Annotated in this window: 112 protein-coding genes (2 of these 112 running past the window's edge); 53 read left to right on the forward strand and 59 right to left on the reverse strand. The window is 39.1% G+C overall.

Annotation, left to right across the window (positions count from 1 at the left end; all coding sequences use genetic code 11):
• The 3 genes from LY11_RS02330 to LY11_RS02340 form a co-directional block, all read right to left on the reverse strand.
• Nucleotides 1-137 carry the beginning of a DoxX family protein gene (locus tag LY11_RS02330; RefSeq protein WP_111632102.1) on the reverse strand. 208 nt of this gene lie to the left of the window's left edge, so only the first 137 of its 345 coding nucleotides appear in the window; its start codon is at nucleotides 135-137; the stop codon falls past the left edge of the window.
• Nucleotides 128-484, reverse strand: coding sequence for a DoxX family protein (locus LY11_RS02335; RefSeq protein ID WP_111632103.1), 357 nt, complete (start codon nucleotides 482-484; stop codon nucleotides 128-130). The genes LY11_RS02330 and LY11_RS02335 overlap by 10 nt, the downstream gene beginning before the upstream one ends.
• Nucleotides 485-1,258: 774 nt before the next feature.
• A complete protein-coding gene (locus LY11_RS02340) occupies nucleotides 1,259-1,738 on the reverse strand; it encodes a hypothetical protein (protein ID WP_111632104.1) in 480 nt (159 codons plus the stop codon).
• 469 nt (nucleotides 1,739-2,207) lie between these two features.
• Between LY11_RS02340 and LY11_RS02350 the strand changes: the two genes are divergently transcribed.
• The 6 genes from LY11_RS02350 (at nucleotide 2,208) to LY11_RS02375 (ending at nucleotide 11,105) form a co-directional block, all read left to right on the forward strand.
• Nucleotides 2,208-2,750, forward strand: coding sequence for a sigma-70 family RNA polymerase sigma factor (locus LY11_RS02350; protein ID WP_245952564.1), 543 nt, complete (start codon nucleotides 2,208-2,210; stop codon nucleotides 2,748-2,750).
• Between the two features lie 50 nt (nucleotides 2,751-2,800).
• Complete coding sequence (locus LY11_RS02355; RefSeq protein ID WP_111632106.1) at nucleotides 2,801-3,472, forward strand: hypothetical protein; 672 nt, start codon at nucleotides 2,801-2,803, stop codon at nucleotides 3,470-3,472.
• 20 nt (nucleotides 3,473-3,492) lie between these two features.
• Nucleotides 3,493-4,713 (forward strand): hypothetical protein, encoded by a 1,221-nt coding sequence (locus tag LY11_RS02360; RefSeq protein WP_111632107.1) that lies wholly within the window; start codon nucleotides 3,493-3,495, stop codon nucleotides 4,711-4,713.
• A gap of 93 nt (nucleotides 4,714-4,806) precedes the next feature.
• On the forward strand, nucleotides 4,807-7,200 hold the full coding sequence (locus LY11_RS02365) for a TonB-dependent receptor (protein ID WP_111632108.1): 2,394 nt from the start codon (nucleotides 4,807-4,809) through the stop codon (nucleotides 7,198-7,200).
• A 44-nt stretch (nucleotides 7,201-7,244) separates the two neighbouring features.
• Nucleotides 7,245-8,456 carry a hypothetical protein gene (locus tag LY11_RS02370; protein WP_111632109.1) on the forward strand — a complete coding sequence of 404 codons (1,212 nt, stop codon included), beginning with the start codon at nucleotides 7,245-7,247 and terminating at the stop codon, nucleotides 8,454-8,456.
• A gap of 234 nt (nucleotides 8,457-8,690) precedes the next feature.
• On the forward strand, nucleotides 8,691-11,105 hold the full coding sequence (locus LY11_RS02375; protein WP_111632110.1) for a TonB-dependent receptor domain-containing protein: 2,415 nt from the start codon (nucleotides 8,691-8,693) through the stop codon (nucleotides 11,103-11,105).
• Here LY11_RS02375 and LY11_RS02380 read toward each other — a convergent pair.
• On the reverse strand, nucleotides 11,102-12,061 hold the full coding sequence (locus tag LY11_RS02380) for an MBL fold metallo-hydrolase (RefSeq protein ID WP_111632111.1): 960 nt from the start codon (nucleotides 12,059-12,061) through the stop codon (nucleotides 11,102-11,104). The genes LY11_RS02375 and LY11_RS02380 overlap by 4 nt on opposite strands.
• A gap of 220 nt (nucleotides 12,062-12,281) precedes the next feature.
• Between LY11_RS02380 and LY11_RS02385 the strand changes: the two genes are divergently transcribed.
• Nucleotides 12,282-12,500: a hypothetical protein gene (locus LY11_RS02385; RefSeq protein ID WP_111632112.1), complete on the forward strand. Its 219-nt coding sequence runs from the start codon at nucleotides 12,282-12,284 to the stop codon at nucleotides 12,498-12,500.
• Nucleotides 12,501-12,624: 124 nt separating this feature from the next.
• Nucleotides 12,625-12,795 (forward strand): hypothetical protein, encoded by a 171-nt coding sequence (locus LY11_RS26605; protein WP_157287946.1) that lies wholly within the window; start codon nucleotides 12,625-12,627, stop codon nucleotides 12,793-12,795.
• 14 nt (nucleotides 12,796-12,809) lie between these two features.
• Here the strand turns inward: LY11_RS26605 and LY11_RS02390 are convergent, their stop codons facing one another.
• Nucleotides 12,810-14,267, reverse strand: a complete 1,458-nt coding sequence (locus tag LY11_RS02390; protein WP_111632113.1) for an ATP-dependent DNA helicase — start codon at nucleotides 14,265-14,267, stop codon at nucleotides 12,810-12,812.
• Between the two features lie 52 nt (nucleotides 14,268-14,319).
• Between LY11_RS02390 and LY11_RS02395 the strand changes: the two genes are divergently transcribed.
• From LY11_RS02395 to coaD, 3 genes are read left to right on the forward strand one after another with little or no spacing between them, the layout of a single operon-like run.
• Entirely contained in the window at nucleotides 14,320-15,153 is an 834-nt protein-coding gene (locus tag LY11_RS02395; RefSeq protein ID WP_111632114.1) for a DUF3822 family protein, read from the forward strand.
• Nucleotides 15,144-15,683, forward strand: a complete 540-nt coding sequence (locus tag LY11_RS02400; protein ID WP_111632115.1) for an RsmD family RNA methyltransferase — start codon at nucleotides 15,144-15,146, stop codon at nucleotides 15,681-15,683. Before LY11_RS02395 ends, LY11_RS02400 begins: the two co-directional genes overlap by 10 nt.
• A gap of 3 nt (nucleotides 15,684-15,686) precedes the next feature.
• A complete protein-coding gene (gene coaD, locus LY11_RS02405; protein ID WP_111632116.1) occupies nucleotides 15,687-16,148 on the forward strand; it encodes a pantetheine-phosphate adenylyltransferase in 462 nt (153 codons plus the stop codon).
• Here coaD and LY11_RS02410 read toward each other — a convergent pair.
• On the reverse strand, nucleotides 16,123-16,767 hold the full coding sequence (locus LY11_RS02410) for an NUDIX hydrolase (protein ID WP_111632117.1): 645 nt from the start codon (nucleotides 16,765-16,767) through the stop codon (nucleotides 16,123-16,125). The two genes, coaD and LY11_RS02410, sit on opposite strands and share 26 nt — an antisense overlap.
• A 215-nt stretch (nucleotides 16,768-16,982) precedes the next feature.
• Here LY11_RS02410 and pyrE point away from each other — a divergent pair, with 215 nt between their 5' ends.
• The gene (gene pyrE / locus LY11_RS02415; RefSeq protein ID WP_111632118.1) at nucleotides 16,983-17,645 is read left to right on the forward strand and encodes an orotate phosphoribosyltransferase; all 663 of its coding nucleotides are present in this window, start codon (nucleotides 16,983-16,985) and stop codon (nucleotides 17,643-17,645) included.
• Between the two features lies 1 nt (nucleotide 17,646).
• Entirely contained in the window at nucleotides 17,647-18,045 is a 399-nt protein-coding gene (locus tag LY11_RS02420; protein ID WP_111632119.1) for an SRPBCC family protein, read from the forward strand.
• A gap of 82 nt (nucleotides 18,046-18,127) precedes the next feature.
• Here LY11_RS02420 and LY11_RS02425 read toward each other — a convergent pair whose 3' ends face one another.
• The 5 genes from LY11_RS02425 to LY11_RS02445 form a co-directional block, all read right to left on the reverse strand.
• Nucleotides 18,128-19,579, reverse strand: coding sequence for a nicotinate phosphoribosyltransferase (locus tag LY11_RS02425; protein WP_111632120.1), 1,452 nt, complete (start codon nucleotides 19,577-19,579; stop codon nucleotides 18,128-18,130).
• A 16-nt stretch (nucleotides 19,580-19,595) separates the two neighbouring features.
• A complete protein-coding gene (gene prs / locus LY11_RS02430) occupies nucleotides 19,596-20,435 on the reverse strand; it encodes a ribose-phosphate diphosphokinase (RefSeq protein WP_111632121.1) in 840 nt (279 codons plus the stop codon).
• A 109-nt stretch (nucleotides 20,436-20,544) separates the two neighbouring features.
• On the reverse strand, nucleotides 20,545-21,252 hold the full coding sequence (locus tag LY11_RS02435) for an NUDIX hydrolase (protein WP_111632122.1): 708 nt from the start codon (nucleotides 21,250-21,252) through the stop codon (nucleotides 20,545-20,547).
• A 166-nt stretch (nucleotides 21,253-21,418) separates the two neighbouring features.
• Nucleotides 21,419-22,225 carry an endonuclease/exonuclease/phosphatase family protein gene (locus LY11_RS02440; RefSeq protein WP_111632123.1) on the reverse strand — a complete coding sequence of 269 codons (807 nt, stop codon included), beginning with the start codon at nucleotides 22,223-22,225 and terminating at the stop codon, nucleotides 21,419-21,421.
• 48 nt (nucleotides 22,226-22,273) lie between these two features.
• Nucleotides 22,274-23,185 (reverse strand): EamA family transporter, encoded by a 912-nt coding sequence (locus tag LY11_RS02445; RefSeq protein ID WP_111632124.1) that lies wholly within the window; start codon nucleotides 23,183-23,185, stop codon nucleotides 22,274-22,276.
• A gap of 281 nt (nucleotides 23,186-23,466) precedes the next feature.
• Between LY11_RS02445 and clpB the strand changes: the two genes are divergently transcribed.
• The 4 genes from clpB to LY11_RS02465 all read left to right on the forward strand — a co-directional run bounded on the left by clpB (nucleotide 23,467) and on the right by LY11_RS02465 (nucleotide 30,159).
• A complete protein-coding gene (clpB, locus tag LY11_RS02450) occupies nucleotides 23,467-26,079 on the forward strand; it encodes an ATP-dependent chaperone ClpB (RefSeq protein ID WP_111632125.1) in 2,613 nt (870 codons plus the stop codon).
• 115 nt (nucleotides 26,080-26,194) lie between these two features.
• A complete protein-coding gene (locus tag LY11_RS02455; protein WP_111632126.1) occupies nucleotides 26,195-26,686 on the forward strand; it encodes an FUSC family protein in 492 nt (163 codons plus the stop codon).
• Nucleotides 26,687-26,878: 192 nt separating this feature from the next.
• Nucleotides 26,879-29,158, forward strand: a complete 2,280-nt coding sequence (locus LY11_RS02460; protein ID WP_111632127.1) for a glycosyltransferase family 4 protein — start codon at nucleotides 26,879-26,881, stop codon at nucleotides 29,156-29,158.
• On the forward strand, nucleotides 29,158-30,159 hold the full coding sequence (locus LY11_RS02465; RefSeq protein WP_111632128.1) for a glycosyltransferase family 4 protein: 1,002 nt from the start codon (nucleotides 29,158-29,160) through the stop codon (nucleotides 30,157-30,159). Before LY11_RS02460 ends, LY11_RS02465 begins: the two co-directional genes overlap by 1 nt.
• Here LY11_RS02465 and LY11_RS02470 read toward each other — a convergent pair.
• Nucleotides 30,154-31,746, reverse strand: a complete 1,593-nt coding sequence (locus LY11_RS02470) for a glycoside hydrolase family 130 protein (protein WP_111632129.1) — start codon at nucleotides 31,744-31,746, stop codon at nucleotides 30,154-30,156. The two genes, LY11_RS02465 and LY11_RS02470, sit on opposite strands and share 6 nt — an antisense overlap.
• Before the next feature lie 420 nt (nucleotides 31,747-32,166).
• Between LY11_RS02470 and LY11_RS02475 the strand changes: the two genes are divergently transcribed.
• A complete protein-coding gene (locus tag LY11_RS02475; RefSeq protein ID WP_111632130.1) occupies nucleotides 32,167-32,793 on the forward strand; it encodes an outer membrane beta-barrel protein in 627 nt (208 codons plus the stop codon).
• Nucleotides 32,794-32,920: 127 nt separating this feature from the next.
• Nucleotides 32,921-33,799, forward strand: a complete 879-nt coding sequence (locus LY11_RS02480) for a polysaccharide deacetylase family protein (RefSeq protein ID WP_111632131.1) — start codon at nucleotides 32,921-32,923, stop codon at nucleotides 33,797-33,799.
• A gap of 54 nt (nucleotides 33,800-33,853) precedes the next feature.
• Here LY11_RS02480 and LY11_RS02485 read toward each other — a convergent pair whose 3' ends face one another.
• Complete coding sequence (locus LY11_RS02485; RefSeq protein ID WP_245952566.1) at nucleotides 33,854-34,306, reverse strand: GreA/GreB family elongation factor; 453 nt, start codon at nucleotides 34,304-34,306, stop codon at nucleotides 33,854-33,856.
• A gap of 1 nt (nucleotide 34,307) precedes the next feature.
• Complete coding sequence (locus tag LY11_RS02490; protein WP_111632133.1) at nucleotides 34,308-34,886, reverse strand: nitroreductase family protein; 579 nt, start codon at nucleotides 34,884-34,886, stop codon at nucleotides 34,308-34,310.
• A 148-nt stretch (nucleotides 34,887-35,034) separates the two neighbouring features.
• Between LY11_RS02490 and LY11_RS02495 the strand changes: the two genes are divergently transcribed.
• Nucleotides 35,035-36,660, forward strand: coding sequence for an ABC-F family ATP-binding cassette domain-containing protein (locus tag LY11_RS02495; protein ID WP_111632134.1), 1,626 nt, complete (start codon nucleotides 35,035-35,037; stop codon nucleotides 36,658-36,660).
• A 78-nt stretch (nucleotides 36,661-36,738) separates the two neighbouring features.
• Here LY11_RS02495 and LY11_RS02500 read toward each other — a convergent pair whose 3' ends face one another.
• Nucleotides 36,739-37,617, reverse strand: coding sequence for a polysaccharide deacetylase family protein (locus tag LY11_RS02500; RefSeq protein ID WP_245952569.1), 879 nt, complete (start codon nucleotides 37,615-37,617; stop codon nucleotides 36,739-36,741).
• A 79-nt stretch (nucleotides 37,618-37,696) separates the two neighbouring features.
• On the opposite strand from LY11_RS02500, the gene LY11_RS02505 reads away from it, so the two are divergent.
• On the forward strand, nucleotides 37,697-37,885 hold the full coding sequence (locus LY11_RS02505; RefSeq protein WP_111632136.1) for a hypothetical protein: 189 nt from the start codon (nucleotides 37,697-37,699) through the stop codon (nucleotides 37,883-37,885).
• Between the two features lie 55 nt (nucleotides 37,886-37,940).
• Here LY11_RS02505 and LY11_RS02510 read toward each other — a convergent pair whose 3' ends face one another.
• Together LY11_RS02510 and LY11_RS02515 are read right to left on the reverse strand one after the other, a co-directional pair.
• Nucleotides 37,941-39,380 carry an alpha/beta hydrolase-fold protein gene (locus tag LY11_RS02510; RefSeq protein WP_211321468.1) on the reverse strand — a complete coding sequence of 480 codons (1,440 nt, stop codon included), beginning with the start codon at nucleotides 39,378-39,380 and terminating at the stop codon, nucleotides 37,941-37,943.
• Between the two features lie 219 nt (nucleotides 39,381-39,599).
• Nucleotides 39,600-40,796 (reverse strand): GTP-binding protein, encoded by a 1,197-nt coding sequence (locus tag LY11_RS02515; RefSeq protein ID WP_111632138.1) that lies wholly within the window; start codon nucleotides 40,794-40,796, stop codon nucleotides 39,600-39,602.
• Nucleotides 40,797-41,004: 208 nt separating this feature from the next.
• On the opposite strand from LY11_RS02515, the gene LY11_RS02520 reads away from it, so the two are divergent.
• The 4 genes from LY11_RS02520 to LY11_RS02535 are packed head-to-tail and all read left to right on the forward strand — an operon-like array spanning nucleotide 41,005 to nucleotide 43,749.
• The gene (locus LY11_RS02520; protein ID WP_111632139.1) at nucleotides 41,005-41,634 is read left to right on the forward strand and encodes an ABC transporter ATP-binding protein; all 630 of its coding nucleotides are present in this window, start codon (nucleotides 41,005-41,007) and stop codon (nucleotides 41,632-41,634) included.
• Nucleotides 41,631-42,860 (forward strand): ABC transporter permease, encoded by a 1,230-nt coding sequence (locus LY11_RS02525; RefSeq protein WP_111632140.1) that lies wholly within the window; start codon nucleotides 41,631-41,633, stop codon nucleotides 42,858-42,860. Before LY11_RS02520 ends, LY11_RS02525 begins: the two co-directional genes overlap by 4 nt.
• 2 nt (nucleotides 42,861-42,862) lie before the next feature.
• A complete protein-coding gene (locus LY11_RS02530) occupies nucleotides 42,863-43,312 on the forward strand; it encodes a hypothetical protein (protein WP_245952571.1) in 450 nt (149 codons plus the stop codon).
• 5 nt (nucleotides 43,313-43,317) lie between these two features.
• Nucleotides 43,318-43,749: a Fur family transcriptional regulator gene (locus LY11_RS02535; protein ID WP_111632142.1), complete on the forward strand. Its 432-nt coding sequence runs from the start codon at nucleotides 43,318-43,320 to the stop codon at nucleotides 43,747-43,749.
• A gap of 64 nt (nucleotides 43,750-43,813) precedes the next feature.
• Here LY11_RS02535 and LY11_RS02540 read toward each other — a convergent pair whose 3' ends face one another.
• Complete coding sequence (locus tag LY11_RS02540) at nucleotides 43,814-44,314, reverse strand: FKBP-type peptidyl-prolyl cis-trans isomerase (protein WP_111632143.1); 501 nt, start codon at nucleotides 44,312-44,314, stop codon at nucleotides 43,814-43,816.
• A gap of 11 nt (nucleotides 44,315-44,325) precedes the next feature.
• Nucleotides 44,326-46,338: a thioredoxin domain-containing protein gene (locus tag LY11_RS02545; RefSeq protein ID WP_111632144.1), complete on the reverse strand. Its 2,013-nt coding sequence runs from the start codon at nucleotides 46,336-46,338 to the stop codon at nucleotides 44,326-44,328.
• A 164-nt stretch (nucleotides 46,339-46,502) separates the two neighbouring features.
• Here LY11_RS02545 and LY11_RS02550 point away from each other — a divergent pair, with 164 nt between their 5' ends.
• The gene (locus LY11_RS02550) at nucleotides 46,503-47,372 is read left to right on the forward strand and encodes a pirin family protein (RefSeq protein WP_111632145.1); all 870 of its coding nucleotides are present in this window, start codon (nucleotides 46,503-46,505) and stop codon (nucleotides 47,370-47,372) included.
• 12 nt (nucleotides 47,373-47,384) lie between these two features.
• Nucleotides 47,385-47,693 (forward strand): GNAT family N-acetyltransferase, encoded by a 309-nt coding sequence (locus tag LY11_RS02555; protein ID WP_111632146.1) that lies wholly within the window; start codon nucleotides 47,385-47,387, stop codon nucleotides 47,691-47,693.
• Nucleotides 47,694-47,796: 103 nt separating this feature from the next.
• Here LY11_RS02555 and LY11_RS02560 read toward each other — a convergent pair whose 3' ends face one another.
• The 7 genes from LY11_RS02560 to LY11_RS02590 all read right to left on the reverse strand — a co-directional run bounded on the left by LY11_RS02560 (nucleotide 47,797) and on the right by LY11_RS02590 (nucleotide 53,863).
• Entirely contained in the window at nucleotides 47,797-48,549 is a 753-nt protein-coding gene (locus tag LY11_RS02560) for an SDR family oxidoreductase (RefSeq protein WP_111632147.1), read from the reverse strand.
• A gap of 38 nt (nucleotides 48,550-48,587) precedes the next feature.
• Entirely contained in the window at nucleotides 48,588-49,328 is a 741-nt protein-coding gene (locus LY11_RS02565; protein ID WP_111632148.1) for an SDR family oxidoreductase, read from the reverse strand.
• Nucleotides 49,329-49,414: 86 nt separating this feature from the next.
• Nucleotides 49,415-50,419, reverse strand: a complete 1,005-nt coding sequence (locus LY11_RS02570) for a helix-turn-helix domain-containing protein (RefSeq protein ID WP_245952572.1) — start codon at nucleotides 50,417-50,419, stop codon at nucleotides 49,415-49,417.
• Between the two features lie 19 nt (nucleotides 50,420-50,438).
• Nucleotides 50,439-51,074 (reverse strand): YiiX family permuted papain-like enzyme, encoded by a 636-nt coding sequence (locus tag LY11_RS02575; protein WP_111632149.1) that lies wholly within the window; start codon nucleotides 51,072-51,074, stop codon nucleotides 50,439-50,441.
• A gap of 49 nt (nucleotides 51,075-51,123) precedes the next feature.
• Nucleotides 51,124-52,053: a glycoside hydrolase family 25 protein gene (locus LY11_RS02580; RefSeq protein WP_245952574.1), complete on the reverse strand. Its 930-nt coding sequence runs from the start codon at nucleotides 52,051-52,053 to the stop codon at nucleotides 51,124-51,126.
• A gap of 60 nt (nucleotides 52,054-52,113) precedes the next feature.
• Nucleotides 52,114-53,484 carry a dipeptidase gene (locus tag LY11_RS02585; RefSeq protein ID WP_111632151.1) on the reverse strand — a complete coding sequence of 457 codons (1,371 nt, stop codon included), beginning with the start codon at nucleotides 53,482-53,484 and terminating at the stop codon, nucleotides 52,114-52,116.
• Between the two features lie 133 nt (nucleotides 53,485-53,617).
• On the reverse strand, nucleotides 53,618-53,863 hold the full coding sequence (locus tag LY11_RS02590; RefSeq protein ID WP_111632152.1) for a helix-turn-helix domain-containing protein: 246 nt from the start codon (nucleotides 53,861-53,863) through the stop codon (nucleotides 53,618-53,620).
• 100 nt (nucleotides 53,864-53,963) lie between these two features.
• Between LY11_RS02590 and LY11_RS02595 the strand changes: the two genes are divergently transcribed.
• The 5 genes from LY11_RS02595 (at nucleotide 53,964) to LY11_RS02615 (ending at nucleotide 59,963) form a co-directional block, all read left to right on the forward strand.
• A complete protein-coding gene (locus tag LY11_RS02595; RefSeq protein WP_111632153.1) occupies nucleotides 53,964-54,173 on the forward strand; it encodes a hypothetical protein in 210 nt (69 codons plus the stop codon).
• Between the two features lie 123 nt (nucleotides 54,174-54,296).
• Nucleotides 54,297-56,603: an ATP-dependent helicase gene (locus LY11_RS02600; RefSeq protein WP_111632154.1), complete on the forward strand. Its 2,307-nt coding sequence runs from the start codon at nucleotides 54,297-54,299 to the stop codon at nucleotides 56,601-56,603.
• An 85-nt stretch (nucleotides 56,604-56,688) separates the two neighbouring features.
• Nucleotides 56,689-57,387, forward strand: coding sequence for a DUF4290 domain-containing protein (locus LY11_RS02605; protein WP_111632155.1), 699 nt, complete (start codon nucleotides 56,689-56,691; stop codon nucleotides 57,385-57,387).
• 34 nt (nucleotides 57,388-57,421) lie between these two features.
• Nucleotides 57,422-58,747 carry a UDP-N-acetylglucosamine 1-carboxyvinyltransferase gene (gene murA, locus LY11_RS02610; RefSeq protein ID WP_111632156.1) on the forward strand — a complete coding sequence of 442 codons (1,326 nt, stop codon included), beginning with the start codon at nucleotides 57,422-57,424 and terminating at the stop codon, nucleotides 58,745-58,747.
• Nucleotides 58,748-59,090: 343 nt separating this feature from the next.
• The gene (locus LY11_RS02615; protein WP_111632251.1) at nucleotides 59,091-59,963 is read left to right on the forward strand and encodes a ThuA domain-containing protein; all 873 of its coding nucleotides are present in this window, start codon (nucleotides 59,091-59,093) and stop codon (nucleotides 59,961-59,963) included.
• A 71-nt stretch (nucleotides 59,964-60,034) separates the two neighbouring features.
• Here LY11_RS02615 and LY11_RS02620 read toward each other — a convergent pair whose 3' ends face one another.
• The 4 genes from LY11_RS02620 to LY11_RS02635 all read right to left on the reverse strand — a co-directional run bounded on the left by LY11_RS02620 (nucleotide 60,035) and on the right by LY11_RS02635 (nucleotide 64,534).
• Nucleotides 60,035-61,396 carry a pyridoxal-phosphate dependent enzyme gene (locus LY11_RS02620; protein WP_111632157.1) on the reverse strand — a complete coding sequence of 454 codons (1,362 nt, stop codon included), beginning with the start codon at nucleotides 61,394-61,396 and terminating at the stop codon, nucleotides 60,035-60,037.
• A 157-nt stretch (nucleotides 61,397-61,553) separates the two neighbouring features.
• Nucleotides 61,554-62,645, reverse strand: a complete 1,092-nt coding sequence (gene dprA / locus LY11_RS02625; protein WP_111632158.1) for a DNA-processing protein DprA — start codon at nucleotides 62,643-62,645, stop codon at nucleotides 61,554-61,556.
• Nucleotides 62,646-62,696: 51 nt separating this feature from the next.
• Complete coding sequence (gene rsmG, locus LY11_RS02630; protein WP_111632159.1) at nucleotides 62,697-63,329, reverse strand: 16S rRNA (guanine(527)-N(7))-methyltransferase RsmG; 633 nt, start codon at nucleotides 63,327-63,329, stop codon at nucleotides 62,697-62,699.
• Nucleotides 63,320-64,534 carry a glycosyltransferase gene (locus tag LY11_RS02635; RefSeq protein ID WP_111632252.1) on the reverse strand — a complete coding sequence of 405 codons (1,215 nt, stop codon included), beginning with the start codon at nucleotides 64,532-64,534 and terminating at the stop codon, nucleotides 63,320-63,322. Before LY11_RS02635 ends, rsmG begins: the two co-directional genes overlap by 10 nt.
• A gap of 36 nt (nucleotides 64,535-64,570) precedes the next feature.
• On the opposite strand from LY11_RS02635, the gene tgt reads away from it, so the two are divergent.
• The 5 genes from tgt (at nucleotide 64,571) to LY11_RS02660 (ending at nucleotide 70,939) form a co-directional block, all read left to right on the forward strand.
• Complete coding sequence (gene tgt, locus LY11_RS02640) at nucleotides 64,571-65,701, forward strand: tRNA guanosine(34) transglycosylase Tgt (RefSeq protein WP_111632160.1); 1,131 nt, start codon at nucleotides 64,571-64,573, stop codon at nucleotides 65,699-65,701.
• Nucleotides 65,702-66,805 carry an LptF/LptG family permease gene (locus LY11_RS02645; protein ID WP_111632161.1) on the forward strand — a complete coding sequence of 368 codons (1,104 nt, stop codon included), beginning with the start codon at nucleotides 65,702-65,704 and terminating at the stop codon, nucleotides 66,803-66,805.
• A complete protein-coding gene (locus LY11_RS02650) occupies nucleotides 66,805-67,698 on the forward strand; it encodes a DMT family transporter (RefSeq protein ID WP_111632162.1) in 894 nt (297 codons plus the stop codon). The genes LY11_RS02645 and LY11_RS02650 overlap by 1 nt, the downstream gene beginning before the upstream one ends.
• Before the next feature lie 136 nt (nucleotides 67,699-67,834).
• Nucleotides 67,835-70,645, forward strand: coding sequence for a TolB family protein (locus LY11_RS02655; protein ID WP_111632163.1), 2,811 nt, complete (start codon nucleotides 67,835-67,837; stop codon nucleotides 70,643-70,645).
• Nucleotides 70,646-70,651: 6 nt separating this feature from the next.
• Nucleotides 70,652-70,939, forward strand: a complete 288-nt coding sequence (locus LY11_RS02660; protein WP_111632164.1) for a LapA family protein — start codon at nucleotides 70,652-70,654, stop codon at nucleotides 70,937-70,939.
• Nucleotides 70,940-70,945: 6 nt separating this feature from the next.
• Here the strand turns inward: LY11_RS02660 and LY11_RS02665 are convergent, their stop codons facing one another.
• Nucleotides 70,946-71,905 carry an MBL fold metallo-hydrolase gene (locus LY11_RS02665; protein WP_111632165.1) on the reverse strand — a complete coding sequence of 320 codons (960 nt, stop codon included), beginning with the start codon at nucleotides 71,903-71,905 and terminating at the stop codon, nucleotides 70,946-70,948.
• 37 nt (nucleotides 71,906-71,942) lie between these two features.
• Here LY11_RS02665 and LY11_RS02670 point away from each other — a divergent pair, with 37 nt between their 5' ends.
• Entirely contained in the window at nucleotides 71,943-74,576 is a 2,634-nt protein-coding gene (locus LY11_RS02670) for an SEL1-like repeat protein (RefSeq protein WP_111632166.1), read from the forward strand.
• 51 nt (nucleotides 74,577-74,627) lie between these two features.
• On the opposite strand, the gene LY11_RS02675 is transcribed toward LY11_RS02670, so the two are convergent.
• The 3 genes from LY11_RS02675 to ispE are packed head-to-tail and all read right to left on the reverse strand — an operon-like array spanning nucleotide 74,628 to nucleotide 77,025.
• Nucleotides 74,628-75,794 (reverse strand): trans-sulfuration enzyme family protein, encoded by a 1,167-nt coding sequence (locus LY11_RS02675; protein WP_111632167.1) that lies wholly within the window; start codon nucleotides 75,792-75,794, stop codon nucleotides 74,628-74,630.
• Nucleotides 75,795-75,798: 4 nt separating this feature from the next.
• Nucleotides 75,799-76,215, reverse strand: coding sequence for an OsmC family protein (locus tag LY11_RS02680; protein WP_111632168.1), 417 nt, complete (start codon nucleotides 76,213-76,215; stop codon nucleotides 75,799-75,801).
• A gap of 6 nt (nucleotides 76,216-76,221) precedes the next feature.
• The gene (gene ispE, locus LY11_RS02685) at nucleotides 76,222-77,025 is read right to left on the reverse strand and encodes a 4-(cytidine 5'-diphospho)-2-C-methyl-D-erythritol kinase (RefSeq protein WP_111632169.1); all 804 of its coding nucleotides are present in this window, start codon (nucleotides 77,023-77,025) and stop codon (nucleotides 76,222-76,224) included.
• 125 nt (nucleotides 77,026-77,150) lie between these two features.
• Here ispE and LY11_RS02690 point away from each other — a divergent pair, with 125 nt between their 5' ends.
• The 5 genes from LY11_RS02690 to LY11_RS02710 all read left to right on the forward strand — a co-directional run bounded on the left by LY11_RS02690 (nucleotide 77,151) and on the right by LY11_RS02710 (nucleotide 84,035).
• Nucleotides 77,151-77,945 carry a thymidylate synthase gene (locus LY11_RS02690; protein ID WP_111632170.1) on the forward strand — a complete coding sequence of 265 codons (795 nt, stop codon included), beginning with the start codon at nucleotides 77,151-77,153 and terminating at the stop codon, nucleotides 77,943-77,945.
• Entirely contained in the window at nucleotides 77,942-78,427 is a 486-nt protein-coding gene (locus tag LY11_RS02695; protein WP_111632171.1) for a dihydrofolate reductase, read from the forward strand. Before LY11_RS02690 ends, LY11_RS02695 begins: the two co-directional genes overlap by 4 nt.
• A 112-nt stretch (nucleotides 78,428-78,539) precedes the next feature.
• Nucleotides 78,540-81,485, forward strand: coding sequence for a protein translocase subunit SecDF (secDF, locus tag LY11_RS02700; RefSeq protein ID WP_111632172.1), 2,946 nt, complete (start codon nucleotides 78,540-78,542; stop codon nucleotides 81,483-81,485).
• A 213-nt stretch (nucleotides 81,486-81,698) separates the two neighbouring features.
• A complete protein-coding gene (locus LY11_RS02705; protein ID WP_111632173.1) occupies nucleotides 81,699-83,054 on the forward strand; it encodes an alpha-L-fucosidase in 1,356 nt (451 codons plus the stop codon).
• A gap of 114 nt (nucleotides 83,055-83,168) precedes the next feature.
• Entirely contained in the window at nucleotides 83,169-84,035 is an 867-nt protein-coding gene (locus LY11_RS02710) for a hydroxymethylglutaryl-CoA lyase (protein WP_111632174.1), read from the forward strand.
• 20 nt (nucleotides 84,036-84,055) lie between these two features.
• On the opposite strand, the gene LY11_RS02715 is transcribed toward LY11_RS02710, so the two are convergent.
• The 3 genes from LY11_RS02715 to fbaA all read right to left on the reverse strand — a co-directional run bounded on the left by LY11_RS02715 (nucleotide 84,056) and on the right by fbaA (nucleotide 86,148).
• Nucleotides 84,056-84,478 (reverse strand): GNAT family N-acetyltransferase, encoded by a 423-nt coding sequence (locus tag LY11_RS02715; protein WP_111632175.1) that lies wholly within the window; start codon nucleotides 84,476-84,478, stop codon nucleotides 84,056-84,058.
• Nucleotides 84,456-84,944 (reverse strand): low affinity iron permease family protein, encoded by a 489-nt coding sequence (locus LY11_RS02720; RefSeq protein ID WP_111632176.1) that lies wholly within the window; start codon nucleotides 84,942-84,944, stop codon nucleotides 84,456-84,458. The genes LY11_RS02715 and LY11_RS02720 overlap by 23 nt, the downstream gene beginning before the upstream one ends.
• A 124-nt stretch (nucleotides 84,945-85,068) precedes the next feature.
• Entirely contained in the window at nucleotides 85,069-86,148 is a 1,080-nt protein-coding gene (gene fbaA / locus LY11_RS02725) for a class II fructose-bisphosphate aldolase (protein ID WP_068402559.1), read from the reverse strand.
• Nucleotides 86,149-86,391: 243 nt separating this feature from the next.
• Between fbaA and accD the strand changes: the two genes are divergently transcribed.
• Complete coding sequence (gene accD / locus LY11_RS02730) at nucleotides 86,392-87,237, forward strand: acetyl-CoA carboxylase, carboxyltransferase subunit beta (RefSeq protein ID WP_111632177.1); 846 nt, start codon at nucleotides 86,392-86,394, stop codon at nucleotides 87,235-87,237.
• A 158-nt stretch (nucleotides 87,238-87,395) separates the two neighbouring features.
• On the opposite strand, the gene LY11_RS02735 is transcribed toward accD, so the two are convergent.
• The 6 genes from LY11_RS02735 to glmM form a co-directional block, all read right to left on the reverse strand.
• Entirely contained in the window at nucleotides 87,396-89,687 is a 2,292-nt protein-coding gene (locus LY11_RS02735; RefSeq protein ID WP_170132609.1) for a GH92 family glycosyl hydrolase, read from the reverse strand.
• A 38-nt stretch (nucleotides 89,688-89,725) separates the two neighbouring features.
• Nucleotides 89,726-90,421 (reverse strand): basic secretory protein-like protein, encoded by a 696-nt coding sequence (locus tag LY11_RS02740; protein ID WP_111632179.1) that lies wholly within the window; start codon nucleotides 90,419-90,421, stop codon nucleotides 89,726-89,728.
• A gap of 220 nt (nucleotides 90,422-90,641) precedes the next feature.
• Nucleotides 90,642-90,848 carry a hypothetical protein gene (locus LY11_RS02745; protein WP_111632180.1) on the reverse strand — a complete coding sequence of 69 codons (207 nt, stop codon included), beginning with the start codon at nucleotides 90,846-90,848 and terminating at the stop codon, nucleotides 90,642-90,644.
• 102 nt (nucleotides 90,849-90,950) lie between these two features.
• Nucleotides 90,951-91,481: a GNAT family N-acetyltransferase gene (locus tag LY11_RS02750; RefSeq protein WP_111632181.1), complete on the reverse strand. Its 531-nt coding sequence runs from the start codon at nucleotides 91,479-91,481 to the stop codon at nucleotides 90,951-90,953.
• 60 nt (nucleotides 91,482-91,541) lie between these two features.
• Complete coding sequence (locus LY11_RS02755; RefSeq protein WP_111632182.1) at nucleotides 91,542-92,690, reverse strand: cysteine desulfurase family protein; 1,149 nt, start codon at nucleotides 92,688-92,690, stop codon at nucleotides 91,542-91,544.
• 6 nt (nucleotides 92,691-92,696) lie between these two features.
• The gene (glmM, locus tag LY11_RS02760; RefSeq protein ID WP_111632183.1) at nucleotides 92,697-94,085 is read right to left on the reverse strand and encodes a phosphoglucosamine mutase; all 1,389 of its coding nucleotides are present in this window, start codon (nucleotides 94,083-94,085) and stop codon (nucleotides 92,697-92,699) included.
• Nucleotides 94,086-94,248: 163 nt separating this feature from the next.
• Here glmM and LY11_RS02765 point away from each other — a divergent pair, with 163 nt between their 5' ends.
• From LY11_RS02765 to LY11_RS02775, 3 genes are read left to right on the forward strand one after another with little or no spacing between them, the layout of a single operon-like run.
• Complete coding sequence (locus tag LY11_RS02765) at nucleotides 94,249-94,980, forward strand: class I SAM-dependent methyltransferase (RefSeq protein ID WP_111632184.1); 732 nt, start codon at nucleotides 94,249-94,251, stop codon at nucleotides 94,978-94,980.
• Nucleotides 94,977-95,540 (forward strand): phosphatase PAP2 family protein, encoded by a 564-nt coding sequence (locus LY11_RS02770; RefSeq protein ID WP_111632185.1) that lies wholly within the window; start codon nucleotides 94,977-94,979, stop codon nucleotides 95,538-95,540. The genes LY11_RS02765 and LY11_RS02770 overlap by 4 nt, the downstream gene beginning before the upstream one ends.
• Nucleotides 95,540-96,265 carry a ZIP family metal transporter gene (locus LY11_RS02775; RefSeq protein ID WP_111632186.1) on the forward strand — a complete coding sequence of 242 codons (726 nt, stop codon included), beginning with the start codon at nucleotides 95,540-95,542 and terminating at the stop codon, nucleotides 96,263-96,265. Before LY11_RS02770 ends, LY11_RS02775 begins: the two co-directional genes overlap by 1 nt.
• Nucleotides 96,266-96,287: 22 nt before the next feature.
• Here LY11_RS02775 and LY11_RS02780 read toward each other — a convergent pair whose 3' ends face one another.
• The 9 genes from LY11_RS02780 to LY11_RS02815 all read right to left on the reverse strand — a co-directional run bounded on the left by LY11_RS02780 (nucleotide 96,288) and on the right by LY11_RS02815 (nucleotide 102,370).
• Entirely contained in the window at nucleotides 96,288-96,746 is a 459-nt protein-coding gene (locus tag LY11_RS02780) for a MarR family winged helix-turn-helix transcriptional regulator (protein WP_245952576.1), read from the reverse strand.
• Nucleotide 96,747: 1 nt separating this feature from the next.
• Entirely contained in the window at nucleotides 96,748-96,921 is a 174-nt protein-coding gene (locus LY11_RS26610) for a DUF5522 domain-containing protein (RefSeq protein WP_170132606.1), read from the reverse strand.
• Entirely contained in the window at nucleotides 96,921-97,862 is a 942-nt protein-coding gene (locus LY11_RS02785; RefSeq protein ID WP_111632187.1) for an MBL fold metallo-hydrolase, read from the reverse strand. The genes LY11_RS26610 and LY11_RS02785 overlap by 1 nt, the downstream gene beginning before the upstream one ends.
• Nucleotides 97,863-98,459, reverse strand: coding sequence for a dephospho-CoA kinase (gene coaE / locus LY11_RS02790; RefSeq protein ID WP_111632188.1), 597 nt, complete (start codon nucleotides 98,457-98,459; stop codon nucleotides 97,863-97,865).
• Entirely contained in the window at nucleotides 98,459-99,406 is a 948-nt protein-coding gene (locus LY11_RS02795) for a CdaR family protein (RefSeq protein WP_111632189.1), read from the reverse strand. The genes coaE and LY11_RS02795 overlap by 1 nt, the downstream gene beginning before the upstream one ends.
• Before the next feature lie 90 nt (nucleotides 99,407-99,496).
• Nucleotides 99,497-99,820, reverse strand: a complete 324-nt coding sequence (gene yajC, locus LY11_RS02800) for a preprotein translocase subunit YajC (RefSeq protein WP_111632190.1) — start codon at nucleotides 99,818-99,820, stop codon at nucleotides 99,497-99,499.
• A gap of 21 nt (nucleotides 99,821-99,841) precedes the next feature.
• Nucleotides 99,842-100,285: a DUF1573 domain-containing protein gene (locus LY11_RS02805; RefSeq protein WP_111632191.1), complete on the reverse strand. Its 444-nt coding sequence runs from the start codon at nucleotides 100,283-100,285 to the stop codon at nucleotides 99,842-99,844.
• Nucleotides 100,286-100,297: 12 nt separating this feature from the next.
• Entirely contained in the window at nucleotides 100,298-101,191 is an 894-nt protein-coding gene (nusB, locus tag LY11_RS02810; protein ID WP_245952578.1) for a transcription antitermination factor NusB, read from the reverse strand.
• A 90-nt stretch (nucleotides 101,192-101,281) separates the two neighbouring features.
• The gene (locus tag LY11_RS02815; RefSeq protein ID WP_111632193.1) at nucleotides 101,282-102,370 is read right to left on the reverse strand and encodes a Glu/Leu/Phe/Val family dehydrogenase; all 1,089 of its coding nucleotides are present in this window, start codon (nucleotides 102,368-102,370) and stop codon (nucleotides 101,282-101,284) included.
• Nucleotides 102,371-102,481: 111 nt separating this feature from the next.
• Between LY11_RS02815 and LY11_RS02820 the strand changes: the two genes are divergently transcribed.
• The 6 genes from LY11_RS02820 to LY11_RS02845 all read left to right on the forward strand — a co-directional run bounded on the left by LY11_RS02820 (nucleotide 102,482) and on the right by LY11_RS02845 (nucleotide 108,239).
• The gene (locus LY11_RS02820) at nucleotides 102,482-104,272 is read left to right on the forward strand and encodes an ABC transporter ATP-binding protein (RefSeq protein WP_111632194.1); all 1,791 of its coding nucleotides are present in this window, start codon (nucleotides 102,482-102,484) and stop codon (nucleotides 104,270-104,272) included.
• Between the two features lie 70 nt (nucleotides 104,273-104,342).
• Complete coding sequence (locus tag LY11_RS02825; RefSeq protein ID WP_111632195.1) at nucleotides 104,343-104,669, forward strand: DUF3276 family protein; 327 nt, start codon at nucleotides 104,343-104,345, stop codon at nucleotides 104,667-104,669.
• A 68-nt stretch (nucleotides 104,670-104,737) separates the two neighbouring features.
• Nucleotides 104,738-105,271, forward strand: coding sequence for a hypothetical protein (locus tag LY11_RS02830; RefSeq protein ID WP_146610788.1), 534 nt, complete (start codon nucleotides 104,738-104,740; stop codon nucleotides 105,269-105,271).
• Nucleotides 105,272-105,433: 162 nt separating this feature from the next.
• Nucleotides 105,434-106,741: a spondin domain-containing protein gene (locus LY11_RS02835; protein ID WP_111632197.1), complete on the forward strand. Its 1,308-nt coding sequence runs from the start codon at nucleotides 105,434-105,436 to the stop codon at nucleotides 106,739-106,741.
• 525 nt (nucleotides 106,742-107,266) lie between these two features.
• A complete protein-coding gene (locus tag LY11_RS02840; RefSeq protein ID WP_111632198.1) occupies nucleotides 107,267-107,740 on the forward strand; it encodes a hypothetical protein in 474 nt (157 codons plus the stop codon).
• A 16-nt stretch (nucleotides 107,741-107,756) separates the two neighbouring features.
• Nucleotides 107,757-108,239 carry a G protein-coupled receptor family protein gene (locus LY11_RS02845; RefSeq protein ID WP_111632199.1) on the forward strand — a complete coding sequence of 161 codons (483 nt, stop codon included), beginning with the start codon at nucleotides 107,757-107,759 and terminating at the stop codon, nucleotides 108,237-108,239.
• A 131-nt stretch (nucleotides 108,240-108,370) separates the two neighbouring features.
• Here LY11_RS02845 and LY11_RS02850 read toward each other — a convergent pair whose 3' ends face one another.
• The 7 genes from LY11_RS02850 to LY11_RS02880 form a co-directional block, all read right to left on the reverse strand.
• Entirely contained in the window at nucleotides 108,371-109,372 is a 1,002-nt protein-coding gene (locus LY11_RS02850) for a hypothetical protein (RefSeq protein ID WP_111632200.1), read from the reverse strand.
• A gap of 181 nt (nucleotides 109,373-109,553) precedes the next feature.
• On the reverse strand, nucleotides 109,554-110,663 hold the full coding sequence (locus LY11_RS02855) for a hypothetical protein (protein ID WP_111632201.1): 1,110 nt from the start codon (nucleotides 110,661-110,663) through the stop codon (nucleotides 109,554-109,556).
• A gap of 8 nt (nucleotides 110,664-110,671) precedes the next feature.
• Complete coding sequence (locus LY11_RS02860; RefSeq protein WP_111632202.1) at nucleotides 110,672-111,382, reverse strand: hypothetical protein; 711 nt, start codon at nucleotides 111,380-111,382, stop codon at nucleotides 110,672-110,674.
• 283 nt (nucleotides 111,383-111,665) lie between these two features.
• Nucleotides 111,666-112,082 (reverse strand): hypothetical protein, encoded by a 417-nt coding sequence (locus LY11_RS02865; RefSeq protein WP_111632203.1) that lies wholly within the window; start codon nucleotides 112,080-112,082, stop codon nucleotides 111,666-111,668.
• 501 nt (nucleotides 112,083-112,583) lie between these two features.
• The gene (locus LY11_RS02870) at nucleotides 112,584-112,994 is read right to left on the reverse strand and encodes an OsmC family protein (protein ID WP_111632204.1); all 411 of its coding nucleotides are present in this window, start codon (nucleotides 112,992-112,994) and stop codon (nucleotides 112,584-112,586) included.
• Between the two features lie 115 nt (nucleotides 112,995-113,109).
• Nucleotides 113,110-114,318, reverse strand: coding sequence for an MFS transporter (locus tag LY11_RS02875; RefSeq protein WP_111632205.1), 1,209 nt, complete (start codon nucleotides 114,316-114,318; stop codon nucleotides 113,110-113,112).
• Nucleotides 114,318-115,343, reverse strand: the 3' end of a protein-coding gene (locus LY11_RS02880) for a S9 family peptidase (RefSeq protein WP_111632206.1). Its footprint extends 1,119 nt past the window's final position; the window shows 1,026 of its 2,145 coding nt (coding positions 1,120-2,145); its start codon lies beyond the right edge, outside the window — the gene reads right to left on this strand; its stop codon occupies nucleotides 114,318-114,320. The genes LY11_RS02875 and LY11_RS02880 overlap by 1 nt, the downstream gene beginning before the upstream one ends.

Raw genomic sequence — 115,343 nt, forward strand, 5'->3', positions numbered from 1 at the left:
AAGCCACCTACCAGATTTCTAAATTCCCTCAATCCATATCGTTCAAATTCATTGGTCATTCCAGCATTCAAAAAGAATATAACTCCATAATAAAGGAAAGATAAACTCGAAATGAAGGTTAAAATGATCAACAACATTTAAAAAAATAACCAGAATGAACGCCTGCTACAAATATTGACAGCATCAATAAAATAAATGATGGAATGAATTTTCGTAAAGGATTTCTAACCTTTAGATGAGCAATTTGGGCACAAATCATTAACAAAGCCATTAGTAATGCAGCCGAAAATACCGGCGATTCATACCATATACCCACAACCAATAGCGTTGACAGGGCAATTTTCGTAGCGCCTACCATATTCCTGACAAGATCCGGAATACCATATTGTTTAAATTCTTTAACAATGTTATCAAAACGGCCAATCCAGACCAAACAGATTGATAAGGCAATTATGAGCTGAGCAAAATTAGAAAGGTTAATCATCAGAGTTGTTTTAGCATAGTATAAATGTGATTTCAACTATTTTTTGTCGGTGGTTTACTTGATTATTTATCATGATGTTGCTGCCTGTTTTGGGCAAAAAACAACGTAATCGCAAAACCAATATATAGAATTGAAACAATGGCCGTAAGGACAATCAGATCTAAATTTTCCATGTTAATTTGGTTTTTTCATGTTAAAATATATTAACAAGCCTATCATTGTTGGTGGCCATAACCCGATAAATATTGCCCGATCGTGATCTTTTAATACCATGAAATAGTATTCAGATAAGAAAATAACGATAATCGTCATTGTCAAAATGGCGAATTCGATTTTGGAGAACTTCTTCATATATTTTGGAATTGATTAAAATTATAAGAGATTGATTACTCAGTTTTGAGGCACTAAATAGCCAACCCGCAGGCTAATGAAAAGGTCATTGCGGGCAAGTAAAATGATGGGATGTCTAAAGAATAATTACCAGGCTCATAGGCCACTGGTAATGCAGAAGTCAGGACTTATTATGCCTGTTTTTTAATAGTCTATATCTTTGCAGAAAAGGATCGGATAATCAGTAATTGACTAATAAACAGCGTGGTTATAAAGCATAAAGAATATTAAAGCCAAATTGTTTTTAATAAATCCATTCCTTGCTGCTTTTTTATTCAGTTCATCTAAATAGTTAGAATAATATACAATAAAGCAACAAAACGGCCCTTTTAGTAAGCTTCTGCAAATTGAAGCTTATATTTACTTTGTCTGATACAGATGGGACTACAAATAGTCTTTGGTTTTTTTAAATTCTTCAAAAGATCTTTTGATATAATTATGAAGATCATAATCGCCCCATTTCCGGATGTCTTCATTCTTTGGCCAGTAAGCTGATTTAAACTCTTCCAGATCTTCATCTTTGATCGGAACGATCAGCTTAATCTTTTCCTTATTGAACCTGCTGGCCACTTCTGTATAATCAGATTCACGGGTGATAAATTGCCCTAATCTCTTTGCCCGCTTGCCATCCTGACTAAAAGTCTCATATAAATAAGTCAGCGGACTACCACCTAGTGGTGATAACATTCCAATGGATGGCTTACCATTTGTAAAAATCCCTTTAGCTTTGAAGTCTGCCTGAGCATCCCGTAAACCCTGCAACCTGGATTGTCCTGTTATTTTCACTTCCCTTAACTGAGTTGAGGAAGCTCTGAGATAAATAACCAGGTCTTTTAAATTACTGACACTGATCTTCTTATCCAAATACCCATCCAGTGAAATCTGAAGTGTATCGCCTTCTTGTGCTAAATATCAAATAAACCAAAGTTGTTAGTTGGATTTGTATAACCGGTTCTTTGATTATGAACCGATGCCCCTGCCACTCTTGTTTTTGACCCCTCTTCAAATATAACTCCGCTTAGCATTTTTTGAGATTGGCCTTTCACCGGCACGAAGGATAACATTAAGGTAAATACCAATAATATCTGTACGAAAATTAGCTTCATTCTCTAAAAATAGGCACAAGAAAAAAAAACTTTCAATAATTAACACTCTTTAACCTGAATGTTAATTATTGTTAACGGTTAATGCTAAACTCCGGGCAGCTTATTTTGTAATTCACTATAAATGAACAGGCTGTAAGCCCGCCTATCTGATTAAATAAGATAATTCAACTAATTTATTTATAATCATTATAAATAATATATATTTGGCGAATATTATCCAATCCAACTTGGCAGCAATAAAAGACATAAACTCATCCGGTACGCTTCATATCGACAAGGAAACTTTCGAATGGATTTACACGCTTTATTGGGAAAAAGTTTATGCGATCTGTTACAATAACATTCGTGAAATGGAGCCTGCTAAAGAAATGGTTCAGGATATTTTCAAATCACTTTGGGAAAGAAGGGAAAACCTTGAGCTTGAAAAAGCAGAGCATTATCTTGTTCGTTCTGCGAAGTTCAAGACTTTTGAGTACATCAGAAATAAAGTCAGCAGAGAAAAACATATAGGAATGAAAATGCAAAGCTGCACGATGTCTACCAATTGCACCGAAGAACATATCCTGTTTAACAGCCTGAAAGAAAAAGTAAATCTGCTGGTCGAACGGCTCCCATGCCAATGCAGGAGGGTTTATAAAATGAGCAGAGAAGATGGTTTGGGCAATAAGGAAATTGCTTCTAACCTGCTGATCTCGGAAAGGGCTGTGGAATATCATATCTCTAAAGCAACCAATATGCTGAAACTCAATCTTGCTAATTACGCTAATTAATTTAAACAGGCTCTTATATTTTGTCTAAGTTTGTATTAAGAATAGCCTGCATGAAAATAAGTAAAGAACTTATCGAAAAATATCACCTTGGCGAATGCGATCTGCAGGAAAGCAAATTCGTGGAGGAATGGCTATTTTCTGAAGAAACCGACCAGGAACTGGAACTTCCTTCACATGAAAACAAAGCTGATCTTAAAACCCAGCTATGGGAAGAAATCCAGCAGGTTTTACCATCCGGATTACCTGCCCCAAAAGCAGTACCAGTACGTATGCTTGCTAATAAATCTTCAAAAATTATATACTGGGCAAGCAGGACCGCAGCTATTTTAATCCTGGGACTCTCTTCACTCATCGGTTATCATTTATATTTTACACCTGATGATCCTTTAGGGCTGGTTTCCATAAATAACACTTCTTTACTGGAAGTAAGACATATCGATTCCAAAGCGTACTGCATTTCGCTGGCACCAGAATCGACTGCAAAAATCAACTATCAAACGGGCAATATTGACTTCTCCGGAAGTATCATTATCTCTCCAAAAAAAGATATTGAATTAAGTATCGGTGGAAGCGAAGGCAAAATGACCTTTAAAACCGGGCAAACCTATATCGCTATGAACGGCAAATCAGGATACGACAGGTTTATCCTGATCAATGAAAGAAACTTGATGGATCTGCCGCCAGTACTTCAAAAACAGCTTATCAACAAGTTTAGCATCTAATTCTCTCCTAAGAAACCATAATGTATCATCCGTTTAAAACTTTTCTGCTGCCCTGCTTACTGAGCTTATTCTTTTGCTCTTCCTGTCATCAAAATAATCACCAGGATTTAAGCCCGTCAAAGAAAAAATACAGCGTCTATATTCTCGGTAAAGACGGAAAAGAATATTTACTGGAAACGGATTCTTTAAACAGCGGATCTTTACGGCCGGAAGAAAAAGGTGCTTTACTGGACGGAGAGGTAATGGATCGTGATGTTATCGTACATAAGGGTTATTATTATCATTTGAGCAGGAAAAAAGCATCTTTCGAAAAGTACAAACTGAATGGCAGCACATTGACTCTTTTGGCTGCGATGCCGCTGAAAGATTTCTCTATCGAAAATTTCAACTGGGTTTCCAAGGACACTTTATTACTGACTGGCTTGAACAAAAGTGATTATACACAAGTCAAATATATATTGGTGAATACAGATAAGATGTTAAAAGTATCTGCTGGTGATATTAACATCCCCCGCCCCAGTGGAAAATTCACTTCTGTATCAATCGGTTTCGCTGAATTGAGAAAAGATAAGATGTTGTTGGGCTATACTTATAATGAGCAGTTGAGCTCTTCAAATTATAGTACCAGTGATACAACCTATGTATCAGTTATCAAATATCCGGAAATGCGGTTAATCAAAACTGATAAAGATACCCGCTCCACTTCCCCGGGAGGGACCAATACGATACAGTCTTATTCTTTCAATGATGAACAGGGGAACTATTATTTCATGTCTTGTCCCGGAATCGCTTTAGGCAACCGACCGGAATTACCGACTGGAATATTCCGGATCAATGCCGGACAGGAAACGATAGATAAATCATACTTTTTTGATATTTCCGGCTCCATAATTCAAAATCATGCTTATGGTATCTGGTATCTTGGTCATCATAAAGCTATCATCAGAAGTGAAAGAAAGGACTTATTTAAAGGTTTAAGTGATCATTACAGTACAGCTCATTTTGAATTTTATGTGATCGACCTGATCAAAAAAGATATAAAAAAACTCGCTCTTCCGCTGGACAAAGGAACAAGAAGAGAGTGTGTAATTGTTAAGGATAATATAGCCTTTATCGCAGTAAACTCCACCTTAAATGGCAATTATATCTGGCTGTATAACATTAGCGATGGTACGTTAAAAAAAGGTCTTCAATTGGCAGGAGACACGGATTTCATCATGAGAGCAGACAAATTGAATTAGCGCCTTAATTTATTTTAATATTTTTTTACTGTTACACCTTCGGAAAAGTAGTTCTTATGCTACTAACAGTATAAACACACCCATATTAAAATAATGTCATTTCGAAAAATTCTACTTTCATTAGCTATAACGGCACTATCCTTCGCTGCTTACGCACAAAACTCAGCTACAATTTCAGGATATGTCAAAGACAGTACATCGGTAATTACAGGTGCTACGCTGTTCTTAAAAAACACGAAAACAGGGGCCGTTACCGGCAACGACGGATACTATGAACTTAAGGGGGTATTACCCGGTAATTATACGATTATCGCTTCTTACATGGGTTATGTAACCAGCTCAAAGCAGGTGTTTTTAAAACCTGGTCAACAATTCAATTTATCATTTACTTTAAAAAAGAATTATCAGGAACTTGACAATGTTGCCATTACCGGGAAAACAAAAAGTCAGGAAATTAAAGAATCTGGTTTCGCTGTTAATGCGATTGACCTTAAAAAGTTCGCCAACACAACTGCCGATCTTAACCAGGTACTGAACAGAAGTGCTGGTATTAAAATCAGAGAGCAAGGCGGATTAGGTTCTGATTTCAAATTCACAATGAATGGCCTTTCTGGCAAACAAGTTAAATTCTTTCTGGATGGCATCCCAATGGAAACCTTTGGAAGTGCAATGTCACTCAACAATATCCCGGTCAACCTTGCTGAAAGAATTGAGATTTATAAAGGTGTTGTACCAGTAGAGCTGGGTTCTGACGCATTAGGTGGCGCTATCAATATAGTCACTGACCAGCATACTAAAAAGTTTCTGGATGCAAGTTATAGCTATGGCTCTTTCAATACGAGCCGTGCTGCGCTGGCAGGTAGGTTTACTACGGATAAAAGCGGGCTTATTTTCAATTTCAGCGGGTATCATAATTACTCGGACAATGATTATTTAATGCGCAACAATCCGGAATACGGTGCACCAATACAGGTCAACGAAGGTGGCGTTGTTGTCCAGAAAGATGCTTATCGTTTCCATGATGCCTATAAATCTACAATGGGACAGATGGATGTGGGTGTCGTTAATAAATCATGGGCAGACCAATTATCCCTTGGTTTTCTTTACTCTTCCTTGTACAAGGAAATACAAACTGGCGCAAGTCAGAATATTGTTTACGGTGGCGCGACTAATAATGAGCAATTTTTCATGCCCAGCCTTAAATACAAGAAAAATGATTTTCTGTTAAAGGGCTTGTCAGTAAATGCAACAGCTTCTTATTCTACCACAAAATCACATGTAACAGATACTTCTGGTTATAAATATGGATGGGGAGGGATTGTAAAACCAGAAGAGATTGCTGGCGAAATCGGAGGTGTAAAAACTATCTACCGCTATAAGAATAATACGGCTATCGGAAGAATAAACCTGGCCTATAAAATTGATGACCAGCAAAGTATTAATCTAAATTACAGTTATAGTCATTTCAGCCGCTCTGCAAAAGAGGAGTTGGGCAGACTAAAAGATAATCCATTCGCTATTCCGAATACGATCACAAAAAACATTCTGGGGCTGGCTTATCAGCGTACTTTATGGAAGGACAAACTGACTATTACACCTTTTGCAAAATACTACGGATACGATGCTTTTGTGCCGAATGCAGTTTCTTTAGGGGGTTCCAACGGATGGGAAAACGCAGATAGCCGGACGCATCAGGACAATTTCGGTTATGGAATAGCTTCCAGATTTAAAATCAATGAAAATGCAGGGATCAAAGCTTCGTTTGAGCATGCTTATCGTCTGCAAGAGCCTGATGAGTTATTTGGTGATGGTATAAATGTAGTTTCAAATACTGCTTTAAAGCCTGAGAAAAGTGACAATATCAATGTTGGCTTATATTATCACTATCAGCTGAATGACCATAGAATTGCTTTTGATGCTTCTTACTTCTATAGAAATGCAAAAGACTTTATTTATATGGCTGTACCTGCTGGCAGATATTCTAACTATCTGAACGTAGGCAAAGCAGAAATTAGTGGAGTAGAAGGTGAAGTCAGTTATAACTACCGCCAGCTATTGGAGTTTTCTGTAAATGCAACTTATCAGAATGCGAGAAATAATCAGGAATTTCAGGCTGGTAGCACGACAATTAAAGATGCTACCTTCAGGGATAAAATACCTAATCAGCCGTGGGTATATGGAAATGCCAGCATTGGCATTGGTAAAAATGATTTGCTGGGCAAAGATTCGCGCCTGCAGTTTAACTGGTCAACTCAGTATGTACATTGGTTTTATCTGACCTGGGAATCACTGGGCAGCAAGGAATCCAATAATAAAATCCCAAGTCAATTAACACATAATGCAAGCCTTGCCTATTCATTTAAGGGTGGCAGGTATAATATTTCTGCCGAGTCTTTTAACGTCACCAATGTGATCGCTTATGATAATTTCAGATTGCAAAAACCAGGCAGGTCATTTTATGTAAAACTGCGCTACTTCATTAAATAATCAATAAACAAATACCATTTTATTCTTAAAACCAACTCAACATCATGTTAAAAACAGTCAATAAATTTTTCCCTTTACTCGCGTCAGTCGTACTTATCTCAGGACTCTCCGCTTGTAAAAAAAACGACAGCAAAACAACGGATGAAAATCCTCCTGTAGTTCAAAGTACTTACAGTCTGAGAGTATCCTCAGGATCACCTGCTGCTGAATATATTTTGCAGGCAGGCTCTTTAACAAGTGGCACTGCAACACTGGTAGGAACAGGAGTAGCAACGACTTTGACTACAATTACCGCCAGAAACGGATTTTATTATGGATTGAACGATGCAGGCAACCTGGTTAAGTATACTTCTAACAATAAGATCAATACTATTGTTAAAGAAATTCCTTTTACTCAGATCAGCTGGGCATATTATGCTAGTTTCTACAAATGGAAGGATGATAAAACGCTTGTTCTTTTTAGTTCGAACGGATCAATACAATTTGAATACGCCATTCTTAATGTAGAAACGATGGCCATTACTGCCAGCGGTAAAATAAATGTTCCGGGACTACTTAAAGATCACTATTTCTGGGGGTATGCCGCTACAATTACTGACAACAAGGTAAATCTTACCTATACACAAAATGCAAATGCTGGTGACAACCTTTCAGTAGATACAACTTACCTGGCAACATTTGATTATCCTGCAATGAATAACGTGAAGGTAACAAAAGATACAAGATTCACTTTACCTGAACATTATTCTTTAAATATGCCAAACTCATTTGTAGAAAATGGGAACTCTTATTTTATTGCGTCTCCAAATATCTGGACAACTTCGAATAAAAATAAGCCATTCGGTATCTACCGTGTAAAAAATGGAGCTTCACAAATTGATCCTGATTATTTCTATGAAATAACAGACAGAAATAAAGAAGAAGCAATGGGATTATTTTATATCGGTAACGGAAAAGCAATCGTAAAATTCATTGATAAAACTCAGATTACCGACTATAAATCTTATAGCGTTGGATTTATCGCAGATTACTACGTAGTAGACGTGGTGAACCAAACTAAAACCAAGTTGAATATCCCTAAAAGTATCAGTGGTAGTTTTACAGAAAATGTCCTGGTTGAAAATGGATTAGTTTCTATTGCAGCACAAACGGCAGATGGATACTATATCTACCAATATAACCCATCAACTTCTGCGGTTACCAAAGGCTTAAAACTCGAAGGGATTACATCTTTATCACGTTTAGACAAACTTTAATTCTAATTGCGCTCTTCCCTTTTTATTGCTGCTTATGCAGCTTAAGAAAGATAAAGCGGCCAAATGGCCGCTTTATCTTTTTCTGATAGCTACTGAAAACCTCCCTTCTTTCTTTTTCTATATTTTCTTTCCGATTATCTACATTAAGGATAAAATCTACAGCTAAGCAAGACCATAAGTTTCCTGTTTTTTTATATATTTAATTTTCGCTCACCGATCCAAATATATATCCTTTTGAAAGCTATACTTACCGTTACGTTACTTCTGCTTTTAAGTGGCAGTCTTTTCGCCCAATATAAACTTACAGGCACTGTAAATGATCAGAAAAACCTATCTCTACCCTACTCAGGAGTCATTTTATCAGATTTAACCCGTTTAAAAAGTCAGACCGTAACTACGGATAGTTCAAGTCTGTTTGTCTTCAGAAATTTAAAAAAAGGTAAATATCAGCTGAGTTCAAGTTATATTGGTTTTCAGAAAAGCACTATTGACCTGATTATTTCTGCCGACACCTCTATAAAAATAGTGTTACAATCCTTAAATAATCAGCTGAGCGAAGTGACAGTTACCGCTGGCCAACCTGCTGCTTTAATTCAGAATACGGAAAAACTCACCTATAATGTTTCCGGCAGTGTGACCGCTACAGGAACCGATGGATTAACCGCAGTCAGCCAGATTCCGGGCGTGAAAGTGAGCAATAACGAAATCTCCAGTGCAGGTAAAGGGCAGCTCAAAGTAATGGTCAATGGACAAGTTATTCAGCTTGCAGGTTTAGACCTGATGCGGTATTTAAAATCGATGTCTGCCAACCAGATTTCAAAAATAGAGCTGATTAAAAATCCATCTGCAAACTTTGACGCAGACGGAAATGCTGGTCTGATTAATATTGTAACTAAACAAAGCAAAAAACAAGGTTATTCCGGAAACGTACAACTGAATGGTAAACATTGGATACATGACCAGAAAACCATTTATGGAACAAGTAATTTTTACGCCCTGAATGGTAGTGCTAACCTGAACTACAACTCGGAAAAGCTCTCTGTTTACAGCAGTGTAAACCTGGATAAAGACCACCACTTAGAAGGGTTCCAAACCGACTTATATTATCCTAAACAAACCTGGCTGCAAACTGATACCGGAGATTATACCTATCATAACATTAATGTGATTGCAGGGGCCGATTACAAACTAAGCCCTAAAACTACTATCGGGCTATCCTATCTTGGTGGCCGCGGTGTTTATGATGGCTCGGATCACGTGAACAATCCGGTTTACAACAATTCCGGGGAGCTGGATTCAACATTAAAAACCTATGCAACTTATCATCCGGTAGCTTTGAGCAATTCGGTTAATATGCACACCATTGTGAAATTTGATACTACCGGAAAAAAGCTTTCTTTAAATGCAGATTATTACAATTATTACCGCACAGATCGTTCTGACTTTGAAAGTAACAGTTATTTACCCGGACAATCCAATGCAGTAAACAATACCCGGTATTATGATACGAATAAACAAAATATCAATATTTATACTTTTAAGGCCGATGCCGAATTGCCAACCCGCTATGGTTTATTATCATTTGGTGGTAAACTGAGCTTTATTGATAACTACAGCAATGCTTTTTATTATAATAAGATAAATGCGAATGAGCTGGTTTACAATACAAACCTGAGTAATGAGTTCGACTATACAGAAAACACGCAATCCTTGTATGCCAGTCTGAATAAAGAAAAGGGCAAATGGAGGTATCAGGGCGGTCTGAGAACCGAATTCACACAAACTAAAGGCTACTCTTATACCATTAATCAAACGACAAATAACAGTTATGTTAAACTATTCCCTTCTTTATTAATTGCCTATCAGGCAGACAAAGATGATAGTTTCTCTTTTACGCTCGGCAAGCGGATCAACCGGCCTTCCTTCTGGAGTCTTAATCCATTTAAGTCGTTATTTACAGCTTATAGTTATGGCCAGGGTAATCCTTATTTACAGCCCGAATACAATAATAATTTCGAGCTCGCTCATACCTATAAAAGCAACCTGACCTCTTCCCTGTTTTTGAATGTAACCGATAATGGATTTACAAACGTCACGATTGCAAGACCAGATACCAACCTGGTTTATACCACCCCGTTAAACTTCATTAAAACTTATAGATATGGTATTACTGAGAGTTATGCTTTAAAACTTTTCAGCTGGCTGGATAATAATAACCAGGCCACCTTTTACCATACCAATGCGAATTCCAGCAATAGCAGTTTCAATAATATCAAAGGCTATGGCCTATACCTCGCCAGTAACAATACCTTTTATTTGAATGCAGAGAAAACCTTTGCCCTGGCTGCTAACTTCTGGTATCAATTCCCGGAAATTGATCATATCAGCAGGTCAGGGACTTCTTATAAATTAGACCTGGGCATAACTGCCTTAGCGCTTAAAAAGAACCTGAACATCACCTTTAATGTCAATGATATTTTCAGAAGCAGTGCAACTTCTGTAACCACTTATGTGAATGGCATCAAACAGCAGTTTACCAACTTCCAGATTAACCGTTATGCACAGTTAAGCATGAGTTACCGTTTTGGAAGTAAACCTGCCAAAACCAGAGAAACAGGAAATGAAGATGAGCGTGGCAGAAACCATTAAAACTCCAGGTATTTCCCCTGTTCCGGGAAAACGAGTTTCAAGCTCAGTTGATTTTTCTGTTTCAGTTCATTGACCAGGTACGCTTCTTCTTTATCCCATGCCTTGATGTGTGTAATCACAATGGAAACTTTTTGCAAAGCCTCAACCCCTGTGAGTTTACTCAGTCTGGCTAATTCTACCATCAGCAAACGTGGCGTTAAATGTCCGAATAATTGATTCTCTGGCTGTTTATCAGAGAAAGAAGTTTCAATGAATATGGCTTTAAGCTGGTTCTTTACAATCAAAGGGGCAACCTGTTTCCAGAGTTTCTCTAATTGTGTATTTTTCTCAATTTCGTCTGCTCCTGTATCTCCCAGGTATAATATGGAATGCTCCTGATGACCGATTAAAAAAGCTGTGCTTTCATAGCCAGGCCCATGACTCAAAGGAAAAGCTGTGACCTGCATTTCTGTCCCTGTCAAGTCTCTTTTTACCTGCGCTTCAAGCGGCACATAGGTATATTTATTTAAACGTGGCGCTTCTCCTTCATTCGCAAAATTAGCCCAGGCCTTCCACGTAAAATATTTGTCCCTCAATACCTCAATGACAGACGGGAAAGCATAAATATTTTTCTTCGAATCATCGGGAGAGTTCATGATTAATCCGGCTACATGGTCCAGATGTGCATGAGATACCAGGTAACCTTTAATGTTATTTTGTAAGACTTCATCGGCAGGTCCTTTAAATAATTGATTGCTGATCGCTACATCTATTCCATGTCTTATCGTTCCTGCATCTGCCGCTATAAAATGATCACTTCCAATTGGTGCGATCAGGTAAGCTGATAAATTACTTTCATCCAGCCCGCCCCTGGTACCCAACGGGATAACTTTAAAAAATTTTTGATCTTGTGCAAACCCTTCACTAAAAACAAGGTTTGATAATAGCAAAAGGAGAAAGTATAATTTCTTATTCATAGGTTGATAACATTTGATAAAATTCCAATTTATCTTTATAGTTTTATATATGATTTACGCGGTCTGAATATGTCGTATGGCTAAATCATTGTAGCTTAAAAATACTTGTAACAAAAATGCGTAAATTAATACTAATATTCTGTAGCAGTCATGTTAAGAAACCTGATCATGGCAAGGTTCCTGCGTATATCAATGGGAATCAATTTATTAACAGCCAATTATGAGAACTCTAAAAATTAACATCGAAGATGATGTATACAGTATATTACAGCCAATAGCTACCATTAATCTTTATAAAATCTTACATCCAAAGGGCTCATTTGAGATTACAAGAAGAAGATATACCGGAGAATGGAAGGTTTTGCTGCAAACAAATAACTCAGTGACCTTACCAATTGCGCCAATAGGAAAAGCAATAGAGGAAAACTGGGTATTGTAAACTAGATATTAATCAGCCACATACCGTTGATTTTATTACCCAACCTGTTCGCCGCAATACCCATATTGTATTATTTATGACGGGGTAATAATTTATATTTATTACCTTCACAAAAAAAAACAATATGACTATTTCCACAGTTTTAGAAAATCACGAGATTTCAGCACATACGGAACGTTTAGGAACGGCAGAAGTTACTTTCATAGTTCTTGCTTTATGCGTAATTATAGCAACTACAGCAATCTACTTTTCTTTTCTTAGAAAAGCTGCTCATACTGAAGACGCAAAACACTAAGCCGTTTTCTGATTTTAGTACTGCTCTTCGGATGGATCTCTAAATAAGTTCTGCGCAAAGTTAACCAGGAACAATTCCTGTTTAGCCCTGGTAATGGCAGTATATAACCAGCGCAGAAACTCTAGATCTACCATTTCGTCGGTCAGGTATCCCTGATCTACAAATACCGCATCCCATTGACCACCCTGTGCTTTGTGGCAGGTTACTGCATACGCAAATTTAATTTGCAAGGCGTTATAATACGGGTCTTCTTTAATGGCCAGCATCCGTTCCCGCTTATTGGTAATGTGCTCATAATCTTCTACTAAACCTTCGAATAACTTTTTGCTGTCTTCATAAGGCAAATTAGGTGTTTCTGCCTGTAAGGTATCTAACATGACTTTACAAGTGACCTGACCAGCTTCCGGATAATCCAGAAACTCAAGCTGTACTTCAGAAAATCTGAAACCATATCTTTCTTCTTCATTTCTTACCCTGACGATCCTCGCCATATCACCATTCGCAATAAAAGAAGTCGATTCATTATCTGGCAACCAGAAGTAATTATTCCGGACAACCATGATCTGATCTCCGCCTGTCAGTTCTTCTTCCCGGTATAATAATCGCGCCCTGATTTGCTGATTGTAAACATTCGCAGATTTATTAGAACGGCAAACCACCAGCGAATTTTCAATATCAAATTTCCTGTAAGCATATTCCAGGCCTTCGACAAGCTTCACTCCAGTCATTCTGAAAATATCTTTATAGCCTTTTGTAAAAAACTGCGGCAAGGCTACTTTCTCCTCGCCATTTCCTTCTGATATATTTTCAATATGGGCATTGATCAGGTCCCGCAGCATGGAAGCATTCGCTAATATTCCCGACTCCCTCCCCTGGCGGACAACTTCTCTCAATTCTGTTTCTGTAACTCTTAATCCAAAGTTCTGAGCTACATAATCTTTATTCAGTGCCGGAGAATCCATGCTCCCAACCGGGGGCAGCTGCGCGGTATCACCGACAAAAAGTACAGCACAGTTTTTACCATTATAGATAAACTCCATCACATCTTTCAGAAAAGAAGAGCCATTTTTAGTGTTCCACTCATCGGCGATCATCGAAGCCTCATCAATAATGAATAAAGTATTTTCTGCAAGGTTTGGTGCGAGCTGAAATGACATATCCAGCCCTACGGCAGACCTTTTCCGATATATTTTTTTGTGAATAGTTAAGGCAGTCCGTCCCGAATAACTGGTCATCACCTTTGCAGCGCGCCCTGTTGGAGCGAGTAAAATCGCTCTGAGCTTAAATTTCGGCAAAACCTTTACCAGTGCTGCAACCGAAGTAGTTTTACCCGTACCGGCATATCCTCTAAGGATGAAACACCTGTTATCCAGCTCTCCAGACAAAAAATCAGCCATTTGCTGGCAAAAAACAAACTGTTCAGCAGTGGGTTGAAATTGGTAAGACTGGGCAATTATTGAGGCTTTATCCATTTTACAAATATGCAATGGTGTTGTTATAGAAAAAAGAATTAATTTTGCTAAGATGAACAATAGTAAAAACAGCATTTTATTAGTGGATCCGGAATTTGATCCTAATACTGCCTCAGCCTGTAATTTGTTGTTAAAAATTACTGGTGATAGTTTTTCATATGCCATAATTGATAAAAACAGCAAGCAGTTAAAAGCTGTATTTGATCAGCAGGAATGTGAAGACATCAGTGCTGATCTGGCCACTATTTTAAAAAATGACAGCTATCTTAAATTACCATTCAGGGAAATAAAGGTTTCTGTTTATACGCCAAATACTATTGCCGTTCCCAATGAATTTTTCTGTAAGCAGGACCTGAATGCCTACGCTAACTTTTTCAGCGAAGACCAGTCAGCTACTTTATATACACGTGCTTTTGCGCGCTTTGGTTTCACTTCGGTGTTCAACCTGGAGAAATTCACGGAGCAAACTTTAAACACCTTCCTGGCCAGTGCTGCACGTTACGAGCAGAATGCACCTGTTTTAGCATTGGCAACAAGTGTGGAGGGCAATGCCTTACTGCTGGACTTCACGGTTGGTTCTTTTAATGCCCTGTTGCTGGATAAAGGCAGAATGCACTTCCAGAATACCTATCAGATGGAAAATGCGGAAGAATTTAACTATTACCTGGTCTTATTGATCCAGGAATTAAAGTTAGATCCGGCAACCACACCTGTATTAATCAGTGGAATTATTCATCAGAACGATGGTTACCATACCTGTCTGCATAAATATTTCAATCACATCCATTTTAACCTTCCTCCTGCCAATGATATTGATCATGCTATCTTAGATGATATGCCTGCTCACTATTACAGCAGCTTATTAGCTCTAGACTTATGCGTATAATTGGCGGTAAATTAAAAGGTATCCGCATGAATGCGCCTGCCAGTCTTCCTGTAAGACCTACTACAGACATGGCTAAAGAAGCCCTTTTCAACATCTTATACAATACTTATGATTTTGACAGCTGCAGTGTCCTGGATTTATTCAGTGGCACCGGAAATATCAGTATTGAATTCGCATCACGCGGGATAAAAGAAGTAACTGCTGTCGATAAACACTCCGGCTGTATCTTCTGGCTGAAATCAGTTATTGAAAAGTATGAGCTGAATGAAATTACTCTGCAGAAAGCAGATGTATTCAAATTTCTGGAACAGCATACTAAAAGTTATCAGATCATATTTGCAGATCCTCCTTATGATTTAACAACTATTCCGCAGATCCCTCAATTGGTAGCGAAAAATAAGTTACTGACTGAAAACGGATTACTGGTGGTAGAACATCCTTCTCTATTAAAATTAAAAGATCAGCCAGGTTATAAAGAAACCCGCCGTTATGGCAATTCTTCTTTCAGCTTTTTTAACTATACGCCGTAGACTATGAGAATAGCCCTGTTCCCGGGATCATTTGATCCATTAACCATCGCACATGCTGATATTTTGAAGCGTGCCTTGCCATTATTTGATAAAGTAATTGTGGGTATAGGGCTGAACAGCTCTAAACAGAGCTTTTTATCCGGACAAGTGCGGGAGGAAATCGTAAAAGCGGTATTTGCAGATTACGATACTATTGAAGTTCAGTCTTATGAGGGTTTAACGGTAGATTTTTGCAGAAAGATCAATGCGTCCTATATGATTCGCGGGATTCGTTCTGTGGGTGATTTTGAATATGAAAGGGCCATCGCGCAGATTAACCAGACAATGATGCCGGAAATGGAAACGATCTTTATTTTGAGCAAACCTGAATACTCGGCCATTAGCTCCACCATAGTCCGGGATATTCTCCGGAACCATGGTGATGTAACGCCTTTTCTTCCTAAGGAAGCTTTATTTTTTCTTTAGACACTTCCTCTTTGATCAGTTTGCCTGCTTTGAGCACGTCAATAATAGAAGGGTAAGTATTTTTCAGTACTGGCTTAAGGTCAGCTGCGGTAAGCCATTCTGCTTTAGTAATGCCTTCTTCTTTCTGCGGAACCAGTTTTGGGTTTCCTTTCACAGTCATGCTGTACCAGTTCGTTCTTTTCAGGACTAACCTGGTTCCCATTTCATATACATGGTAGGTTTTGCACAACCTTTCATCGTTCGTATTGATTTTTACGCCGCATTCTTCTTCAACTTCGCGTCTTCCTGCATCTTTAATACCCTCTCCTTTTTCGACTTTACCTTTTGGCAGGTCCCACTTTTTATTTCTGAAGATAAACAGGTATTCTTCTTTTGCATTCATGACCAGGCCGCCAGCTGCTTTAATCACAGTTAAGCCGGCTTTCATTTGTTTAAAAAGTGATTTTGGATCAGCAGTTATCAATACATACTGTTTGGCGGATAATTTACTTAAGCCTTCATAGAAAGCTTCAAAGTTAAATCCATTTTCCTCCACCAGTTCAACAGGTTCCGTGTGCGATGGCACTTTGTTCGCGATGAGCAGTGTATTGTCGTTTATGTAAATGGTGTAAGTTTTCATGGGTATGATCGTTAGTATGTCAGCTTCCAAAAGCTGGTTCAGTGTGCTTGTTTATGAAATAAAAGTATAAAAATTATGCACGATACAAAGAGGAATCGAATATTATTTAGTTTTAATCCCACTGGTTTCTAATTATCACATTGATAATCAATCGGTGGCAAAAAAAGGACAAATCCTTTGTGGAATAAAGGTATTATTTTGAGTAATTTTGGAGCATGTATAATAAAAGTGATATTGAATTAAAGGTAGCTGAATTTTTACTTCAAATTAAAGCAATAAAGTTACAGCCGAATAACCCTTTTACCTGGGCATCAGGCTGGAAATCCCCAATTTATTGTGATAATAGGATAACGCTCTCCCATCCGTCAGTTCGAACATACATCAGACAGAAACTTACGCAGCTGATACAGGAAGAATTTGGTTCTGTGGATGTGATTGCCGGAGTTGCCACTGCTGGTATTCCTCAGGGTGTATTAGTTGCTCAGGAATTAGGATTACCATTTGTTTATGTAAGAGCAAAAGCTAAAGAACATGGAACGGGTAGCCTGATTGAAGGAGAAATCATTGAAGGTCAGCGCGTAGTTGTAGTAGAAGATTTAGTTTCTACTGGTAAAAGTAGTTTACAGGCTGTACACGCATTAAAAAATGCTGGTTTGTCTGTTGCAGGTTTAGTTTCTATCTTCACTTATGGCTTCGACATTGCGGAAGAAAACTTTAAAGAGGCTAAATGTCGTTTTGCAACGTTATCTAACTACAATACCTTGATACAGTACGCTGCCGAGAATAGTTTTATCGCACAAAGTGATGTAGATATTCTTAACCAATGGCGCAGAAACCCATCAGAGTGGGGACAGAATTTTGACCAAAACCCAGTATAAAATGACCGTTATTGAAAGTGCCACCACAGTAAACCAGCCGGTAGAGAAAGTTTACGCTTTTTTAGCCGACATGAACAATCACCAGCAGTTAATGCCTGAAAACATTTACAACTGGACTTCTACAGCAGATGATGCTAGTTTTACCATTCAAAATATGGCTAAACTGGCGATTAAGATTTCCAGCAGAGTGGAAAACCAGGAATTAATTGCAATTCCTTCTGAGAAAGCTCCTTTCGACTTAGAATTGAAATGGACAGTAGCGGATAATGGTGATGGTACAACAACAGCTACACATATCATTTCAGCAGACCTGAATATGATGATGAAAATGCTGGCTGCGGGGCCTTTAAAGAAACTTGCAGATCATCAGACTGAACGTTTAAGCGAGATATTAAAATAAAAAAAATCCCATCTTTTGAACGGGATTGTATAAAAAGAGCAAATAGCTGAATAAGTTATTTGCTCTTTTTTTTAACAGGAGTTTATACCTGGCCGGTTAAAACCTCTTCCTGTGCTTTAACCAGCTCCCTGATCTCCGCTAAATTGGTTTCTTTCATCAGTTTTCCGTCTTTGTAAACCACTTGTAATAAAGAATCAGCTTCTTCAGCCGCGCTGCACTGATCTTTAGTCAGGTATTCATTTCCTTCTTTTTTCAGGCAAAGCATTCCTTTCAATGATTTCTTTTTATGGTCAGTTATCGGATCTTTCTCAATTTCTCTTGGTTCCCCGTTAACTTCTACATAAGTTGCTTTGATTGCGAAACCTAAAGTATCACGGCTATGGTTTCTTAAAATACCACCAACTCCGATAACAAGGTTACTGGCTGCATAACCCATTTCTTTCAAACGGTCAAGCGTTCTGATATATCTTTCCAGGTACATCCCATCCCCATAGATCAACCCTACTTTTGGATTCAATACTTTGTATCCTCTGCTATTTAAAGAAGAACCGAACTTCTCATCCAGTAAACGAATGGCACCTTTCCATTCATTGGTTCCTGGCTCTGCCTCCGGATTTCCACAAATAATATATTCAGGATTTCCGCTATCAGGTCTGAAAACAACTTTACCTTCTCTTTTCAGAATATCTTCTTTCAGGATTTCAGCAAACTCTGTTAATACTTTATAAACATCAAAAGTATCAGATACAATAGATACAATTCCTGTTGGATATAATTCCAGCATATGACGGAAAGCGCCGATTTCATCTTCTCTGCCAAAAGAACACATCACACTATGTTCACTTGCAGGTACAGAGAGCATAATCGGAGCCCCGTTAATATCAGCATTATAATACTCAACCGCACATGGCAGTGCAGGTACATTATCACTGCCCAGGAATGATAATAAATGCGCAACCCCGCTAATTGCTGCACCTTCTTCAGACGCGTCTCCACGGTATCCAAAATCATGTACCTGGAAATCTTTTGCGCCTTCCATTTCAACCTCATCAGTTTCATTGAAATAACGGGTTACAATTTTACGGTACTGATGACTGCAGGTAGCAACAGTAATCGTGTACCATAATTTCAACAGCAGGCTTTCCATAAATCCAACTACCCAGTAAAAATCAGGGTGTGTATTGGTAATGGTCATCAGCACATTCTGAACCGGCATAATCGTGCCTTCTTCAACAGCTTTGATTTCTATTGGCAAGTAACCTAATGCACACAGTGCCCTGATTTTACTTTCTACTTCAGGAGAATTACTTCCTAAAATCAGTTTACGGTAAGTCAGAAACTCCTCACCCATTTCTTTGGTGATAGGTTCAGAAAGATATTGTTTGATATAATATTGAAGTCCGAAGAACACAGTCTCCTTAAAATTCTTATCACTTCTTGCAGTCAAATAAGAATATACTTTATTACATCCTGGAGCATATTGCTCCATATGGCCCATTTTGTAAACATCGGTTTGTAAGAGGATATTATTCATCTTTAATTTCTTTAAGTTATAATTCGATCAGATCAGCTAATGGAATTCTGCTGATCAATGTTGATTCACTATCTTTAATAGAGTCTGTGGTATAGATATGATCTATCCACTCCGCAAGCTCCGTTTCTCCATGAGACATAATACCATGAGAAACAATCAGGCTGACTTTACCAGCATTGCGTTTCTTTAATTCTTTAGCTACTCCGATAAAGGTGGCCCCACCATCACAAATATCATCTATGATAAAACAAGCTTTACCACCAAGGTCATCCTGATCAACCGTAATCTGTTTGATTTTTCCGTTGCTCACATCCCTTACCTTATTACACAAAACGATGTCACTGGTATACTGTAAAGCTTCTGCCAGTTTATAGATTTTTTTAAGCGCACCCGCATCAGGGGAAACCAGCAGGTAATCTGTGTGGTCTTGCAGCACTTGTTTAGCCAGGCTTGAATTAGTGATCAGTTCACAATTGTCCAGTAAGGCAAGAGATACTTCTGAGTGTACATCAAAGATATACACCTTATCAAAACCGCAGCTGTTAATCAGGTTACACATCACTTTAATTGATAGCGGCTCACCTGCCACCATCACCCTGTCCTGACGGGCATAAGGTAAATAAGGTATCAGTACGCTGATTTTTTTACTGCCGCTGCCGCGTAGTGCATCAACAGTCAGCAATAACTTCATGATGTCATCAGAATTATTAAGCCTCGCAGCAATCATCACTTCTTCTGCTTTCCCCTGTAACTTGATGTGTACTTCCCCACCGCTAAATAAAAAGCTTTTAGCATCTATTTCCTCTAAAGAGGAATTGAAGGGTTTAAATCCGTTTGATAAATTTAATACTTTCATATCTATTTGCGTTATAATGACACAAATTAAAGTCTTTATTTTTTCTTATGCAAATTTAATTTGCGTTATTTTAACGCAAATTAAATCAACAACTCATAAACAACTGATACTAAAGGAGTTTATTGAGATCGAAACCATTAACTTTAAGCTGCTTATATTTCTCTTTGTCAAAAGAGTAAAGTTTTCCTGGTCGTCCGGCACTTAAAGCCGGGGCCTTTTCATCTAGTTCAATAACCAGGCCTAAAGACATGACTTTACGTTTAAAGTTACGGCGGTCAATTTCATGACCTAACAATTCCATGTATAATTGCTCCAGATGAGAGAAAAGAAATTTGCAATCCAGCAGTTCAAATCCGATGGGCTCGTAAGTGATTTTTGCTCTTAAACGGGCAATAGCTTTTTCAACCACTTCTTTATGGTCAAAAGCTAATGGCGGAAGATCATAACTATTAAACCAGGCAGCTTCTGAGGCATCTGTGGAAGCAAATAAGCTGAAGTCTGAAGATTTGACCAGCCCAAAATAAGCAACAGAAATAATGCGCATCCGCGGGTCACGTGATGGCTTACCGAAAGTAAAGAGTTGTTCCAGATAATTTATAGAAACCCCTGCTTCTTCGAGTAATTCCCTTTCCACAGCCTCTTCCAGTGTTTCATGATTCAGTACAAAACCACCCGGAAGTGCCCACTCATTGAGAAAAGGCTCAATTTTACGCTTAATCAGTAACACAGAGATACCATTTTCCTGATTGTATCCAAAAACAATAGCATCAACTGTGACTTTAATATCCTGATCGATCTTAGGCGTAACTTTATTCATTTAAACAGATTTTTGTTACAAAGTAATAACATTAATCGGTCAATTGAGACTTATAAGTTAAAGATGTAGAAGTGATCTATATTGGGAAGGGGTTGGTTAGGCTATTGGCCTTACCAACCCCTTCCCAACATAGATCTCTGACAGTTGTTAAACTATCCTTCCCTTTTTACAGCAAGGAAAACTTAAAAAACACAGGCACGTGATCAGAAACCCTTCTTGCTTCCTTCAAATCATCGAACGCTGTAAAAAAAGGAATAATCCCTGCATTGATACAATTAATCTTCGCCTGGTTATAGAAAAAGTTATCATAAGCGGAAGCAAGACAATTGCCATTGATACATTTCTGCTTTAAGGAAGTCTTTTGATTCGTAAAAGCAGGACGATACCCCATCCCTTTCAATGGATTAAATACCGAATGTGATTCTGGTAAATTAAAATCTCCGCAAAAAATCAATACATCTGAAGGGTAATTTTCTGGCAAATACTTTAAATATTTAATCTCAGTTTCTGGTTGTTTTGCTTTTGGAATCGCGTGCATGGTAACCAGCGTAAACTGTTTTTTGCCGAGTTTGAACCTTGCAAAATAAGGCTCCCTGGTAATTTCAAGGTTATATTTTTTCTCCAGCCAGGCCTCTCCTATTTTTTCAGTTCTGCTGGTTTTCCAGATAAAAGCATAACGCTCTTTGCTATACCTGTCACTCGAAGTACCATGGCTGATCGTATACGCCCATTTGGTTCCTGTACGGTTCAGCGCATCGCTTAAACGCGCAACCGCCATTGGCCCGCCCGGCCCGGCTACGACTTCCTGAATGGCAACCACGTCACAGTTTCTGAGTGTCTGTGCGATAAAATCTATTTGTATATCGGTCTTTGATTTTCCAAAATCTTTCAAATTCCACGAACAAACAGTTAGCGTCTGTCCAAATGCGGCAAATGAAAAAAGCAGGAAAACCACAATTGTAAATCGTTTCAAATTGTAGTCTTTCTTTTAAGAATGAATAATTGGTTTTGTAGAAGGAGCTTAAGAACTGGTCAAAGGTTTCTTTTTTAAATTCTGCACATTCATCAGTACAATGGCGCTGATAATCATCAGAATCCCAATCCACTGCAGCAGATTAACAGGCTCTCTTAACAAAATATAAGCGAACATCACAGAAACCGGAAGTTCTACAGAAGCTACAATTGTACCCAGGCTGATCCCGGTGTGCGGCATTCCGCTGGTAAAAAGTATCGGAGGAAGAATTGTTCCGAAAAAAGCAAGGAACAAACCCCACGGCCAGAAAATACCGAAGTTAAAATTCGAATAAGAGTTGGTACAGAAAATCAGAACAATAGCAATTAACCCACCAGCAAGCAACCATAAACTTCTTTTTAAAGGACGCATATGGGTCGCGATACTATTTGAAGCAAATAAAGATATAGTATAAGATATTCCTGCTGCCAGACCCCAGGCTACCCCTCTCCAGTCCAGACTATGGACACTCGAGAATATATTGGTGGCCAGTGCTGTTCCCATTAACACAATAACTGTTGCTACTATTTTTCTGCCTGAAGGTACTTTTTTCTCCAGTACAGCTTCCAGTAATAATCCCATCCAAACAGACTGCATTAATAAAACAATCCCTACAGATACAGGGATATATTTCACTGCAAAATAATAAAATACACTAGTCAGCCCTAAAGAAGTACCACCCAGCATTAATTTTAAAATTGATCCCTTCTCCTTCTGCGCTTCTTCTTTTGCTTTTGATTTATTTTTGATCAGTATATTTAATAAAAGCATTCCCGTAAATCCAATTGTAAACTGAGAAGTTGTCACCTCCGCAGTATTGAATCCATGCGCATAAGCCATCTTCACCACTGTTGCCAACGCACCGTAACTTGAGGCACCAAGTCCTACTAATAAGGCACCTTTGAGTAAGTTTTTTTCCATTATATTGTATTCGTATTATTTTTTAATTGGTAATCGTAATCATTCTGATGCAAAGAAACTCATTCAAAATTTAAATTCATCATCTTTCCTGAATACTGGTCTGTGCTTTCAAATTAAAGACAAAGCAGGAGACGCATCTTAATTATTTTTAAAATCAGACAAAAATTCAGTACAAAACGTTAAAAACCAGTCATTTATTCAGTAAAAAATATCTTTTAGCGACATTATTTCCGATGTTCACAGATCCTGTACTATGGCATTTCTTTTGTTCGCACATTTGCATGAACTTCAACAACTTTACTATAAAAGCCCAGGAAGCAGTTCAACAGGCTTCCGAAATAGCCCAGGGTAATCAGCAACAGGCTATTGAAACGGCCCATTTGCTAAAAGGGTTGCTTACTGTTGATGAAAATGTAGTTTCTTATGTTTTAAAGAAGCTAAATGTTAATTTAAATACGCTCAACATAAATCTGGATGAGCAGATCGCGAAATTCCCTAAAGTAAGTGGCAGCAATGGCTATTTATCATCCGGTGCAAATTCTGCCCTGCAAAAAGCACAAAATTATCTGAAAGAATTTAAGGATGAATTTGTCTCTGTAGAACATTTATTACTGGGTATCCTTTCTGTGAATGACAGTACCTCTAAACTATTAAAAGATCAGGGCGTAAATGAAAAGGACCTCAAAAAAGCTATTGCGGCTTTACGTGGTGATAACAGGGTAACTGACCAGAATGCTGAGGCAAGTTATAATGCTTTAAATAAATACGCAAGGAATTTAAATGAATATGCAGAATCCGGAAAACTGGACCCTGTGATTGGCCGTGATGAAGAAATTCGCCGCGTGATTCAGATTCTTTCCAGAAGAACTAAAAACAACCCGATTCTAATCGGTGAACCCGGGGTAGGTAAAACTGCCATTGCAGAAGGTATTGCCTTCCGGATTATTAAAGGTGACGTACCCGAAAACCTGAAAACAAAAACAGTGTATTCACTGGATATGGGCTCTTTGATTGCTGGTGCAAAATATAAAGGAGAATTTGAAGAGCGCCTGAAAGCTGTGGTGAAAGAAGTGACTCAAAGTGAAGGTGATATTATCCTGTTTATAGATGAGATACATACACTGGTAGGCGCTGGTGGTGGCGAAGGTGCGATGGATGCTGCAAATATCCTGAAGCCTGCTTTAGCGCGTGGTGAATTACGTGCCATCGGTGCAACTACATTAAACGAGTATCAGAAATATCTGGAAAAAGATAAAGCGCTGGAACGTCGTTTTCAAAAAGTAGTTGTAGATGAGCCTGATACCCAGGATGCAATTTCAATTTTAAGGGGATTAAAAGAAAGATATGAGACACACCATAAGGTGAGAATCCGTGATGAGGCAATTATTGCTGCAGTCGAATTATCTCAGCGTTATATCAGTGACCGTTTCCTTCCGGATAAAGCGATCGATTTAATGGATGAAGCCGCTTCTAAATTACGTTTAGAAATGGACAGTGTACCAGAAAATGTAGATGAGCTGGACCGTAAGATTATGCAGCTTGAAATTGAAAGAGAAGCGATCAGAAGAGAAAATGACGATAAAAAAGTAAAATCTCTTGGGGAAGAAATTGCTAACCTTTCTGCGGAACGCGATGAGCTGAAAGCAAAATGGCAAGGAGAGAAAGATGTCGTTGACGGCATTAATAACGAATTGGAGCAGATTGAGAACTATAAATTAGAGGCTGATCAGGCAGAACGTGCAGGTGATTATGGAAAAGTTGCAGAGATCCGTTATGGTAAAATCAAAGAAGCACAGGATAAAGTAGAAAAACTAAAAGTAGTGCTTGAAAGTCAGCAGGGCGAAGGCCGTATGCTGAAAGAAGAAGTTACTGCGGATGATATTGCAGGTGTTGTAGCCCGCTGGACAGGAATTCCGGTAACGAAATTAGTGTCCAGTGAGCGTGAAAAACTCTTAAATCTGGAAGATGAGCTGCATAAACGTGTAGCCGGACAGGATGAAGCTATTGAAGCCATATCTGATGCGATACGTCGTTCCCGTGCTGGTTTGCAGGATAAACGTAAACCAATAGGTTCTTTCATTTTCTTAGGTACAACTGGTGTCGGAAAAACAGAGTTAGCCAAAGCACTGGCAGAATTCCTGTTCAACGATGATAACGCATTGACCAGAATTGATATGAGTGAATACCAGGAAAGGCATTCTGTTTCCAGATTAATCGGAGCGCCTCCGGGATATGTAGGCTATGATGAAGGGGGTCAGCTTACTGAAGCCGTTCGCCGTAAACCATACTCTGTAGTCCTGCTGGATGAAATTGAAAAAGCACATCCTGATGTGTTTAACATTTTACTGCAAGTACTGGATGACGGCCGTTTAACCGATAATAAAGGGCGGCTGGTTAACTTTAAAAACACGATTATCATCATGACTTCCAACATTGGTTCTCATTTGATACAAGAGAACTTTAAGGACCTGGATGATTCGAACAGAGACGAGGTGATTGCGAAAACCAAAAATGAGCTGTTTGAATTATTAAAACAGACGATCAGACCGGAGTTTTTGAACAGAATTGATGAATTGATCATGTTCACGCCTTTGAATCGTTCTGAAGTAAGAAATATCGCAGAACTGCAATTCAGACACGTTCAGGATACACTTGCTGAAATGGGTGTTGAAATTGAAGCTACTCCCGAAGCGCTTGACTGGCTGGCAGAACTCGGTTATGATCCGCAGTTTGGAGCACGACCTTTAAAAAGAGTGATTCAAAAACGTGTATTAAATGAACTATCTAAAGAGATACTGGCTGGAAAAATTGATAAGGACAGTAGGATAAAACTAGATATGTTTGATAACAAGTTCGTATTTCTGAATAATAAAAAAGAAACACCAGCTTCCTAAGATAGTCTCCTGAAGAATGCTGATCAGTTCTCCCTTAATTTGCCATCCGGCGGTTTAAGGAATAGCAGATCAGCATTCTTTTTTTACTAAATTGCCATCGCAATTGATTTAAGCAATGAACAGCATAGAGATTAATAAGGAGGCATACGCTACCAATTTCATTTATTTATTAAAATGTCTGACCGGAGTTATCATTTGTTACGCACTCTATTATTATTTCCCCCAATATCCGTTTTACTGGTCGCTGGTCTCTGTTGCCGTATCCCTTTCTCCCGACAACAGCAATACCCTGGCTTATGACCGCATGAAAGCCAATATGATTGGTTGTGCGGCCGGAATTGCGCTTTATCCACTACATACTTCTGGCTTGATTATTTTATGTCTGGGCGTGTCTTTAACCATCTTTATTGGCATTGCGCTGCGGATGACCAATACCTTAAAAAGTGCTTTAGCTGCTGTGGTCATTATCACTTTGCAAGAAGAACAGGAGAAACACTGGTATGTGGCCTTAGAGCGGGTATCATGCGTAGTAACTGGCTGTATTGTAGCACTTGGTGTCACACTATTGTTTAATCTGCTCATCAGCAGGAAATATTCAAAACAATAACGCAAAATTTCGCTTTATAGAGAAGTAAGGGCTTGAACTTATCTTTTATGGGATAAATACGTTCCAATTAAAGCGAACATTCAACAAAAGCTATCAATCAATAGTTTTTGTTGAACAATTTGTATCAGAAAACCCTTTCTACCACCATTAATTCTAAAACCTAACGTTTACAATGGCTCAATAACTTCAAAAATGAAAATAGCTTATATATCGACTTACCCTCCGCGCGAATGTGGTATTGCTACATTCAATAATAATCTTTTAAAAGCAATCGGTCACCATACTGAAGTAGTTTCCAAAGACAGCTTTGTTGTGGCAATGACAGATACTGAAGACCTGACTACTTACGAATATCCTCCGGAAGTTCAGTTCATCATCAGACAAGAGAATCAAAAAGATTATATCAGAGCAGCCGATTATATCAATACCAGCTTAACAGATGTGTGCATTTTAGAGCATGAATTTGGCATTTATGGAGGTGATAATGGCGTATATATCTTACCACTGATTGCCCGTTTACAAAAACCCCTCATTACCATTCTCCATACCATACTCAAAGATCCGTCTTATATGCAGCTGACCATTATCAGGGAAATTGCAAAGTATTCTTCGAAAATTGTGGTCATGAGTAACCGGGCGGTACATTTTCTGACCAGTATTTATGGAATAGCAGAAGATAAAATTAAACTCATCGAACATGGAGTGCCTGATCTGGAACCAAAAAGCGAGAACGAGATCAAGAACTCCCCTGCCTTTAAAAACAGGAAGGTATTGTTCACATTTGGTCTGATCAGCCGGAATAAGGGGCTCGAAACCGTGATTGAAGCACTCCCTAAAATAGCAGCCCAAAATCCGGATGTGTTATATGCTATCTTGGGAACTACACACCCTGGTGTAATCAGGAACTCGGGCGAAGAATACAGAGACAGCCTGAAACGCCTGGCAAAAAAACTAAATGTTGAAAATCACCTGATCTTCATCAATAAATTTGTTTCTGAAGAGGAATTATATGATTATCTCACCGCAGCGGACATGTATATTACCCCGTATTTGAATGAGGCGCAAATTACCAGTGGGACATTATCCTATGCTGTTGGCGCAGGAGCTGCAGTGATTTCTACCCCCTACTGGCATGCACAGGAATTATTAGCAGATAACCGCGGAAAACTGTTTGATTTTAAAGATTCAGATGCCCTGGCAAATATTGTCAATGATCTGTTTGCTAATCAGCAGCAACTGAAAGAACTGAAAGAAAATGCTTATAACTACGGGCTGCATTTGCGCTGGCCGAGTACAGGTAACGTATTTATTGAAACCTTAAATGAGGCCATATTAGATGCGAACCAGGCGAAAGAGGAAATCAGACCTATTATAGACCCTGATATGATGCCTGCTTTTAGTATGGCACATATCAAGCTTTTAACGGATGATACTGGAATTGTTCAACATGCCAAATATGGTATTCCTAACCTCAAAGAAGGTTATTGTCTGGATGACAATGCCCGTGCGTTGATTATGGTGATCCTGGCCTGGCAGCAAAATAAGAGTAAAGCAGCTTTAGAATTACTGCCTGTTTACCTGAGTTATATTCAATATATGCAGTGCGATGATGGTAATTTCAGAAATTTCCTGAGCTTTAAAAGGGAGTATTTGGATGAAGTGGGGTCAGAAGATTCTTTCGGCAGGACTATCTGGGCACTAGGCTACCTGATTAACAATGCGCCTAATAATTCTTACAGAGAATTTGCCACTGAATTATTTATTAAATCTATTCCTCATTTCTCTCAGCTGAAACATTTAAGAGGACTGGCAAATACCATGATTGGTTTAAGCAGTTTCTTAAAAGCTCACCCGAGCGATGAACATATTATTAACGAACTGAATCAACTGGCTATCCCTTTAAAAGCCTCTTATAAAGCGCATAAAGCAGATCAGTGGAATTGGTTTGAAGAAAAAATGACCTATGACAATGCGATTTTACCATTGGCTTTACTGTGTCATTATGAGACTACCCATGACCAGGACTCTCTGGCTATCGGACTGGAAAGTATGGAATTCCTGACTTCTAAAACATTGGAGAAAGGCTATCTAAACCCGGTTGGTAATGATGGCTGGTTGTTCAAAGATAAAAAGGAAATGGCGCAGTACGATCAGCAGGCGATAGAAACTATGGCAATCGTTCTCTTGTATTTCAAGGCTTATGAGATTACACACGATCTGAAATATATCCGCCAAATGTATTTAAGCTATCAGTGGTTCTTAGGGGAGAACAGTCTCAGACTGCCTCTTTATGATTATGAAACCAAAGGTTGCGGAGACGGATTGCAGAATTATGGGGTGAATAGAAATCAGGGCGCGGAAAGTACACTGGCCTACTGGATTTCTCACCTGATGATCTTGAAATCACTTGAATTTGAGTATGAGTATAGTGTTAAACCTGATGCTGTAACAGCTAAAGAGGAGGTTATTTAATGAAAGTTGCTGTTTTATCGCCCGTAGCCTGGAGAACACCGCCCCGTCATTATGGCCCGTGGGAGCAAATGGCCTCTAATTTAACAGAAGGCTTGCATGCTGCCGGAATCGAAGTTGTATTATTTGCCACTGGCGATTCTATCACTTCAGCCGAGTTAAGAAGCGTTGTGAAGACAGGTTACGAGGAAGATCGCCATCAGGATGCAAAAGTCATAGAGTGCCTTCATATTAGTAACCTGATGGAGCAATCAGATGATTTTGATTTAATTCACAATCATTTTGACTTCCTGCCTTTAAGTTATTCCGGATTAATCAGAACTCCGGTGTTAACTACAATTCATGGGTTTTCATCAGAAAAAATTGTAAAGGTCTACCAGAAATATAACCGGCATAACCATTATGTATCGATCAGCGATGCGAACCGCCATCCGTCCCTCAATTATTTAGGCACAGTATACAATGGCCTGGTTACCCAGGATTTTCAATTTAATGACACCCCTGATGATTACCTCTTATTTTTCGGAAGGATTCATCCTGATAAAGGAACGGCTGAAGCTATACAAATCGCGATAAAGAGTAAAAAAAGACTTTTAATCGCCGGAATTATTCAGGATGAACGTTATTATCAAGAAGCCGTTGAACCTTATTTGAATGAAGAGATTGTATTTCTGGGATCTGCCGGCCCGGATCAGCGCAATGAACTTTTGAAAGGAGCATTAGCACTTTTACATCCGATTAATTTTGCTGAACCCTTTGGATTAAGTGTAGCAGAAGCGATGTTATGCGGAACTCCGGTAATCGCTTTCAATAAAGGCTCGATGCCGGAACTGATCGAACACGGAAAAACAGGTTTCCTGGTAGCAGATATAGAGGAAGCAGTGGATGCGGTGGCAAAGGTGTCTGAATTGCAAAGAATGGACTGCCACAAATGGGCGAAACGCAAGTTTTCTAAAGAGAAAATGGTAGAGGACTATTTAAGCCTCTACCAGAAAATCCTATAGTTTTTCTTCAGCTTTATTAGCTGCTTCATTTTCATTCAGTGTTTTATATTCATTCGGTGTTATGTTTTCGCCCGGTGTTTTATTTTCACCAGGTGTTTTATTTTCATTTGATGTTTTCCTGTCACTAGCTGAACTTAAAAGTTTGGCGAGTAACAATTCTATTTTTACTGAAGCGAACGAAGAACAGTAATCCGATAATCCGTAAGGAATAATCAATTCTCCATTGTGGATAATTGAACCGCAAGAATATAAGACATTCGGCACATATCCTTCTCTTTCATCGTTATTAGGGATCACAAGGGGCTCTGTAAGCCTGCCAATTTCTATAGAAGGGTCTTCCAGATCCAGTAAACTTGCCCCTAAACAGTAGCGGCGCATTGGACCTACGCCATGCGTAATCACTAACCAGCCAGCTTCTGTTTCAATTGGGGAGCCGCAATTTCCAATCTGAATAAATTCCCACGGAAACTGAGGTTGCTGCAATTTCACAGGATGATCCCATACGGTAAGTTTATCTGAATACATCAGGTAGTTGTTCCAGCCGTCAATTCTTGACATCATGGCGTATTTGCCATTAATTTTTCGCGGAAATAAGGCTAAGTTTTTATTTTGTGCGCCTGCTCCATGAAGCGGACTTACCTTAAAGTCATAAAAATCAGTAGTTTGCAAGAGTTTAGGTAAGATCATAGCGCCATCAAATGCAGTGTAAGTTGCATAATAGATCACTGACCCATCATCTTTGATAAACCTGACAAATCGCGCATCCTCTATCCCTTTACGTTCAAATTCTGAGATAGGAAAAATAACACGGTCCGAAATGTCAGTATCCCTTGAAAAACTAATCTCATGATAAGTATCAGAAAGCCAGAGTATTTTATCATATTCTAATTTCTTCAGATCATCAGTCTGCAGATTTTTAGAATCGACAATTACTCTTCTTAGAATGGCATAGTCGAACTTTTCTTCTAATTTCAAACCGACTTCATCCAGAATATTCAGATCAATCATGGCATCCGCAGCTCTTTTGAAAAAGAGTTTTTTATTATATACTGCATTGCGGACTACTTCTGCTTCGTCAACATAATTTCCGGAAGGATTTACTGTGATATTCCCATTACAGTCTATCAATGCCCTTCTGAACACGACAGAAGAAATATGTCCTTCCCCTACTGCTCTGAAACTAATGATTAATCTTTTCTCCCCTTCAACCAGTTCTGATTGATCAGGATCTTCTACTACCGATGGATTAAAAAAGGCCGCAGATTCTATAGAATACTCGTGTGTGAAGTAGGAGCCCAATAAAAGCCGCTGATATTTACTCAGGGACTCATAATCAATCTCCATTTCCTCTATACAGTGTTTGATCTGTTTACAATGCCGTGCAAGAATCTTGGTAATGTTCCGGTGTCTTTTGGAATACTCTTGTAAAATTGGGGAAATCAAACCAAATACTTCCTGATCTGATAAGGTTAAAACTCTTTTGATTACTTCTTTCGCTCTATCCTCACCATTAAAAAAAAACCTGGCTATTACACGTTTGGGATCAGGATATACTTTTATCGGTTTGCGCTCTATTAATAGTCTCATAATTAAATAACGTTTTAAACGGACATAAAGGTTTAATGAATTTAGTTTTTTTTTATCAAAAAGAGGTTTTCTTGGTTATTTATTTAAAAACGCGTGCCACATTAATGCCAGAGCAAATTAAAAATATGCAGAAAACTGACAGAAATGGCATTAAACAAACTGACATTCTAACAAATAAAGTCAAACTGTCTTGCTAATTTTAATGTTAATTTAATGTGAGGTTTTTGTTAATTGTCATCACAAAATAATAAAGAGAAACATAAAACATTTTATCTTACTATCCGATAAGCATTTACAAAAAACCTCGTTTCCAGTTTGTATGCTAAACATTTCTTTGGCACCGGTATTGACTATATGACAAACATAGTCAGATACTAAAAATAAAAATTCTGGCTTGATATAAATTAAAAAAGCAACAAAATGAAAAAATTATTATTATCATTAATCGCAGTTTCAGCATTAGCATTCACAACTCAAGCTCAAACTGAAAAAGGTAAATTCATGTTAGGTGGTAACGTTGAATTTGATTCTAACAAACCAAATGGTGCAAATAAATCAAACACATCTTTTAATATCGTTCCTAGTGTTGGTTATTTTGTAACTGATAACTTCGCAATCGGTACAGGTGTTGGTTTTGAGTCTTCTAAATTCCATGTAAACGTTAATGACGCTGCAGGTATAACTCAAAAAACTCAAGCTTTCGTAGTCGCTCCATTTGCACGTTACTACAAAGGTATCAATGAGTCATTCAAATTCTTCGGACAATTATCAGTTCCTATGGCATTTGGTAACAACAAAACTGGTGACAACGATGGTAACAACTATGTAAAAACTTCTAAATTTAACAACGTAGGTGTTGCTTTATCTCCAGGTTTTGCATTTTTCCCAAGCAAAAAATTCGGTATCGAATTCTCTGTTAGAGGTATTAGCTACAACGACAACACTAATAAAGACAACGATGGTAATAAAATCGGTGGCGGTAACAAAGAATTCAACATTGGTGCAAACTTCTTCGCTCCAAAAATCGGTGTTCAGTTCTACTTATAGTATGTAAATACTCTACACAACTTTTTATACAAAAAAGGCCAGGCAATATTGTCTTGCCTTTTTTGCTTTTAATAATAAAAATGTCAGTTGATTTCCTAATTTAGCAACCAACACATAAAATCTCTGAATGAAACACTATATCCTATCCTTAACTGCTGCTGCACTATTATTAAGTGCCGGCTGCCAGTCCAAATCTCAAAACAAAAAAGAAGATACCAAAGACAGCACTGCTAATGTAGCTACTACTACTTCCAATGAACCTGCTGCCCCGAATAAGGCTGTAGATATTTCGAAGATCAAGGTGGCTGATGCCAAAACAATTCTTGCGCGTAAACAAGTTCCGGTATTATGTTATCACCAGATCCGTGATTGGAGACCTAAAGATTCCAAAGCAGCTAAAGATTATATTATTCCAATAGATGTATTTAAAGGCCACATGAAAATGCTGGCAGATAGTGGTTATCACACGATTTTGCTGGATCAGTTATATGATTACCTGAATAACGGTACACCACTGCCTTCGAAGCCTATCTTATTAACTTTTGATGATACCGATCTGGATCAGTATACTATTGCTGAACCTACTATGAAAAAATATGGTTTCAAAGGTGCTTTCTTCGTGATGACCGTTTCTCTCGGCAGACCAAATTACATGAGCAGAGCGCAGGTTAAAGATCTTTCAGATAAAGGAAATGATATTGGTTCTCATACCTGGGATCACCACAACGTGAAAAAATACCAGGGTAAAGATTGGGAAATCCAAATTGACAAACCAACCAAGACATTACAAGAAATTACTGGTAAAAACATTCACCATTTCGCTTATCCATTTGGTTTATGGAACCCGGAGGCTATTCCTGAGTTGAAGAAAAGAGGATTCAAGAGTGCGTTTATTTTATCTACTAAACGGGATGAAAAAGATCCGCTGTTTACGATCAGAAGGATTATTGCCAGTGGTTACTGGACACCAAAAACTTTAAGTAATAGCATTAAAAACAGCTTTTAAACAAAATGGGCAGGTAATTAATCACCTGCCCATTTCATTAATATCTATCAATTCCTATACTATTTCCTTAATCGTATACTCATTCTTATTAAAACTGAAAGACTCTCCAACCTTCTTGCCCACCAGTAACTGCCCAATTGGAGAAACTGCTGAAATCGCAAACACCTGCTGCTGATCAACTTTCAACTGCCCTGCACTAATACTGATATAAAATATCCCGTTAGAAGTATAAACCAGAGCTCCATTTCTAACCACATCACTATGAACAGCCTCTTCCAGAGAAGATAACAAAGCCAGGTTCTGCTTTGCATCCATTAATAAGCTTTTATTTCTGCCAATATCCTGCTGCATCATTTCCCGTGTAGTCTCAAACTTATCACCCGCACTGCTTTTTGTATCATCATTACTCGCCTCTTGTGCCTGCTCTAAAGCAGTTTCGGCAGTATTGATCCTTTGCATGATAAAATCCATACAAGACTGATATAATTTCGCTTTTAACCCTTCCATATTACCCATTGATCCATCTTACTTTTTCTGTCATCGGTGTGCGTTTTGGTGCACGCGGTTCCTCATTATGAAAACCCATATAAAACAACCCAAAACATTTTTCATTCGGTGCCAGTTCCAAATACTCATCCATTTGAGTAATCATTCCCGGCGAACTCCAGTACGCACCAATCTTCAATGCTTCTGCCGTTAATGCCATATTCTGCACCGCACACGCAAAGGCCGCAATTTCTTCCCATTCCGGAATAATATCAGGATGCAATTGCGCATTTAACACAATCACACAACTTGACTGCACTGCTTTCTCGATGATCCCATCATATTTCTTTTGCAGGAACTGCGCCTCAGGTGTCCCCTGCTTATACAAACGTGCAAGCTCCGTTCCCAGTTTACGTTTTCCCTCATTCCGGTAAACGATAAACCTCCACGGCTGCGTTAATTTATGCGTAGGTGCATAATTTGCACTTTCCAGTACCTGGGTAATCAACTCCTCAGGAATTTCTTCCTGTGTATAACTTGGCGGGAAAATGCTCCGTCTGCGCTGTATAATAGAACTAAGTATATTTATTTCGCTTTCCATAATTGTGTACAAAAATAACAATTTTAACAGGCTCCTGCTTCATCAGGTGAATATTACAATAAATCTATGTAATTCAGCCACTGAATCCTTTGCCAGACAAAACATTTTATTAAATTATCGTTACCTTTGCGGCTTATTTTTGTGCAATATGATTTCAGTTTCTAATTTATCCCTGCGTTACGGAAAACGTACCCTATTTGAAGATGTTAACCTAAAATTCACTCCTGGCAACTGTTACGGTGTAATTGGAGCTAATGGCGCGGGTAAATCAACTTTCTTAAAAATCCTGTCTGGTGAAGTTAATCAGACCTCGGGCAGCGTAGCTTTTACGCCTGGAGAACGTATGGCGGTTTTAAAACAAAATCACCATGAATATGATGATTTCTCAGTTATTGAAACCGTTATGATCGGTCATAAAGAATTATATGACATCATGAAGGAGAAAGACGCTATCTATCTGAAAGAAGATTTCTCTGATAAAGACGGTGAACGTGCAGGTGAACTGGAAAACAGATTTGCTGAAATGGACGGCTGGAATATGGAAAGCAATGCAGCAACCATGTTAAGCAATCTTGGAATTAAAGAAGAATTCCACCACAAACAAATTACTGAATTAGACGGTAAACAAAAAGTACGTGTATTACTTGCACAAGCGCTTTTTGGTAACCCTGACATTTTGTTACTGGATGAGCCAACGAATGACCTGGATATAGAAACTATCGCCTGGTTAGAAAACTTCCTGGCTGACTATCAAAGTACAGTATTGGTGGTATCTCACGATAGACACTTTTTAGACGCGGTTTGTACGCATATTGTGGATATTGACTTTGCCAAAATGACTACTTACTCTGGTAACTATACGTTCTGGTATGAGTCAAGTCAGCTTGCCTTAAAACAACGTGGTGATCAAAATAAAAAATTAGAAGAGAAAGTAAAGGAACTGCAGGAATTTATCCAGCGTTTCAGTGCGAATGCTTCCAAATCAAAACAGGCTACTTCCCGTAAGAAAGCCCTTGATAAAATTGACCTGACTGAGATTAAGCCATCCAGCCGTAAATACCCTGCAATTATGTTTAACAACGTAGGTGGCAGAGAAGCTGGTGACCAGATCCTTCAGGTAGAAAATCTTGCCCTGAGCAGCCATGGCGAAGTCTTGTTTAAAGGCGTAAACTTCATGGTGAACAAAGGCGATAAAATTGCTGTTGTTTCTCAGAACAGTTTAGCGACTACTGCTTTTTATAATGTACTGACAGGTCGTGATAAAAACTATACCGGAGAATTCAAATATGGTGTAACTATCAATACAGCAGATATTCCAAATGATAACTCTTCTTATTTCGAAGGAAAAGATATGAACCTGGTTGACTGGTTAAGAGAATACTCTGACACAGATAAAGACGAGCAGTTTGTAAGAAGTTTCCTGGGTAGAATGCTGTTCTCCGGAGAAGAAGTATTAAAGAACTGTAAAGTATTGTCAGGTGGAGAGAAAATGCGTTGTATGTTCTCTCAGATGATGTTAAGACAAGCTAACTTGTTATTATTTGATGAGCCGACGAATCACCTGGATCTGGAATCAATCACTGCATTGAACAACGGACTTAAAGATTTCAAAGGAACTGTTTTATTTACCTCACGAGATCATGCCTTAACTGAATCTGTAGCGACAAGGGTTATCGAATTGACACCTAACGGATCAATTGATAAGATGATGAGCTATGATGATTATATCAACAGTGACGATGTAGCACAAATCAGAGCCGAATTATATAAATAAGCTCCTGATTTGATCATATAAAAAAGGGTTGTCTGAAAATTTCAGACAACCCTTTTTTACATTTATAAATTGACCTGTTTAAGAACCAGGCGCAACTACCTTTTTCTTATTAAAGCTCTTCTGTAAACTATTGTATAGATTTTTAGCGGTATAACGTCCCGGGTCAATAATCCTTCTGATTGTATAAACCGGATTCACCTCATCCATTGGCGTAGACAAAATAAATGCCGCCTTAAACCCATGTTCTTTTAATTTATGCAGGTTAGCTGCTTTGAAAACTCCATAAGGATAAGCGAAATACTCCACCTTTTTCCCGGTAATCTTTTCTAAAGTCTGTGTAGGCTTATCAATCTGGATTGTCCAGTCCTGGTCGGTAAACTGCGCAAAGTTCTTGTGGTTCCAGGTATGACTGGCTATTACATGCCCATCATCCGATAGCTCTTTAATTTGCGCTTTACTCATATATCTTGGTCTGCCGATAGATACAGTCATGATAAAAAATACCCCTTTAAAGCCATGCTTTTTTAACTCCGAAGCACCAACTGTATATTGATCCAGATCGGTATCATCAAAAGAAATCATGATCGGCTTTGAAGGCAGTTTCGTCCCATAATTTAAATAATCGTATAACTGATCAGGTAAAATAGTATGGTACCCACTATCTGCCAGCATTTTCATATGATCCCTGAAATTAGCAGGGGGAATAATATCATCATGTGCTCTTTGAGAATCTGAAGCTTTCCAGTCCCTGATCTGGTGGTAACATAACACGGGAACTTCTTTACGCGAAAGAATCGTTTTAGCATCTGCCGGAGAAGATTTTACAGGAGCTGTTGATTGCTGAGTACTGCTTAAGGTGTCCGCAGCAGTTTTAGCTTTCTGTTGTTCAGAATCGGAATGACAAGCGAAAAGAAACAATAAAAGGAAGATAAATAACGAATTAGGGTATGTTTTCATGGACACAAAAATAAATATATTTTATGAACCCTATTAAAATTACCAAACAACCTTACGATAAAAATTGTTAAATTTAAGTATGGAAAAAGAAGAAATCAAAAGAATACTGGAAACAGTTGAACAACAAGTAAGTTCTTCTATTCTTGGAGGAATGGAAGAAGCTTATGAAGAACTGGAGCGCCTGGGTTATATCCTTATTCATCCGGATAGCGCCCATCCCTCTGCAACAATTACCCAAAAGGGAGAAGATTTCCTGGAGAATTACTAGCCAGGAAATAAAAAAAGAAGGTCTGAATGAATAAAACCTGATCAGACCTTCTTTATTATTTTGTTCGCTTTCCGGATTGAAGTAACCATTGTTTATACTTTTCTTCCAGGAACCCGGACAAATCAGCCATATATCCTGCTGTTTTTACCGTAAAATGATCCCCCGGATAATATTTAAAAAGCATATCTGCCGAAACCGCTTTCATTTCTTCGTTCATTAATCTGACCGGATAATTCAGCATAAAATTATCCTCGTCCCCTATAGAAATCCGTATTTTCCCATCCAGATCTTTCTTTAAATCTTTCCAGTTATTTCTTAGATATAGAGAAATATCATACCTTTTCCAGTCTTCAGCAGTACGTTGATTGATCAATCCCGTTTTAGAATCACAAATTAATTCCGGCAACCCATCTTTGCCTTTTTTACTAAATACGGCTTCAAAGGAACGCTGCTGCTGCCCTCTTGAAATCACATTTTCTACCTGGTACATTTCTTTCAAATAAGAAAAAGGAAATCTGCCAGCCACCGTTCCACCCGGATTGATCTGCCCTTTAGCATCATAAAACAGGTTACTATCTTTGTATAAGTTCACGTTTAGAAACCTGCGGAAATCCACATAATCAGGACTGCTGGAAGCGGTAGCTAAAAATAGCTTGGGATAATGGGTTTGCAGCCATAAAACAGACCAGCCGCCGCTACTATGTCCAGTCAGCATTCTTGCCCCATTACAGCGATACTGCTTTTCCAGCAGAGGAATAAATTCCTGGGTCAGCGCATCCCCCCAGGGGCCATTATTATCGCTATTCGCATAAGCAGAATGTCCCAGAGAACAATTGCCATCCAGAAATACCCGGATAACCGGAGTAGACCCGATTACTGAAGGCAATTTACCCTGTACAGACATATAGTGATGATCGGCTCCAAAACCAGTCACCACAAACAATACTGGAAATTTAGCTGACGGATTTTTATAATATTCAGCAGGCAACTGAACAGCTGCATCTAAAGTAAATTTCTTCTGATAAAAATCACTCAATAACCTGGAAGGAGCCTTAAACTCTTTAATAAATTCCGTTTCCTGAAATACAAGTTCAGGAACCACCTGATCGGCCAATAACGTAAAAGACTGCTTTAAGTCTTTACCTATTACTATTTTTTGTGGTTGACTAAAGATATTCCCAGGACTCGCTGCAATAGCTCTTCCACCCAAATTTAAGTCCCATACTGCCTGAACATAGTAAGTTCCACGCTCCATTTCTGAAGGGAGCACAGGATAGGCCGTTGCCAGATCATCAATAACAATACTTTCCCCCGGTTTAATCCCCTTAACTTCCACAGCAAAGCAATTTAATGGCTCTATACCAATAGATGCGGTTAAAGGTTCAGGATTATTCTTTGATAAGTAGAGAAAAACCTTTCCTGTAAAAGGCTGATTCAGTGAAACAGGAGAATAAGATACTTTAAACTGCTGTGAAAAGCCGTTGAAAGTTAGCATAAGGAATAAAGATAGTAAACAGCATATCTTTTTGATCATAACGATTTAGAGGATTGGTTAAACCTCTAATATACGGGTAGGATCTGATATTAAAATTTAAAAGCACTGTAACAGGGTGATGAATCCCGTTACAAGTGCTTACCTGTTAACTAAATAATGAAGATCAAATATAATACTAAAGCAACAAAATTGCAACTATATTGCATTTAAATGTAAAGGTTACTGAATTACGTTTTCGAAAGGATTTACAAATACCTGCTGTTGATGCTCTTCTTCCACAGTCAGTAAACAAGCGTTCAATTCCTCATGTAACTGCTCCTTTTGAAGATCCTGCGCAATAAATACCAGCTCATTCATCCGGTCACCATAATTTGCATCCCAGCGGTTCTCAATTTCCTTCCTGTTTTCTGTAAAATCCTGGTAATTCAATCTTTCAGACGGCAGCATACTTGCCCACCAGGTTCCGGCGCTCTCAATCCGCAGCGAGCCTCCCGCCTGTGAAAAATTCAAAGCACGGTCTGGCATAGGCGCTAACCAGAATAATCCTTTTGTTCTGATCACATTCGGAGGAAACTGTTTATTCAGATAATCCCACAAACGCTCCGGATGAAAAGGTTTGGAAGAACGAAATACCGTACTGCTAATCCCATATTCCTCTGTTTCGGGCAGATGTTCTGCATTTAACTCTTTAATCCATCCAGCCCCTTGTGAAGCCTCATCAAAATCAAACAAACCCGTATTTAATATCTCTTTCAAATCGACCTGGCTAAAAGAAGTATCAATTAATTTGGCTGAAGGATTCAATTTCCTGACCACAGCTTTCAACAGCAATAAATCTTCCGCTGAAACCAAATCTGTTTTATTCAGGATAATTACATTCGCAAATTCAATCTGATCCGTTAACAAATTAACGATGGTCCGCCGGTCTGCATTGTCATCTATCCATCCCCTGTCTACCAGTAATTCATTCGTTCCAAAATCTTTCTTAAAATTAAAACAGTCTACTACCGTGACCATCGTATCCAGTTTACTGAACTTACTTAAGTCAATATTCATCGCCAGATCTACATAACTGAAGGTTTGTGCTACCGGAACAGGCTCAGAAATACCCGTACTTTCGATAATCAGGTAATCAAACCGGTCTTCCTTCGCCAATTTCTCTACTTCAGCAATCAAATCTTCCCGCAGCGTGCAGCAAATGCAACCATTGCTCATTTCTACCAGCTTCTCTTCTGTCCGGGATAACATATTCTCCCGCTGAACCGCATTGGCATCGATATTTATTTCGCCCATATCATTGACAATCAACGCCACCCGCAAGTTTTGTTTATTGTGGAGAATATGGTTCAACAATGTGGTTTTCCCACTTCCAAGGAACCCACTGAGCACTGTTACAGGTAATAATTTAGCTTTCATTTGACGTGTATATTAATGCAATTGAGTTGCAAATATAAGATACTCTAATATAAATGCAATATAATTGCATTTATATTTACCAAGAGACAACAATCCGAAAAACAGCACGTTTACCTATTCAATTGCAGTAGCAAACTCTTTACATACATTCTATATGCAATAAACTTGCATGTAGTACTTTTGTTAAAAAATAAACAGAACCCTACAAATGGTATCCATCAAATCAGTTGCACACAGTTACAGCAATGCCCATCGTATCGGCTTTAAAGACTGGGAAATCAACAATGGCGAGCAGTGGTTACTCTTAGGAGAATCGGGCAGCGGAAAGACAACCTTGCTGCACATCCTCACCGGGATATTAAAACCTGCTGCCGGAGCAGTAAATATGAATGGTACGTCGATCTACTCCTTATCCTCCCGCGAACTCGACCAGTTTAGAGGAAGAAATATAGGAATCATCTTTCAGCGTCCCCATTTAATTAAAAGTCTGACTATTGCAGAAAATCTGATCATGGCCCAGAGTTTTGCCCGTCTTCCACAAGACCTTAAAAGAGTAAATGAAGTCTTAACTTCCTTAGGCATTGCAGCTAAGAAAAATAGTTATCCCAGTGAATTAAGCCAGGGACAATTGCAAAGAGTCTCTATCGCAAGGGCAGTAATCAATAAACCGGCCTTATTAATTGCCGATGAGCCGACTTCCAGTCTGGATGATAAAAATGCGCAGGCTGCGCTTGAACTATTGCAACAGCAATCGGGTTTAAACCAGGCTACATTAATCGTAGCTACCCATGATAAAAGAGTTAAAGACGCATTTACAAATACTTACGAATTAAAATGAGCCCATTAAAAATCAGCTGGAAAAGTTTGTGGTCTAAACCACTATCCTCCGCACTAAATATTATGCTCATTGCCTTTGGTACGGGTATATTGACAATTCTGCTTTTAGCTTCCACCCAAATCGGGGAGAAATTAGATAACAATGCGAAAGACATCGACCTGGTGGTTGGTGCCAAAGGAAGCCCGTTACAGCTTATTCTAAGCAGTATTTATTATATCGACTTCCCTACCGGAAACATTCCTTTGAAAGAAGCACAGGAATTAGCGCGCAGTCCATTTGTTAAAAAAGCCGTTCCTTTAGCGCAGGGCGATAATTACCAGGGCATCAGAATTGTGGGTACAGATAGCAATTTCGTCAGCATCTATAAACTAAAAACCAGTACCGGGAAATTCTGGAAGGCTGATTTTGAAGTCACCATAGGCTCCACCGTAGCTATCAACCAGAAACTAAAAATCGGAGACACCTTTTTCGGTGCCCACGGACTTACAGGCAGCTCAGACATTCATAAAACACATGCTTATAAAGTAGTTGGAATTTTAACCCCTCAGGGAAATGTGACAGATAACCTGATCCTGACTAATATTTCCAGTGTATGGAAAATGCACGAAGACCATGAAAAAGAAGAAGCCGCAGAACATCATGACCATAAAGATCACCGGCCAGATCAAACCGGGCATAACGATGAAAAGGAAATTACAGCGCTGCTTATTCAATACAGGTCACCGATGTCTGTAGTGATGTTTCCAAGGATGGTGAATCAGTCTACTAACCTGCAAGCGGCCTCTCCTGCAATGGAAAGCACCCGTTTATTCTCCCTGATTGGTGTTGGCGTAGATACGCTGCAATGGTTTGCTGTCCTGATTATGCTGATCGCTGCCATCAGTGTATTTGTTAATCTATACAACTCTTTAAAAGAAAGAAGTTACGATCTGGCCATCATGCGGACATTGGGCGCTTCCAGAGGCCAGTTATTTTGTATCGTTATTTTTGAAGGGGTCCTGCTTACTTTAGCTGGTACAATTATTGGAATAGTTTTGGGACATTTAGTCCTGCAGCTCATTGGAAATTATCAGGAAAGCAGTCAGGCCAGGTTAAGTGGCTTTATCTTACTGAAGGATGAAATTTATTTATTTGTTGCCGGGCTGGCGATTGGTATATTTGCAGCTGTAATTCCTGCCTTGCAGGCTTACCGGTCAAATATCTCTAAGATATTGTCTAAAAACTAAATATGAACATACGAATGAAATCACTGGTTATTATACTTTTACTACTTTCAGGTTTTGCAGTGAAAGCTCAGCATAATCCGAATGATCAGATCAGCTCTTCGAATTGGGACGTGATTGGAGGAGTAGATTTTAAAATTGTGAAGGATACACAGATGTATGCTATTTACAATGCTGATATTAAAAAATATGCAAATAAACCATTTGAACTGGAAGGATATTTAGTTCCTATTAAAGATGGGATGAAACAAACTAAATTTATGCTTTCGACCCTTCCGATTAACCAATGTTATTTCTGCGGGAAAAATGGCGTACCGATTATGGTAATGGTTGAGCTTGCTGAACCGATTAAATTCACCTATCAAACTATAACCATTAAAGGAACGCTGAAACTAAACACCGGAAATGCAATGGACAACCCACCAATAGCACTAGTGAATGCAAAGTCAATTTAACGAACATGAAAATCGATCCAACTAACATACTCAAAGAACACGCACTAAAACATACTAAACAAAGAGTTCGTGTTTTAGAAGAGATAGCTTTAGATACTGTCGCGATTTCGCAACCTGAACTGGAAAAAAAGCTCGGTAAAGAAATTGACAGGGTAACACTTTACCGCATCTTAAACATCTATGAGGATAAAGGAATTCTGCACCGGATTATGGATATGAACGGAACGGCTAATTATGCGATCTGCTCTTCTTCCTGTTCAGCAGAGCATCACCACGATGAACATATTCACTTTAACTGTACCACCTGCAATAAAATATACTGCCTGGATGTTGCAGTGCCTCACAGCACGATGCCAAAAGGGTTTACGGCTAAAACAGTAAATACAACTGCTTACGGGATTTGTGAAAAATGTAACCTTGCCGTTAAAAAGAATTAAAAAGCCATAAAAAAAGGTGCAGAAGTTAAAACCTCCGCACCTTTTTCAGTATAATTTATCAGGACTAGTGCCCTGCGTGTCCGTCAGCACCATGTGCGTGACCATGACTTAATTCTTCTTCAGTTGCTTCACGTACCGAAAGGATTTTACCACCGAAAATCAGGTTTTTACCAGCCATAGGGTGGTTCAAATCTACTGAAATAGTAGTATCATGAATAGCAGTAACACCTGCTCTGAAGTGATTTCCTTCATTATCCTGTAAAGGAATAACATCACCTACATTTGGCAGATCAACTTCTTTGAACATATCTTTTGGTAAGTCAGCGAAAGCCCCCGGATCTAAATCTCCGTAACCATCAGCCGCACTCAGCTCAAATTTATATTCATCACCAACATTTAATCCAGTCAAATGCTCTTCAAATTTAGGCAACATCATGCCTGCACCGTATAAGAATACCAATGCGTTTTGCTCATCAGCTTTTTCTACGAAAACTTGTTGTCCCTCTTCATTAGTCGTATGCAGTTCGTACGTTAATGAAACTACTGTATTGGGTTTAATACTCATTGGAATCTTATTTAGTTAATTAATTTTAATGCTTCTTCAACTGTTGTTACAGGCAGCTGACATGATTTATTTCGGCAAATATAGATTTTTGTTTCAATGCTTTGCTTATCTTTTAACAAAGGAAGTACAGAATTTGTTCCTGCTAATAAAATTTTGTTTGGGATGTATCTCTGGTTCAGACTTTTCCTTACCTGGGTGATCGAATCTCCGGTTAATGCAATTTCATTAATTCCAAACACTTCATTCATCATTTGAATCGCCCAGTTGGAATAAGCAGAGCCATAAGTTTTAATTTGAGGATGTACCGCAGCCAGCATAGCATCTGCTCTTTCTGTATACCGGGCTTCGTCAAATAATAAACCCAGATGTTTTAAATTCTGCGCCATAACAGAGTTCGCGGCAGGAATTACATTGTCCATAATCTCGTGCTTACGCGCAATCAGAGACTCTCCGTTTGCGGGGGTATAGAATAACATCGGACTATCCAGGTCGCGGAAATTGCTCAATACCGATTCCGTCAGTTTCCTGGCCTCTAATAACCAGCGGTCTTCAAAATCCGCTTCATATAAAGCAATCAGTGCGGCTATAAAAAAAGCATAATCATCAAGAAAACCTGTAATCGAAGCTTTATTGTGTTTATAATTCCGGTACAATCCACCATTTTCGGTAGTCATATTAGCCAGAATAAAATCTGCCGCTTTTTTTGCAGCCAGGTAAAACTCTTCCCGGTCAAAAATCTGGCTGCTTTCTGCCAATGCTTTGATCATCATCGCATTCCAAGCAGTCAGGCACTTATCATCTAAACCCGGGTGCATTCTTTTACTCCGTACTGCCAGTAATTTCTCTTTTGCCAGGTTCAGCCTGGTTGTAAAATCAGCAATCGGAATACCTTTTAATTCCGCATATTCCTCTGGTGTATATTTTCTCAGCAGGATATTGATTTCTTCCTCTTCCCAATTCCCCTGCGCAGTCACATTGAAATAATCTGCCATTAAAGTAGCATCAGTGCCCAGTATTTTCTCGAACTCCAATAAATCCCAAACGTAGAATTTGCCTTCCACTCCTTCACTGTCGGCATCCAATGCGGAATAGAATAATCCTTCAGGAGAAGTCATTTCACGCTCTATCCAGGTGATGGATTCTATAGCAACCTCCTTAAATAACTGCATACCCGAAAATTGATAAGCTTCCGCATACAAACTGATCAGCTGTGCATTATCATATAACATCTTTTCAAAGTGAGGTACATGCCAGTTGCTATCTACCGAATACCTGGCGAAACCACCTCCTATCTGATCGTAAATGCCACCAAAAGCCATCTTTTCCAAAGTCAGCAGCGTAGACACATGCGTTGCATTTTCGTTCATTAAATGACTGTAACGCAATAAAAACTGCCAGTTATTTGGTAAAGGAAATTTAGGTGCCCGGTTATATCCCCCTTCGGTCATATCGAAATTACGCTTCCAGGGTGTAGTAATATCCTGCAGATCCTTTTCTGTATAGGGTGTCGTTCTGATATTAGGGATAACTTTCTCTGAGTTACGGATACCTTCAGTTAGCTGAACAGCATATTGTTCTGCTTTACCCGGTTCAGTTTGCCATAAATCGGCAACGTTTAACAAAATATTGATCCAGTCTTCTTTCTTAAAATAAGTGCCTCCATAGATTGGCCGCTGATCCGGTAAACAGATACAATTCAATGGCCACCCGCCACTGCCAGTCATCAGCTGGATGGCCAGCATATAGATCTGATCAATGTCAGGCCTTTCTTCCCGGTCTACTTTAATACAAACAAAATGTTTGTTCATGACCTCTGCGACTTCATGTAATTCAAAGCTCTCCCGTTCCATTACATGGCACCAGTGGCACGCAGAATAACCAATACTGACCAAAATCAGTTTGTTTTCCCGCTTCGCTTTTGCTAACGCTTCTTCCCCCCATTCATACCAGTTTACAGGATTATAAGCATGCTGCAAAAGATAAGGAGAAGAGGCGCGGATTAAACTATTAGGTTCCAGATTCATACTACAAAGATAAAAACAATTCTGTACGGGCACGTCACTTCTTATCCTACATCAACTGATGCGGACGCTGTTCAGGGTATATTTGTATAACGAAAATCAACGCACGTTGTTGTTAAAATGTTTTAACACAATCGTTTTGATTACCTCAAAAAAGGAGAAATAAAATGAAGAAGTTAATTGAAAAAATCGTGGCAAAACCTGGTCAGCCAGGCATGGTGGGTGACGGGTTCAGGGTATTTAATTATATACCTGGTGCTGATATTTCTAAAAGAAGAATCAGTCCGTTTTTATTAATGGATTTTAATGCAGCATATGATTTTGGCCCTTCGGATCATATCAGAGGAGTAGATGTGCACCCGCATAAAGGCTTTGAAACCGTAACTATTGCTTATCAAGGTAGTATTGCACATCATGATAGCGCCGGAAATAGCGGAATTATCAATGCTGGTGATGTACAATGGATGACTGCCGGAGAAGGGATTTTACATAAAGAATATCACGAAGAAACCTTCTCTAAAACAGGAGGCCCTTTTGAAATGGTTCAGTTATGGGTAAATCTTCCTAAAAAAGACAAATGTGTTCCCGCGCATTACCAGGAATTAAAAGCTGCGGGGATGGGTAAAGTTGAATTAGCAGATCAGGCTGGCCTGGTCAATGTGATTGCCGGAAACTTCAACGGAGTAACCGGACCAGCTGAAACCTATACCCCCGTAAATTTGTTCGACATTCAATTGAATGAAGGTGGGGAACTAACTACCACGATCGATGCCGCGCATAACACCGCGTTGTTAGTTGTGAATGGGAGTATCCTTGTGAATGATGAAATTGTAACCGCACACAGTTTTGTATTATTTGAGAATACAGGAGAAGAAATCCATATCAAGGCGAATCAGAAAAGTGTTATCTTGTTATTAAGCGGAGTACCAATTGATGAACCGATAGTAAGTTACGGCCCTTTTGTAATGAATACAGAAGAAGAAATTCATCAGGCAATTGAAGATTTCAATGCTGGAAAATTTGGTGTATTGAATTAATTATAGAAAGATATGAATGAAGAATATGTAAATCTGCCCCTGATTAAGAACCAGGATAAGAACCGTTTCGAACTTAAAGTGGGTGATTATACCGCATTTATAGACTATAAAGAAAGAAGTAAAAAAATCTGGCTCATTCATACCGAAGCACCGGAAGAATTGAAAGGCAAAGGTGCAGCAACCGCAGTGATCGAAAAGACCCTGGCCTATATGGAAGAAAACGCGTATAAATTGATTCCTTTATGTCCGCTGGTAGTGGCGTATCTTAAACGCCATACGGATTGGAACAGGATATTAGATGATAGTATTAATCCTTTCTAATTGATCAATAAACCTTTCCTTTGATAACTAAGGAGCCCATTTTTGCACTGCCCCCAAAAAGTTAGACACTATTTGGGGGCAGTGCAAAAATGGGTTTCTTAGTTTAATTGGTTGCTCCCCCGTTCACCAGTAAGTGTTGCCCGGAAACAAACGAAGAAAGTCCGCTTGCAAAGAACTCGGCAAGGTTTGCTACATCTTCAACTTCTGCAAGTCTGCCCATCGGACAGCTAGCTACGAGTTGTTTTCTCAATTCAGGATAACTATCGGCCTCTGCAAAAATACCTGACTTATCAACTGCGAATGGGATGATAGAATTTACAGTGACCCCTCTGTGCCCTATTTCTTTAGAAAGTACGTCTACTAAATAACGCGGTGTACTTTTACTTCCTCCATAAATAGCCATCCCCGCTACCGGAAACGCAGTCGTACTGGAAGCAATATAAATGATCCTGCCATTATCCGACACATGTTCAGCCGCCTGCTGCATCGTAAAATAACTGCCTTTGGTATTGATTGCAAACAGCCTGTCAAACTGCTCTTCCGTAAAATCAAGCACTGGCATTTCTACCATTTCTATTCCCGCATTGGCTACCACAATATCAATTTTACCAAAGGCTGCAATGGCTTCAGCGAATAACCTTTCCAGTTCTGCCACTTTGCTGACATCAGCTTTAACGGCTATTACCTTCGCTCCCATTGCTTTGATATTGCTCACGACTTCATCCGCTGATGCCTGATCTCTTGAATAGTTGAGCACAATATCAGCCCCTAATGCCGCATAACGTTCTGCTATAGCTTTACCTAAACCTCTTGCCGAGCCTGTAATTAAGGCTACTTTATTTTTTAAATCGTACATACTTATCAATGATATAATTGTTAAGAAAAACAACTGTACTAAGCCATTCCGCCATTAGCGCCAATATTCTGTGCATTAATCCATTTCGCTTCATCACTTGCCAGAAATACAACCAATTTTGCAATATCATCAGGTTCACCGATCCTGTTGAAAGCAGAAAGAGAGGCTAACCTGTCAATCACTTCCTGTGGTTTCCCTTTTGTAAACAGTTCTGTATTGGTCGGGCCTGGAGAAATTGAGTTGACATTAATCCCGCGGCTGCCCACCTCTTTAGAAAATACACGGGTTAATTGTTCTACAGCCGCTTTAGTTGCCACATAAGTCGCATAACCAGGCAACATAATACGATTCACAGAAGTTGAGAAATTAATAATACTTCCCTGATCAGCTAACTGCGTTGCAGCTTCACGCATTGTATTAAAAGTACCTTTAACATTAATATCAAACTGACGGGTAAAATCTTCATCAGTGGTATCTTTGATTAATTTAGTAATCATAATACCAGCATTGTTAACCAGTACATCCAGCCGGCCATAATGTGCAATTGCCACATCAAAGAGATTTTTTACCTCATCCGTTTTACTCACATCGGCCTGAACTGCGAACGCGTCACCTCCAAGAGCCTGGATACTGGCAACTGTTTCATCAGCAGCCTGTTTACTACCAGCATAATTAACGATTACTTTTGCACCAGCGGCTGCCAGTTGATGAGCTATAGCTGCACCTATTCCTCTTGATGCGCCTGTGACTAAGATTACTTTTCCGTTTAACGTTTTCATAATTGCCTTGTTTTTAATGACAAGACAAATATGACTATTCTGTCAGCTCCGAAAAATATGAAGATTATAGGATAAGATATGAATCTCTAAGATGCAGCACCGGATTGTTGTTTCCGATACAAAACAGGGGAAAGATCGGTATGCTTTTTAAAGTAGTTACTGAAGTTTGTAGCCTCACTAAACCCCAAACGGTAAGCAACTTCCTTGATAGAAATAGCAGAATTCTGAAGCATAGCTTTAGCTTCGGCAATAGTTTTTTCCGAGATCCAGGTGCCAGCTGCTTTACCTGTTTTACTTTTAATTACATTATTCAGGTAATTAGGATGCAGATGTTGTGCATCTGCATAGTCCTGAACTCTGAACAGCAGCTCCACTTCGCCTGCTGCGAGTTGTCTATAATGTTTTTCAAGCGTTCTTTTGAAATCCTTAACAATCTGAGAACTTCGGTTTCCCTCATATATTGGGTTATAATCCTTCCAGAAATATTCTTTAACCTTTAAGAGCAGCACAACAAACAGACTTCCTATCATCCTGTTCTTATAAACTGAATCAGAAAAGTAAGCCGTGTTAATTTGCTGATACAACTGTTCAAATTCTGCAAATACCAAAGGTTCCAAAACTCTGGGTGGCACTGTTTCCGCTAAAAGAAAGGGGAATTCATCAAAAATATCAGCATGTACATTCTCTTTCAGAAAAGACTCACTTAAAGTGACCAGGTAAACTTCTTCCAGGGTACGCCATCCATAAGATTTGAAATGTCCGGGATTGGTAAAGTATACAGTGCCCGGGCTGATTTCAAACAGCTGTTCATCCGTTGTATACTTCCCTGAGCCATTTTTCACAAAAACAAAAGAGAAGAAATTTGTCCGGTAGACCGGCGATTGATAAGGAATAATCAGATGAATATCTTTCAGGTTATGAATTGTAAAATCAGCATCCTCATCAATTGATTCTTTCGGTAATCCCAGATAATTATATTGATCGAGCAATTTATTGAAGACCAGTGCTTTTTCTATTTCTTTCATTTGACATTTCCCGTTTCTTTCACCTGATATTTTCCGTTCTTTCACCTGTATCTTCCATTCTTTCACCTGAGATAATTTTACCTGATTAAACCGGCTCTTTCAAACTGACCGTTTTAAGTAATTTACTGTTAAAAATTGAGACGGGTGAAATAACCGTTTCATTCATTGGAACCTTATTCCCATATCTGGTTTTCATTTTCTTTTTAACAATATCATTTGATAAATCGAAATCATGGAGTTTTTCCAGTTTTCCGATCCTGATACCAGTTGAACGTTCATAGATTTTCCAGATCAGTTCAGAACAATAGATTTGAGCATCCGACCATTCAAAAGTCAGATCATAAGCTTTACCAGTAAATTCCTGCCCCACCTGTTTCATTTTGACCAGCGTTGCTCCGTTAATTACCCGGTCCGCATTTTTGAGTCTCTTGACTACGAAATTCTTTCCTTTCCCTCTGGCTATCCACTGCGCTAATGGTGTACGTTTCACCTGGCTTACTGCTTCCAATACATAATATCCATTCTTATCCTTGAAAATGATTCCACAATGAGAATATTTAGACTTGGTAGCCAGCTGAATAGCTTTGCTTTGTGCAGATAAAGACGTTTGAAAAATAAGATCGCCTTCCTGAAGCAAACCAGGTTTAATTTGCGCGTCAACTCCTGCAGAAAGCAAAAAGCCAGCAATAATGAGCAGCATTCTTTTAATGTATATGATCATTTTATTATTCCTGAATAAAAAAAACCCATTTAACCTGCATGAAACACCACTATTTTATCAGCAGCTGCTGAAAAGATAAGCTGTCTCCCCTAAAAGCATTAAAATCTACCACATGATTAATTCCTGTAATCCTGGCTTTATCAGAATGCTGCCAAAAAGACCATTTGGTGTTTGCACCAGCTTTCAGCTCTGCTTTATAATAATGTGCTATCCATAAAGGATACCCATCAAAATGCCCTTTCAGGTAATCTTTATAAAAGACCAGCCCGGAATAAATGATAGGTTTTACGCCCGTTTTTCTTTCTACGTGGGTGATAAAATCCCTTAGTTCTACACGCATTTTCTCCGGAGATACACCGCTTAAAGTTTCAATATCAATTACCGGAGGTAAATCTCCAGACTCATACTTAACTGTCTGCAAGAAAAACCTGGCCTGCCATACACCCGATTTTTTAGGAATAAAATAATGATAAGCACCACAAATAATACCCGCTTTTGGAGCTTCCCGCCAATTGCGCTGAAAGTAAGGATCAACACTTGAAACTCCTTCCGTAGCCTTGATGAAAGCAAATTTGATACTGACATCATCGTCCTTCATCGCTTTTACCTTAGTCCAGTCAATTTTACCCTGATAAGAAGAAACATCAATGCCGTGAATCGTATATCTTTTAGGAATTTGAATATCAAAACTCTTATAAGTCCGGTAATTCGGATCTTCCCCAATATCGAGTATCCAACGGGTTGTCGAAGTAAAAAGCTTCAGCACATACCCATAATATAGCGGGGAGAATAGAATGAGCAGTAATCCTGCAATGACAAACTTCCATTGCAATGAAAGCCCTTTTTTCTTCTTTGCAGCAGGCTTTCTCCGCTTCGGAGGTGTTTTTGGAGCCATCTTTGGAGTCGCTTTGGGTACAAGCGGCTGATCAAAAATAAGCTTTCCCTGGTTGGAAGGTGTTTTCTTTATAGGTGGAGGCACGGGGTAAAAATACAAAAGGGCAGCCATTTGGCCGCCCTTTGTGGATAGAATTATCTAAAATTATTTGCTTAGTTCCGCAAAATACTTGTGGAATAAAGGCAAAGTTTCAATTCCTTTATAGTAATTGAAGATGTCATATTTCTCATTTGGTGAGTGTAAAGCATCACTATCAAGACCAAAGCCTAACAAGACAGATTTAATACCCAGTACATCTTCAAACAAAGCAACGATAGGAATACTACCACCACCTCTTGTTGGGATTGGTTTTTTACCAAAGCTCGTTAAGATTGCTTTTTCAGCGGCACGGTAAGCAATACTATCAGTAGGTGTCACTACCGGCTCGCCACCATGATGCGCAGTAACTTTTACCTTTACAAAATCAGGAGCGATACTTTCAAAATGCTTTTGGAAAATAGCAGATATTTCATCAGAACTCTGGTGAGGAACCAGGCGCATAGAAATTTTAGCATTTGCTTTAGAAGGCAATACTGTTTTAGCACCTTCACCAATATAACCACCCCAGATACCATTCACTTCCAAGGTTGGTCTTGTACCCGTACGCTCTAAAGTAGAATACCCTTTTTCACCCCATTCCGCATTAATATCAAGATCTTTTTTATAGTCATTCAAATCAAAAGGAGCCGAATTTAAAGCAGCTTTTTCATCCGCTGTCAAGTCCACCACTTTATCATAAAAAGCAGGAATAGTAATATGATTGTTCTCATCATGTAATGAAGCTATCATTTTACATAAAATAGTGATTGGATTGGCAACCGCACCACCATAAACACCCGAGTGAAGATCTCTGTTAGGACCTGTCACTTCCACTTCCATATAAGCTAAACCACGTAAACCGGTTTCAATAGAAGGATTTTCCATGCTGATCATTGAAGTATCAGAAATCAAAACGACATCAGCTTTCAAACGTTCCGTATTTGCTTTGACGAAAACGCCAAGGTTACTCGACCCTACCTCTTCTTCGCCTTCAATCATAAATTTCACATTACAAGCAAGCGTGTTGGTTTTCATCATCAATTCGAAAGCCTTCACGTGCATGTAGAACTGTCCTTTATCATCACAAGCACCACGTGCATAGATTTTACCATCACGAACTGTAGGCTCAAAAGGAGGCGTATGCCATAATTCCAATGGATCTGCTGGCTGCACATCATAATGGCCATAAATTAAAACAGTAGGTAATGCTGCATCAATAATTTTCTCTCCATAGATGATCGGGTATCCGGCAGTTTCACAAATCTCCACTTTATCTGCACCCGCTTCTTTCAGCTTTTCTGCAACAAAAGCAGCAGTTTTCAATACATCACCTTTATATTTCGGGTCTGCACTTACTGAAGGAAAACGTAATAATTCAAACAACTCGTCTAAAAAGCGTTGTTTGTTGTCTTCTACATATTTTTTGATCTCTTGCATAACAAATGATTGTTTATAATTTAAAACCCGGGGCCTTGTTTTTTCTATAAATTAAGCCACGTATTTAAGCGGTTAAAACTAGAAAAAAATTCCCAGAATAGCGGTAAAAAGATCCTTTCTTTAACGGATGGCATTACCGGTCCCTGTTAAAAAAAAGGCAAATATCAACTTCTAATTTTTCGGCAATCAGGGTCAGCATTGTGATATTCGCATCCGTTAATCCAAGCTCTATCCTGCTGATCTGGTGGGGATCTACGTCACATCTAAAGGCGAACTCAGAAATTGTCCAGCCTTTAATTTTTCGCAATTTCCTGACATTGTTCCCAACGATTAAGATTGCCTCTTGATTTCGCCTTTTCTTAAAAGTTGCTTTAGCCATTTAATACGAATGAAGCAAAAAAAACACAGGTAAAAAGTACAGAACTGTACTTTTTATTAAAGGATAAAAATTATAGGTTTAGTAATTAAATATATAGCATATGGAAATTAAACTAGATCAAAACAGTCTGCCTGCAGACCAACAACACATCCGGTTTCAAATTGTTGTTCAAGAGCTCTATGGGATCTGGCACGAAGGAGTATATATTGCTGACGAAGATATTTTCAAAGTGAACAATGAGGTCTGGTATGATCTATGGTCAGAAATTGTAAGATGGGAGCCTGTTAACCAGGAAATCGGACCTCACTAATTAAGCCAGACGATACTGTTGTAAGCTTCATCGAAAGATAAAAAATAAAACATGACCTGATTAAAATAAGAGGTATAGTTTTGTTATTTTTGTACCTTTTCATACGCAAAACAGTATTTCAATTTGGATTATTTAGCAGGATTAAACCCTCAGCAACGTGCAGCAGTAGAGAATACTAAAGGACCGGCAATGATTGTCGCTGGTGCGGGATCAGGTAAAACAAGGGTAATTACATACAGGGTCGCACATCTTATTGAAAAAGGTGTAGATGCCTTTAACATTTTAGTATTGACCTTTACGAACAAAGCTTCTAAGGATATGCGTGAGCGTATCTCAAAAGTTGTGGGCACAGAAGCAAAAAATTTGTGGATGGGAACATTTCACTCTGTTTTTGCCAAAATACTACGTGTTGAAGCAGAAAAGATAGGTTATCCTTCCAATTTTACGATCTATGATACCGATGATAGTAAAAGTCTGATCAGATCTATTCTGCGCGAAATGCAATTAGATGATAAGTTATACAATGCGAACTTCGTATATAACCGCATATCGTCTGCAAAAAACAACCTGGTCAGTCATATAGAATATATGAAAAGTGCCGAAATTCAAGCAGAGGACATTAGCAATAAACGTCCTTTGATAGGTGCTATCTATGAAACTTATACTAAACGTTGTTTCAAAGCAGGTGCAATGGATTTCGATGATTTGCTTTTCAAAACCAATGTTTTATTAAAAGATCATCCGGATGTATTAAATAAATACCAGCAGAAATTTAAATACCTGATGGTTGATGAGTACCAGGATACTAACTTTTCACAATATACAATCGTAAAAAAACTGGCAGCAGCTTATCAGAATATCTGTGTAGTAGGTGATGATGCGCAAAGTATTTATGGTTTCCGTGGGGCAAACATTCAGAACATCCTGAATTTTGAGAAGGATTATCCTGATTTAAAAGTCTATAAACTAGAGCAGAATTACCGCTCTACACAAAATATCGTTGATGTTGCAAATAGTATCATTGCAAACAACAAAAATCAGCTGGAGAAAAACGTATTTTCTGAGAATGAATCTGGCGACAGAATTAAAGTATCAAGAGCATTTACTGACAATGAGGAAGGTAAAATAGTTGCCGAATCCATTGTTCAGGATAGAAGTTCGAAAGGTTTAAATTACAGTGATTTCGCTATTCTTTACCGGACCAATGCTCAGTCAAGAGCAATGGAGGAAGGTTTGAGAAAACTCAATGTACCTTATAAAATCTTCGGAGGATTATCTTTCTATCAGCGTAAAGAGATCAAAGATTTAATTGCTTACTTCCGTCTGACTTTCAATCCGAGTGACGAAGAAGCTATCAAAAGAGTTATCAACTATCCTAAAAGAGGGTTAGGTGATACTACGGTTGATAAAATTATAGTGGCCGCAGATCAGCATAACATTACGATGTGGCAGGTAGTCTGTGAGCCGCAAACTTATATTGCAGGCCGTATTGCCAACCAGCTGAATGATTTCTCCGTACTGATCCAAAGTTTTCAGGCCGAAGCAAAAAAGCTGGATGCTTATGAAACTGCTTTATATATCGCACAACACTCTGGTATTCTGAAAGAACTGCATACCGATGATAGTGTAGAAGGCCGCAGCAGGTACGAAAACATCCAGGAATTACTGAATGGTATCAAAGAATTCGCTGAGCGTGAAGACATTGAAGACAGAAGCCTTGCTATTTTCATGCAGGATATTGCGCTGTTAACAAACGATGACCGTCAGGATGATAAAGAGAAAGATACCGTTTCCATGATGACGATCCACTCTGCAAAAGGACTGGAATTCAAGAATGTTTTCGTGGTAGGACTGGAAGAAAACCTGTTCCCTTCCCAAATGTCCCTGAATTCAAGAACTGACCTGGAAGAAGAACGCCGTTTATTCTATGTGGCAATTACCCGTGCAGAGAAGAAACTGACGCTGACCTATGCCACTTCACGTTACCGCTGGGGAACGCTGACCAACTGTGAACCGAGCCGTTTTATCAGTGAGATCAGTGCAAAATTCCTGGAACTGGAAGTAGTCAAAGCCCCTAAAACAAGTTTATCATCTGATAGTTTTGACGGAGAACGCAGGTCATGGACACAGCAGAGAGATTCTTTCAGCAAACCCAAGCCAGCAGCCTCAGGTTCAGCTACTCAGACCGCTCCCGTAAGACCTAAAACCAGTACGATGCTCCCTACTGCGCACATCCCCACACCAGGTTTTGCTCCTGATGCAGCAAGTGCATTCCAGAACGGAATGGAAGTGGAACATGAGAAGTTTGGATTCGGAAAAATCATCAATCTGGAAGGTACTTTGCCCGACGTTAAAGCGACGGTATTTTTTCAGGGACTAGGAAACAAGCAATTGTTATTAAAATTTGCTAAATTGCGGATTGTAAAATAAGCTTTATCTTTAAACCTTATTACAATAAACAGGGCCAGCGGCCCTTATAATCCTCCTTCAGCGAATACCACAAGAAATAAATAGAATGAATTTCGATTACAATACCACAAGAAACGAGTTAATTCTTGCAGAATACGGACGTAATGTACAGAACATGGTGAAGTACATTTGCGAGCTGCCGGATCTGGAAGAACGCAATAAATATGCTCAGGCAGTGATAGATCTGATGGGTTTTTTGAACCCTCATCTAAGGGATGTTGCCGATTTCAAGCATAAATTATGGGATCATTTACACATTATCTCCGGTTATAAAATCGACGTAGATAGTCCCTATCCAAAACCAACTCCTGAAATGGCATTGGTTAAACCTTCGCATATCGGTTATCCGCAGCAGAGGATCAAATACAAGCATTACGGTAAAACTGTTGAGGTGATGATCGAAAGAGCCATCGCAGTAGAAGAACCTGAACGCAGAGCAGCATTGGTACAGGGCATTGCTAACTTTATGAAAATGGCTTACGTAACCTGGAATAAAGACAGTGTGGCGGATGAGACTATTCTAAAGAACCTGAGTGAGTTATCAGGTGGTTTACTGCAACTGGAAGAAAACATTAACCTGAACAAGGTAGAATTCAGACCTCCGGTAAACAGAGCCTCTACGAATACCAACCGCGGACGCAATAATAACAACAACAATAATAATAAGGGAAGGCAAAACAACAATAACAACAACAATAATAACCGCCCGCGCAGCAGCAATCCCAATCCAAAACAAAGACATTAAACGAGCAGATTTAAATAATATAGGTTAATAGCACATGAACGCATTTGAAATTATAGGTGGGAAGAAGTTAAAAGGTGAAATCCATCCGCAGGGGGCCAAAAATGAGGCGCTGCAGATTATATCTGCCGTTTTACTAACAGAAGAGAAAATCACTGTAAGTAATATCCCTGACATCAAAGATGTAAATAAACTGATTGAACTTCTGGGTGATCTGGGCGTTGAAGTAAACCGTTTATCAAAAGATACTTACACGTTTGAAGCCAAAAACATCAATCTTGAATTCTTTAAATCAGCTACTTTTAAAGCTAAAGGCGGAAGTTTAAGAGGTTCAATCATGATCGTAGGTCCGCTTCTTGCGCGTTTCGGACAAGCAGCCATCCCTAAACCAGGTGGTGATAAAATTGGACGCAGAAGACTGGACACTCACTTTCTGGGCTTTGAAAAATTAGGGGCCAAGTTTGTATATGATGCTAAAGAATCTTTCTTTAACGTAGATGCGACTAACCTTAAAGGTGCTTATATCCTGTTAGATGAAGCTTCTGTAACTGGTACAGCAAACATTGTAATGGCTGCAGTACTGGCAAAAGGAATTACAACGATTTATAACGCTGCCTGTGAGCCTTATTTACAGCAGTTATGTAAGATGCTTAACCGCATGGGTGCCAAAATATCCGGAATTGGCTCTAACCTGCTGACTATCGAAGGGGTGACTAAATTAGGGGGTACTGAACATAGAATGTTACCTGATATGATTGAAATTGGTTCTTTCATCGGCCTTGCTGCCATGACTGAATCAGAGATCACGATCAAAAATGTATGTTATGATGAATTAGGTGTTATACCTGATGTATTCAGAAAGTTAGGGATCAATTTTGAGCGCAGAGGCGATGATATTTACATCCCTTCTCAAAAACACTATATCATTGATACTTTTATCGATGGTTCTATCCTGACTATCGCAGATTCACCATGGCCAGGTTTCACCCCTGACTTGTTGAGCATTGTACTGGTTATTGCAACTCAGGCTAAAGGTTCAATCCTTATTCACCAGAAAATGTTCGAAAGCCGTTTATTCTTCGTGGATAAACTGATCGAAATGGGTGCTCAGATCATTTTATGTGATCCGCACAGAGCTACTGTAAACGGAATCAACAAACAATATAAATTAAGAGGTATCAGTATGACTTCTCCTGACATCAGAGCTGGAGTCTCATTATTGATCGCAGCTTTATCTGCTGAAGGTACTTCAACAATCTATAATATTGAACAAATTGAGCGTGGTTACCAGGATATTGACACTCGTTTACGTGCATTAGGTGCACAGATTAAACGTGTTGATGCAAATTCTCCATCACACTAATTTAATTCTTTAAAAATATTTAACAGGCCGGGACTTAAACCCTGGCCTTTTTTTATGCCGTTTTTTAGCATAATTGGCTGAAAACTATTAACGTGGTATTCATCCCCTATTCAACAAGTTTCCACTTCGGTGAGTACTATAAACTAGGCAACAGACCAGATTTAGGCATCATAACACATTTTGTCACCCTGGCAAGTTTCTTCACCGCACCAGATTTCACCATAATATAAAATGATAATAGTATATTAAATATTAATATTATAATTATATATTAGTGATAGTATTTTATTATGCAATGAATAAAATACCTGCGGCAAGAAAAAACCAACCAAATATAAACCTTATGAAAACCAAAAACCCTCTATTAACCTTCGTGGTATTACTCCTCTGTGGCCTGTCGGGATGCAAAAAAAGTGATGCCAGTACTAACCTGTCTAATCAAAATGACTTAAACGCTTCCAAAAAGGAAACGGCAATTCCAGCTAAGGCAGCTAAAAGCTTTAATGTAATTGCCTTCTACAATGGAACATGGGATGCCGCCCATATTAATTTTGTGAAAGAAGCTAACATATGGTTTCCAAAAACAGCAGCTCAGAATAATTTCACTTATACTTCTACAAACGACTGGAGTAAACTGAATGCAGCAAATCTTGCTAAATATCAAGTTATTCTTTTCTTAGACGATCATCCGCCTAAAGCTCAGGAAGCTGCATTTAAACAATACATGGACAATGGTGGTGCATGGATGGGCTTTCATGTTTGCGCATTCAATACGAATTCTGCGGAATGGGATTGGTATTACAATAAATTCTTAGGTGTGGGCAGCTTTAAGAGTAATACCTGGGGGCCTACTACTGCGATCTTGAAATGTGAAGATCAAACTCACCCGTCTACCCAGCGTCTGCCTCAAAAATTTACTTCTGCAGTAAGCGAATGGTATAGCTGGACAAAAGATTTACGTCAGAATGCGGATATTAAAATCTTGTGTTCAATTGATAACAGCAGTTTCCCATTAGGTACTGACCCAAATCAAAGCTGGTATAGTGGCTATTATCCGGTGATCTGGACTAATAAAAACTATAAAATGATCTATGCTAACTTTGGCCACAATGCAATGGATTATGCGGCCAATGTAGGCAAGTCATCTACATTTGGAAGTGAAACACAGAACAAGTTTATCATTGACGGGCTGTTATGGCTTGGCGGTGCAAAATAAAACAACATCATAACACTAAAAAATCCCAGCCTGAAAATTCAGGCTGGGATTTTTATGTTTAATACTATAACTTATGCAGAAATTGCATTGATAATATCATACTGCGTAATAATTTCAAAATTACCGTTCTCATCTTCAACAAGTACCGCACTGTTCTCTTTATTAATTAATGAAGAGATCTTATCAATTGAAGTATTCATATCCACAAACGGGAAAGTAGCAGACATAATTTCTTTTACCGGAGCAGATTTCAACGAAGGATTTTCCAGTAATGCTTTCAGAATATCTCCTTCAGCTAATTTACCAACAACCATTCCCTGCTGTGTAACCGGGATCTGAGAAATATTCAGCATGTTCATTGTATTGATAGCTTCTAAAATCGTTTTCTCACAATCAATAGTTACAATCTCAGACTGCTCTTTCTTAGCCAGGATAGATTTGGCAGTTAACTTTTCATCCGTAAGGAAACCGCGTTCTCTTAACCAGTCTTCATTATACATTTTACCCATATAACGGCTACCGTGATCATGAAAAATCACAACGACAACATCTTCAGGTTTCAATTTATCTTTTAACTGTAATAGTCCGGCAATTGCAGAACCAGCAGAGTTACCTACAAATATTCCTTCTTTACGGGCAATATCACGCGTCATTAATGCCGCATCTTTATCTGTTACTTTTTCAAAAAGATCAATAATATCAAAGTTCACATTCTTCGGAAGAAAATCTTCTCCGATTCCTTCAGTGATATAAGGATAGATCTCATTTTTATCTAAAATACCTGTCTCTTTGTATTTTTTGAAAACTGATCCATAAGTATCAATTCCCCATACTTTAATATCAGGATTTTGTTCTTTTAAATATTTTCCTGTACCAGATATTGTTCCGCCAGTACCTACACCTACTACAAGGTGGGTAATTTTACCTTCAGTCTGTGCCCAGATCTCTGGTCCTGTCTGCTCATAATGAGCTTCAGTGTTAGCCAGGTTATCATATTGATTAGGTTTCCATGAATTCGGCACTTCACGCTCTAAACGTGAAGAAACTGAATAATAAGAACGAGGATCTTCAGGCTCTACATTAGTAGGACAAACGATTACTTCTGCACCGAAAGCGCGTAAAGCATCCACTTTTTCCTTAGATTGTTTATCTGTGGTCGTGAAAATACACTTGTATCCTTTAATAATGGCAGCCATAGCAAGGCCCATCCCGGTATTTCCGGAAGTTCCTTCAATGATTGTTCCACCAGGTTTAAGCTTGCCGCTTTTTTCTGCGTCTTCTATCATTTTTAAAGCCATACGGTCTTTAATAGAGTTACCAGGATTGGTGGTTTCCACCTTAGCCAGTACAGTCGCCTGAATTTCTTTCGTAACGTTATTCAATCGCACCAATGGTGTATTGCCAATAGTTTCTAATATATTATTATACCACATGTTACAAAAGTACGACTTGATTCCTAGAATTTTATTTCTATTAAATATTCGTAATCATATTTTGAATATATCAATTTAATAAAATTATATTCTGAATTGACCTTCTTAACACAGTCTTCACCTAGCTTTTATATGGCAAAACAAACCTAACCAAGTCCTAAATCAGCTGATAAATCTTTCCGGGAAGAGAAATCAGGACACCTTTTAACTCTAAATTCAGCAAATGCAACGCAAGCTTACCCTGTTGAATATCAGCTTTTAGCCCAAGTTCATCTATGCTGTGCGGAGCTGTTTTAAGCAGGTTAATCAGCACATGTTCTATACCCGAAAGTCCGGAGGGCAAAGTCCCTTGTTTTACAGGGCTTACGGTTTCAGCAGCTTCCCAGCCCATATAATAAACCAGATCTTTGGCTTCATTGATCATTCCTGCCCGGTTTGTTTTAATCAGAAAATTACAGCCCTGACTATATTCATCAGTTGTGCGGCCAGGAAAAGCGTAAACCTCTCTGTGATAAGAATTCGCAATTCCGGCAGTAATTAATGCGCCTCCTTTAATTGCAGCCTCAATGACTACGACCACATCGGCCAGTCCGGCAATAATCCGGTTGCGTTTTGGAAAGTTTCCCTTTTCAGGAGTAGCAAGCAGTGGAAAATCAGAAAGCAGACCGCCCTGTTCAAGCATGTGTTGTGCCGTTTGATGATGGTCAGCCGGATAAATACAAGCCAGTCCGTGCCCTAATACGCCCACCGTTGGAATGCCATAGGATAAACTTTGCTGGTGTGCCGCAACATCAATTCCATAAGCCAGCCCACTCACCACCAGTACATCATAATGTTGTAATAAAGCAACCAGCTGCTGACAGAGCATTTTCCCGTAAGGTGTGGCTTTTCTGGAACCTACAATACTAACTATCCTCGGATGATTCAGGTCTGCCACACCTTTATAATATAACAGCACCGGAGCATCCGCGCATTCCTTTAGCCGCCGGGGATAACTTTCATCCGTATAAAAAAGGATCTTAACCTGGTGGCGCTGTAACAACTCTAGTTGCTCCGCAGCAAGTTCAAGCGCATTGGTCTGAAGAATACCGGTAATTTTGGAAAGACTTAAACCCTCCACCTCCGTTAATTGTGTCCTGCTGGCAGCAAAAATAGCTTCAGGGCTTCCAAAATGGGACAGTAAATGTTTAGCAGTTACCGGCCCCACATTTTTGAGCAGGGTCAGCGCGATTTGATGGATTAAACTCATGGGCTAAATTAATACTTAGCCCATTGATACTGGTAATTTATTATCCCCTAATTAACAAGGGATATAAACCACGAATTTAGTTTCGAAAAACTCTTCCTCAAAATAAGCAGCTAAAGGATATAGTTCAGCTTTTAACCTTGATTCTTTAATTTCTTCTTCCAATTCTCCCCCTTTTAAATACAAAATACCGTTGGCAATTGCATTTTTAGAGTTTTTATTGAATTTATCTTTGATCCACGGGTAAAAATCTATCAGACGCGTAACCGCACGGGAAACCACGAAATCGTATTTATCATCCACCTGCTCTGCTCTTAAATGCGATGCTTTCACATTCTTCAAGCCCAGTGCAGCGGCAACTTCAGTTACAACTTTGATCTTTTTACCGATAGAATCTACCAGGTGAAATTCTGTTTCAGGAAATAGTATAGCTAAAGGAATACCTGGAAAACCGCCACCAGTACCTACATCAAGGACTTTCTCCCCCGGTTTGAATGTACAGAATTTAGCAATTCCTAAAGAATGCAGAATATGACGTTCATATAATTCTTCAATATCCTTCCTGGAGATCACATTGATCTGCGCATTCCAGAAACTATATAAATCAAATAACTGATCAAACTTTGAGATCTGATCTGCACTGAGATCTTTAAAATACTTTTGTACGAGGGTTGAAGTTATTTCCACTTTACTTTTTTAACAAATATAGACAGAATGCCATTAAACACCAGAAAAATGAACAGCAGAATATCCAAAATAGGAAACCACCACCTTAAATCAGGGTAATTCAAGCGTTTGAGCAAACGGGGATAAATAAAACTTCTAATGATCAGGCTCAGTGCAAAAACACCGCCGGCCAGGTAATTAGCAGGTTTAAAAAACATTAATACGATGAACAGCGCATAAAACAAAAACTGAAATATGATCTGTACGGATAAAATAAATTTATGTTTGGCCTTATAGAATTTACCGGCACCAAAATGTCTTTTCTTCTGTCTGAGGTAACCCGAGAAGCTCGTATTCGGCGCAGACCAGACATGGGTAAGCCGATTTAACCGGATCTCGGTATTATGGCGTGTAGCGTGTGCATTCACAAATAAATCATCATCCCCCGATGGGATGTGCATATGTGCGGCAAAACCTTTATTCTTAAAAAACAGAGACTTTTTATAAGCCATATTCCTGCCCACACCCATATAAGGCATACCTTGAATAGCAAAAGCAAGATAGTTGACAGCGGTAAAAAAGGTTTCAAAACGAATCAGGCTGTTCAATAAACCACGTTTACGAATATATGGGGAATAACCCAGTACAATCGCAGTCTCATCATTTTCAGGCTGCTGCATTCCTGATAACCAGTTCTCTGAAGCAGGCACGCAATCTGCATCGGTAAAGACCAGCCATTCATTCGAAGCTGCCTTGATCCCCATAGTCACAGCGAATTTTTTACCAGCAATGAACTTTTCTCCTTCAGCAACCGTTACTACTTTAAGGTTTTTATATTGTGCAACGAAACCTTTCAGTACTTCCCGGGTTTGGTCCCAGGAACGATCGTTCACGACAATAACCTCAAAATCAGGGTAGTTCTGTTGTAAAACTGCAGGTAAATACTGCGTCAGGTTTTCCGCCTCGTTACGTGCGCAAATAATTACACTCAATGGCTTAGAAGCCTGTGCTGGCAGCTCTTCTACTTTAATCAAGGCCAGTTTTAAATGTATAAATAAACTAAAATACAGCTGAACGGCAAAACAAAAAACGAGGGCACCCAGCAGGCAACTCTCTAGTAAGGTTAATTCCACAATGGTTTTTTTGACAAGCGTCAAATTTCTGATTTTTAATCTGTAATGCAGCCATATATTGATAAAAAAATCGAGAACCGGGTGTTTTTTCATACTTTTGCCGAGATTTTTTGAAGCGTACACACATTTATGAAATTTACCTTACAGGCAAACGACCCTCAGTCAAAAGCAAGGGCAGGAACAGTTACTACTGCTCACGGAGACATCCAAACACCGATTTTTATGCCCGTGGGCACTGCAGGAACGGTGAAAGCTGTTCATCAGCGCGAGCTTAAAAATGATATTGATGCACAGATCATTCTTGGAAATACTTATCATTTATACTTGCGACCAGGACTTGACGTGCTGGAAGGTGCGGGTGGATTGCATAAATTTATAGGTTGGGACCGCCCTATTTTAACAGATAGCGGAGGCTACCAGGTCTACTCTTTGAGTAAAGTAAACAAGATCAAGGAAGAAGGCGTAACTTTCCGTTCACATATTGACGGTTCAAAACATCTTTTCACTCCTGAATATGCAATGGATATTCAACGGACTATCGGTGCCGATATTATTATGGCATTTGATGAATGTACGCCTTATCCATGTGATTATAAATATGCAGCGAATTCGATCAACATGACTCACCGCTGGTTAAAGCGCTGCTGTACACGTTTTGATACGACTGAGCCTAAATATGGTTTCGATCAGACCCTGTTCCCTATCGTTCAAGGTTCTGTTTACAAAGACCTGAGAAAGAAATCAGCAGAATTTATTGCCTCAATGGGGCGTGAAGGAAATGCAATTGGCGGTCTTTCAGTAGGAGAACCAGCAGAAGAAATGTATGGCATGACCGAAGTAGTCTGCGATATTTTACCAGCTGATAAACCTCGTTATTTAATGGGTGTGGGTACACCGATCAATATTTTAGAGAATATAGCGTTAGGAGTAGATATGTTCGACTGCGTAATGCCGACCAGAAATGCGAGAAACGGGATGCTTTTCACCAGAAACGGGATTATTAACATTGGCAACAAAAAATGGGCTGATGATTTTTCTCCTATCGATGCAGAAAGTGATTTATACGCTGACCAGGTTTATTCAAAAGCATACCTGAGACACTTAATGCACTCGAAAGAAATGTTAGGTGCACAGATTGCGACTTTGCATAATCTTCACTTCTACCTGTGGTTAGTTAAAGAAGCCAGAGAGAAAATCATCAGTGGCGAGTTTTACGCCTGGAAGAACAAAATGGTGACTATATTAGGGAATAAATTATAAATGAATATCCTCAAAGGCAGATTTAAAATTATTGACCGTTATATTATTGGGAAATACCTGGGTACATTTATTTATACCCTGAGTATTTTCGTGGTCATTATTGTAATTTTTGATTTATCAGAAAAGATGGACGACTTCTTAAGAAGTAAGTTGTCTGCCTGGCAGGTTCTTTCCCAATATTACGCGGGTTCTATTCCGTTTTACGTGAATATGCTTTCACCGCTGATCAATTTCATTGCGGTAATTTTCTTTACCGCAAAGATGGCCGATCAGACTGAGATTGTCCCGATTTTAAGCGGGGGAGTAAGTTTCAACCGTTTTCTGCTACCCTATTTTATTTCTGCATTTATCATATTTGCAGCTAATCTGGGCTCAAATCTGTACGTTCTCCCCTACACCAACCAGCTCAAAAATACGTTCGAAAACACGTATGTGAAAAAGAACGACCCCACCAGCAAGCTCCAGATTCACATGAAATTAGATGATAATACTTACATCTATATGGAGAGTTTTGAGAATAAAACCAAAACCGGATACCGCTTTATGCTGGATAATTTTAAAGGTGATGTACTGACCAAAAAGGTGATTGCAGATCAGATTAAATGGGATTCGCTAAAACACAGCTGGAAACTAACCAACTATTCCATCAGAACGATCAACGGGCTGAAAGAAAATATGTTTAAAAGCATTGATAAGCCTAAAGATACTATTCTGGATATGCGCCCGGATGATTTCTCTGCTTATGATAACATTTATGAAATATTAACCAATAAGGAACTTTCTGATAAGATCAAGAAGGAAAAAACAAGAGGTACAGGGATAGAGAACGATTTGCTGTTCGAACAGTATAAACGCTGGCTGCAACCTTTATCTGCGTTTGTATTAACCCTGATCGGAGTCGCCCTTTCTTCCCGTAAGGTTAGAGGCGGGGTTGGACTGCCACTGGGAATCGGGATTATTCTGAGTTTCCTTTATATCGTGATGAACCAGTTTGCGAAGATGTTCTCGCTGAAAGGCGGAATTCCTCCCCTGCTGGCTGTATTGATCCCCACTATATTTTTCGGATTACTGGGTCTTTACCTGTTAAAAAAAGCACCTAAATAATGAAACCGCTCTCTCCTTCGGAAATCAACAGAAACCTGCTGATCCTTCATGCTACTGTCTTTATCTGGGGATTTACCGGAATTCTGGGTGCACTGATTTCGGTGGGCTCAGTAGAAATGGTCTGGTACCGGGTTTTAATTGCGAGTATCACTTTGCTGATTTATTTTAAAGCTACAAAATTCAGTATCAGGGTAACCAAAAAGGAATTTCTGCAATTCTTCTTTACAGGTAGTATTGTGGCCCTTCACTGGATTCTTTTCTTTCAGGCCATCAAAGTATCAACAGTATCAGTAACGCTGGTCTGCCTCTCCTCTTTCACGCTGTTTACTGCTATCCTTGAACCTATCATTAAAAAGACCGCTGTTCAGATCAGTGATATATTTATAGGAATAGTAATCATTTTTGGAATTTATCTGATCTTTCATTTTGAATCCAATTATACAGCTGGTATCATTTTCGGTCTTTCCGCTGCAGTAGCGTCGAGTTTATTCTCTATTATCAATTCTAATTTTGCACAAAAAAGCGATGCCAAAGTGATTAGCTTTTATGAGCTTTCAGGTGCTTTTTTCTGGATTACCATTTACCGCTTATTTGACCATAGCCTGCTCAATGAAAGCTTCAATCTGAGTGTATCAGACTGGATTTATTTAATGATATTAGGAACAGTCTGTACTGCGCTTGCTTACATTGCAGGTGTTTCTGTGATGCGCACACTTTCAGCTTTCCGCGTTGCCCTGATCAGTAATCTGGAGCCCGTTTACGGAATCATTTTGGCCTTCCTTTTCTTTGGCCACAAAGAAACGATGTCCGTTGGATTCTATATGGGTTCTGCATTAATTTTAGGCGCTGTATTTCTCTATCCTATCTATAAGAAACGCCAGAGCAAAAGCTAATTACCTTCCCGGATAACCAGAACCTCCATTTAAATTTAGCTGATAAATTTGTTTACAAATTGTGCGGAATAACTGTATATTGAGCACAAAGAACAAGGACCACTCAAAAAAATAATTCTTTTAGTACAATAAAATAATGCACTATAAAATAAAGAATAACAAACTTCTAATCACCGCCTTAATACTCATAATTTCATTTTCTGTCACAGATAAAGCGACTGCCCAGATTTTTGGAGGAGAACAGAACCCGTTTAGTGTAAACTGGAGACAAATTAACACCTCAGGCTTCCAGATCATTTATCCTGTAGAAATGGAAACCGAAGCACAGCGGATGGCCAATAATATCCGTTACATCTTTCCTAAAGTAGGCCGGAGTCTGAATGTCAGAAAAACTACGATTCCGATTGTATTTCAAAATCAGGGAGTAATTGCGAATGGCTTCGTTCAGCTTGGCCCTAAAAAATCGGAATTCAACACCACACCACCTCAACAATTTGATAGTCAGGACTGGCTGAATAACCTCGCCGTCCACGAATTACGCCACGCAGCCCAGTTTGATAAACTGACCAGTGGCAGGCCTTATCCATTCCCCGAAGAAGTATACTTTGCATGGATGGGTGTAAGTATCCCCCTGTGGTTCTTTGAAGGGGATGCAGTATCCAATGAAACTTCCCTCACAAATGTAGGCCGCGGCAGACAGCCCAACTGGATTATGCCTTACCGGACTTCGTTATTGCAAGGAAAAGATCTTTCTTACAGCAAGGCAAATTTCGGCTCTCAAAAAGATGTAACCCCGGGTTATTATCAGCTCGGTTACCTGATGGCTTCCGAAATCAGGCAAGCTGCCGGAAAATTTGTATTCGACAGTGTATTAACTGATATTAAAGATCGCCCGGTACGTATATACCCATTTGCCAAAAGTCTTAAAAAATACAGTGGTAAAAATGGGAAGCAATGGTACGAATATACTTCAGCAAAAGTCAAAGCAGACTGGGAAAAACAAGCGCAGCTTAGCCCCGCTAAAGATTACCCGGTATTGAATCAGGAGGCGAAATATGCGACAGACTATTCTCTTCCTGTAAGAATGCCTGACGGAAAAATCCTGGCATTGAAGCAAAGTAAAGCCATGGCAGCAGCTTTAGTACTGATAGATCAAGATAAAAAAGAGCACAGGGTACAAGGAATAGGCCAGCAAGAACAGCCCTGGTTCAGTTATGCGAATGATTTGATCATTTGGGATGAAGTCAGACTCGACCCGAGATTTCAACAAAGGAGTTACAGCGTAATCTGTACTTATAACCTGAACACAAAAAAACTAAATAAGTTAAGTTCTAAATCAAGGATCTTCTCCCCTGCACTTTCTGCCGATGGTTCCAGGATTGCAGCCGTACAAATTGACCTGAGCAATAAGGTTCAGTTAATCATTATGGATGCTGCAAACGGCAAAATTATCCGGACATTTCCAAATCCTGAAAACCTGTTAATACAAACCCCCGCTTTCAATAACGACGGCTCTGTAATTACTTATATCAGCGTAAAAGAGGCCGGTAAAGCACTGTGGACAGTAGACAGCAATGGTAAAACTACTAAACTGATCAGTGAAACCCCGCAGCAATTAAGCAGGCCGGTATTCATAGGATCAGACATTGCATTTAATGCGCATTATAACGGAATCAACAATATTTACAGCATCAATGTCCGTACTAAAAATATAAGTGCACTAAGCGCTTCTAAATATGGTGCTTTCAATCCTTCGGTCATTAAAGGAACAGACAGCATCTTATTTAATAACTATAACCTGTTTGGCTATGAAATTGCGCAAACAAAAATCGAGAAGCAAAAACCGGGTAAAGACAATTTTGTTTTCTTTGGCGCGGCTGCCGAAAAACAAGAAAATACAGGTAATGTGTTTGATAACATTCCTGATAGCAGCTTTACCTCTGCACCTTATCATAAACTCGGTCACCTGATCAATGTGCACAGCTTAATTCCGGTGGTCGAAGATGAATACAAAGGAGGCTTGCAGTTCAGGTCAAATAATCTGCTGAATACTTTTGATGCTTATGCCGGCGTAAATTACCAGCGTGATCTTGGCCGTTTTGAATACAATGCGGGTGCAAGTTTCAAAAGTTTATACCCTATTTTCAACCTGACTTACAGCAACCGTCCGCGCAGAACTTTTTATGGCTCAGCTACAGGTACCAGGCAGGGAGACTGGAGAGAGAATTATGTCCGGCTTCAAGCAGTTGTTCCCATCAACCTGAGCGCACAAAATCACAATTATAATTTTTCAGTGAATGCCGGGACCAGTTATACCCAAAGGTATGATACACAAAACCTACCTTCCAATTTTGTAACCGCAATCCGCTTTCCCTTAGAAACGGGTTTCACATTTACCCATACCACCAGAACTGCTGAAAGAGATATTGCACCAAAATGGGCACAAATTGTAAGGTTTTCTTATTATAGCCAGCCTTTCGATAAACAGTTAAGCGGAGACTTATTTGCAGTAGCAGGTTTTCTTTATTTCCCCGGACTGGCTAAAAACCATTCCTTCCTGGCTAACTTCAATTACCAGGAAGCTACCGGAATCCGGACTTATAACAACGACATCAATACCGTTTACGGTTACAACAATATCATGGCGAAAAGCAGGCTTAAAAACACTTTGCTTTTCAATTACCGCTTCCCCCTTTTCTATCCTGACGCAGAAATCGGGCCGCTGGCTTATATCAGAAATGTAAGAGGCGGGGTATTTTGCCATTATGAGAACCTGGGTACAGACAGCAATATGTCCCAGCCTAAAACTTATGGATTTGAACTACATGGCAATATGAATTTGCTGCGTTATCAGCCAAATGTTGATTTAGGTACAAGATTTGTGTTTGTAAATAAGGAATATCATCATAATCCTATCTTTGAATTAATTGTTAACTATACCTTCTAAAAGCTCATGCGTACTAAAACCATCCTTATCATCATTATAACCGTATTAATCACCATTTTTCTGATGATGAATACAGACGCAGTACAATTCGACTTTATATTCGTTAAAAAGGACATTTCTAAATTACTGGTGGTAGGGATATGCACTTTTGCAGGCTTTCTGCTGGGATATTGGGCAGGTCGTCCGAGAACTGTGATCAGTACTTATGATAGAAATGAAGATGAAATCCTTCCCGTTAATTCACCTCCTGTAAAAGGTACATTGAGCGATGAAGACAGAGATTATATCAGTTAATACTTTTTAAAGCTCAAATACGTCGTCATACCGCGCAATATGAAATCCCTTTTTAAGAACAGTTTTGGTTTGTCCGCTTTCCGGATTTAATAAAGGATTGGTATGGTTCAAATGAATAAAATAGATCTTATCTTTTTCCTTTAAAGGCAGGTTTTTGAAGAGTTCCATACTTTCCACTACCAAAGGATGCGGGATTTCAGTAATTGGCCTGTTGTTCATTTCAGTGGCATCGTAAAATGTAGCGTCAATAAACGCGTAATCTACTTTTCTGATTTCATCCACAATATTTTTATCCCATTTTGACCATTTGTCAATATCCGGAATAAATAATGCTTTTTTATCCGGCCCTTCAATCTGATAACCTACCGTTTCAGAAAATTCATCCCGGTGAGGAACCTTAAAAGCTGTTACTTTAATATTGGACGACAAGGTAATTGTCTGCGCGTTCTGAATAGGCATGATACTGATGTTATTCAAAGTAACCAGCTGACTCCATGGCCCGTTATGTTCTAAAAACGACTTCATTTTTGGCATCGCATAAACAGGTACTTGTTTGGAATTCAAAGCTTCTTTGCCCAGGTACATTAAACCTGTATAATGACCAATGTGGGCATGTGTGAGAAAAATGCCGTCAGGAACTTCTTTCGTACTAAATTCAGAAGCTTTTTTTAATGCTTTCAGCTGAAAGGTAAAATCCGGTGTAGCGTCAAATAACCAATTTAATTTATTCTCCGGATCAATAACCCCTAAAGAAGAAACCATACGGGTTGGGTCTGGATTTATAAATAGCTCTTTACAACACGCCTTCGTACAGCCAATATGTGGTGATCCTCCATCCTGCACATTGCCCAATACAATAATAGATGGGGTAACAACTTTTAATTTAGCCTGCGGATGGATGATAGACTGTCCTTTGGCCTGAATAAAAATCAATGAAAGTAGTACTATAGCAGATGATATTTTCATAGTTTCGCCAAAGTAGATAAAAATAATTATTTAACCTATGTCCCACAGAGTATACTTGTATAACACCAGTGAACCGGATGCTTATAATGACCAAAGCATAGAAATGATGGAATGGGGATATGAACTTTCTATTCTGCTTCACCCATTATTAGTCAGTGACGGTCGTATCATTGCGGACGGTAGTTTTGATGTCCATCTTAGTTTTAATCCAGAGGAACCAGAAGATAGTCCCGTTCTTTTTTACCACGCTGCAACAGGTATAGAAAATTTCAAAAGGTTCTACAATTTCATCGAAAAATATCAGGATGAATTAATTGACAATACCGAAGCTTTTCAACTCGCTAAAGAAAATATTTTTAAATACCTGGATGGCTTGGACCAGCCTTACTTCTTACTCAATGCCTCTGATGTATTTAACATGAGTGAGGAAACACATGGCGATCAGGCACAGGAATGGCTGGAAAATATCAGGTACAACAATGCAATTCTCACCAATGCGATGGATACTGATGATGTCTCGCAGTTAAAACTTTCTTTGTTCTCCAAGTTCACGGGTCAGGGTTTCACAGATTTCAAAGCATTGTTGAATTACGAAGGATTTGATTATGGATGGGCAATGATTGACCATCCAGAACCCGAAGATGCTGAGATTTTCGAAGAAAATGGGCTGAAAGGTCTAAAGGATGCAGCAGGAAAAATCTTAATTGCTCCGGTTTATGAGCAAATTTATGATTTTAGCTATGATGCTATTGCTGTAGTCTCCACAGGCGGTCAGTTTGGCTATGTGAATAAAAGTGGTCAGGAATTTATAAAGCCTCAGTTTGACGATGCCTTTGATTTTGAAGGCGAATATGCAACTGTAGTCAAAGCAAAGCAGTATGGCTTAATTGATAAAAAAGGAGCAGTGGTTCTTGATTTCCAATATCAGGATCTCACAGATATTCTTTCAGACGGCAGTTATTTCACGGCCAGGTTAAATGATAAATGGGGAGTGATTGATATAAAAAATACAATTCTCATTCCTTTTGAACATGAAGAGTCTATAACCTCGGATGATTACGGGTCAACTTTTATTGTTCCTGTTCCAGGTAAAGAGACTAAATTAATCTATACCAACCGTTTTTCCCGGCTAACTGAGGGTGACCCGCATTTTGTAAACAGCTTTAATATCCCTGAGGAATCTTATCTCTATGAACTCATCAAAAGCGAAAACACAACAGAGAATTTATTATACAATGATCAGGCACAACTGCTGATCAGCGGTTATGAAAAGATAAAAGAGAACCTGTATACCATTTTCATCCTTAAAAAGCAGAAAAAACAAGGTTTAATCAATTATAAAGGCGAGCTGCTTCTTGATTTCGTATATGATAAAATTGAAAAACTTGACCTGGTTTTAAACGAACCAATTCAGCTTTTATATCCTGCAATACCTGATGAAGTCAAAGATGAATATTGCACATTTCTCAAAATCAAGAAAGGTAAGAAATATGGAATTTATCTTTCAGTGGGTAACTTTAATCAGCAAATCACTGAAATGTGTTATGATAAAATCACTCCACTGAATCAGACTACCCTTGCTATTCAGCAAAATGGTTTATGGGGTGTAATTAATCCATTCGGGAAACCTCAATCACCTGTTATTTATGATTTTATCATCAGCAGCAATGATCACGAAGACTCTTGTTATGCTTATAAAGACAATAAAGTATATTTGATTCATCAAGATATGATCACTGATGCCGACCCGCAAATATTGCAGGATTATATTGATTCGAACAGCGCCTATGAGTATTACTATTTCAATGAAGATCAGGCTACTCAGCTTCAAGCCTTCATCAATAAAGATCTTCCGCCGGGAGATTCGCTTTATAACCAGGCAAAAGCATTGCTTGCAACAACAAAAAAAGCGGATATAGCAAAAGCTGTCAGACTTTTCCAGGAGGCCGTAACACTGAATCACGCGTATTCGATGAATGATCTGGCTCTTATTTATGAAGATGCAGATGACCTTTACCCGGAATATAAAAACGAAGAAGCATCCTTTCAATTATTTCTGAGCTCAGCAAAAGCAGGTTCTGTTGTTGGAATGTACAACACAGGTCTTTGTTATTCGGCTGGTATGGGAATTCCGCCGGATGAGCTGCAAATGTGCTATTGGTATACAAAGGCCTTTGAAGCAGGTTATCAGCCAGCAGCTTTTAAGCTCGGGACCTATTACTATGACGTGATGCCAAGAACCCATGAAAATTACGAATTGGCTTTAAAGTATTATTTAATAGCAGAAAGAGAAGGCGAAACCGTAAATGTTGAATTAGGATGGTTATATAACCATTTGAATGATACAACCAAAGCACTGTCTTATTTAGTAAAGGCAGCTGCCGATAATGAAAGTTATGCCCATTGGCAACTCGGTACTTATGCCCAAGATGGAATAGAAATGAAAGTTAACATTCCACTGGCCATTGACCGTTATAAAAAAGCAGCAGAATTAGGTTACGCAGAGGCTAACCTGAATTTATATGAAGTTTACACTTATGTACCTGGTTTTGAAAACAAGATTTTAGCAGAAGAATATAGCAGAAAATTAAAAGCTTCCGGATTTGAGATCCCGGTATCGAAACAAACCCTTCTGGATAAGTTCATCAATATATTCAAAGGTAAGAAGTAACAGATTAAAAGTGGTTATCCTCAAAACGAGGATAACCATTTCCATATTATTTTAGCTCAATGCCTGCTCAATATCAGCAATAATATCATTGATATGTTCCAGTCCGATCGAAAGGCGCACAGTTCCCTGCTCAATACCCACCTGCAATCTTTCCTCCTCAGTCAGTTTCGCATGCGTACTTGTTGCCGGATGTGTAGCAATAGAACGGGTATCACCAAGGTTTGCTGAAATAGAAAACATCTTCAGTTTATCCATAAAGCTGCCTGCCGCTGTTACACCACCATTGATAGTTAACGTTACAATACCGCCACCCAATTTCATTTGCTTTTTAGCAATCTCATATTGCGGGTGTGAAGGTAAAAACGGGTATCTAACCTGTTTAACTTTAGCATGTGCTTCTAAAAATTCAGCTACTTTTAAAGCGCTTTCACAATGTCTGTCCATACGAACAGCCAGTGTTTCTAAACTTTTAGAAAGTATCCATGCGTTAAATGGTGACATTGCCGGCCCGCTGTGTCTCGCGAAACCTTCAATTTGTCTGATTAATTTATCAGAACCCAAAATCACGCCACCTAAAGTACGTCCCTGACCATCGATAAATTTCGTAGCAGAGTGTATAGAAATATCAGCACCATATTTTAGTGGCTGCTGTAAATAAGGAGTTGCAAAACAGTTATCAACGATCAGTAAGATTCCATGTTTTTTAGCCAGCTGACCAATCCACTCTAAATCGATAATATCAATTCCAGGATTAGAAGGTGTTTCTACAAAGATTACTTTAGTATTTGGCTGTATCCCATTTTCCCATTGTTCTTTGTTATCCAGATCAGCATAAGTATAGGAAATATTCCATTTAGGAAAGATCCCGTTTAACAACTGGTGAGAAGAACCGAAAACAGAGCGGCTTGATAAAATATGATCTCCTGCACTCAGAAATGTCGCAAAGGTGGTAAAAATGGCGGCCATACCTGTAGCAGTTACCCAGCCTGTTTCTGCCCCTTCCAGCGCTGCCATCTTTTCAATCAGCTCTGAAGTATTCGGATTTGCATAACGGCTGTAAACATTCCCTTCTTTCTCATTTGCAAACAATGCCCGCATTTCTTCGGCATCATCAAACTTATAACTCGAAGTTAAGTAAAGGGGTACTGAATGTTCTTTATACTGACTGCGTTCAGTTTGCAAACGGATGGCCAGGGTTTCAAAATTATCTTCTTGCATGATATTAGTTATGGATAGTGTACGAAAAGTTGATGGTCGCAGAACGGCCTAATATATTTGAAACTGAACAGTATTTCTCAAAAGTAAGTGCTAAAGCCCTTTCTACCTTTTGTTCATTCAGATTTCCGTAAAGATTAAAATGAATATCAATGACATCAAAAATCGGGGGCATTTCCTCGTCTTTGCGGGTTGCATTGATCTTAATTTTAATATCATCCAGTGGTTCCTTCTGTTTGGTCAATACATTGACTACGTCAATCCCACTGCATCCGCCTAAGCCAACCAGCAACATTTCCATAGGTCTGAAACCTTTGCCTTCCCCGCCAATTTTCGGGTTTGCATCCAGTTCTACTGTTATTCCTCCCGAATTTTCGGCCTCAAAGTTGAATTTATCGTTCTTACGTATTAAGTTGATTTCCATTGTTAGCTAAATATTGTAAAACACTTTATTATCTTTTTCCAGTTGCGGTAAAGTTACTGCCTCCTCAAATATCGCAAATACACTTGAACCACTGCCACTCAGGAGTGCAAATGTAGCACCCGCATGATAAAGCTGCTCTTTTATTTGAGAAATTTCAGGGTATTTGGAGAAAACAGGCTGTTCAAAATCATTTTTCAAGGATTTTTTCCATTCACTAACAGGAAGTTGAATCAATTCCTTCAAATCTGTTTCCGGAAAGGCAGGCTGCAGCGTACCAAATGCTGTGGCCGTAGAAACATGTACCGGAGGTTTGACTAAAACCATGAAATATCCCGATAAATCTATAGTTAAAGGAGAAAACTGATCCCCCTTTTCTGTTGCAAAAACAGGCTCATTCCTGATAAAGAAAGCACAATCCGCGCCCAGAATTCTCGCGTAATCTTCCATCGCCCCTACTGTTAAACCTAATTTAAATTTAGTATTCAACAATTTAATCAAGAATGCAGCATCAGCAGAACCTCCGCCCAAACCTGCACCAACAGGTATATTCTTTAATAAAGTAATCTGCTGTGCAGGTATATCGAAATCCTGCTGTATCAATTTGAAAGCTTTCAAGCAGATATTATCAGTCAGTTCTCCGGGAACATCAATTCCTCTGATCTGACAGGAAGTTTCCGCTGCATCAGTAATCTCTAATACATCATATAATCTGACCGGGTAAAAAACTGTTTCCAGGTTATGGTATCCGTCAGCTCTTTTCTCAATAACATTTAAGCCGAGATTTATTTTGGCATTGGCAAATGCGAGCATTAGCGTGTTTTTAAAGGTATGGATCACAAACTTACAAAAGGAAGGAATATTCTGCCCTATTATATTCCCCTATTTTTTACATTATTTGTTTTAGTTTTGTATTTTAAGCGAAATTATCCTCCAACATGAAACAATATCTGGACTTAATGCAATACGTGCTGGACCATGGGGCACAGAAACACGACCGGACGGGAACAGGGACCATCAGTACATTTGGCTATCAGATGCGTTTTAACCTTCAGGAAGGTTTTCCTATGGTGACCACAAAAAAATTACACCTTAAATCAATCATCCACGAGCTGATCTGGTTTTTGAAAGGTGACACCAACATCAAATACCTCAAAGACAATAACGTCAAAATATGGGATGAGTGGGCAGATGAGAACGGGAATTTAGGCCCTGTTTATGGCTCGCAGTGGCGGTCATGGCCTACGCCAGACGGCAGGCTTATCGATCAGATCAGTAATATCATCCATACCATCAAAACGAATCCGGATTCAAGAAGGATTATTGTTTCCGCGTGGAATGTAGCTGATATTGACCAGATGGCACTTCCTCCATGTCATGCGCTCTTTCAATTTTATGTTGCCGATGGCAAATTAAGCTGTCAGCTGTATCAGCGCAGTGCTGATATATTTCTGGGTGTACCCTTTAATATAGCCTCCTATGCCCTGTTAACCATGATGGTCGCACAAGTATGCAATCTTGAATATGGTGAATTCATCCACACCCTGGGTGACGCACATTTATATAATAATCATATTGAACAGGCAAAACTGCAATTAAGCAGGGATACCAAAACTTTACCTGTCATGGAAATCAACCCGGAAGTCAAAGACATTTTCAGTTTCAAGTTTGAAGACTTCAACCTGAAAAACTACGAACCACATCCGCACATTAAAGGAGCTGTTGCCGTATGATCGTCTCTATCATTGTTGCCATTGCTGAAAATAATGGAATAGGAAAAGATAATCAACTGCTGTGGCATCTGCCTGGTGATCTGAAACACTTTAAAAATACAACCAGCGGTCATACTGTGATCATGGGCCGTAAAACATTCGATTCTGTAGGGAAACCGCTTCCCAATCGCCGTAACATTATAATTACCCGCGCTGCTGATCTGGAAATACCAGGGGTGGAAGTGGTGAATACACTAGAAGCGGCAATCGCGCTTTGCGACCCGGAAGAAGAAGTGTTTATTGTAGGTGGGGCACAGATCTATAAAATGGCGATGGATATTACCGATAAAATCTATCTGACGGTTGTTAAAGGCCATTTTGATGCAGATACATTTTTCCCGGCCATAGACCCGGATATATGGAAAGAGGAAAGCAGTACCAGCTATGAGCAGGACGAAAAAAACGCAAGTGGTTATACAATTTCAACCCTTGTTCGTAAATAGTTCCCAATCCTCAATAAATATTATATAAGGCTGACTATTAATTAAAAAATTAATTAGATTTGCCGACTTGTTGAAAAAAATATACAGCATAGACAAATAATTACAAACAAAAATGCAAGGTAAAGGTTTCATTAAATTTATGGCAATACTATTAGGTATTGTCTGCGTGTATTCCCTCTCGTTCAATTTCGTTACGTCGAAGGTAGAAAAAGACGCTAAAGCGTATGCTAAAGGCGATCTGACTAAGGAAAAAGCTTATTTGGACTCCATGTCAACCGTCCCGGTTTATCCGATATTCGGGTTTGACTATCAGTTCTGTAAAGGGAAAGAAATCAATTTAGGTCTTGACCTTAAAGGTGGTATGAACGTAACGATGGAAATATCGTTAGGTGAGTTAGTAAAATCATTAGCGAATCATACAGACGATGCTAATTTTAACAAAGCACTTGCTACTGCCCAAACTCAGCTGAATGCTGGTGGTAAAGATTTCATCAGTTTGTTTGTCAATGAATTTGAAAAAATCAGCCCGAACGTAAAACTTGCAGATTATTTCTCTAACCAGGATAACGCGCAACAGTTAAAAGCGAATGCAAGCAATGCTGACGTTAAGAATTACTTATCGAAAGAAGCAACCAGCGCAATTGACCGTTCATTTATCATTATCAGAAGTCGTATTGACGGATTTGGTGTGGTAAGTCCTAACATGCAGAAACAAGAAGGTACCAACCGTATCCTGATTGAAATGCCAGGTGTTCAGGATAAAGAAAGGGTTCATAAATTATTACAAGGCTCTGCAGAATTACAATTCTGGCAGGTGTATCAAAATGAAGAGGTTTACTCGATCATGGAGAACATCAACAAAACCCTTGCCTCTACTTTAAAAGATACTGCTGCAGTAACCACTGTAAAAGATACTGCTGCTAAAGGAAAAAGTGCATTGGCTAACTTAGCTAAGAAAAGCACTACCGGAAAAGATTCTGCTGACTTAAAAACAAAAGAACTTTCTAAAACCAATCCATTATTCGCTTTATTAAATATCCCTACTTACCAGAATGAAAAAGGACAGCCTGCTTTACGTCCTGGTCCAACTGTTGGATGGGTTGCACAAAAAGATACTGCTAAAGTAAACTCTTACTTCAGAAGACCAGAAGTTGTTTCTATCATTCCTCAGAGTTTCAAATTCATGTGGAGTGTAAGACCAATGGACGGCACTAAAGTTTTTGAACTTTATGCGATCAAATCTGTATCTCCAGATGGAAAACCAGATTTAGGCGGAGAAGCTATCAGTGATGCCCGTCATGATTACGATCAGAAAGGTAAACCTGAAGTGACCATGTATATGACTGGTGAAGGTGCGCAGAAATGGAAAAAAATTACTGCTGAAGCTTCAGCTGATGCACAGAATAAAAAATCTATTGCAATCGTTCTGGATAACGCAGTTTACTCTGCTCCTACTGTTCAGAATGAAATCCCTAACGGTATCTCTTCTATCACTGGTAACTTTACAGTGAATGAAACACAAGATTTAGCAAACATCTTAAAAGCAGGTAAATTACCAGCTCCGGCACGTATCGTGGGTGAGTTTGTGGTTGGTCCATCTTTAGGAGAAGCAGCGATCCACAATGGTTTATTATCATTTGTATTGGCATTCATCGTGATCCTTGTGTTCATGGCCTTGTATTACAACAAAGCAGGCTGGGTAGCTAACCTTGCCTTAGTGATCAACTTATTGTTCATCATGGGTATCCTGGTTTCGCTGGGTGCGGTACTGACTTTACCTGGTATTGCTGGTATTATCCTGGTAATTGGTTTATCGGTCGATGCGAACATCCTGATCTTCGAACGTGTAAGAGAGGAATTAGCACATGGTAAATCAACTGCTGTTGCCATCAAAGAAGGTTTCAAACATGCAATGCCATCTATCATTGACTCGAACGTTACCGTATTAATTTTAGGTGTTATCCTTTACGCATTCGGTAGCGGTCCGGTTCAGGGTTTTGCAACTACTTTATGTATCGGTATCCTTTCATCTTTATTCTGTGCAGTATTAATCTCACGTTTAGTGTTCGAAGGCTTACTGAACAAAAATGCAAACATCACTTTCGGTAACAAAGCAACCATTCACGCCTTTAAAAACATCGCGTTTAACTTTGTTGGCCGCAGAAAGATTTATTATACAATCTCTTCTATCATCATCATCTTAGGTATCATTTTCTACTTCAAAAACGGTGGATTAAGATTAGGTATTGATTTTAAAGGAGGAAGAACTTACATCGTTCATTTCGATAAAGGAATGGATACTGAAGATGTAAAAGCGAAATTAGCCCCAAGCTTCCAGAATGAAGAAATTCAGGTTAAAACTGCTGGTGCTGACAACGAATTAAAAATCACGACTACTTACCATATCGCTGACCAGAATGCTGGTGCTGATAAGATTGTAGAAGATGCTTTAAAAGCTGGTTTAGCGACAACAGGAGTTAAATACACCATTGAAAGTAACCAGAAAGTAGGGCCAATCATTGCGAGTGATCTTGTTTCAAGTGCTTATACTGCAATCTTGTTCTCGTGTCTGCTGATGTTTGTTTATATCATCGTCAGATTTAAGAAAGTAAACTATGGTTTAGGAGCGGTTATCGCGTTATTCCATGACGTGTTACTGGTATTATCATTCTATACTATCCTTGATGGTGTTTTACCATTCTCATTAGAGATTGGTCAGGATTTCATCGCGGCGATCTTAACGGTTATGTCTTATACCATGACTGAAACAGTAGTTGTATTTGACCGTATCCGTGAGAAACTTGCAGAGACTGGTAAAGATGACTTATATGGTGAAGAACGTAATACACTAATCAACTTCGCGTTGAACAGTACATTAAGTCGTACCATCTTAACTTCATTAACGGTATTCTTCGTATTACTTGTAGTCTTCATCTTTGGTGGAGAAAGTATCCGTGGATTTATCTTCGCGTTATTAATTGGTCGTGTAATCGGTACATACTCTTCATTATGTATCTCTACTCCAATTGTAATCGACTTAGGCAAAAAACACGCATAAGTAACACAATATTATTTAAAAGCCTTCTTCTGGAAATCAGAAGAAGGCTTTTTTTGTTTTCAACCTATTTATTACCAACTCATTCCATCCCAATAGCGTTGATCATTTAGCTAATTTCAGTTAATCTTTTCAGGCAGGATTTGTTTTCTTTTGTATAGAAGCTAAATCATTTTATAATACAAAACCTAACCAGATAACCTAAATCTTAGAAAAATGATAGTAAAGAAATTAAAGCTATTGCTACTGATCACCCTGCTCACCAGCACCAGTCTTTTCGCACAAAAGATGATCGGTAATGAAACTGCAGCACAAAAACAGAAACGTATGGAATGGTGGACACAAGACCGTTTCGGAATGTTTATCCATTGGGGCCTTTACGCACAACCAGCCAGGCACGAATGGGTAAAAAGTATAGAAGGTATATCAAATGAGCAATACCAGAAATACTTTGATCAGTTTAACCCCGATCAGTTTGAACCCAAAAAATGGGCTAAGCAAGCTAAAGCAGCAGGGATGAAATATGCCGTGCTTACCACCAAACACCATGAAGGATTCTGCCTGTTCGATACGAAATTCACCGACTACAAAGCGACTAATATACAAGCCAAACGTGACCTTGTTAAAGAATACGTAGATGCTTTCAGAGCAGAAGGAATTAAAGTTGGCTTTTACTATTCCCTGTTAGACTGGCACCACCCGGATTATACGATGGATGAAAACCACCCGCTGGTCAGGAAAGATAAAAGTGACGAAGCTTATGCCCGCTTAAACAAAGGCAGAGACATGGCGAAGTACAGAGCCTATATGCGCAACCAGATTACCGAGTTATTAACCAATTATGGGAAGATAGATATTCTATGGCTAGACTTCTCTTTCCCTAAGCCAAACGGAAGAGGCAAAGGTAAAGATGACTGGGCCTCAGTGGAACTGCTCAAATTGATCAGAAAATTACAACCCGGTATCATAGTAGACAACAGGCTGGATCTTGGCGACTATAAAGATGGCGCTGATTTTGAAACTCCAGAACAGGTGAGCACAGCAGAGCTTGCCAAATACAAAGGGAAAACCTGGGAAACCTGCCAGACCTTTTCTGGTTCCTGGGGATACCACCGCGACGAGAACAGCTGGAAAACGCATAAACAGTTATTGGATCTGCTGATTACTTCGGTCAGCAATGGCGGTAACCTGATCCTGAATGTCGGCCCTACTGCAAGGGGTGAATTTGACCACAGAGCTACCAGCGCACTGGATAGCCTGAGCCAATGGATGCACGCGAACAACAAATCCATTTACAACTGTACTTATGCGCCTGAAGGATATAAGGCCCCAGAAGACAGTAAGCTTACTTATAACCCGACCACAAAACGCTTATACGTACACCTGTTTGACTACCCTGCCAATGGCAAACTGGTACTACCAGGCTATCAGGGCAAAGTTAAGTATGTCCAGTTTTTAAATGATAGTTCCGAGCTGCTTTATAAAGATAAAGGATCGGATGACCTGGTCGTTACCATGCCCAGTAAAAAACCTGACTTTTCAATTCCTGTAATTGAATTGATCCTGCAATAAACCCACCTTAATAAAAGGCAGTTTTTCCACCGCGAAAAGCTGCCTTATTTCTGTTATTTCGTATTTTTACTTACATTGAGCCGTTGCACAAATAACCAGCGTGCGCTAAAATGTATGAGCCAGAAAGCTATTAAACTAATCGAATGTCCGAGAGATGCCATGCAAGGCATTCATGATTTTATTCCTACAGACTTAAAAGCAGCTTATATCAATTTGCTTTTGCAGGTTGGTTTTGATACCATAGATTTTGGCAGTTTCGTTTCGCCAAAGGCCATCCCTCAGCTTACCGATACCAAAGAAGTTTTAGCACAACTGGACCTTGGCAATACCCAAAGTAAATTACTGGCTATTGTAGCCAATCTGCGTGGCGCTGAAAACGCTATGCTCTATCCTGAGATCGATTACGTAGGCTTTCCATTTTCTATCTCTGAAACTTTTCAGCAAAGGAATACCAATTCCAGTATTCAGGAATCTTTAGCTACCGTAGAACAAATGCTGGAATTATGCGATAAAAATCAAAAGACCGCTGTAGTTTACCTGTCTATGGGTTTTGGCAACCCTTATGGCGACGCTTACAACACAGAAATTGTAGAACAGTGGGCATCAGCATTGGTCGAAAGAGGGACTAAGATACTCTCGCTATCAGATACCACCGGAGTTTCCACGCCAGAGAAAATTGAGGAATTACTGCCACTGCTGATCCGGAGTTTTCCGCAAACAGAAATAGGACTGCACTTGCACAGCACTCCCAGGACGCGTAAAGAAAAAATAGAAGCTGCTTACCGCAATGGGTGCAGACGTTTTGATAGTGCCTTAAAAGGCTTTGGAGGTTGCCCGATGGCGGCCGATGACCTGACAGGCAATCTGGCTACTGAAGAGCTCATCGCTTACCTTCAGCAGCAAGGGGAAACATTAAACCTGAATCTGGATAAATGGCAGCAGGCGATGTTATTGTCCTCGAAAGTATTTCAAGGAATGTAACCTCACCTGCTACCAATTATTTATTTCTTAACCATTCTGAAGTGCTGTATCCCAGCTTCTTCAAACTGTTCGCCTTCTACTGCAAAGCCAAACTTAGCATACAGGCTAACAGCTTCTACCTGCGCGTTTAAATAGATCGAGTCGGCACTATCCGGTATATCAGCTAAAGCAGCCGCTACAAGTGCCTGCCCTACCCTTTTACCCCTGTACTCTTTCAATACGGCGAACCGTTCTAATTTATAGCCATTCTCAGTTTTCCGCCATCGGCAAGCCCCACAAGGGTGATTATCCAGCAAAGCCAGGAAATGATGAGAGACATCTTCATTTTCCCATTCCAGCTCCGGCGGACAGCCCTGTTCCACCACAAAGACTTGTTTACGAATTGCAAATGCACTTTCCAATTCTTCCTGCGTCCTGATCTTATTTACCTGAAGTAGTTCCATGATGTTTGGGTTTAAATAAATGCTTCGCTTTAATTGCACTCACTGCCTGCGCCGCATCGATAGAGTGAGAACAATGAATATTGGTTTCTTGTTTTGCCAATGCCGATAATGTGACATAGAACTTATGCAGCTGATCTAACTCAGCTTCCGTTAAGTCCTCAATATCAACCATTCTGTTGCTCGCACGTTCATGCGCAGCCAAAAGTTCATTCAATTTAAGTTGTATTGCTTTTCCGTCTTTATTCTGGGCTTTCTGGATTAAAAAGACCATTAAAAAAGTAATGATTGTTGTTCCGGTATTGATCACCAGCTGCCAGGTTTCCGAATAATGAAAAACAGGGCCGCTGATTCCCCATACAATCACAATCAGCAGCGCAATAATAAAGGCCGAAGAACTGCCTGTGAACTTGGTCGCAGCGTTCGAGAACGTTTCAAATAAGTTGTTTTTCTTTCCTGAAGTTTTCATAGCTAAGTTTTGCAGCTAATTTGACGATTAAAACGCATTTACAAGGTATAACTGCAGAAAATAAATCATAAAAAAAAGCGCCTCAGATTGACTCTGAAGCGCCTTAAAGAATTCTTTTCTTTACTTATAATTTATCACTTGCGTTTCTGCAGTTCAAATCTTCAAAAGCCTGAGTTAAACGTTTAACAAATGCTTCTTCACCTTTGCGCAACCAAACACGCGGGTCATAATATTTTTTGTTTGGTTTATCGTCCCCATCAGGATTTCCGATTTGTCCCTGAAGATAAGCTTCATTCGCTTTGTAGTAATCCAGAACGCCTTCCCATAATGCCCATTGCATATCAGTATCAATGTTCATTTTGATTGCACCATAAGAAATAGCTTCTCTGATTTCTTCCTGAGAAGAACCTGATCCGCCATGGAATACAAAGTTGATTGGTTTTTCAGCTGTTAATCCTAATTTCTCTTTGATATAATCCTGAGAGTTTTTAAGGATTACCGGTTGCAATTTAACGTTACCTGGTTTATAAACACCGTGAACATTACCAAAAGCAGCAGCAACAGTAAATTTATCACTTACTTTACTCAATTCTTCATAAGCATAAGCTACTTCAGAAGGCTGAGTGTATAATTTAGAGCTATCCACATCGCTATTGTCCACACCATCTTCTTCACCACCAGTTACACCCAGTTCGATTTCGATAGTCATGCCCATTTTAGCCATACGTGCTAAATATTTAGCTGAGATCTCCATATTTTCTTCAATTGATTCTTCAGAAAGATCCAGCATATGTGAAGAGAATAATGGTTTACCAGTTTCAGCGAAGAATTTTTCACCGTGATCTAACAGACCGTCAATCCATGGCAATAATTTTTTAGCTGCATGGTCAGTATGTAATACTACCGCAACACCATAGTGTTCCGCTAATAAATGAACATGTTTTGCGGCAGATACTGCGCCTAATACACACGCATTTAAGTTATCATTGTTCAATGTCTTACCTGCATAAAATTGCGCGCCACCATTTGATAACTGGATCATTACTGGTGAATTCACCGCTTTAGCAGTTTCCATAACCGCATTGATGGTATTAGTTCCGGTAACATTAACAGCAGGCAATGCAAACTGATGTTTTTTAGCCTGCTCAAATAATTCCTGAACAGCATCTCCGTAAATTACGCCTTTATAGCCTTTTAAACTCATTGTTATTAGATTTTATGTAAGCCGAAGTTAGGAAAAATATTAGCCCGGACAAACCAATCATGTTATTATTTTCATTAATCGGCCCAATGACCGCAGGTATTAATTCCATTAGCTATATCAATATAGCAACAGGTAATACCTTAGTATTTTATAAATTATAACCTATTGAATTTATACGAAATCTAGGTTAAGCTGTTCTGATTTTTTTTCGTTTCTTTGTAATCGCATTTTTCAACGAATAACATGGCTTGGTTTAAGAGAGAAAAAAAAGGTATCAGTACGCTGACAGAAGAAAAAAAAGAAGCGCCGGATGGCTTATGGAACAAGTGTCCTAACTGTAAGAAAGCATTACACAGCGCAGACCTTATCGAAAATAAATACGTTTGTCACTATTGTGATTATCATTTGAGAGTTGGTTCTAAAGAATACTTTCAGGTATTATTTGATAACAATGAGTTTAAAGAACTTTTTGCTGACCTGACTTCAGGAGATCCGCTAAACTTTACAGACAGCAAACCTTATACAGAACGTTTGGTTGACACAATGGCTAAAACAGGCCTGAAAGACGCTATCCGTGCAGCAGTAGGTAAAATTGAAGGAGAAGAATTAGTAATTGCCTGTATGGATTTCAACTTCATCGGTGGTTCTATGGGTTCTGTAGTAGGAGAGAAAATCGCGAGATCTATCGATTACAGTATTAAACATAAAATTCCATTCCTGATGATCTCCAAATCAGGAGGAGCCAGAATGATGGAAGCCGCATTCTCACTGATGCAAATGGCTAAAACGTCTGCTAAATTAGCTTTGCTTAACCAGGCAAAAATACCATATATCTCTTTATTAACTGATCCGACTACAGGTGGTGTAACCGCTTCCTATGCGATGCTTGGTGATATTAATATTGCAGAACCAGGAGCACTGATCGGATTTGCAGGTCCAAGAGTAATTAAAGAAACTATCAAAAAAGACTTACCAAAAGGTTTCCAGACTGCCGAATTCGTGCAGGAACATGGTTTCCTTGACTTTATTGTAGACCGCAGGGCGATGAAAGCCAAGCTGGCCACTTTCCTGAAAATGGTAAAGAACTAAAAACCCGGCTGCCTGTTAAAAGGCTCCGCTATAAATTAAGAAATCCCCTGCAGAAGGTAAGTTTAAACTTCCATTCCGCAGGGGATTTTTATTTGCTCTTTGCAAACCGGTTTTATATTATAATTCGTTCTGCTGAGCTATCATGCCAGCAAACCGGCCTATTTTGTCTCTGTAGACATAGAATAAGGAAAATCACTTTCTGCAGTTCCCCTGGTTTTATTAGGTGAAGCAGTCATATCGAAATCCAATGTAGCCCCTTTAACTAAATCAGAGTGACTTAACCAGTTTTTACCATAAGCCTTACCATTGTACTTCAGCGCGTTGATATACTTGTTATCTGCACTGTTTGCAGCAGCATTGATCACGATCTGTTTTCCATTATCCAGGTTCACCGTTACCTTTTTGAATAAAGGCGCGCCCACCACATACTGATCTGTAGCAGGAGTCACCGGATAGAAACCCATCGAAGAGAAAACATACCAGGCAGAAGTTTGTCCGTTATCTTCGTCTCCGCAATAACCATCAGGCGTAGCCTTATACATTCTGTCCATTGTTTCTCTTAACCAGTACTGCGCTTTCCAAGGTTGTCCGGCATAATTATACAAGTAAATCATGTGTTGTATCGGCTGATTACCATGCGCATACTGACCCATATTTGCAATCTGCATTTCTCTGATTTCGTGGATCACAGAACCATAATAACTTGCATCAAATACAGGAGGCATCGTAAATACAGAATCCAGTTTCTCAACAAACTTGTTTTTACCACCCATCAGTCCAACCAGACCATTTACGTCCTGGAAAACTGACCATGAATAATGCCAGCTGTTTCCTTCTGTAAAAGCATCTCCCCATTTAAACGGGTTAAAAGGTGATTGGAATGAACCATCTTTATTTTTCCCGCGCATTAAGCCTGACGAAGGATCAAAGATGTTTTTATAATTCATCGCTCTTTTCTTATAAATATCAATTTCGGCAGCTGGTTTATTCAGCGCTCTTCCCAATTGATAAATCGTAAAATCATCATAAGCATACTCTAATGTTCTGGCTGCATTCTCATTCAGTTTAACATCATAAGGCACATAACCTAACTCATTGTAATACTTCACGCCTGCCCTTCCGACCGCTTCATTTGGCCCTTCATTATTCGCACCATGTTTCAGCGCTTCAAATAAACTCTCAATATCATATCCGCGTAATCCTTTGATATAAGCATCCGCTACTACAGAAGCTGAATTGTTACCAATCATACAATTTGCATAACCCGGACTTGACCATTCAGGCAACCAGCCGCCTTCTTTATAATCATTCACCAGGCCTTCCTGCATTTCTTTATTAATCGCAGGATATACCAGGTTTAAGAAAGGATAAAGCGCTCTGAAGGTATCCCAGAATCCAGTACCAGCAAACATATATCCTGGCATAGTTTTACCATTATACGGGCTCCAGTGAACAATTTTATTATTCGCGTCGATCTCATATAACTTATTCGGGAAAAATAAAGTCCGGTATAAACTTGAATAAAAAGTACGCGTCTGATCAACAGTTCCGCCTTCAATAGAAATCTTACCTAAAGTCTTGTTCCATATCGCTCTTGATTTTTGCTGTGTAGCTTCAAAAGTATCATTTGCCAATTCTCTCTTCAAACTGATCTCGGCCTGCTCCACGCTGATAAAAGACGAAGCGACTTTCATCCCCACCTTTTCACCCTTTTCAGTTTTAAATCCTATGATTGCACCGGAATGATCACTTTTTAGCTCCAGCGTGTCCTTTGCCAAAGTATTCCCATGCCATGTATTTGCAGAAGAAATAGCCTTATCGAAGTATATAACAAAGTAATTTTTAAAATTAGCAGGCAGCGGGCCACTTGCATAACGCGTGCTGTATCCGATAACTTTTCTTTCCTTAGGGATAACTTTGATATATGATCCTTTATCAAAAGCATCAATAACCACATAAGAACTATCAGACTTCGGGAAAGTAAAACGGAACTGCGCCGCACGCTCTGTCGGTGTGATTTCAGTAGTTACGTTCGCATCAGCCAGGTAAACACTGTAATAATATGGCTTTACAATTTCTGTCTTGTGAGAGAACCAGCTTGCCCGCTCATCCTGGTTGAATTTCATTTTACCAGTTACCGGCATTACTGAAAACTGTCCGTAATCATTCATCCATGGAGAAGGCTGATGCGTTTGCTTGAATCCTCTTATTTTATCAGCATCATAAGTATAAGCCCATCCGTCACCCATTTTACCGGTCTGCGGAGTCCAGAAATTCATTCCCCATGGAACTGCAATTGTAGGATAGGTATTACCATTAGACAGGCTTGGTTTACTTGCCGTCCCCATTAGCGGATTAACCCAGTCTACCGGGTCTGTTACTTTACCCGCTTGCTGTGCCAGTACAGGCATAGCCGCAGAAATAAGTAATGCTGATAAGAAATGTTTCATCATTAGTTTTGTGTGGTTTTATAGCGTATAATATTATTCTAAATTATTGGATTTTGCACATAAGCAGCCCATAATTCAGGTAAAGTTTTTGTCGTTTGTGTTTTCCAGAATTCTTCTTTGTAAGTATGGGCCCTCATTTGCTGGTCAAGGTTTTTTACGATTCCCTGGTGCTCATGTTTCTCCAGCCAGGCCAGAAATCTTGCGGTAATACGATAGCCGTTATCATAGTTCTGCCCGGATTTATAATCAGGAAGCGTCCATTTAGCACCCGCATTATCAACTCCATATTGATAACGTACATAATCTGCAATCCCTTCTGTGATCCACCACGGGCCGGCATTGCTGCCATAATTTTGTACAATGTGCATCACCTCATGCGTTACCACATCTATATCTCCGGGATGCTGTCTGAACCAGACCGGGCTAAAAGCAACAATTGTTCCCTGGGTCGCGGCCACTCCTTTATAAGTGGTATCGATTACAAAAGTGACTTCTTTTGCCGTCTTTTCATTGTATTCCGCCTTCAAAGCAGGATAGACTTTAAAAAAAGTCCCGATCATTCTTTGTTTGACTACCGGTGAGAAACTTTTGTCCTGATTGATAAAGGTTAATTTCAATCCTTTTTTATAGACGACCTCTTTGTCTTTAAAAACAGCCTTTTGCTGAGCAGAAACAATGCCTGTGATGGAGAAGAATAGTGAGCTGGTTACAGCGATAGTCCGGATAAGGTTCATATATGGTTATCAAATTAAAAACGATTTAGCAAATCAATAAACACCTATTATCCTTTTCAAGTCCAAGCTAAATCTATCCCCTAATGTAATGGAGAAAACCTTAACAGACAAATAAATCCGGTAATATTTACAGGATAGAATCTATTAAATTCCCGTTTATAAACAAAAAACCCTGAATCAGCTGTTGAATCAGGGTTTTTCTTTAGAAATAATATTTTTATCAGAAATCTCTTCCAGGCGTAGTACCAGGCTCATGCCCTGCACCTAAAGGCTTATTCTTTCTTTCAGGTCTGTTCGCAAATGCAGATCTTCCAGATTCTGACTCAGAAGATGTTTCGCCACTGCTCAAATCTTCATCACTGTCAGTTTCTTTATAAACCGTTTTCTTTTTTTCTTCTTCGTGATCGTGCTTTTCCGGAGTATTCATAACCAATGTTTTAATTAAAAATTATTGACAATTGAATACACAACAAGCCGGAAAAAATATAGTTTATATTATTTTATAATAAATCAGGAGAATCATCAATCACTACAAAGGATGATATAAATAAACCTGTTTTTTAACCTTGCGGATGATGTCATTAAAATACAGTTCTTCTCTTTCTGTCACATTGGTCATCAACACTAAAGAATGAGAAACATGAGAATCATGATAAGAAGGATGGAGATAATCAAAAGGTAAACAAACCAGCCCTAGTCTTTCATAAAAACCAATTCTGCGTATCGCATCCACAGAAGCAGGAGGCTCAACCTCCAGCAGCAACTTCCGGCTAACCATGAAATCTTTCATCACCCGCTCACCGAACTTCTTTCCCCTGTTTACCGGATCAATCGCCAGATGTTCAATAAAACACCAGTCCTCAAACTTCCAGCTGGTTACAAAACCAATAGCTTTTTCCTCTTCCAAAACTACCTGCATCGTCATTTCCGGAACTGTGCCGATCATTTTCAGCAATTGCTCCCAGTTCCTTCGCTCCTCCATTGGAAAAGCAGCATGATACAACTCCTCTACAAAGGCCAGATATGGACTCGTACTATTCTCTATAGCTATATATTGCATAATTGTGGTAAAAAAAAAGCTCTGACCGCCGGCCAGAGCTTTTTGTAATCAATAAAATTCTTAAACTGCGATATTCTGCTCTACAATATGTTTCACTTTTTCTATCACATAATCAATTTCCTCTTTCGTATTCAACTTGCTGAAAGAGAACCTGACCGATGGACGGTTCGGATCAGTACCTACAGCAGTTAACACATGAGATCCGATATTGGAACCTGAAGAACAAGCACTTCCGCCAGATGCAGAAATACCGTTAATATCAAGGTTAAACAATAACATATCTGACATATCCATTGCAGGGAATGATACATTCAGAACCGTATATAAACTTTTCTCAGGATCAGTTTCTCCATTAAAGCTAATCGCAGGAATTTCTGCAACCAGTTTATCTTTCATGTAAGTTTTCAAATCCTGAATATAAGTCTGGTGCGCTTCCATATGACTATAAGCTATTTCCAATGCTTTTGCCAATCCTACAATTCCATATACATTTTCAGTTCCGCCACGCATATTACGTTCCTGCGCACCACCAAAAATCATCGGACTGATTTTTACTGTATGGTTTACAAATAAAAAGCCTACCCCTTTCGGACCATGCAGCTTATGTGCTGCACAAACCATAAAGTGTGCTTTAATCTTTCTTACATCATGTACATAATGACCCATGGTCTGTACCGTATCACAATGATAAATAGCCTCATAACGTTCACAAATATCACCAACCTTTTCCATATCGGTTAAAGTTGCCAATTCATTGTTTGCGTGCATTAAAGAAACAAAAGAACGTGAATTCTCTTTTAACAGTTGCTCCAGATGATCATAATCAACATTACCCTTCGCATCAATATTTACAAAGCTCAGCTTATCAATAACACCATCTTTTAATAACTGGCCAAGCGTATGCTCAACCGCATGATGCTCAATTTTTGAAGTAATGGCATGTTTAATTCCAAAAGCTGCAATACCACAACGTATAGCTGTATTATCAGCCTCTGTGCCACCCGAAGTGAAAAATATCTCCGCAGGTGTCGCATTCAGTAAACCAGCTACAGTTTTACGGGCCTTTTCAATCAATGTACGTACCTCACGGCCCTGCGCATGAATTGAAGATGGATTACCATAATAATTCTCCATCACATTAATCATTTCAGCCATTACCTCTTTATCAAGAGGTGTAGTTGCAGCATTATCTAAATAGATCCTGTTCATTCTGTATTAATTCAATTTTAAAATTTCTTTGATGTCTGATATGATTTTGTTCGCCAGGTTTTCAGCTACAGTTTCATTTTCCGCTTCGCTGTAGATACGGATAATTGGTTCTGTATTTGACTTACGCAGGTGAACCCACTCGTTATCAAACTCTATTTTCAATCCGTCGATAGTACTGTTTGGTTGATTTTTGTACTTTTCCTGTACTTTAACCAGCAAAGCATCAATATCCATTTCAGGAGTTAAAGTGATCTTATTTTTAGAAATATGATAATTCGGATAGCTGCTTCTTAACAACGAAACAGATTTACCGAATTTCGCAAGATGTGTTAAAAACAAAGCGATCCCAACCAAAGCATCACGGCCGTAGTGTAATTCAGGATAGATGATCCCGCCATTACCCTCACCACCAATAATTGCATTGGTTGCTTTCATCTGGTTCACTACATTCACTTCACCCACAGCAGCAGCATGGTATTCTCCGCCCGCTCTGAGGGTTACATCTTTTAAAGCTCTTGTTGATGATAAATTAGAAACCGTGTTGCCCACCTGATTCTTCAAAATATAATCCGCCACAGCAACCAGAGTATACTCCTCACCGAACATCGTTCCGTCTTCACAAACAAAACATAAACGGTCTACATCAGGATCTACTACAATACCCAGATCTGCCTGTTTGCTTTGTACTACCTTAGCAATTTCAGTCAGATTTTCAGGTAACGGCTCCGGATTGTGCGGGAACTCACCATTTGGCTCACAATACAGTTCGAACACCGTCTCCACCCCTAATGCTTTTAATAAAGCAGGAATAAAAATACCGCCTGTAGAGTTCACACAGTCAATTGCAATTTTGAAATTTGCCTTTTTGATCAATTCAACATCAACCAGCGGCAAAGCCAGGATTACATCAATATGTTTTTGCAGATAAGAGTCATCATAAGTAACTTTTCCAAGGTCATTCACCTCAGCAAAAGAAAAATCAGCTCTTTCAGCAATTTCTAATACTTCTTTACCATTTTCATCATTGATAAACTCACCCTTCTCATTTAAGAGCTTCAATGCGTTCCACTGTTTAGGATTATGGCTGGCTGTCAGAATAATTCCACCACCCGCTTTTTCCATCGGGACAGCAATTTCGACAGTTGGCGTAGTCGATAAGCCAAGGTCTATCACTTCAATACCCAGTCCCTGTAAAGTACCAGTCACTAAGTTATTTACCATGTCTCCCGAGATCCGTGCATCCCGTCCGAGTACGATTTTCTTAATATTCGTATTTTTAATTACCCACGCGCCATAAGCTGCGGTAAACTTCACTATATCAATAGGTGTTAGCCCATTTCCAGCGATTCCGCCGATAGTTCCCCTGATTCCTGAAATAGATTTTATAAGTGTCAACTGCTATGAATTTTGTTTTCCAAAAATAGTAAAAATTTAAGTAGGCGGTGTCATATTATAGCCTGTTTAATGTCAATGTAATAAAAATGTTTATTGCCTGAATGTCCACCCAGTTGCATTCCTAATCACTATATTTGCTTTTTCTAAATTTAAGACGGTCCTTATGCAGCGAAAGTGGTTTCAATATTGGTTCAATTCTCCCTATTATCATATCTTATATAGTCAGCGTAACGACGCTGAAGCAGAGTTTTTAATTGATAACCTGACAGCTTACCTGAAGCCCGCACTACATTCCCGTATGCTGGATATTGCCTGCGGAAGAGGTCGTCATTCCGTTTATTTAAACAAAAAAGGATTTGACGTTACCGGCATTGACCTTTCTGAACAAAGTATCAAATACGCCAAACAATTCGAGCAGAAACACCTTCACTTTTTTGTGCACGATATGCGTAAACTCGGCTACATCAATTATTATGATATTGCCCTGAACCTTTTCACCAGTTTCGGATACTTTGATACAGAGAAAGATCACGTCAACGCGCTTAAATCTTTCAGAAAAAGTATCAAAGAAGATGGAACCGTAGTCATTGATTATTTCAACACGCAGAAAATTATCAGTAACCTGACACACAGAGAAACAAAAACTCTTGAAGGCATAGAATTTGATCTTCGTAAATTTGTTGCAGAAGGTAAAATCATTAAACATATCAACTTCGAACACAAAAGCAAACATTACGCTTTTGAAGAACGTGTACAAGCATTCAGTCTGGCTGATTTTGAACGGATGCTTGAAAAAAGCGGACTAAAAATCGTGGAAACATTCGGTAGTTATAGCCTGGAACCTTTTGATGTCGCTAAATCTGACAGATTAATCCTTGTTTGTAAAAAAGTATGATAGAAAGCCTGCATACCTTTGATGTAGAACTGTTTCTGAAAATTCACAGAGGATTATCGAACGGTTTCCTGGACTGGTTTTTACCATTGATGCGCAACAGGTACACCTGGGCTCCACTATACCTGTTTATTATCATTTTCAGTTTCAAAGAATATAAAAAAGGAGGCTGGTATATTATCGGAGGGGTACTCCTTACGTTTGCCCTGGGCGATATGATCTCTTCCAGGTTCATTAAGCCATTTGTGGCCAGGCTGAGGCCCTGCAATGAACCGACATTAATTCATGATATAATTCACCGTGTGCCCTGCGGCAGCGGCTATAGTTTCCCATCCGCACATGCAACAAACCATTTCGGTATTGCCGTGTTTTTAATTATGGTTTTCTATCCACGATGGAAGCCAATTCTGCCTGTTGGCCTGGCCTGGGCATTTATTATTTCTTTTGCACAAATATACGTTGGCGTACATTATCCGATTGATACCATAGCAGGTGCTGCTTTAGGCTCAACTATCGGATTTTTAGTGTCCCTGATTTATAAAAAACTACAACCAGCACTTTAATGGAAGTTTGGAAAATCTTAATCCTGTTCTTTTGCGCCTTTTTAGGAGGGCTATCAATTTTTTTAGTTAAAAGTGATAAGTCACAATTGCTGAAACTTATACTTTCTTTTAGTGGTGCTTATTTATTTGCGATCACTGTACTACACCTGATCCCCGATGCTTACAGCGGGCCTGATCACGCAGAAATAGGGATTTACATCTTAATCGGATTCCTTTTACAGATCCTGTTAGAACAATTCTCTGAAGGCGTAGAACATGGCCATATCCACAAACACAATGATACGCAGATCTTTCCTTATGGAATCATGATCAGTTTGTGTTTACACGCATTTTTAGAAGGGATGCCGCTTGCAGCAGATCAGCACAATGCCTTAATCTTTGGTATTTCCCTGCATCATATTCCCGCTGCATTTGCACTGGCGAGCATATTGATGCAAAACAAATTTAAGCCTGCCGGAATTGTCTTCTACCTGGCTGTTTTTGCGATCATGGCTCCTTTAGGGTTCTGGGTCAGTAACGGCATCAGTACAGGAAGTATTGGCGGGATAGAAGTATACTTTCATAAAATGATGGGAATTGTGATCGGGATATTTTTACATATCTCTACCACGATCTTATTCGAATCCAGCGTAGACCATAAAGTTTCCAAAAGAAAGATGGTTGCTGTTTTATTGGGTATTGGGATTGCCCTGATTGGATTTTACACCTCAGGGCATAGTCACTAGATATAAAAAACAGGCAGGGTATTTAAGCCTTGCCTCTTGCTTTTTCCAGTAAAGAAGTCAATTGTTCCGCTTCCTGACGTGTTAAATTCGCAGAGAGAATAGCAGACAGATCCATTTCCTTATCCATTTTCTTTAACAGCGCCAGTCCCTTCTCATTAATTGATATATCAACCGCGCGTTTATCATAAGTATTGGTCTTTTTACAAATCAAATCCTTCTGCACCAGCCGGTCAACAATCCGCGAAGCATCACACATCTTATCAAGCATTCTGGATTTAAGCAGATTGATAGTCGAAGGCTCCGGATGCTGGCCGCGTAAAATTCTGAGCACATTAAACTGCTGATTGGTAATATCATACAATGAAACAGCCTGTTTCACCTGATCATTACACCAATTCTGCGTAAACGCCACGTTGACCATAGCCTCGTGGAATATGCTTTCATAGCGGGGAGCTTTTATTTCTTTCTGCAACTGTATCACGTTATCTTTTTTCTGAAGTTAGTTCACTATCATTCCCATTGTTCTTTTTCCTGCCGTATTTCCATGGGCAGTGCTTGCAACCATTTTTGCAGCAATAACCACGTTTAAGGTGGTATGCTTCTGTAAAAACCATTAAACCCTGCTCATTGAAATAATAATCGGCACTCTGTTCCATTAGTTAAGCAATTTAACAGTAATAATGTTTGAATAATAACTTTTTAGTTGAATTCCACTCCCATGTGTAGTCCAGATTTCTTTTGGCTTAACTTTTCCAATGGTATAAATGATGTCATCCCAGTCCACATGGTCAGAAATGAACAATTGCAGCTCATTATTGTGCTGTAAATGTTTCCATCCCGTTGCAAAAACCCTGATCACATTTACCGCTTTGATATAACTTCTGTAAACCAGAGGAGGTACCAGGTAAATCATATCAGTTTTAGTATTCTTCATTACCTTCCGGTCATAAACCTCATATTTCCCCATATCAATTCCCATCTGCTCATAAATTTTCACAAAAGGGAGGATGCTATGGTGTACCAGGATTCTCCGCTGCGGACAAAGGTCGCTGATCAATTTAATCAACCGCTGGCTCTTACCCAAAGCATAAGCGCCCAGCATAACATTGCTTGTTGTCGCGTTTAGTTTTTTGATCTCCAGTTCCACATCCGGATGTTTAGTTTCAGGATTTGCAAAAGTTGTTTCCGTAATCAGTACATCCGCTTCCGCGAATTCTATAGGCTCGCAGGTCGTATCCGGCTGCAGCTTATAATCTCCGGTATACAAATATTTAATCCCCTTATATTCCATCATTACCAATGCCGAGCCTAAAATATGGCCAGCAGGGATAAAGCTGATCTTCACTCCATTCAATACAAATTCAGCGTGAAAAGCATACAGATGAAACTCACCCGCTGCAAATTTCTTATACCGCTGTATCATGAACAATGAGGTCGCTTTGGTACAATACACATTGAAATTACCACTAATTGCATGATCACCATGTGCATGTGAAATTACTGCATCCTTTACCATTTCTTTCGGGTCCAGGTAAAAATTGCCATAGGCACAATACAGTCCAATTTTAGTTGGCACTAAAAAATCCTCTAATATCATTTATTTTGTAAGGTTTATAAATTGATGGTGCAGCTCCAATACCTGGAGTATCACCGATTGGCTTTCATCATTTGTAATTAAAAAATCAGCCATTTTATTCTTTTCTTCGTCACTCAGCTGTTTATCCATCCGCGCTTCGACCTGCGCGCTGGTTACCCCGTCCCGCTCCATTACCCTTTGTATTTTGACTGCCTTGGGTGCAGTGACTAAAATACTATGGTCACACATTTTATAAGAACCACTCTCAAATAATAAGGCGGCCTCTTTCAAATTATAAGGTACATCTGCAGGTATCGTTAACTGCCAGCTTTCAAAAGCCCTGAATACTGCCGGATGAACCAGTGCATTCAGCTTTTCCAGTTCCGATTTATTATTGAATACAATTTGCGCGATATGTTTATTGTTCAGCTTTCCGGACAGCTCATAACTTTCGCTTCCAAAGGTTTTTATTACACCGTCCTTTAATACCGGGTCAGTCACCATAATTTCCTTAGCTACGGTATCTGCATAAAACACAGGGATTCCCAGCTGCTCAAATATTCTGCAAACTGTGGTTTTTCCACTTCCTATACCGCCGGTAATCCCAATCTTAATCATTATTTCTCTATAATAAAATCAACTTTCTCAGGGTCTATCCTCATCTTTCTGCAATAATCAGGAAAGCGGGTCAGCTTCACAGTCAGCTGAGCATGATGTTTTAATTTCCACTCATTCAGATCTACCACCGCTTCAATAAAATCCTCATTAACCTGCTGATAACTTGATAAGGCAACCATAAAAGTGATCTTTACCTTTTTCGGATAAAGCTTCACATTATAATATTCACCATTATTGATAACCTTCAGCGGCACTTCCAGTGTTTTTTCCGTAAACTCATCTACCGGTAATTTAACCTCGACACTCGCAGGGAATATATTTACATTCTTGAACAGGTTCTGTTTCATCCCTACCCGCGTTACCGCCTGGTTCTGAATATTATGCAACACTAAAGTATCAGTTTTCCATTCAGTAATCTTTTCCAGATCTTCCTGAGGACCAGATACCGTCACATAATCAGGCGTACACTGGATCACGTCAGAAATACCAAACTGCTTCACAAAAGATAAATTAGATACTAATCTGACCGGAACCCTTTTGACCGTTCTTTTAGAAAAATCAAAGTATAGCGTATCCGGACGTACAGATATAATTTTCTGTGAAGTTTCCAGCTGATTGTTCACACTATAGAGCTGTTCAGAAAAAAGAATATAATTCCTGTTATTCAGTTTTTCAAGATTAATGCTGATAAACTGCGGGTTCACCCTTAACCTGGCAAACAACAGTTGCCAGCCCGTTCCTTCCACCTGTAAATCTACCGTATCAGACTGTAAAGGATGAAAAGCCTTTTTCTGCGGAAAATTCTTGTAAATCAGGACTGTCTTGGCCGTATAAACATATTTATTGTTCAACGCCAGAAACAGCCATCCTGCAATAGCCAGAAGCACACAAGTGATCAATACTAAAAAGCGCTTTCGCTCTATTTTTGTAAGTTTAATGAATGGCATACGGGCTGTAATTAATCAAATTTAAGGTTTTATCACTAAACAAAAAAGCCGCGCCAATAATGGAGCGGCTTTTTGATGTCTATTAGCGAATTAAGCCTTAGGCAATTCAGCAGATGCTTTAGTTGCATCCAGAGAAATCGCTGACTTGTCAAAACGGATTTTAGTACCGCCTTCAACTTCGATTAGAAAAGTAAGTTCATTCATATCAATGATTCTGCCATGAATACCAGCAGTAGTAACTATTTTATCACCTTTTTTCAAGTCTGCAACTAATTTCTTGTGGTCTTTAGCTTTTTTAACCTGTGGTCTGATCATGAAGAAATAGAAAACTACCATGATTAATACCATTGGAACCAAGGTACTTAACATACTGCTTCCGCCGGCAGCAGCATCTAAAATTACTGTTAATGTCATATTGATTGTATTATTATAAAATTATGTTCTTTCTTTAACCTCACCAATCAGATGTACTTCTGTAGTGGAAGGATTACCGTTTGAAGTGATAGTGACAACTTTATCCTGCATTCCCATTTTGCCGGCACTATTAAAAACTACTTTAATTACGCCGTCAGCTCCTGGTTTAATCGGCTCTTTAGGAATTTCAGGGATTGTACAACCACAAGTTGCAGTCGCATTGGTAATAATCAACGGGCTTTTTCCAGTGTTTGTAAATTTGAATTCATAATGTACCGACTCACCCTGTACGATTTTACCGAAATTGTACATTCCCTGTTTGAAACTGATTACAGGTGCATCAGGTGAAGCCACTGTTTTAGTTTCCGTAGTTTTAACTACACTGTCAGCAGCAACTGCAGTAGGTTTTGTTTGGCAAGCAGCTAATGTAGCTGCTGCAAATGCAAGTAAAAATATCTTCTTCATTAATATATTTTTTTATTCTTCTATTAATCCGCGGCCAATTTTCTTGATACTGTTTGAACGCTTTAAATCACCTAAGATTTTGTCCAATATACCGTTAATAAATGAATTACTTTTCGGAGTACTGTAATCTTTTGATAAGTCAAGATACTCATTAATGGTAACTTTCACCGGAATCGAAGGGAAATTCATCAGCTCACAAATAGCCATCTTCATCAGGATAGTATCCATTAACGCAATACGTTCCGACTCCCAGTTTTTAGTACGCTCAGCGATTAAATTCTGGTATTCCGTATTATTTTTCAGCGTGTAAGTGAAAAGATCTTCCACAAATTTGCTGTCTTCTTTCCAATCCACACTGATCGGGGTCAGTTTGTTTTTAAACGGATCCTCAGACGTAAAGTTCTTCAGGGTTTTTGCAACCATACCCTGCATTACTTCTTTATCTACAGGCCAGTTGATAAACTTGTCTTCAAAAGCCTGAATGATATTCTGACTCTTCAAAATGATTTTTCTAAAGATAAATTTGATGATTTCTTTTGATCCTTCCAGGCTATCATCAGTATCTGCCAGATAAGCAAGGTACTCAGGGGTAGCTTTCAGCTTATTGTAGATTGTTCTGATGAATTCAGGATCTGCATGCCAGTTAATCTGGTATTTGTTTACAGCCGATTTAAATTCAGGATTTTCCTGCAGCAAAACAATGAACTTGTTGCGCAGTAACTTTTTGTTAGGATTCAGATCTTCCGCAGTAGGAAAGTGCTTGTTAGCTCTTTCAATAGCATCAACTGAGGTATATTCCGTGATCTCAGAAAGTAATGCCAGCATTCTGACATACATTTCATAAACCTGGTCAATACTGTGCATCAATTCTTTCTTTGCAGAAAGTAGATCCTTTTTGTCTGTCATTTGCCACGCAAAGATGTTTTGCAGGACTTTAATTCGTAGGTGCCTTCTATTTAACATGAATGTAAGAACGAGTTGGTAATATACCGGTTATTAAAATGATGATTTTATTTTTTTGATGTCTATTATTCTTTGTTCTGCAATCCTGTTTGCTGCCAGGATTGTTGGGATATTTTCTGCCTTGGACAGTTTAATTACATTACGCGTTGCCTGGTAGATATTTTCTGTCAGCTGCATGGTGCGTTTTCTTCCGAAACCTGTTAATTCCGAATAACAATTAATCAGTCCTCCTGCATTAATCAGGTAATCCGGTGCAAAAAGGATGTTCTTTTCCAAAAGCAATTTACCATGTACCTGCTCATCTGCAAGCTGGTTATTGGCTGAACCTGCGATAATCGCAAACTTCATTCTTGGAATAGTTACATCATTTACCGTAGCACCTAACGCACAAGGCGCATAAATATCAACGTCAAGACCGAATACTTTATTGGCCTCTACAGGTTTTGCTTTATATTTTCTTGCGATATGGTGTAAACGTTCCTCATTAATATCACTGATAAAAACTTCTACATTTTCATTTCTCAGCAATTCAACAAGCTGCTCCCCTACATTACCAATACCCTGTACCACAACAGAACGTCCTGCCAGCATATCCGTACCAAAAACTTCCTTCACACAAGCTTTTATTCCAAGGAAAACACCTTTCGCAGTCGTAGGAGAAGGATCGCCCATTCCGCCAATTGATTCAGGAACACCCGTCACATATTTGGTTTCCATGCTGATATACTCCATGTCTTTGGTCGTTGTCCCTACATCTTCAGCGGTAATAAACTCCCCATTCAGATTTTGGATAAAACGGCCAAAACTGCGCATCATCGCTTCAGATTTTCCTTTGCGGGAATCACCAATGATGACCGCTTTACCACCCCCCAGGTTTAACCCGGTAATTGCAGCTTTATAGGTCATACTCCTTGATAACCGCAGCACATCTTCCAGTGCTTCAGTCTCTGTAGCATAATTTAACATCCTTGTACCACCTAAAGCAGGGCCCAGTGTCGTATCATGAATAGCAATAATGGCTTTTAAACCGGTATCGGGATCATTACAAAAAACAACTTTTTTGTGTCCTAAAGCACTTAGTTGATCTAAAATTGAGGTTACCGCAGAACTATTACCAGACATAAGATTTCGTTTATCAGACAGCCCGCAAAACTAAGGATAAAAAACATTATTTACATTGTTTTAACCAAACAGTTTTCAAAAATCATGTGCAATTGGCTAACTTTACGCCACATGAAGCACCTTCGTTTTTTAAATAAACATTTCTATAAATATAAATGGTGGATCATACCCGGGGTGTTTTTCGTTATTATCTCTAATATTTTCGGTGTAATTCCAGCCCAGGTTATTGGCCATGCCTTCAACCTTATTACCGAGAATATCCAGATTTATGGCCTTTTCAGCGGTTTCGAAAGACAGCAGATCATTTATGACATCTTCAGTTACAGTCTGCTCTACTTCGGCTCACTCGTCCTGGTCCTGTACCTGATCAGGGGTTTATTCCTGTTCTTTATGCGACAGACCCTGATTCTGATGTCCAGGCATATTGAATTTGATATGAAAAATGAGATTTACGCACACTATCAAAAGCTAAGTCTGGGCTTTTACCGCCGTAACAATACCGGTGATTTAATGAACCGGGCTACAGAAGATGTAAACAGAGTAAGAATGTATGTTGGCCCTGCAATTATGTATACCATCAATACCCTTGTTTTATTTCTGCTGATTATTACTTCCATGTATTCAGTGAACGCTAAACTCGCTACTTTCTCTTTATTGCCGCTACCTGTACTGGTTGTGATTATTTATTTTGTCAACACGCAGATCAATAATAAAAGTGAGCAGATCCAGGAGCAGCTATCCCGGTTATCAAGTTTCGTGCAGGAAAGATTTTCAGGCATCAGGGTTATCAAATCATACGTCAGAGAAGATTATACCAGGGAAATTTTCGCCAATGAAAGCAGCGCCTATAAAAACAGTTCTATGGGTCTGGTACGTGTACAGGCACTCTTTTACCCGACCATGCTTCTTTTAGTTGGCCTGAGTACTATTCTTACCGTATATATAGGTGGAGAGCAAGTACTCGACGGCTCCATTACCGCAGGGAATATTGCAGAATTCATTGTTTATGTCAACCAGCTTACCTTCCCGGTAACTATGCTGGGCTGGGTAACTACATTAATTCAGCGTGCTTCAGCTTCACAGAAAAGGATCAATGAATTCCTCGAATTACAATCAGATATACAAAGCGGGGACGCACCTGCCGGGGAAATTAGCGGAAATATCAAATTCGATCATGTTAACTTTACTTATCAGGATACAGGTATCAAAGCATTACAAGATGTAAGTTTTGATATTAAAGCCGGGCAATTCGTTGCGATCATCGGACGTACCGGATCAGGGAAATCTACGCTGGCCAATCTGATTATGAGGATGTATGATACTGATTCAGGTCAGATTTCAATTGATGGGACTTCACTCAAGAAAGTCAACCTGAATTCCTTCAGAGGTCAAGTCGGTTTCGTTCCGCAAGAAGTTTTTCTCTTTTCTGATAACATTAAGAACAATATTGCCTTTGGACTGGATCAGGTTACAGATCTGGAGATTGAAAATGCAGCACGAAATGCGGCCGTATATCATAATATAATGGACTTTGAGCTGAAGTTTGATACTATGCTTGGCGAGCGGGGGATTACCCTTTCCGGCGGACAGAAACAGCGTGTATCTATAGCAAGAGCACTAATAAAAGAGCCTAAAATATTGATTTTTGACGATTGTCTTTCCGCAGTAGATACGAAAACTGAGGAGGAAATATTAAATAATCTGGGTAATGTCATGAAAGGAAAGACCAGCATATTAATTGCACACAGGATTTCTACGATCAAAAAAGCAGACAGGATTCTGGTGCTTGAAGAAGGCCGTATTGCAGAACAAGGCACTCATGATGAACTAATTAGCCTTCATGGGATTTACGAAGAAATGTATCAGAACCAGTTATTGGAAGAAGAAAATAAATCTCTTTAATTTCTATTTTGATCTTATCTAATTAATACTTTATATTTACCCGAACCAAAAACCAACAGCGATACCAAACATGGGAGAATTTGACAACAAAGAGAGAGAAGAGGTTTTTTCTAAAAAAGTAAGGGCCGGTAAAAGAACTTATTTTTTCGACGTTAAAGCAACACGTTCAGGAGATTATTATTTAACCCTTACTGAAAGCAAGAAAAGACTGGAAGACGGTGTATTTGTAAAACATAAGATCTTTTTATACAAAGAAGATTTTGAGAAATTCGCTGAAGGATTAAATGAGACGGTTGATTACATCAAGAATCACCAGGAAGTTGTTGAAAAACGCTATGAATATTCAGAAAACCATGAAGGTGCTGCAAAGGGCCAGAATGATGACTTTTCTTTCTAGGATAGGATTAAAGAACTTTTAGAAGCTCCGTACAGGGGCTTTTTTTATGTCTTGACTATTGTGAAAAAATGAGGTTTACCCCAAATACCAGGACAATCCGGTTATCCACCCCTATGACTGCTGTTGAGATCAATCAGCAGCTTAGTCAACTTGTGCAAAACCCTTCCCTGCTGGAGAAAGCAGATAAAGAATATTACGGAACAATAACCGCAGATGAATTTAAGATCACCAGGGCCCAGGGTGCTAACCGCAGCTCCTTTTATCCGGTGATTACTGGCCATATCAGCTCAGCTCAGACTGGTTCACCCCGTACTCAAACTGAAATAATTCTGACCTTCAGAGTCCATAAACTTTTCAGGGCCCTGTTCTGGTTTCCCCTTGCCAATTTTATAATCACCCTTGCTGACATTGCCTATAACACTATATCCGGAACAAATCCCGAAAATGCAGGATGGGATTATTTCCTGACCGTACTTGGCGTATCCCCACTATTCATACTCCTATTGTTGCTGTTACCCCGCATATTCGGCTTTTTCAGTAGTACCACAAACAGTATCGCACAATTCAGGAAAATCTGGAAAGCAGAAGAAATACCCGCTTAAAATCTATTTGTAATAAAACCCCGCGTGTCTGAAATCAAAACCGCGTATCTAAATAGCTGTGCTATAATTTACGCAGATCCGATCCCTGAAATTAATTTCATATCTGCTGTAAGGTTTTAGAAATACCCCCGACAAAGTGGTATAAACAAAAACAAACACAAAATGACTTCAATTCAAAACAATTGGAAATGGCTTATTGCGGCCATCTTACCATTAACATTTACAGCTTGTAAAAAAGACTCCGTAACCCCTCCAATCAGTAACAAAACAACAATCACCGTAGAAAACGTATTGAACTCAAGCAGTCTTGTCGAATCAGGTACTTTTCAGGGCACAGGTACGCCTCCTGTTATACTTCCCGGACAAACTGTTTCCTTTCGCTTTTCCGCTTCTATCGGGCAGGCTGTAACCTTCTCTAGTATGTATGGCTGGTCTAACGACTTGTTCTTTGCACCAGCAAATCCGGGGATTGCGCTTTATGACCAGAATAAAAAACCAATTGAAGGTGATGTTTCGACACAAATCAAACTATGGGATAATGGGACCCGCGTAAATCAGACACCAGGTGCGAACGTTGTTCATCCAGGTATAGCAGAAAATAATGCAATTACAGAAGTGAACGGAAAAGACGCTCAGGGCAATACTTATCTTCCAGCATCATCCCTGGTTAAAGCAACTCTAAAATATGAAGGTGATTCTTATTTCACTTTGACTTTACAGAATACTTCGGGTGGTACCGCTAACGAAACTCCTTTAAGTCCTGGTGTGTGGGCAGTCTCTTACATCGCAGGTGGTAAATTGCTTAATTCAGCACCTATTTTTACCAGCGGACAGCCAACAGCCAATGGCTTGACGCAACTTGCTGAAGCAGGAAATAATGCGCCACTTTATACTTATATCAAAAGTAATACCGGGATCTTCACTCCACTATCTCCAATTTTAGTTGTTGTGTATAACGGTATAGACAACCCAATTTTCAAAACCGGCGAAAAAGACCGTAATGAAGGATTAAAAGATCTGGCTCAACAAGGAAATGCGACTTTATTGGCCGCAGCATTAAAAGGCAGGCCAGGGGTTAAAAACGTATATGTATTACCAGCACCAAACTCAACAGTTCTGCTTCCAATAATATTCAACCAATCAGGAGGAGCTGTTTCACAGGAACTTTCAGTAGCTAAAGGTGATCGTATTGCTATTGCAACGATGTATGGTTTTTCAAATGACTGGTTTTTTGCTTCATCAGAAAACGGTTCTGATGCCACACAAACAGCAGATATTTCAAGTTCTATCAAGTTATATGATAATGGCACTGCTGTTGATCAGTTTCCTGGCGCAGGAAATAACCAGTTCAATTTAGGCGGAGCTACTGCATCACAAAGTAATGTGATTGCCGGGGTACCAAATCCAAATCAGTTTACAACTTTACCTGCAATTACCGATATGATTAAGGTGAAAATTAATGTGAATTAAAAGCATATCAGTTATTTACGAAGCCGTTTCTATTCTTAGAAACGGCTTCATAAATTTTATTTATTAAACGAATTATAGCACAGATTTGTTCAATAATAGTAAATCACCAACACCACCTTGTTTTTAATTTAAAACATATATATATTTAAAATAAGGAAGTTAAGCCTGAAATAATTCCTGGTTACAAAATTCGCGGTTAAACTATTCCCTCCAATCTGAATAAGCTTTCAAGAATCTTATCCTTTCACATTTCTGTTTTCAGACCAGAAATTACTACGATTTATCAAATAACGAGTAACAGATAATTCGCTATCACAGCATTATCTATCATTCCTATTTACCAATAAATCAAATAGTTATTACCAACTTCAAAATTTAATTCTCCAGATCAAAACAGATGGCATTAATTTTGTCGTCAAATTTTATTTATCTGATAAAATAAATAAATTTTAACAATACAATAAATAAACCAAAATAAATATACTATTGTTTACATAACCCAATTAACCTCTAAACACAAACAACATGGAAAACTACAAATACTTTGAACAGGATGGCAGTAAATATCATTTGAAAGCACAATTCGTATTTATTGGCTTTCTGGGTGGCCTTTTCCTGATAGGAGGACTTGTTCTTGCCTTTACAGTAGGCGCAACTGATAAAGCCAACAGATGGGTTGGTTATGGTTTGGCAATACTCGGTGCGATGGTCTTACTCCGCCTTACCTCAAAAACTGCCATCGACATGGAATCCCGCCAGGTACTTCTAAAAAGGAACCTGTTTGCTTCCGAGGTGGCCTATAGTCTGGACTATTTCGAAACTTTTCTAGTTGCCAAAACTGTGTCAGTATTTGGAATGACGATGAATGCAACCGCAACTATGGTTTTAAACATCGACGGAAAAGAGAAAAATCTAATGTTGAACCAATCCTTATTTTCCACAGTACCACTCAATAACATGATTAATGAGGCGCTGCATATCATGAAAATTGAAGATTAAATAGAAAAGAAGAAATATGGCGCTTTATAACCTGGAAATCTCGGATGGTCAGTTCAGTATTCAACCCAACCTGAGTTATTATACTAAAATTAAGATCTTTTTAGCAGGAATATTTTTATGCTTTGCAGTCGTTCCGTTCGTACCTATTGCTCATGACATAAAATTTGTACTGTATTTAATTGGCGGAGGGCTCTGCTTTTATGTAGTCTATGAATTCCTGTTTTTAGCGAATGTAAAAATCATTTTTGACCAAAGCACCCGGAAAGTATATAAAAAGATACCCGGAATTTACACAAAAACACTGATGGACTTTGAAGAAATCAGGTTGGTCAATGATACAAGTTATGGTCTATTGGTATATACTATTGGCGCTAAGAGCACGCGTTTTGTGAAAAACTATCCAATCAGCGAGCCATTTTCAGATACGAAGAAAGGGCATAGAGAACAGTTAGAGTTTGAAACCACAATACTCGAACCTTTAATGGAGTTTGTGAAATAACTATCCCCTGTCCCCTTTTAAAATCATTACCATTTTAAAACGACTATCTTTTTAAAATCATCAGCCTTCAAAAAAGAAAGCTGCCTTGTCATTAATGACAAGGCAGCTTTCTTTTTTGAAATTTTGTAAGCTTATTTAACTGACAATAAGAAACCAATTGTAAAATTAGCATCCCAGTCAAAAACGAAAGTATCACAATGCGTTGCATACTTGATCGCTTTGTAAATATTTACACCACTTTTAATCTTTACCTTATCAGTATTATACTTTTCAGGATTATTTAATACTGTAAATCTTTCCTCTCCATTACGCGTTTGTTTAGCCAGTTCAAACGGAACACCGCCAATGATAAAACAAACCTCACGCTTAGCCGAAGGGATCTTTTCTGCAATCGCTTTAACCTGATCATAAACTGCAGCATCTTTTAAATCCTTCTCATAATACTTCGCTCCCGGGGCCTCAGCAGATTTAACAATGCCATCCATCCAGGAAATCTTAGTATTACCAGAACCAATATCAACTACAAAAGAGTTATCATAATAAGAAGCAGGCAATACACATTTTAAAGCCAGTTTACCTTCCTGCTCCGCAGTAACCAAATTCACTACATAGCCCATTTTCTTCAATTCAGAAGTAATGGCAGCAGTTTTAGGTTCTTTTTGTGCACCAGAGCTAATCACAAAATGTATGTTCTTAGACTTTACGCCCTTATCAAACATAGCACCTATATAATCTTTTAATCCAGTACGAATATCAGTTGTAGTTGCCATCCCCTCATACACAAAAGATTTCCCAAAATCCTTAGAGATAATCTCCCAGCGCTTTTCCTTATCAATATTAACTACAAAAGAATTAAAGCCAGAAGCACCTACTTCAACCACACCTTTGTACTCCCCATTAACTGGCTTTTCAGGTGTATAATTGAAACTACGCTTTTCATCACTCGTTGCGGAAGAAGAACCCGAAGTACTTGTACTACGGCTAATACCAGTACTATCCTGAGTTGTTTTAGTGGCCGGACCATCCAGTTTACCACTTTCAGATGCCCAGTAACCTAACCCTATAATTGGAATCGCAATTATTATTGCTTTAATTGGCCAGCGTAATCTGCCCCATGTAGATTTCTCTTCCATATTCTTTTTTTATATTTTGTTGTTAATAATTCAATTTAAGACTGCCCTTTTAAAGCCAGTTCTCCAGCTTTAAGTCAAATCTGGTTTTTATATATTTAAGCCGTTTTAGCTCTAATCCAGCTATATCTTTAATCCCGTTTTCTATTTAACCCGGTTTTATCTCTAATCCCGTTTTACACCTCTAATCCAGCAAAGTAAAACCCTTGTCCACTTTTTCTTCCGCTTTCAATTCATAAGCAGCATCCGACATCTGACTAACATTAAGCATTTTAAGATTACGCTGATCCACTTTTTGGATGAACTCTTCCAACTCACCTTGTGTAGGTGCACCACCCACAGTGATATTATTGTTCTGATCCAGGAAATCAAGATTAGAACGGATGGAAGCAATATTCTGACTGATTGCTCCGGTTGCCGCATTCATTGCCTCCTGAAATACCCAGCTGTCTTTGATATTAAAGACTTCTGCTAAACCATCGGTTGCATTCTTCATTTTCTGGGTCGCTTCCAATTTCTTGGAAATGATAGAAATACTACTATCAAGCGTGCTCACATAAATACGGGCAGCACTTTCATTGTCTTTCAGAACTTCCAGTACTTTGGCAAATTGATTGGCATACTGAACGTAGCTTCTGGCATTCTGTTCTTCCGACTCTCCCTCTTTTCCTAATAAAAATGCTTTAGTACGTGTTTCTTTCGCATCCCTGCCATATCCATTTGCTTTTTCTGTATTGTTATTGGCCGCTTCTTGTTTTCCTTTTTCATCCAGGTTAGCCGCCTCAACCGTAAAGCGCTTTGCATAGGTATATTTTTCCTCTGCTGTTTTCTGAGCAGTCTCTCCACTTTGGATCATATCAATACGCACACCGTCTACATTGGTAATCTTCTCTTTTACCCGCTTCAAAGTATCTTTAGCATCTTTTGATAACAATTGCAATGTTTCAATCGGATTGTTGCGGATAATGGCCTTTTCCCCTTTAAAAATCAGGATCGTCCCCAGACGGTGCAGTAAAGCAATAATTTTTGGTGCCAATAACAATAGCACAATCAGGATAATACTAAAAATTACCAGCAGAATGCTTTTAGCAGCATATTCCAACATTAATGGCAGGAATTTAAAAAAGGCAAAAGCTCCGCCTAAAACAATGACCCAGAAAAAAATATTAGCCATTGTCTTTTTGGCTTCTGGTGTTTGCATCTGGCTGGGTAAATGATCACCCAGCACCTGGAATATCGGCAACTGGCTTTTCAGTTCGGCCGGTATGTTTACAAATTGGGACTTATTTTCCATCGTAATTTTTAGTTTATATTGGTTTGGATTATGTTAAGTGCATTTTTAATATCAGTGATCACTTCCGCAACTGCCGTGTTCCCAACGGCAATTTTTGCATCTATATCTTTCAGCTGAGGTTCATATTTACTGTTGATTTCTTTAAGTTCTTTTTGTCTGGAGCCCAGCTTTTCACGCAACTCTTCCATATTCTGTTCAAGCCGCTGGATTTCCGCAGTCAGGCTCGCCTTTTCTGCTACCTGATTCTGCTCAATGTTCTCCTTTTGCAGTTGTTTTTGACTTGTTTCCTTATCAATAACCCTTTGCAGCCCGGCCGCATAATTCTGACCCGTCCTGACCAGTTTATCCTTATCCAGAGTTTTATCTACATACTTCAAAGAAGTAAAAGCCGCTTTTATAGAGCCCGCATCCACACTGCCCATTTCAGCAGCAGCATTCCAAACTTCAAAAAAGTCCAAACCCGGTTCATTAATCCTTTCCAATATTTCCAGCACTTTAAGCTTCATCTGCTTGACATCTGTCGGCGGCAGATCAGAAGTATTTTGTGTTAGATTAGTCTGAGGGTTGTTAGTTACACTTTCACCTTTTTTAGTTTCCGTCACCGGGGGTGCAACTGCCTGTTTTGATTCCGGGACAAACGGCTCAGGGCTGTCCTCAAAGATTAATTTCTTTAAGCTTCTTAAAATCCCAAAGGAGTTATTAGCTGATTCCTCACTCATAATTAAATTTATCTGTTACGAAAATAACAAAAAACAGAGATAACCAGCTGATTTATTTAACAAGGTATTTTACCCGAAAAACATGACCTGATTTTGCCGTTATTTTATAAAAAAGAATACTAAAGAAAGGGATTTCAGCACAGCAACGGCACTCATTAATAATCGTGCTAAATGATGCAATAATATTGAATGATAAAAATACTGCTGATGAAAAGATAACTTATAACTCACCCTCAGCTAAACGCTGAAGGTGGTTATGTCACGGCCGTATCGAAGAAATACGTTATTTTTCTTTCACTGCACACTCTTTCACCTGTGCATTGGTTAAAGTAATCCAGCTTTCCTGCTCCGATACATTTGTACCAAGCAAAACTTTCTGATCTTTTTGTAATTGGCTTTCAAGGCGCAGGAGTAAATCATCTGGTATTGCCTTATTTAAGATCCTGACTGGTTCATCCAGCGCATCTGTTTTCAATTCCAGATCATAAATTCCTGAAGCTAATGTTTTACAAATTACAAGCTCCACCGCCTTGTCATGTGTTATGTTCTTTAAAGCTGTAAAAGCATTCACAACTTGTTCCGCATGATCAGCTTTAAAGCCAAGCATCAGTATCGTACCTAATTCAGCACTTTCGTCATCATTTGATACATATATTTTTTCAGTCTCCGCGAGGATTGATTCTATAACTAACCTGTCCATAATTTAATTTTTTAGAAATCTATACCTTAAAAAGGAATGAAAAGACTTATTGTTTGGTTAAAGATTAAATATAAAAGCTCGTTTACTATAATATTCAATACATTGAAATCCATAGACATCCAACTTACGTAAACAAGAAGGTAAACCACCTTCCTTAAACCAAACAATAAGATGAATACAATATTATATATGGTATATAACATTAAAATAGGATTATCAGAAATTATGATCATTCTACTGGCACTACTTGTTATCTTTTTAGTGATGCGTAATCTTATCGCTCCGCCTAAATACTAACTCCAGCGATATTAACTCCAACAACCCTAACTTCAGCAATACTAACAATAACAATACTAACTATAACAATACTAATCACAATAATATCAATCACTGCAATACCAGCCACCACAAATTCTAACCTAAAAAAAATGCCTTCTTTACAGAAAGCATTTCATAGAAACCGTTTCAACAGTTCCTTAAAATATCAGGTTGACTATTCTTTTAAACTAACGTAGCTTCCAGAGAGATAGCCACATTATAGGCCTTACTTACCGGGCAGTTTTCTTTTGCGCCAGCAGCAATTTCCTGAAATTGTTCTTCTGTAATACCAGGGATAGTTGCTTTTAGTACCAGGTTAGAACTGGTGATCACTCCGTTATCTAAAGATACTGTTCCTTTAGTTTCCAGTGACGTTGGGTTAAAACCAGCTTCAGTCAAATCAAGACTTAATTTCATGGTAAAACATCCTGCGTGTGCAGCTGCCATCAGTTCTTCTGGATTAGTACCTACACCATCCTCAAAACGGCTGCTAAATGAATATTGAGTTTGGTTTAGTACAGTGCTGTCAGTTGTTAAATGACCTTTACCTTCTTTAATTGTGCCATTCCAAACGGCTGTTGCATTACGTTTCATCTGTTTAGTTTTAATTGTTTATTTTTTGTCAGATGAACCCCTGATAAATCAAAGGTTCCTATCATTTTGTTCTATTAAATAATATTACAAAATCCTGCTCACTATTAAAGACAGTTTAATCCATTTTATGTTTCAGTAATTTAAAACCTGACGCACAAACGACTAATAACAAGATCAGCATAATCCACAACCAGTTATACCCGTATTTTTCGGCCAGATAAAAACCTGCTGAAGGGCCGATCACCTGTGATACTGACCAGCTTAACGTATATCCCGCCGCATACTGTCCGCGGTTAAACTCATTCGTTCTGCTCATTACAAAAGTATTGATGAAAGGAAGCGCAAACATTTCCCCGATCGTAAACAGCAGCACAGATAAAACAGCAACCATAACCGGGGTAATTCCAGGCAATAATAACATCACATAAGCACCGGCGATGAACAATACCCCTTTAACAATATAATGGATCGGAGAACGCTTATTCTCAATCCTGCTGATCATGATCATTTCAAAAAGTGCGATGATCAAACCATTCATTCCCAATATCAAACCGATTTGCATTTCGTTGATATGCCAAACCTCCTTGTAAAATAAAGGCACCACCCTGAACATCAGGAAGAAACAAGTAGTCAGCATGGTGGTCAGCAATAAAAACTTGATGAACAGCGTATCCTCCCAGGGCTTGCGCACCTGCATTCCCTTAATCTTTTCAGCTACCGCTTTACGCGCACCCTTAGCAGTTGCAGGCAAAAGCAATAAAATAGAAAGACCGGAAAGTGCACTTACCGAACCATCCAGCACAAACAGCATCGGATAACTAAAAGATGCGACAATTCCTCCTACAGCACTACCTACCGCCCACCCCATATTCGTTGCTAACCTGTTCAGCGAATAAGAACGCGTTTGCGTACCTTCTTTCGCATAAGTTGCAATCGCAGCAAAATTTGCTGGTCTGAAGGCCTCAGAAAAGAAGCTGATCACGATAGTCAGCATACACAAAGTATCAAAATGTGTAATCGTAGAATACAGGATAAAAAATATCCCGCCAACAATCGAAGAAATAATTTGTACAGCTCTGAAGCCAATTACATCAGTCAGTTTCCCGCCTGCAGTTGCCCCCAGAATAGACCCCACCCCAAAAAGGGTGATAATCAGTCCCGCATCAGACGGTGGTCTGTGCAGGTATTGTGTCATATATAAACTCATAAACGGTACAGCCATGCTGCTGCTCCTGTTGATGAGCATCACTATACTTAATAACCAGGTTTCAGCGCTTAATCCAGAGAAAGAATCTTTATAGGTAGTATATACTTTTTTAATCATTATTGTTTGTATCGTTCAAAAAATTCCATCGTCCTTAACATCTGGTCAGTACGCTGCCTGTTGTTTCCGGATCTGGTGAGCTCATGCGTGCCCCCCGGATGTCTTACATATTCTACTGGTCTGCCTAAAACTTTAAGTGCCTTATAAAGCATTTCAGATTGCACAACACCAGTCCTTAAATCCGTTTCCCCATGAAAAATAATTAGTGGCGTATGGATCTGATCTACATAGGTAAACGGAGATTCCGCCCTGAGCAATTTTCCCGCTTCCTTTTCCCAGGGATAACCCCCAAAATATTCCGGTACCAGCCGCCACGCATTCCCTTCTCCAAAAAATGTAGTCAGATCGTAAACACCACGCTGCGCACAAGCTGCTTTAAAACGGTCGGTATGCGCAATAATCCAGGTGGTCAGATACCCTGCATAAGAACCGCCGGTAATGAACTGTTTAGCTGGATCAGCCCAGCCCTCTGCTATAGTCAGATCAAGCGCTTTGATCACATCCCGCATTGGCCCTGCTCCCCAATCCTTAACATTCGCACGTAAAAAAACTTCACTATAACCACCCGACCCGCGGGGATTAGCATACACAACGCCATAACCCAAACCAGTATAATATTGGAATTCGTGCCACATACCCGGTTCACCCGGTCCCCACATCGCTGCTGGCCCACCATGGATTTCCAGCATCACAGGATACTTTTGACCCGCCGCTGCTCCGGCAGGTTTCATCACCCAGTACTCCACCTCCATCCCCTGGTCATTGGTAAACGTTTTTTTAACCGGATAACTCATTTTTTTTCCTGCAAGCCACCCTGTATTGAGGCTGGTAATCCTTTGTGTCTTTTTATTCAGCAGATCTGCAGCAAAAACTTCCGAAGGATCTGAAACGTTCGTTTGTGAATAAACCAATTGTGTTTTATTAATATCAAATGATGTTATTCCGCTATCAAAAGCAGAAAGACGCTTTACAGCATGATCACCTAACTTATAATTGTATAATACATTGCCTCCATTGGAACTGGC

Source organism: Pedobacter cryoconitis (assembly GCF_003259615.1).
Classification (GTDB): domain Bacteria; phylum Bacteroidota; class Bacteroidia; order Sphingobacteriales; family Sphingobacteriaceae; genus Pedobacter; species Pedobacter cryoconitis.

Coding starts and splice junctions, on each gene's coding strand:
- LY11_RS02420 (WP_111632119.1), top strand. CDS start 17,647: ATGACCGTTATTGAAAGTGCCACCACAGTAAACCAGCCGGTAGAGAAA.
- LY11_RS02865 (WP_111632203.1), bottom strand. CDS start 112,082: ATGGACAGGTTAGTTATAGAATCAATCCTCGCGGAGACTGAAAAAATA.
- ispE (WP_111632169.1), bottom strand. CDS start 77,025: ATGCTCGCATTTGCCAATGCCAAAATAAATCTCGGCTTAAATGTTATT.
- LY11_RS02690 (WP_111632170.1), top strand. CDS start 77,151: ATGAAACAATATCTGGACTTAATGCAATACGTGCTGGACCATGGGGCA.
- LY11_RS02670 (WP_111632166.1), top strand. CDS start 71,943: ATGTCCCACAGAGTATACTTGTATAACACCAGTGAACCGGATGCTTAT.
- LY11_RS02605 (WP_111632155.1), top strand. CDS start 56,689: ATGAATTTCGATTACAATACCACAAGAAACGAGTTAATTCTTGCAGAA.
- LY11_RS02765 (WP_111632184.1), top strand. CDS start 94,249: ATGCAGCGAAAGTGGTTTCAATATTGGTTCAATTCTCCCTATTATCAT.
- LY11_RS02490 (WP_111632133.1), bottom strand. CDS start 34,886: ATGGAAAGCGAAATAAATATACTTAGTTCTATTATACAGCGCAGACGG.
- LY11_RS02480 (WP_111632131.1), top strand. CDS start 32,921: ATGAAACACTATATCCTATCCTTAACTGCTGCTGCACTATTATTAAGT.
- LY11_RS02680 (WP_111632168.1), bottom strand. CDS start 76,215: ATGGAAATCAACTTAATACGTAAGAACGATAAATTCAACTTTGAGGCC.
- LY11_RS02750 (WP_111632181.1), bottom strand. CDS start 91,481: ATGCAATATATAGCTATAGAGAATAGTACGAGTCCATATCTGGCCTTT.
- LY11_RS02870 (WP_111632204.1), bottom strand. CDS start 112,994: ATGAAACGTAATGCAACAGCCGTTTGGAATGGCACAATTAAAGAAGGT.
- LY11_RS02565 (WP_111632148.1), bottom strand. CDS start 49,328: ATGAAAACGTTAAACGGAAAAGTAATCTTAGTCACAGGCGCATCAAGA.
- LY11_RS02395 (WP_111632114.1), top strand. CDS start 14,320: ATGAACAATAGTAAAAACAGCATTTTATTAGTGGATCCGGAATTTGAT.
- secDF (WP_111632172.1), top strand. CDS start 78,540: ATGCAAGGTAAAGGTTTCATTAAATTTATGGCAATACTATTAGGTATT.
- LY11_RS02545 (WP_111632144.1), bottom strand. CDS start 46,338: ATGAATCTGGAACCTAATAGTTTAATCCGCGCCTCTTCTCCTTATCTT.
- LY11_RS02550 (WP_111632145.1), top strand. CDS start 46,503: ATGAAGAAGTTAATTGAAAAAATCGTGGCAAAACCTGGTCAGCCAGGC.
- LY11_RS02660 (WP_111632164.1), top strand. CDS start 70,652: ATGCGTACTAAAACCATCCTTATCATCATTATAACCGTATTAATCACC.
- LY11_RS02850 (WP_111632200.1), bottom strand. CDS start 109,372: ATGGAAGAGAAATCTACATGGGGCAGATTACGCTGGCCAATTAAAGCA.
- tgt (WP_111632160.1), top strand. CDS start 64,571: ATGAAATTTACCTTACAGGCAAACGACCCTCAGTCAAAAGCAAGGGCA.
- LY11_RS02400 (WP_111632115.1), top strand. CDS start 15,144: ATGCGTATAATTGGCGGTAAATTAAAAGGTATCCGCATGAATGCGCCT.
- LY11_RS02485 (WP_245952566.1), bottom strand. CDS start 34,306: ATGGAAGGGTTAAAAGCGAAATTATATCAGTCTTGTATGGATTTTATC.
- fbaA (WP_068402559.1), bottom strand. CDS start 86,148: ATGAGTTTAAAAGGCTATAAAGGCGTAATTTACGGAGATGCTGTTCAG.
- dprA (WP_111632158.1), bottom strand. CDS start 62,645: ATGAGTTTAATCCATCAAATCGCGCTGACCCTGCTCAAAAATGTGGGG.
- LY11_RS02475 (WP_111632130.1), top strand. CDS start 32,167: ATGAAAAAATTATTATTATCATTAATCGCAGTTTCAGCATTAGCATTC.
- LY11_RS02535 (WP_111632142.1), top strand. CDS start 43,318: ATGAAAATCGATCCAACTAACATACTCAAAGAACACGCACTAAAACAT.
- LY11_RS02745 (WP_111632180.1), bottom strand. CDS start 90,848: ATGAATACTCCGGAAAAGCACGATCACGAAGAAGAAAAAAAGAAAACG.
- LY11_RS02695 (WP_111632171.1), top strand. CDS start 77,942: ATGATCGTCTCTATCATTGTTGCCATTGCTGAAAATAATGGAATAGGA.
- LY11_RS02595 (WP_111632153.1), top strand. CDS start 53,964: ATGGAAATTAAACTAGATCAAAACAGTCTGCCTGCAGACCAACAACAC.
- LY11_RS02710 (WP_111632174.1), top strand. CDS start 83,169: ATGAGCCAGAAAGCTATTAAACTAATCGAATGTCCGAGAGATGCCATG.
- LY11_RS02620 (WP_111632157.1), bottom strand. CDS start 61,396: ATGTGGTATAATAATATATTAGAAACTATTGGCAATACACCATTGGTG.
- LY11_RS02530 (WP_245952571.1), top strand. CDS start 42,863: ATGAACATACGAATGAAATCACTGGTTATTATACTTTTACTACTTTCA.
- LY11_RS02500 (WP_245952569.1), bottom strand. CDS start 37,617: ATGAAAACATACCCTAATTCGTTATTTATCTTCCTTTTATTGTTTCTT.
- LY11_RS02575 (WP_111632149.1), bottom strand. CDS start 51,074: ATGATCATATACATTAAAAGAATGCTGCTCATTATTGCTGGCTTTTTG.
- LY11_RS02795 (WP_111632189.1), bottom strand. CDS start 99,406: ATGCCATTCATTAAACTTACAAAAATAGAGCGAAAGCGCTTTTTAGTA.
- LY11_RS02555 (WP_111632146.1), top strand. CDS start 47,385: ATGAATGAAGAATATGTAAATCTGCCCCTGATTAAGAACCAGGATAAG.
- LY11_RS02355 (WP_111632106.1), top strand. CDS start 2,801: ATGAAAATAAGTAAAGAACTTATCGAAAAATATCACCTTGGCGAATGC.
- LY11_RS02460 (WP_111632127.1), top strand. CDS start 26,879: ATGAAAATAGCTTATATATCGACTTACCCTCCGCGCGAATGTGGTATT.
- pyrE (WP_111632118.1), top strand. CDS start 16,983: ATGTATAATAAAAGTGATATTGAATTAAAGGTAGCTGAATTTTTACTT.
- LY11_RS02855 (WP_111632201.1), bottom strand. CDS start 110,663: ATGGAAAATAAGTCCCAATTTGTAAACATACCGGCCGAACTGAAAAGC.
- LY11_RS02645 (WP_111632161.1), top strand. CDS start 65,702: ATGAATATCCTCAAAGGCAGATTTAAAATTATTGACCGTTATATTATT.
- LY11_RS02835 (WP_111632197.1), top strand. CDS start 105,434: ATGACTTCAATTCAAAACAATTGGAAATGGCTTATTGCGGCCATCTTA.
- LY11_RS02410 (WP_111632117.1), bottom strand. CDS start 16,767: ATGAAAACTTACACCATTTACATAAACGACAATACACTGCTCATCGCG.
- LY11_RS02370 (WP_111632109.1), top strand. CDS start 7,245: ATGTTAAAAACAGTCAATAAATTTTTCCCTTTACTCGCGTCAGTCGTA.
- LY11_RS02665 (WP_111632165.1), bottom strand. CDS start 71,905: ATGAAAATATCATCTGCTATAGTACTACTTTCATTGATTTTTATTCAG.
- coaD (WP_111632116.1), top strand. CDS start 15,687: ATGAGAATAGCCCTGTTCCCGGGATCATTTGATCCATTAACCATCGCA.
- LY11_RS02825 (WP_111632195.1), top strand. CDS start 104,343: ATGGGAGAATTTGACAACAAAGAGAGAGAAGAGGTTTTTTCTAAAAAA.
- LY11_RS26610 (WP_170132606.1), bottom strand. CDS start 96,921: ATGGAACAGAGTGCCGATTATTATTTCAATGAGCAGGGTTTAATGGTT.
- yajC (WP_111632190.1), bottom strand. CDS start 99,820: ATGACATTAACAGTAATTTTAGATGCTGCTGCCGGCGGAAGCAGTATG.
- LY11_RS02655 (WP_111632163.1), top strand. CDS start 67,835: ATGCACTATAAAATAAAGAATAACAAACTTCTAATCACCGCCTTAATA.
- LY11_RS02470 (WP_111632129.1), bottom strand. CDS start 31,746: ATGAGACTATTAATAGAGCGCAAACCGATAAAAGTATATCCTGATCCC.
- LY11_RS02520 (WP_111632139.1), top strand. CDS start 41,005: ATGGTATCCATCAAATCAGTTGCACACAGTTACAGCAATGCCCATCGT.
- LY11_RS02425 (WP_111632120.1), bottom strand. CDS start 19,579: ATGAATAATATCCTCTTACAAACCGATGTTTACAAAATGGGCCATATG.
- LY11_RS02540 (WP_111632143.1), bottom strand. CDS start 44,314: ATGAGTATTAAACCCAATACAGTAGTTTCATTAACGTACGAACTGCAT.
- LY11_RS02875 (WP_111632205.1), bottom strand. CDS start 114,318: ATGATTAAAAAAGTATATACTACCTATAAAGATTCTTTCTCTGGATTA.
- clpB (WP_111632125.1), top strand. CDS start 23,467: ATGAACTTCAACAACTTTACTATAAAAGCCCAGGAAGCAGTTCAACAG.
- LY11_RS02615 (WP_111632251.1), top strand. CDS start 59,091: ATGAAAACCAAAAACCCTCTATTAACCTTCGTGGTATTACTCCTCTGT.
- prs (WP_111632121.1), bottom strand. CDS start 20,435: ATGAAAGTATTAAATTTATCAAACGGATTTAAACCCTTCAATTCCTCT.
- LY11_RS02755 (WP_111632182.1), bottom strand. CDS start 92,690: ATGAACAGGATCTATTTAGATAATGCTGCAACTACACCTCTTGATAAA.
- LY11_RS02650 (WP_111632162.1), top strand. CDS start 66,805: ATGAAACCGCTCTCTCCTTCGGAAATCAACAGAAACCTGCTGATCCTT.
- LY11_RS02445 (WP_111632124.1), bottom strand. CDS start 23,185: ATGGAAAAAAACTTACTCAAAGGTGCCTTATTAGTAGGACTTGGTGCC.
- LY11_RS02770 (WP_111632185.1), top strand. CDS start 94,977: ATGATAGAAAGCCTGCATACCTTTGATGTAGAACTGTTTCTGAAAATT.
- LY11_RS02380 (WP_111632111.1), bottom strand. CDS start 12,061: ATGAATAAGAAATTATACTTTCTCCTTTTGCTATTATCAAACCTTGTT.
- LY11_RS02505 (WP_111632136.1), top strand. CDS start 37,697: ATGGAAAAAGAAGAAATCAAAAGAATACTGGAAACAGTTGAACAACAA.
- LY11_RS02720 (WP_111632176.1), bottom strand. CDS start 84,944: ATGAAAACTTCAGGAAAGAAAAACAACTTATTTGAAACGTTCTCGAAC.
- LY11_RS02830 (WP_146610788.1), top strand. CDS start 104,738: ATGAGGTTTACCCCAAATACCAGGACAATCCGGTTATCCACCCCTATG.
- LY11_RS02840 (WP_111632198.1), top strand. CDS start 107,267: ATGGAAAACTACAAATACTTTGAACAGGATGGCAGTAAATATCATTTG.
- LY11_RS02365 (WP_111632108.1), top strand. CDS start 4,807: ATGTCATTTCGAAAAATTCTACTTTCATTAGCTATAACGGCACTATCC.
- LY11_RS02465 (WP_111632128.1), top strand. CDS start 29,158: ATGAAAGTTGCTGTTTTATCGCCCGTAGCCTGGAGAACACCGCCCCGT.
- LY11_RS02740 (WP_111632179.1), bottom strand. CDS start 90,421: ATGAACCTTATCCGGACTATCGCTGTAACCAGCTCACTATTCTTCTCC.
- LY11_RS02715 (WP_111632175.1), bottom strand. CDS start 84,478: ATGGAACTACTTCAGGTAAATAAGATCAGGACGCAGGAAGAATTGGAA.
- LY11_RS02775 (WP_111632186.1), top strand. CDS start 95,540: ATGGAAGTTTGGAAAATCTTAATCCTGTTCTTTTGCGCCTTTTTAGGA.
- LY11_RS02335 (WP_111632103.1), bottom strand. CDS start 484: ATGATTAACCTTTCTAATTTTGCTCAGCTCATAATTGCCTTATCAATC.
- LY11_RS02390 (WP_111632113.1), bottom strand. CDS start 14,267: ATGGATAAAGCCTCAATAATTGCCCAGTCTTACCAATTTCAACCCACT.
- LY11_RS02590 (WP_111632152.1), bottom strand. CDS start 53,863: ATGGCTAAAGCAACTTTTAAGAAAAGGCGAAATCAAGAGGCAATCTTA.
- murA (WP_111632156.1), top strand. CDS start 57,422: ATGAACGCATTTGAAATTATAGGTGGGAAGAAGTTAAAAGGTGAAATC.
- LY11_RS02360 (WP_111632107.1), top strand. CDS start 3,493: ATGTATCATCCGTTTAAAACTTTTCTGCTGCCCTGCTTACTGAGCTTA.
- LY11_RS02455 (WP_111632126.1), top strand. CDS start 26,195: ATGAACAGCATAGAGATTAATAAGGAGGCATACGCTACCAATTTCATT.
- LY11_RS02525 (WP_111632140.1), top strand. CDS start 41,631: ATGAGCCCATTAAAAATCAGCTGGAAAAGTTTGTGGTCTAAACCACTA.
- LY11_RS02675 (WP_111632167.1), bottom strand. CDS start 75,794: ATGCAAGAAGATAATTTTGAAACCCTGGCCATCCGTTTGCAAACTGAA.
- LY11_RS02585 (WP_111632151.1), bottom strand. CDS start 53,484: ATGCAAGAGATCAAAAAATATGTAGAAGACAACAAACAACGCTTTTTA.
- LY11_RS02860 (WP_111632202.1), bottom strand. CDS start 111,382: ATGAGTGAGGAATCAGCTAATAACTCCTTTGGGATTTTAAGAAGCTTA.
- LY11_RS02385 (WP_111632112.1), top strand. CDS start 12,282: ATGAGAACTCTAAAAATTAACATCGAAGATGATGTATACAGTATATTA.
- LY11_RS02495 (WP_111632134.1), top strand. CDS start 35,035: ATGATTTCAGTTTCTAATTTATCCCTGCGTTACGGAAAACGTACCCTA.
- LY11_RS02820 (WP_111632194.1), top strand. CDS start 102,482: ATGAAGCACCTTCGTTTTTTAAATAAACATTTCTATAAATATAAATGG.
- LY11_RS02510 (WP_211321468.1), bottom strand. CDS start 39,380: ATGCTAACTTTCAACGGCTTTTCACAGCAGTTTAAAGTATCTTATTCT.
- nusB (WP_245952578.1), bottom strand. CDS start 101,191: ATGACAGACAAAAAGGATCTACTTTCTGCAAAGAAAGAATTGATGCAC.
- LY11_RS02560 (WP_111632147.1), bottom strand. CDS start 48,549: ATGTACGATTTAAAAAATAAAGTAGCCTTAATTACAGGCTCGGCAAGA.
- LY11_RS02635 (WP_111632252.1), bottom strand. CDS start 64,534: ATGAAAAAACACCCGGTTCTCGATTTTTTTATCAATATATGGCTGCAT.
- accD (WP_111632177.1), top strand. CDS start 86,392: ATGGCTTGGTTTAAGAGAGAAAAAAAAGGTATCAGTACGCTGACAGAA.
- LY11_RS02435 (WP_111632122.1), bottom strand. CDS start 21,252: ATGAATAAAGTTACGCCTAAGATCGATCAGGATATTAAAGTCACAGTT.
- LY11_RS02845 (WP_111632199.1), top strand. CDS start 107,757: ATGGCGCTTTATAACCTGGAAATCTCGGATGGTCAGTTCAGTATTCAA.
- coaE (WP_111632188.1), bottom strand. CDS start 98,459: ATGATTAAGATTGGGATTACCGGCGGTATAGGAAGTGGAAAAACCACA.
- LY11_RS02785 (WP_111632187.1), bottom strand. CDS start 97,862: ATGATATTAGAGGATTTTTTAGTGCCAACTAAAATTGGACTGTATTGT.
- LY11_RS02815 (WP_111632193.1), bottom strand. CDS start 102,370: ATGTCTGGTAATAGTTCTGCGGTAACCTCAATTTTAGATCAACTAAGT.
- LY11_RS02705 (WP_111632173.1), top strand. CDS start 81,699: ATGATAGTAAAGAAATTAAAGCTATTGCTACTGATCACCCTGCTCACC.
- LY11_RS02805 (WP_111632191.1), bottom strand. CDS start 100,285: ATGAAGAAGATATTTTTACTTGCATTTGCAGCAGCTACATTAGCTGCT.
- LY11_RS02735 (WP_170132609.1), bottom strand. CDS start 89,687: ATGAAACATTTCTTATCAGCATTACTTATTTCTGCGGCTATGCCTGTA.
- LY11_RS26605 (WP_157287946.1), top strand. CDS start 12,625: ATGACTATTTCCACAGTTTTAGAAAATCACGAGATTTCAGCACATACG.
- LY11_RS02515 (WP_111632138.1), bottom strand. CDS start 40,796: ATGAAAGCTAAATTATTACCTGTAACAGTGCTCAGTGGGTTCCTTGGA.